A 115343-nucleotide genomic window follows, 5' to 3' on the forward strand; every position below is an offset into this window, starting at 1 on the left:
CCGTCACCGCCGAGGGGGCCGACCCCGGCGACCGCACCGAGTGGGGGGTCTACACGGCGGAGGGCTGAGGGCCCGCCGGTGCCGGCGGGTCAGTCGTCGTCCAGGCCCTGCTCCAAGGCGTAGCGGACCAGCTCGACGCGGTTGTGCAGCTGGAGCTTGTTGAGGGTGTTCTGCACGTGGTTCTGCACGGTGCGGTGCGAGAGCACCAGCCGCTGCGCGATCTGCTTGTAGGTGAGCCCCTTGGCGACCAGCCGCAGCACCTCGGTCTCGCGCTCGGTGAGCCGGGGCGCGTCCTCGTCCTCGCGCCGAGCGGGGGCGGCGGCCAGCCGCCGGTACTCCCCCAGCACCAGCCCGGCCAGCCCGGGGGTGAACACGGCGTCGCCCGCGCCGACCCGGCGCACCGCCGCGATCAGCTCCTCGCTGCTGGCCGACTTCACCAGGTAGCCGGTGGCGCCCGCCTTGACGGCGTCCAGCACGTCCTGCTGCTCGCCGCTGGCCGACAGCACCAGCACCCGCGCACCGCTCCCGGCCGCCGCCAGCTTCCCGATCACCTCGACCCCGGAGTAGTCGGGCAGCTGGAGGTCGAGCACCACCACATCGGGCCGCGCCGCCCCCACCAGCCGCACCGCCTGCGCGCCGTCACCCGCCGTGGCCGCCACCTCGAAGCCGGCCGCCGCCAGGTCGCGCGCCACCGCGTCGCGCCACATCGGGTGGTCGTCCACCACCATCACCCGCAGCGGCGCCCCGCCGCCCGTCCCACCGTCGCTCACGGGGCCAGGCTAGCCGCCCATAGGCCTCTGCAGCCGCCCAGTGTCGATCCGGCAGCTGAAAGCGCCAGCTCTTCCCCATTCGACTACTCAAGGTGCACCGCAGCAACACTCCGTGACATGGACCGGTATCGCGCTCGCTGTGGCCGGTGCCGGTCAGGCGGCTCGCGGCACCCGGAACTCGATCTCGGTGCCGGAGCCGGGCTCGGTGTGGACGGTGACGCTGCCGCCCAAGTCGCGGACGCGGCCGCGGATGGACTGGGCGAGGCCGAGGCGGCCGTCGGCCTCGGCCTGGGCGAGGCGGCCGTCGGGGATGCCGGGGCCGTCATCGCGGACGGTGACGGTGACGGCGTCGGGCTCGTCCTCCAGCAGGACCCAGGCGCGGCAGTGCGGGGGGCAGTGGCGGGCGACGTTGTCCAGGGCGGCGGCGACGGCGGCGTCGATCTCCTGGACGGTACGGGCGGGCAGCTCCACCGGGGTGGCGGGCATGGAGAGGGTGACGGAGGCCGAGGCGTGCGCGGTCAGGGCGGCGCGCAGGTCGGCCGCGCCCGAGGGGCTGACCGCGTCGGCGTCCAGGCCCACCAGGCCGCGCAGCGCCGCCTCCTGCTCCCCGGCCAGCCGGCCCAGCTCCGCCGCCTCGCCGCCCAGCTCGCTGCCCCGGCGCTGCACCAGCGAGAGCACCTGGAGCACGGAGTCGTGGATGCGGCGGGCCAGCCGCTCGCGCTCGCGGGTGGCGGCCTCCAGCCGGGCGGCGTGCGCGATGCGCCGCTCGGCCTCGCTGGCCAGCGCCGAGACGTAGCCGAGCGCGAAGCCGGCCAGCAGCAGGATGGCGACGCCGTGCAGCACGTCGGCGTCCACCCGGCCCCGGTTGAGGGTGTCGCACAGGCCGAGCACCAGCGAGCAGGCGATCGCGGCGCGCCGCCCGAAGATGACCGCGCCCGACAGCACCGGGCCGGCCACCCACAGCGTGGTGATCGGCGCCATGCTGTACACCTGCGCGGGCGTGTAGACGACCACGGTGCTGGCCAGCGCGGTGGTGGTGACGAGCAGGTCGGCCAGGAGCAGCGGCCAGGAGCGGCGGCTCGGCCGGGCGTAGCCGACCACGGCGAGCACGGTCCACATCGTCATGACGCCGACCACCGCGGCGCCCGCCCAGGCCCGCGCGTAGGCGTCCAGGTTCACCACGACCACGATCGCGGCGTAGACCAGCGAGGCGAAGCGGTAGGCCGCGATCCCCCGCCACAGCGGCTCGGCGAAGCCGCTGTCCTGCCGGCGCCGGCCGTCGGCCGGCGCGGCCTCGGCGGCCACGGCGGTTACTTCCGCGCCTTGGCCGCCTTGGCCTCGGCCTCCAGCTCGGCCTTGACGGACTGGGCGTAGCGGTCGACGTACTCCTGGCCGGACAGCTCCATCAGCGCGTACATGATCTCGTCGGTGACGGCGCGCAGCACCAGGCGGTCGCTCTCCATGCCGTGGTAGCGGGAGAAGTCCAGCGGCTTGCCGAACTTCACCCCGGGCCGGATGCCGAACTTCGGGATGATCCGGCCGGGCGGCATCATCTCGTCGACGTTGAACATCGCCATCGGCACCACCGGCACCCGGGCCTCCAGCACCAGCCGCGCCACCCCGGTGCGGCCGCGGTACAGCCGGCCGTCGGGCGAGCGGGTGCCCTCGGGGTAGATCCCGAGCAGGTGGCCGCTCTTCAGCACCCGCAGGCCGGTGTTGAGGGCCGCCTCGCTCTTCTTGCCGCCGGAGCGGTCGATCGGGATCTGGCCGACGCCGGTGAAGAACAGCCGGCTGACCAGGCCCTTGAGGCCGCGCCCGGTGAAGTACTCGGCCTTGGCCAGGAAGGTGACCTTGCGGGGCAGCGGCAGCGGCCCGAAGAAGTGGTCGGCGAAGGACAGGTGGTTGCTCACCAGGATCGCGGGGCCGGTGCGCGGGACCCGGTCGACGCCCTCGGCCCACGGCCGCCAGATCAGATGCAGGAACGGACCGAGGACCGCTTTGACCAGCCAGTAGAACACCCGAACGCCTCCCGGTTCACGACTGCACCCGCCCTCGACCGGACCTGATCATGCCACCGCCGGGCCGGCCGGACCACCGCGGGCGGCTCGGCCGTGGTGCGGCCTCGCCCCCGGGGACGGACGCGCCGGCGGTGAGGTGCGCGGACGGCCCTGGTGGGGACCGCGGCCGCCGCCGCCTGTCGGGCGTCCGGATGTTTTGCGTAAATATTAGACGCCGGGGCGCCCGGCCGCCCACGGCCGCACCGGACGCCCCGCGGAGGGGCCCGGATGCTTAGGCTTGGCGCATCGTCCCCCCGTCGCACCGACGGATCCTTCGACCGGAGGCGGCTCCCATGGCCCTTCTTCCCGGCGCCGAACCGTTCGCGCACGAAGGCGGGCCGGTCGGCGTGCTGCTGTGCCACGGCTTCACCGGAACGCCGCAGAGCCTGCGCCCCTGGGCCGAGCACCTGGCCGCGGCCGGCCTGACGGTCTCGCTGCCGCTGCTGCCCGGACACGGCACGACATGGCGCGACATGGCCGCCACCGGCTGGCGCGACTGGTACGGCGAAGCGGAGCGGGCCCTGCTCGCTCTAAGCTCGTCATGTGAGCGGGTCTTCGTCATGGGCCTGTCGCTCGGCGGCTGCATGGCGCTGCGGCTGGCCCTGCGCCACGGCGAGGGGGTACGGGGGGTGGTGCTGGTGAATCCTTCCTTGGCACCGGACACCAAGCTCTTCCTGCTCGCCCCGGCGCTGAAGTGGCTGGTGCCCTCGCTGCGCGGCGTCACCGACGACATCAAGCGCGACGGAGTGCACGAGGTCGGCTACGACCGCGTCCCGGTGCGCGCGGCCGCCACCCTGCCGGAGCTGTGGCGGCTCACCCGGGCCGGCCTGCCGTCGCTCACCCGGCCCGTCCTGGCCTTCCACAGCGCCGAGGACCACGTGGTGGGGCCGGCCAGCATGGCGGTGCTGCGGGCGGCGGTGCCCCCGCACCTGCTCACGGTCCGCGAGTGCCCGGACAGCTACCACGTCGCCACCCTCGACAACGACGCCGACGACATCTTCGCGGCGAGCCTGGACTTCGTCAGCGCGCACGCGCGGGAAAGGACCCATGAATGACCCGCCGCGGCAACGGATTGCACGCGGACTCCTACGAGCCGCTGGCCGATCTCGCCCCGGAGCACGCCGACGCCATGCTGGAGGCGCTGCGCGAGGCCGGGGTGGCGGCCTACGCCGTGCCGGCGCCGCGCCCCGGCGGCGCGGCCGTCGAGCTCGCCCCCACCGACCAGCTGTTCGTGGACTCGCGCGCGCACGAGCAGGCGGCCGAGGTGCTGGAGGCGCTGCTGCCGCTGCTGCGCGACGACGGCGACGAGGTCTCGCCGCTGGCCACCGAGATCGTGTCCGACGCCCCGGCGGTGCCCGATGAGGACGCCGTCTGGCGCGACCTCGTCGACCGCTTCAACGACGGCTCCGCCGACCGCGGCGACTGGCCCGAGCGCGAGGACCTGCCCGAGGGCTCCGACGGCGACGACGGCCCCACCGACCTCCTCGACCCGCCGGGGTCGGCCCCCGCCAGGTCCGCCCGCCGGGTGGTGCGCGGCGCCGACGAGTCCGACGCCGCCGATGACGACGAGGACCACTACACCCCGCCGCCGCCCCCGCCGATCCCCCGCGGCGACCTGGTCAGCCGGCTCGCCTGGACCGCGCTGTTCGCCGGCCCCCTCTTCCTGATCGTGGCGATGCTGGTCCGCTGGGACATGCCCGGCTGGCTGGCCTTCGCCGCCGTCGCCGCCTTCATCGGCGGCTTCGTGGTCCTCGTGCTGCGGATGGGCGACCAGCCGCCGAGCGACTCGGGTCCCGACGACGGAGCCGTCATCTAGCCGGGCGCGGCGAGGACCGCCATGACCGGCCGGTGGTCGCTGGCCGAGGGGTAGTCGGCCGCCAGGGCGGGGCCGTCGGGCACGCCGGCCGCGCGGACGGCGAGGCGGGGGTCGGCGAAGACCGCGTCGATGCGGGCGCGCGGCGCCGCCGACGGGAAGGTCGGCCCGGCGGCACCCGGCACGCACGCCGCCGTGTCGGTGAGCGCACCGGCCAGCACCGACCAGGCCGGGCCGCCGGGCGGCTCGTTCACGTCGGCGGCCAGCACCACGGGCGCGCGGTAGCGGCGCCGGGCGGCGGCCAGGCGGGCCAGCACCTCGTGGACGTGCCGCAGCCGGGGCTCGGCGCGCAGGTCCAGGTGGGTGCAGGCGGCCACCAGCCGGCCGGGCGGGCCGTCGAGCACGGCCAGGGCGAGCGCCCGCCGGTGCAGCCCGGGGTCCGGGCTGAGCAGGTGGTGCTCGACGTGGCGGACGGTGTAGGCGTGCCGGACCAGCAGCGCCAGGCCGCCGGCCCGCGCACCGGGCACCAGGCCCAGGCCGCAGCGGCGGGCCAGCCGGGCCCGCCGCCACCGCCAGCCGAGGAAGCGCGGCGCCTCCTGCAGGCAGACGACGTCGGGCGCGGCGGCGCGGACCACCCGCGCCACCGCGACCGGGTCGTCGCGCAGCGAGCGCACGTTGTAGCCGAGCACCCGGAAGTCCCGCGTGCGGGCGTCCGGGCCGGCCACCTCAGACGCGGGCGAGGTCGGCCGCCCCGATGATGCCGGCCTCGGAGCCGAACTCGGCGATCCGGATGTCGGGCACCTTGCGGAAGCTGCGGCCGGTGATGTTGCGCCGGAAGGAGGCCAGCACGGGTTCGAGCAGCACGTCGCCCGCGTCGGAGACGCCGCCGCCCAGCACGAAGCGGCCCGGGTCCAGGATCGCGGCGAGGGTGGCCAGGCCCTGGCCGGTCCAGTCGGCGACGCGCTCGAAGGCCCACACCGCGCCGGGGTCGCCCTGCTTGGCGAGGTCGGTGATCATCGCGCCCTCGATGCCGCCGACGTCGCCCTCGGCCCGCTTGAGCAGGCCCTCGGCGATGTCGGGCTGGGTGAGGGCGAGGTCCTGCGCCTCGGCGACCAGTGCCCGGCCGCTGGCGTACTGCTCCCAGCAGCCGCGCTGCCCGCAGCCGCAGCGGCGGCCGTGCGGCACCACCCGGAAGTGGCCCACCTCGGCGCCGAAGCCGAACTTGCCGCGGAACATCTGGCCGTTCAGCACGATGCCGCCGCCGATGCCGGTGCCCAGGGTGATGCAGACCAGGTAGTCCTCGCCGCGCCCGGCGCCGAAGCGGTACTCGGCCCAGGCCATGGCGTTGGCGTCGTTCTCGACCACGACCGGGACGTCGACCCGCTGGGAGAGGAGTTCCTTGAGCGGTTCGTCCCGCCAGGCGAGATTGGGGGCGAAGAGCACGGTGGAGCGGTTCTCGTCGACGAACCCGGCCGCGCCGATCCCGACGGCGGAGACCTCGTGCCGGCCGATCAGCTCCTCGACCGCGTCGCCGATCACGTCGGCGGTGGCGGCCTCGCTGCTGGCCGGAGTCGGATACCTGACCTTGTCGAGGATCCGCCCATCCTCGTCGACAACACCCGCGGCCACCTTGGTGCCGCCGACGTCGACGCCGATTGCCAAGCCCATGGACGGGCCTCCTGTCCGGATTCGTTCCGTCGCTGTTCTCATCGTGCCGCCGGATCGCTCCCGCGGCGCCGGGCCGCCCTCCCGGCCGTGCGGCCGGGAGGAGGCGTCCGGAGGCTGGTCAGGGCGCGTCGTCGCGCTCGGAGATGGCGGTGGCCCAGGGGTCGCCGCCGTCCTGCTGCTCGCGGGCCGGCCGGGGCGGCGGCGCGGCGGCGGGCTCGGCCACCGACGCCGACCAGGGGTCGCCCGCGGGCTCACCGGCGGGCCGCGCGGGCGCGGGCGCCTCGCCGGCGCCGGCGTCGCGGATGCCCGCGCGCGCGGCCGGCGCGGAGTCGAGCTCGCGGCGGTCCTCCTCGCGCAGCTCGGCCTCGCGGCGGGCGCGCAGCCGGCGCTCGTAGTCCTCGACGGCGTCGACGGTCTCGCGCAGCGCGTTGAACACGGTGCCGCCGGCCCGGCCGAGGTGGCCGAAGACCTCCGGGGCGCGGTGCCGGACGGTGCCGGCGATCTGGTCGAGCAGGGCGCGCACCGAGGGCTCGGATCCGTCGTGCGGCTCGCGGACGGCGCGCTGCCAGACGTCCTCCGAGCGGCGCAGCCCGGTGGCGCGCCCGGCGGCGGAGGCGGTGTATCTGATGCCCTGGCTCACCGCGCGGCGCTGCACCGTGCTGATGAAGCGCGCCGCGCCGTCGACGAGGTCGCCGCCGCGCCCGTGGGCCGCTTCGCCGGACGGCCCGGGTTCGGGGCCGGTGCGCGGCGGCTCCGCGGGCCGGTCGGCCGGGGCGGAGCCGGCCGGCTCCTGCCCGCCGGGGCGCTCGCCGCCCGCGACGGCGGGCGCGTCGCCCGTGCCGGGCGCCGGGTGCTCCTCGTCGGCCCTGTCGTTCCTGTCCGCCATGTCAGCCATCGTCTCTCGCCCCCACGCTGTGGATCTGCAACGGTCGGCGGACCGCATCCAAAAGGGTGCGGGCCGCTACGCGGCTAACGCTCGGCCGCGGGGTGAAGTGCCTCGTGGAGCCGCTCACCCGCCGCGCTCGACCCGCCGTTTGAGCCCCTTCAGCGCGGTGTCGACGATACGCCGTTCGGCCTGCCGCTTCACCAATCCGGGCAGCGGAATCGCGATGTCGGCGGCCAGCTCGTACTCCACCTCGGTGCGGCCGCCCGAGCCGCGCAGGGTGTAGCCGCCGGCGAGTTCGGCCAGCACCGAGCCGGGCTCGGCCATCCGCCAGCGCACGCCGTCGGCGGTCCAGTCGTAGGCGAGGACGTAGCGGTCCTTGATCACGCCCGCGTCGAGCGCGAAGCGGACGCGTTCGGGGCGGCCCTCGCCATCGACGGACTCCACCCCCGCGTCCTTCACGCCGTCGGCCCATTCGGGGTAGCGCGGGAAGTCGGCGATGACGGCCAGCACGTCGGCGGTGCCGGCGTTGATGGTGATCGACGAGCGCGTCCGGTCGGCCACCGGTGCCTCCTCCCTCGCTGCGGACTCACCCGAGCGTACAGGTCCAGACCAATCGCCGGGGAGCCGCACCCGCCTCGGATCCCCCGGCACCGCAGGCGGTCCGGCACCGCCCGTGCGGGGAACATACCGGACGTAGCCGCCCAGACCTATACGCTGGAAGAATCGAGAATCGAGGGTGCCGGGAACCCGGTTCCGGCGGCTCCGCGGGCGGCAGCCGGCCGCATCACCATCCGATACCAACTGATACGGCCAACTACCCGCGGGTAAGTCCACCGGATACCGTCCCCACAAGTTCCCCCGAGCCCTGTTTCACGCTGCGACCGAGGAGTCCGCCGTGCGCGACGAGTACAGCCGCCCCGTCCTGGTGGAGGTCCAGGAGAACGAGACCCTCACCGACACCCCGTTCAAGCGCGCCGCCGACACCCCCGACAGCGTGGTGATGCGGCGCAAGGAGGGCGCCGGCTGGCGCGACATCACGGCCGCGGAGTTCCGCGACGACGTCGCCGCCGTCGCCAAGGGGCTGATCGCCGCCGGGATCGGCACCGGCGACCGCGTCGGCCTGATGTCGCGCACCCGCTACGAGTGGACGGTCGCCGACTACGGCATCTGGGCCGCGGGCGCCGTCACCGTGCCGATCTACGAGACCTCCTCCGAGGAGCAGGTCCGCTGGATCCTCGGCGACTCCGAGGCCAAGGCCGTGTTCACCGAGACCGACGGCCACACCGCCACCGTCGAGGCGGTGCGCGGCGAACTCCCCGCGCTGCGCAACGTCTGGCGGCTGGAGCCCGACCTCAGCGCGTTCACCGCCACCGGAGCCGAGATCGGCGACGACCAACTGGCGGCGGCGCGCGGCTCGGTCGGCGCCGACGCGCTGGCCACCCTCATCTACACCTCGGGCACCACCGGCCGCCCGAAGGGCTGCGAGCTGACCCACCGCAACCTGCTCTTCACCATCCGCAACGTGATCGAGGGCAACCTCAAGCAGGTGTTCACCGTGGAGGGCCGCTCCACCCTGCTGTTCATGACCCTCGCCCACTCCTTCCCCCGGGTCATCCAGGTGGGCTGCGTCGAGACCCACACGGTGATGGGCCACACCGCCGACCTCGCCGACCTGCTGCCCGACCTCGCCAGCTACCAGCCCACCTTCCTGCTGGCCGTGCCGCGGGTCTTCGAGAAGGTCTACAACGGCGCCGAGCAGAAGGCCGTCGCGGGCGGCAAGGGCTCGATCTTCGCCGCCGCCACCGACACCGCGATCGCCTACAGCAAGGCCGTCGACACCGGCGGGCCCGGCCTGGTGCTCAAGCTCAAGCACCTGCTCTTCGACCGCCTGGTCTACGGCAAGCTGCGCGACGCCGTCGGCGGCCACACCACCCACGCCGTGGCCGGCGGCGCCGCGCTCGGCGAGCGGCTCGGCCACTTCTTCCGCGGCATCGGGCTGCCGGTCTTCGAGGGCTACGGCCTCACCGAGACCTCCGCCCCCAGCAGCGTCAACGGCCCCGACGCCGTGCGGATCGGCACGGTCGGCCGCCCCTTCCCCGGCGTCGCGGTGCGCACCGCCTCCGACGGCGAGCTGCTGGTCCGCGGCGACCACGTCATGCGCGGCTACTGGAAGAACGAGACCGCCACCAAGGAGGCCTTCACCGAGGACGGCTGGCTGCGCACCGGCGACCTCGGCACCATCGACGACGACGGCTTCATCCGCATCACCGGCCGCAAGAAGGAGATCCTGGTGACGGCGGGCGGCAAGAACGTCGCGCCCGCCGTGGTCGAGGACCGCCTGCGCGGCCACGCCCTGGTCAGCCAGTGCATGCTGGTGGGCGACGGCAAGCCCTTCGTGGCGGCGCTGATCACCATCGACCCCGACGCGCTGGAGTTCTGGAAGTCCCAGAACGGCAAGCCGGAGTCGGCCGGGGTGGCCGAGCTGGTCGACGACCCCGACCTGCTGGCCGCGGTCCAGGAGGCCGTGGACGACGCCAACAAGGCGGTCTCCAAGGCCGAGTCGGTCCGCAAGTTCACCGTGCTGCCCGTCGACTTCACCGTCGAGGGCGGGCAGATGACCCCCTCGCTGAAGGTCAAGCGCGAGGTGGTGGCGCGCGAGTTCGCCGCCGAGATCGACGCCCTGTACGCGTCGCGCTGACGCCGGGCGGAAGAGACGGGCGCGGCCCGGGGAGGGAGACCTCCCCGGGCCGCGCCCGTTCCGGGGTGCGCCGCGCCCGCTAGGGGCGGATGCCGCCGACGAAGTTGGTCCAGTAGTAGTCGTTCAGGTCGACCACCGCGACCGGCTTGCTCGGGTTGGAGGCGTGCAGCATCTGGTTGTCGCCCACGTACATGCCGACGTGGCTGGGCTCCGCCGAGTCGTAGAAGAACATCAGGTCGCCCGGCTGGAGGTCCTCGCGCGCGATGTGCGGGCCGATGTCGAACTGGTCGTAGGTGGTCCTGGGGATGCTCACCCCGGCCTCGGCCCAGGCGGCCTGCACCAGGCTGGAGCAGTCCCACACGTCGGGCCCGTTGGCGCCGAGCGAGTAGCTGTCGCCGATCTGGGCGTAGGCGAACTCGATCGCGACGCGGGCGTCCCCGGAGGCGGAGCCGTTGTAGGTGCCGCCGGACCCGCCCGAGCCGCCGGAGCCGCCCGAGGAGCTCGCGGGGGCGACGCCCTCCTGGGCCTCGGCCTGCTCCTGCGCGGTCAGGTCCGCCAGGATCTCCTCCTGCTCGGCGATGCGCCCCTCGGCCTCGTCGCGTGCGCTCTCGGCCCGCTCCAGGTCCTCGGCGGCCGCCGCCTCGGTCTCCTCGCGCTCGGCCTGCAGCTGCTCCAGCTCCTCGCCGGCGCTGACATAGCGTTCGAGCTCCCCGGCGCGGCTGCCGGCCAGGTAGTCGATGGTCGCCGCCTGGTCGAGCGCCTCCTGCGGGCTCGACGCGTTGAGCAGGGCGGCGGTGGAGTCCAGGTCGGCGCCGCGGTAGGTGGCCGACGCGAGCGCGGAGATCCGCTGCTCCATGCGGTCGCGGTCCTCCTGCGCCCGCTCCAGGCGCTCGTTGACCTCCTCCAGTTCGCGCTCGGCCGCCTCGTGGTCGGTGCGGGCCTGGTTGTACTCCTCGGCGAGATCGCTGTACTCGCGCTGAAGCTCCTCGATCCGCTCCCGGACCTCCTCGGGGCTGCTCTGCGGGTCGGCGACGGCCGCGCCGGCCGGGAAGGCCAGCACACCGGCGGTCACCAGACCGGTGACGAAGAGGGTCCTGCGGTACGGAAGCTGCTCACGTCTGGACACGGGGCGCGACTCTCCTACGGTGGGGCCGCTTACCGGGTCTGCGGGTTCGCACGGGCACGCCGGTACCGGGGCGCGCCGGTTCGCGGACGCTCGTCCGCGCGGCACGCCTGGGCGGCGGTGTCGTACTACGGAGCCGGGGGCAGAGGGCACCGATTCACCCGGGGATGGAGTACCCCGGCTCCCCTGGAGGTCGGTCCGGTCGCGTCTCGGCCGACGGGGATTCAGCGGGAGTCCGCCGTCGTCGCCGGGGTGGCGACGAATCACACGGCCGAACTCGAGGCAAGAGGCTAGCGAAGCCGCTGCATTAACTCAACCAATTCGTTACTTTCCAATCTCCGGGCGGCGCGTTTCACGCCGGGAAATCGCCCTAGAGAACTGGAGAACACTTCACCGCGTCCCGGTGCGCCGCAGTGCCTGGCGAAATCGCGCGGGGTCCGCGCGCATTTCCGGGGCGGCACGAATTCGTGGGACATGCCACAGCCGTGCCGCTCCCCGCCGCACGCGGAGGAGGGCACGGCCGTCGCAGCAGGTCAGGGGCGGCGGGCGCCCTGGAACTGCCCGTCCCAGTAGCCGGCCAGCGAGACGACCTGAACGGTGCTGCTGCTGTTGGGGGCGTGGATCATCTGGCCGTCGCCGACGTAGAGGCCGACGTGGCTGATGCCGCCGTAGAAGAAGAGCAGGTCGCCCGGCTGGAGGCTGGAGCGGTCGACGGGCTGGCCGACGCTGAACTGCGCCTGGGAGGTGCGCGGCAGGCTGACCCCGCCCGCCTGCCAGGCCATCATGGTCAGGCCCGAGCAGTCGAAGCCGTCGGGGCCGGTGCCGCCCCAGACATAGGGGTCGCCGAGCTGGGCGTAGGCGTAGTCCAGGGCCGCGCCCGCGCTGCCGCTGGCCGAGCCGGTGTAGCTGCCGCCGGTCGTCGTGCCGCCCGCCGAGCCCGACGGGGTGACCTCGGGGAAGGACTCCAGCAGGTCCTGCTGCTCGGCCAGCGCCGTCTCGACCTCCTCGGCGGCCTCCTGCGCCTCGGTCTCGGCCTGCTCGGCGTCCTCCAGGGCGGCCTCGGCCTCGGCGCGCAGCTCCTCAAGGCGCTCGGCGGCGGCGCTGTACTGCTCCAGCTCGGCCTGGCGGTTCTGCGAGATGTACTCCAGGGTGGCCGCCTGGTCGACGACGTCCTGGGGGTCGCCGGAGCCGAGCACGGCGACGGTGGAGCCGAGGTCGCCGCCCTGGTAGGCGGCGCCGGCCAGCTCGCCGATGCGCTGGCGCAGCCGCTCGTAGTCCTCGGTCTCGGTCTCGATCCGCTCCTCGACGTCCTCCAGCTCCGCCTCGGCCGCCTCCCGCTCCTCCTCGGCCTCGTTGGCGGCGTCGACCAGCTCGCTGGACTCCTCGGTGAGGCGGTCGATCTCGTCCTGGACCTCCTGCTGGGTCGGCTCGGGATCGGCCTGCGCCACGCCCGGCAGAGCCATCACACCCGCGGTGACGATGCCCACACCCGTAGCGACCCGACGCCGCATGGATCGACCTTGCCGACTGGACACGAGACGAACACGCTCCTTCACGCCCGGCGGGCACCGGGTCCGGGGACACAGGGACGACCCGCGCCTGCTCGCTCTCGCCTGAGCGGGGTGCGGAGCGATGGGAACGACGGGGTCGCGGGATCGGGGGCGGGTGGACCGCACCGCCAGCGCATCCGCGGACGGCGGCCGACACCCGAGCCTGAAAGCTAGCGGAGTCACGACCGGGTCTCAACCACTACGGCGGAATCTCCCGCCTCAGAGTGCCGCCGGGGCGTCCGCGGCCACTGCCGCACCTTCGGACTCTCTCGCATCCCGCCGCAGCCCGCGGACGGCGCGGGGGCGGCGGCGGTTCCCGTGGGGCAGGGCGTCCGGCGGCCGGATGTGGCCAAGCGGCCCGTTCAGCCCGGGTCGAGCCGGCGCAGCAGCAGCCGGGACGGCACCGGCCGCGCCCCGGCGCGCCGCACCGCCCGGACGATCTCGCCGTCGGAGCTGACCACCACCACCGGGCGCCCCTCGGGCTCGGCCTGCACCAGCCGCACGATCAGGTCGTCGGCCGTCTCGCCGGGGGCGCTGAACAGCAGCCTCACCCGGCGCGGCCCCGGCATGGCGTGCGCCCCCTCGACCTCGGCGCCGTCGAAGACGCAGGTGATCTCGGCCTTGGTCTGGGCGGCCAGTCCGCTGAGGCCGCCGAGCAGCCGGGCGCGCTGGTCGGCCAGCGGCAGGGTGGGGTAGCCGCTCTTGGTCACGTTGTAGCCGTCGACCAGCAGATGGGCCTGCGGCAGCGCCAGCAGGTTGTCGAGCAGCCAGGGGTCGTCCTCGGGCACGGTGCGGACGGGGAACGGCCCGCCGCGAGCGTCGGTGCCGGCGGCGAGGTCGGCCGGGCGGTCGATCCCCGTGGGCAGCGCCAGCTCCCTGCGCAGGCCCTGGGTGGCATCGGACAGGACGTCGAGCAGCACCCGCAGCCGCGCGTCCTCGACGCTGCGCCCGCTCCTGGCGGCCCGCCTGGCCACCTCCACCTGGTTCTCGGCGGCGGTGAGCCGGCTCTGGAGCTTGCGCGCCTCCTTCTCGGCCGCCGCCACCCGGGCGTGCGCGCCGGCCCGCTCGGCATCGGCCTCCCGCGCGGCGCGGTCGGCCCTGGCCTCGGCCTCCCGCGCCCGCAGCCGCGCCTCGTGCAGCTTGTGCCGCAGCTCGGCGATCTCGCCGCGGGCCCCGCGCAGCTCCTCGCGGAAGCGCCTGGCCTCCTCCCTGGCGTCGGCCTTGGCCTCGGCCAGCTGCTCGCGCAGCTGGGCGACGCGCTCGGCCCGCACCGCCTCCTCCTCGGCCGCGGCACCTCGCTCAAGCTCGGCCCGGATCCGGCCGACCAGCTCCGACCAGCCCGGCGGCCGCAGGTAGTACGCCACCGCCGCGACCGTGACCGGGTCGGCCGCGGGCGGCACCACGCCCGCCGCGATGCCCTCGGCCAGCTCGGGCCAGGCCGTGCGCACCCGCGCGCCCAGCAGCTCGCGGAAGCCTTCGTCGGTCTCCAGCTGGGCGGCCAGCTGCGGCCCGGCGAGCCGCGCGCGGCGCTTGCGCTCGAAGCGGGCCACCCGGCGCAGCGGTGCGGGCAGTTCGTCGGCCGGCAGCTGGCCGACCAGCTCGGCGGCGTACTCCACGATCCGGGCCCGGATGCTCTCCGGCAGCGGGCCCTCGATCCGCTCCGCCCCGGCCCCTGGGTCGGACTCGGGGTCGGGCGCCGGGTCGGCGGCGGCGCCCTCGGGTGCCGAGCCGTTGGCCCGCGCGTGCGGGCCGGGCGCCGGAGCGCCCGGCCCGCCGTCCGCCGGACCGGTGGTCACGACCGCCCCGCGTCGACCCCGGGCCGCGCCACCGCTTCCACCGCGTCGACCGCCTTGCACCAGCGGCACTGGATCTGCTCGACGGTCTCGGCCAGTACCTCGCTGCTCTCGGTGCTCGCCGCGCCCGACAGGTCGAAGTGGACGTAGTCGCGGGAGCGCGTCGTGCGGGTGACGTCGAAGCGGGTCAGGTTCCCGCACTGGGCGCAGCGCCATCTGGTCGTCTCTGAGGGTGCGGGCACGCTCACGTCGCGATCCTTCCGTCACGGGTCCGCCCGGGGGCCGGTGGGTCAAGAGACTACGGCAGTGCGGGTCCGGCCACCGTCCGTCAGCGGGCGAACACGGACCGCCGCCGGGCCCGCCCCGGGCGGCACGCGGCCCGGCCGCTGACATCCCGACGGTCTACGGTGGCCCGCGTGAGCGTCGTCGACCCCCTCCCCGTGCAGGGCACCCTGGACGACCTCGGCACCCCGCTGTCCGAGGTCACCTTCGTGGTCTTCGACCTGGAGACCACCGGCACCCGCGCGGCCGCCTCGGGCATCACCGAGATCGGCGCGGTGAAGGTGCGCGGCGGCGAGGTCGTCGGCGAGTTCGCCACCCTCGTCGACCCCGGCTCCCCGGTCCCCCCGTTCATCACGGTGCTGACCGGGATCACCGACGCCATGCTGGTCGGCGCGCCGCGGATCGAGACGGTGCTGCCGTCCTTCCTGGAGTTCGCCGAGGGCTGCGTGCTGGTGGCGCACAACGCCCCCTTCGACGTCGGCTTCATCCGCACCGCCTGCGCTGAGCACGGCTACACCTGGCCCGATCCGCCGGTGGTCGACACCGTGCCGCTGGCCCGCAGGGCGCTCACCCGCGACGAGGTCCGCAACCACAAGCTGTCCACCCTCGCCGACTTCTTCCGGGTGCCCGAGCCGCCCAACCACCGCGCGCTGGCCGACGCCCGCGCCACCGTCGCCGTGCTGCACGGCCTGCTGGAGCGGCTCGGCTCCTTCGGCGTGGCCACCCTGGAGGAGCTGCGCTCCTTCACCTCGGCGCCCTCCGCCGTCCAGCGCCGCAAGCGCCACCTCGCCGACGGCCTGCCCGACGCGCCCGGGGTGTACATGTTCACCGACGCCCGCGGCGACGCCCTGTACGTCGGCAAGAGCACCAGCCTGCGCAAGCGGGTGCGCACCTACTTCACCGCGGCCGAGACCCGCAGCCGGATGGGCGAGATGGTGGCGCTGGCCGAGGCCGTCGTGCCGATCCCGTGCGCCACCCCGCTGGAGGCCGAGGTGCGCGAGCTGCGGCTGATCGCCCAGCACAAGCCGCCCTACAACCGCAAGTCCAAGTTCCCCGAGCGCGCCGTCTGGCTGAAGCTGACGGCCGAGACCTACCCGCGGCTGTCGATCGTGCGGGCGCTGCGCTCCGACGGAGCCACCTACCTGGGGCCCTTCGGCTCCACCAGCCGGGCCGAACGGGCCAGGGCGGCGCTGCACGAGGCCTTCCCGCTGCGCCAGTGCACCCAGCGGATCGGCATCAGGTCCCGCGTGTCCGCCTGCGCGCTCGCCGGGCTCGGCCGCTGCGGGGCGCCCTGCGAGGGCCGCGAGGCGCCGGCCGAGTACGCGCGCCACGCCGAGGCGGCGGCGCGTGCGATGACCGGCGACGTCGAGCCGGTGGCCGCCGCCGTCCGGCTGCGGATCGACCGGCTGGCCGAGCAGCAGCGCTACGAGGACGCGGCCGTGCACCGCGACCGGCTCACCGCCCTGGTCCGCACAGTCGCGCGGATGCAGCGCCTGGAGGGACTGGCCCGCTGCCGCCAGCTGGTGGCAGGCAGCCCGGCCGCCGACGGCTGGGACCTGGCGGTCGTCCGGCACGGCCGGCTGGCCGCCGCCGGGCGGCTGCCGCACCGCACCGCCGCGGCGCCGCACGTCGCGGCGCTGGTCGCCACCGCCGAGACCGTCGAGGACGGCCCCGGCCCCACCCCGGCGGCCGGGGTGGAGGAGATGGAGGCGGTGCTGCGCTGGCTGGAGTCGCCCGGCGTCCGGCTGGTGGAGGTGGACGGAACCTGGAGCTGCCCGGCCGACGGCGCCGGAAGGCTGTGGTCCCGGCTGCGGCACCTGGCAGGATTGAGCCCATGGCAGGCATGATTCCGATGGGCGACGACTTCCCCACCCGCCGTGTGCCGGTGGTCACCTACTCCCTGCTCGCCGCCAACGTGGTCGTGTACCTGCTCTCGCCCGGCTCGCTGCTGGCCGGCTGGTACGGCACCGCCGAGGAGCGCTGGTGCGCCTACGCGGTGTACATCGCGCAGTGGGGGGCGATCCCGCAGGAGCTGTTCACCGGCGCGCAGCTGGACGTCGGGCAGCTGGCGCTCCAGGGCTGCCCGGCCGAGCCCTTCCCCAAGTTCGTCTGGTTCTCGCTGGTCAGCGCGATGTTCCTGCACGGCGACGCCATGCACCTGCTGTCGAACATGCTGTTCCTGTTCGCCTTCGGCCCCAGCGTCGAGGACCTGTTCGGCCGGGTCAGGTACGTGCTGGCCTACCTGCTCACCGGTATCGCGGGCACCGTCGGCTTCGCGCTGCTCTCCCCCGAGGGCACCACCCCGCTGATCGGCGCCTCCGGCGCGGTCGCGGGGGTGCTCGGCGCCTACCTGGTCCTGCAGCCGCGGGCCCGGATGATCGGCCTGCTGTTCGGGCTGGTGCCGATCCGGCTGCCGGGCTGGGTCGTGGCCGGCAGCTTCTTCGTGATCGAATACTTCCGGATGGTCCAGGACTACCTGGCGCCCGAGATCGAGCGCTCGGCCGTCGCCTACTCCGCCCACGTCTTCGGCTTCGTCGCCGGGGTGGTCGCCGGAGTGATCGGCTACCGCACCCGCTGGTGGCGGGTGCCGGGCTCGGTCTACGACCTGCGCAGGTAGCCGCGGCGCCGTCCGCCGATCCCCGACCGCTGAGGAGGACCATTCATGATCACCGCGATCGTCCTGGTCAAGGCCGATGTCGCGCGCATTCCCGAGGTCGCCGAGGCGATCGCGGAGATCGACCACGTCAGCGAGGTCTACTCCGTCACCGGCGCCTTCGACCTGGTGGCGCTGGTGCGGGTGCGCCGGCACGAGCAGCTCGCGGAGGTCATCCCCGGCCGGTTGAACAAGGTGCCCGGGGTGGTCCACTCCGACACCCACATCGCCTTCCGCGCGTACTCCCAGCACGATCTGGAGGCCGCGTTCTCCCTCGGCCTGGACGACGCCGACTGAGCGCGCGCAGGTCCGCGGTGCGGCAGGATGGCGGGGTGAGCACCGCCCAGACCGGCGGCGACGGCGACGGGCGGGCGGTCCCGGCCGCTGGGGGCCCCGGCGCGGACCTCGACGCGCTGGCCAGCCTGGCCGATCCCCTGCGCCGCGCCCTGTACGACTACGTCGCCGCGCAGGACCACGAGGTCAGCAGGAACGAGGCGGCCGAGGCCGTCGGCGCGCAGCGCCAGCTGGCCGCCTTCCATCTGGATCGCCTGGTGGCGGCCGGGCTGCTGGCCGAGGAGCGCAGGAAGCTCAGCGGGCGGCAGGGCCCCGGCTCGGGGCGGCCGGCCAAGGTGTACCGGCGGGCCGAGCGGCAGCGCACCGTCCAGCTGCCGCCGCGCGACTACGAGGCGGCGGCCCACCTGCTCGCCGAGGCCGTCGAGCGGGCCGGGGCCGACGCCGCGCTGCACGCCGCCGCCCGCGAGGCCGGCGAGCGGCGCGGCGCCGCGGCGGCCCGGGAGCGCGGCGGGGCCGGCCCGGCCTCCGCCGCCGAGCTGCTGGCGGCGCTGGCCGCGATGGGCTACGAGCCGGCGGACGGCTCCGCCGCCGGCGCGGTGCGGCTGCGCAACTGCCCCTTCCACACCCTGGCGGGCGCGTACCCGCCGCTGGCCTGCGGGATGAACCTCGCCCTGCTGGAGGGGCTGGTGGCGGGCCTGGGCGCCGAGGGGGTGCGGCCGCGGCTGGACCCGGCGCCCGGCCGCTGCTGCGTGGTGCTCTCTAAAAATAATGAGGATTGACTTAGAAGCGGGCGGTGTGGTCTGCTCGACGGCGTGACAGCACACCACCTCGCCCAGCTGAACCTCGTCGAGCTGCGCGCACCGCTGGAATCGCCCGAGTACGCCGGGTTCGTCGCCCTGCTCGACCCGATCAACACCCTGGCCGACCGCAGCCCCGGCTTCGTCTGGCGGCTGCGCGCCGAGGACGGCGCCGACGCCACCTCGCTGCGCCCCTTCGGCCCCGACGTACTGGTCAACCTGACCGTGTGGGAGACCCGCGAGGCGCTGTGGGACTTCACCTACCGCAGCGGCCACCTGGACGCGCTGCGCCGCCGCCGGGAGTGGTTCTCGCCGATGGCCCGGCCCAGCCAGGTGATGTGGTGGACGCCGGCCGGCACCCTGCCGACGGTGGCGGAGGCGGCCAGGCGGCTGGCGCTGCTGACCGAGCACGGGCCCGGCCCCGACGCCTTCACCTTCAAGGACGACGTGCCCGCGCCCGGCACGCCCGCCGCCGGACTCCCCGGCTAGCCGGGGCCGCTACCTGGCCTTGCCCAGCTCCTGGCTCAGCTCGATCCAGCGGCGCACCAGCGCCAGCGCCGCGCCGGAGTCGACGGCCTGCTCGGCCCGGCGCAGGCAGGTGCGCAGGTTCTCCACCAGCGGCCCCTCAAGGCCGCCGGAGGCGGCCAGCGCGGCGGCCGCGTTCAGCAGCACGGCGTCGCGGACCGGGCCGCGCTCGCCGTCGAGCATCCGCCAGGCCACGGCGGCGTTGTACTCGGCGTCGGCGCCGCGCAGCTGCTCGGGGGTGGCGGGGGCGATGCCCAGCTCGGCGGGGTCGAAGACCTCCTCGGCCACCTCGCCGCCGCGCACCGCCCACACCCGCGAGGTGGTGGTGGTGGTCAGCTCGTCGAGGCCGTCGTCGCCCCGGAAGACCAGCGCGGACACTCCGCGCCCGGCGAAGACCCCGGCCATGATCGGCGCCATCCGGGGGTCGAACACGCCCACGGCGGTGGCGCGCGGCCGGCCCGGGTTGGTCAGCGGGCCGAGGAAGTTGAAGACCGTCGGCACCCCCAGCTCGCGCCGCGGCCCGGCCGTGTGCCGGAAGGACGGGTGGAACAGCGGCGCGAAGCAGAAGGCGATGCCCGCCTCGGCGGCGACCCGCTCGGACAGGTGCGGCGGCAGGTCGATGACCACGCCCATCCGCTCCAGCAGGTCGGCCGAGCCGCACGACGAGGACGCGGCGCGGTTGCCGTGCTTGACCACCGTGGCCCCGGCCGCGGCCACCACCATGGCGGCCATCGTGGAGACGTTCACGGTGTGCGCGCGGTCGCCGCCGGTGCCGACGATGTCGACGGTGGGGCCCGGGACGGAGATGGTGGCGGCGTGCCGCAGCATCGTCTCGGCCAGCCCGGTGACCTCGGCGACCGTCTCGCCCTTGGCGCGCAGCGCCACCGCGAAGCCGGCGATCTGGGAGTCGCTGGCCGAGCCCGACATGATCTCGTCCATCGCCCACGCGGTCTGCTGCGCGCTCAGCGACTCGCCGCCCAGCAGGCTCGCCAGGAGATTGGACCAGGTTGTAGCGCTCATCGTTGTCCTGCCGGGTTCGCGGGTGCGGACGGTGGTCAGGCCGGCAGGCGCGCCATGCGGATGCGCATCAGGCCGGCCAGGGACTCGGCCAGGGCGACCGGGTCGATGGGGTGGGAGACGACGGCGTCGGCGCGCGACCAGGTGGCCAGCCAGCCGTCGTCGCGGCGGCCGATGATCAGCAGGACCGGGGGCGCCTGGTACAGCTCGTCCTTGGCCTGGCGGCAGATGCCCATGCCGCCCGGCTTCGCCTCTCCGTCGAGGATCGCGATGTCGACGGCGCCGTCGTCCAGCCGCCGCCACACCATCGGCTCGGTGGCGACCTCGATGATCTCCACCTTGGGGAGGTCGATCGCGGGCCGGCGGCCGATGGCCAGCCGCACCTGCTCGCGGGTGCGCGCGTCGTCGCTGTAGACGAGCACCCGCATCGCCTCGGGTGCGCGGTCGGTGCTTTCCTTCTCAGACATCGTCCTCATCCGCCCGGTCCGTGGGGGTACCGCCCCTCGACCGGGGCGTCCGCTCTCCCGATGCTACCGGTCTCCGCCCGCCGGGCCGGGGCGCGGTCCGCCCCCGCGGCCGCGATCGGTAAACCCCCGGGACGCGCCCGGACGGGTGGCATCCGTCACGCGCCGGCCCTCTGGCGCCGGCGGGGGCCGCACGCTGTAATGACTGTCGTGACCCCACTGTGACCTCACCGCGCGCCGCGGCCCGCGGCCGGCGGGCCCCCGCGCCGCCGGCACCCCCCGGCCCCGCCGACGCGCCCGGGCGCTGACCTGCGAACGCGGTAGCCGCCCGCTCACCGCCGGCATCCGCGCCGCCCCGCCGCCCGGGGCCCGAGCCGGCCCCGGCGCCCTCCGGCGCCGCTCCGCCTGGCGGACCCGCCGCACCTCAAACGGGGGGTCGTGCATGGGGTTCCGCGAGATGCCGTAATAATGCTGGCGTGGCGACAGCAACCGCGAACCAGACTCCCGCCTTCCACCATCCGACTCAGGCCAGGCGGCCTGACCTCGTCAGCGTGGGCACGATCGTCTGGTTGTCATCCGAGCTCATGTTCTTCGCGGCACTGTTCGCGATGTACTTCACCATCCGGTCGGTCCTTCTGGGCGATCCGGCCATGGCACCGGAGTGGGCGTACATCCACTTCAACTACTACCTGGCCGTCCCCGTCACCGTCGTGCTGATCCTGTCCAGCTTCACCGCTCAGTTCGGCGTCTTCGCCGCCGAGCGCGGCGACGTCCGCAAGATGCGCATGTGGTTCTGGATCACGCTGGCGATGGGCACCTTCTTCGTGGCCGGCCAGGGGTACGAGTACTACAGCCTCATCGTGCACGAGGGCTTCTCGCTCACCTCGGACGCGTACGGCTCGATGTTCTACCTGACGACCGGTTTCCACGGACTGCACGTGACCGGCGGGCTGATCGCGTTCCTGCTCGTCCTCGGACGCACGTACGCCGCGAAGCGCTTCACGCACCAGCAGGCGACCAGCGCCATCGTCGTGTCCTACTACTGGCACTTCGTCGACGTGGTCTGGATCGCGCTGTTCTTCGTCATCTACTTCATAAGGTAAGGCCGGCAACCGTGAATTGGATCACCGCGCGGCGGCGGCATCCCCTGATGGGATACGCGGTCGTCTTCTTCGCCTTGGTGGCGATCGGCACCCTGTGGGCCGTACTGGCCCCCAATGCCGACCGGGCCGAGGCGCGCACCCAGGAGGCGGGCGCCACCCAGCAGGACCTCGCCGCCGGCCAGGCGCTCTTCGAGCAGAGCTGCTCCAGCTGCCACGGCATCGACGGCCAGGGCCGCAACGGCATGCCGTCCCTGCAGGGCGTCGGCGCCGCCGCCGTCGACTTCCAGGTCAGCACGGGCCGCATGCCGTCGATGAACCCCGACGTGCAGATGCCGCGCAAGCCGCCGGTGTTCACCGAGGAGCAGATCGACCAGCTCGCCGCCTACGTCAGCACCTCCTTCGGCGGCGGCCCCGAGATCCCGGCGAGCGTCGACCCCGACGAGGACTACGCCAGAGGCGACATCGAGCTGGGCCAGCGCGTCTTCATGTCCAACTGCGCCCAGTGCCACAACTTCGTCGGCCAGGGCGGCGCGCTGACCGGCGGCCGGTTCGCGCCGGAACTCACCGAGAGCACCCCCGAGCAGATCTACGAGGCGCTGATCTCCGGCCCCGGCGCGATGCCGGTGTTCGACGACGAGACGCTGACGCCGGAGGAGAAGCTCGGGATCATCAACTACATCGTCACCGTCCGCGCCGAGCCCGACTCCGGCGGTCTGTTCAACCTGGGCAGGCTCGGCCCGTCCAGCGAGGGCCTGGTGGCCTGGACCGTCGGAATCGGCCTCATCGTGGCCGCGGCCATGTGGATCACTGCGAGGCAGCGGGAAAATGACTGACACCAACGACACGAACGCGGGCGGAGGCGCGGAGGGGCCCGACGACGGCCCCGCCCGCCGCCGCAGGAGGGTCATCGGCACTCCGCCGGCCACCGGCCCGGCCCTCGCCGCCGAGGACCCGCGGGAGGCGGCCGAGGCCGGAGCCGCCTACCCGGGCATGTTCCACGCCCGCCCGGAGAAGGAGCAGCGCAGCGGTGAGCGCTGGGCCTCCGTCGCCTTCCTGGTCGCGATGGTGGCCGGCATCGGCTTCTTCGTCGCCTACTTCGCCTTCCGGATCGGCGAGCACGCCCCCGAGGGCTCGGCCACCCTGGCGGCGCGCTACTCCAACTTCGGCCTCGGCCTCTCCCTCGCCATCGCCCTGCTGGCCATCGCCGTCGGCATGACGATCTGGGTGCGCAAGGTGATGCCGCACTACGAGGTGGTCGACGAGCGGCACGACCCCCCGTCGGGCGGCGAGCGCCGCGAGTTCGGCGACTACTTCATGAAGGGCGCCAACGAGAGCGGCATCGTCAAGCGGCCGATGCTGCGGCGCACCCTGCTGCTGGCCATGGTGCCGCTCGGCCTGGCCCCGATCGTGCTGCTGCGCGACCTCGGCCCCAACAACATCGAGGTGCTCAGGCACACCGCGTGGGCGCCGGGTCCCGACGGCCGGCCGCGCCGGCTGCTCATCGAGGGCACCAACCAGCCGATCCTGGCGGCGGAGTTCGACTCCCCCGGCTCGATCATCACGGTGCTGCCCGAGCCCGACCCGGGCGAGGACGGCCACGAGGGCCACCTCTCGCTGACCGAGCAGGCCAAGGCCGTCACGCTGCTGATCAAGATGCGGCCCGAGGAGCTGGCCCTGCCGCCCGAGCGGCTCGACTTCACCATCGACGGGATCATCGCCTACTCCAAGGTCTGCACCCACGTCGGCTGCGCCGCGGCGCTCTACGAGCAGACCACCCACCGCATCCTGTGCCCCTGCCACCAGTCGACCTTCGACGCCCGCAACGGCGGCGAGGTCATCTTCGGCCCGGCCGGGCGCGCGCTGCCGATGCTGCCGCTGGCGGTCGACAGCGAGGGCTACCTGGTGGCGGTCTCCGACTACCCCGACGCCGTCGGCCCCAGCTTCTGGGAGCGCGGCCCGAACTTCTGGGAGCGCGGCAACGAGCACCTGGACCCAGAGGAGGGCAGCTGAGCCATGAGCCAGCCCACCACCCCGCCGAAAGCCCTCGGGGCGCTCGGCACCTACCTGGACGAACGCTTCCACGGTTCGAGCATGCTGCGCACCAACATGCGCAAGGTGTTCCCGAACCACTGGTCGTTCATGCTCGGCGAGGTCGCGCTCTACTCCTTCATCATCGTGCTGCTCACCGGGGTCTTCCTGACCCTGTGGTTCCGGCCCTCGATGCTGGAGGTGGAGTACACCGGCTCCTACGCGCCGCTGCAGGGCGTGATGATGAGCGAGGCCTACGCCTCGGCCCTGCACATCAGCTTCGACGTCCGCGGCGGCCTGCTGGTCCGGCAGATCCACCACTGGGCCGCGCTGATCTTCGTGGCCGCGATCCTGATGCACATGATGCGGGTGTTCTTCACCGGCGCCTTCCGCAAGCCGCGTGAGCTGAACTGGCTCATCGGCGCCACCCTGCTGATCCTGGCGATGGTCGAGGGCCTGCTGGGCTACTCGCTCCCCGACGACCTGCTGTCGGGCGTCGGCATCCGGCTGATGCAGGGGGTGGCGCTGGCCGTCCCGGTCATCGGCTCCTACGCGCAGATGTTCCTCTTCGACGGGGAGTTCCCCGGCGAGGCGATCATCCCCCGGCTGTTCACCGTGCACGTCCTGCTGCTGCCGGGCATCATGCTGGCGCTGGTCGGCGCGCACGTGCTGATCGTGTGGATCCAGAAGCACACCCAGTACCCGGGCAGGGGCCGCACCGAGTCCAATGTGGTCGGCACTCCGATGTACCCGGCCTTCGCCGTGAAGGCCGGCGCGTTCTTCTTCTTCGTGTTCGGCTTCACCGCGCTGATGGCGTCGGTCTTCCAGATCAACCCGATCTGGCTGTTCGGGCCCTACACGCCCACCTCGATCAGCGCGGGCTCGCAGCCCGACTTCTACATCGGGTTCATGGAGGGCTCGCTGCGGCTGTTCCCGCAGTGGGAACCGCTGATCTTCGGGCATCCGCTGAGCCTGAGCACGCTGATACCGGCGCTGGTCATCCCGGGCATCCTGTTCACGGCGCTGATGCTGTGGCCGTTCCTGGAGGCGTGGATCACCGGCGACAAGCGCCAGCACCACACCGCCGACCGGCCGCGCAACGCCCCGACCCGCACCGCCCTGGGCGTCACCGGCATCACCTTCTACGGGGTGCTGCTGCTGGCCGGCGCGAACGACCTGATCTCGGAGATCTTCTACATCGACCTCTACCTGACCACCTGGATCTTCCGGGTGTCGCTCATCGTGGGTCCGATCATCGCGTTCATCGTGACGCGCCGGGTCTGCCTGGGCCTGCAGCGGCGCGACCGCGACGAACTCCACCACGGCTACGAGAGCGGCATCGTCAAGCAGCTCCCGAGCGGCGAGTTCATCGAGGTGCACCAGCCCGTCGGCGCGGACGCCGCCGTCGAGCTGCGCAGCAAGGTGGCGAGCGAGCCGCTGGAGATCCGCACCGGGGCGGTGGACGAGAACGGCGTACCCGACCCGCGCACCCGCTCGCCGCTGGGCAAGCTGCGCGGTGCGGCGAGCCGCTGGTTCACCCGCGACAAGGTGGACTTCGACGAGCACGACGGCGGCCACGGCGACGGCCACGCCGCCGTGGAGGAGGGCGCGGGCTCCGGTCGCGCCGCCGTCTCCTCGGGGCCGTCGGACAAGCACTGACGCGCCGCTGAAGGGCCGCACGGGCGGGCCCGGCACTCCGAGCGAGTGCCGGGCCCGCCGCCGTGTGCGGGCACTTCGGTGATCGGAACGGGAGCCGCCGGGCCGCCACACTGTTATCCTTCCGGAGTACAAAACCGGTTCACCGCAGTACGGTGCCGCGCGGGCCGCCCTCCGGCGGGCCGCGCCGGCGCTCGGACGCCTCCTGCGGCCCGAGCAGAGCGCCGCCTGGGGGCGGCGGGCGGAGGTGGGCGAAGATGCGCCGTCCGACGATCGTCGACATCGCGCGGGCCGCGGGCGTCTCCAAGGGGGCGGTCTCCTACGCGCTGAACGGCCGGCCCGGCGTCTCCGAGCCGACCCGGCGCAGGATCCTGGAGATCGCCGCCGAACTGGGCTGGGCGCCCAGCAGCGCGGCCCGCGCGCTCTCCGACGGCCGGGCCGGCGCGATCGGCCTGGTGGTGGACCGCCCGGCGCAGGTGCTCGGCAGCGAACCCTTCTTCATGCGGCTGATCGCGGGCATCCAGAGCGCCCTGGCGGGCGGCCCGACCGCGCTGCTGCTCCAGGTCTCCGACGACGCCACCGCCGAGATCGCCACCTACCGCCGCTGGTACGCCGAGCGCCGGGTCGACGGTGTGCTCCTGGTGGACCTTCGGGTGGCCGACCCCCGGATCACCACCGTCGCCGAACTGGGGCTGCCCGCCGTGGTGATCGGCGGCCCTGACGACACCGGCGCGCTGTCGTGCGTGTGGTCCGACGACGACGCCGCCATGCGCGCGGTCGTCGACCACCTGGCCGGGCTCGGCCACCGCAGGATCGCCCGGGTGGCGGGCCCGGCCGAGTTCGTGCACACCAGGGCCAGGTCGGCCGCCTTCCACGGCGCCGCCGCGGACCTGGGCCTGGACGGGGCGCAGGTGGCGCACGCCGACTACTCCGGCGAGGAGGGCGCCCGGCTCACCCGCGAGCTGCTGGCGGCGCCGGAGCCGCCCACGGCGCTGATCTTCGACAACGACCTGATGGCGGTGGCCGCGCTCGGCGTGGCGCAGGACATGGGGGTCCAGGTGCCCGACCGGCTGTCCATCGTGGCCTGGGACGACTCCCCGCTCTGCCGCACCCTGCGGCCGGCCCTCACCGCGGTGCGGCGCGACGTGGTCGACTACGGCGAGCAGGCCGCCCGGCTGCTGCTGCGCCTGGTCGACGGCGGCCCGCCGGCGCGGCTGGCCGCCAGCGCCTTCGAGCTGGTCCCGCGCGGCAGCACCGGGCCGTTCCACCCGGCCGGCTGAGCCGCCGCGGCCGCCCGCACCCTCCCTCCGGCGCCGCCCGGCGGCCCCGGGTGCGCATTCGCGATCTTGACACTGAACCGGTTTAGTGATGTGCTTCCCTCACCCGGTCACCGTGGCGGGCCCCGGCCGCCGCGGCCGCGAGCGGCGAACGGCACAACCCCCCGTCTGCACCGACTGAGGCTGGAGAGCCGATGGCAGAGCGCATCGACCTGCGTGACGACTGGACCATGCGGGCGGTGGGCGCTCCCCCCGCCGCCGCACCCGCGACCGAGGCCGGCATCCCGGCGGCGGTGCCCGGCTGCGTCCACACCGACCTGCTGGCCGCCGGGCTGATCCCCGACCCGTACCTGGACGCCAACGAGACCGCGCTGGCCTGGATCGGCCGCACCGAGTGGCGCTACAGCCGCCCCCTGGACGTGTCGGGGCTGGTGGGCCCGAACGGCCACGAACGGCTCGACCTGGTCTGCGAGGGGCTGGACACCGTCGCCGAGATCGCGGTGGACGGCCGCACCGTCGGCTCCACCGCCAATATGCACCGCGGCTACCGCTTCGACCTGCTCCCGGCACTGCGGCCCGGCGCGGGCCCCGCCGCCCTGGAGATCACCTTCGGCTCCGCCTACCGCTACGCCGAGGAGCTGCGCGAGCGGCTGGGCGACCGGCCCTGCTCGTACCCCGAACCCTTCAACTTCATCAGGAAGATGGCCTGCAACTTCGGCTGGGACTGGGGCCCCACCCTGGTCACCGCCGGCATCTGGCGGCCGATCTGGCTGCACGCCTGGAGCACCGCCCGGCTGGCCCGGGTCCGCCCGCTGGTCACCGTGCGCACCGGGCCCGACGGCCGCAGGATCGGCGAGGCGGCCGTGCACGTCGACATCGAGCGCAGCGGCCCCGGCCGCGAGGCCGAGCTGATCCTGCGGGCCGCCGTCGCCGGCCGCGACGTCGAGGTCACCGTGCCCGCCGGGGCCACCGAGGCGACCGCGGTGGTGGAGGTGCCCGACCCGGCGCTGTGGTGGCCCCGCGGCTACGGCGAGGCGGCGCTCTACCCGCTGGAGCTGGTGCTGGCCGGTCCCGACGGCGCCGAACTGGACAGCTGGCGGCGCCGCGTCGGCTTCCGCACCGTCGAGCTGGACACCTCGGCCGACGACACCGGCACCGCCTTCACCTTCGTGGTCAACGGCCGCCCCGTCCTGGTCAAGGGCGCCAACTGGATCCCCGACGACTGCTTCCCCTCCCGGGTCGACGCCGCCCGCTACGCGCAGCGGCTGGACCAGGCGGTCGACGCCAACCTCAACCTGCTGCGGATCTGGGGCGGCGGCATCTACGAGAGCGACGACTTCTACCGGCTCTGCGACGAACGGGGCCTGATGGTCTGGCAGGACTTCCTGTTCGCCTGCGCCGCCTACCCCGAGGAGGAGCCGCTGGCCGCCGAGGTCGAGGCCGAGGCCCGCGACGCGGTCGTCCGGCTCGCCCCGCACCCCAGCCTGGTGCTGTGGAACGGCAACAACGAGAACATCTGGGGGTACGCCGACTGGGACTGGGTGGAGCCGCTGGCCGGGCGGAGCTGGGGCGAGGGCTACTACCTCGACCTGCTGCCCCGCGTCGTCGCCGAACTCGACCCCACCCGCCCCTACTGGCCGGGCAGCCCGTACTCCGGCCGCCCCGAGGTGCACCCCAACGACCCCGCGCACGGCCCCATGCACATCTGGGACGTGTGGAACCGGCGCGACTACACCGCCTACCTGGAGTACCGGCCGCGCTTCGTCGCCGAGTTCGGCTTCCAGGCGCCGCCCGCCTACGCCACCCTGCGCCGCGCCGTCTCCGACCGGCCGCTGCGGCCCGACTCCCCCGGTCTGCTGCACCACCAGAAGGCCGTCGACGGCAACGGCAAGCTGGAGCGCGGGCTGGCGCCGCACTTCGCCGAGCCGGCCGACTTCGACGACTGGCACTACCTGACCCAGCTGAACCAGGCCCGCGCGATCGCCCTGGGCGTGGAGCACTTCCGCGCTCAGCAGCCCACCTGCATGGGCACGGTCGTCTGGCAGATCAACGACTGCTGGCCCGTCACCTCCTGGGCCATGGTCGACGGGGACGCCCGCCGCAAGCCGCTGTGGTACGCGCTGCGCGCCGCCTACCGCCCGCGCCTGGTCACCCTGCAGCCCGCCGCGGGCGGCGGCCTCACGGCCGTACTGGCCAACGACACCGACGAAGCCTGGGACACCACCGCCGTCGTGGCCCGCCGCGACCTGTCCGGCCGGGTGCTGGCCAGGGCGGAGCTGCCGGTGCGGGTGCCGCCGCGCGCCGTCGCGCACGCGGTGCTGCCCGAGCGGGTGGCCCGCCCCGACGTGCCGCAGGCCGAGCTGGTCACCGCCGACGCCGACGAGCTGCGCGGCCACCGCTTCTTCACCGAGGACGCCGACATCGAGTACCCGGCCGCCCTCTTCGAGGCCAAGGTCGCCGCGGTGCCCGAGGGGTGGCTGGTCACCGTGACCGCGCAGACCCTGCTGCGCGACCTGGCGATCTTCGCCGACCGGCTCGACCCGGGCGCGGAGGTGGACGACATGCTGGTCACGCTGCTGCCCGGCGAGACCCACCGCTTCCTGGTGCGCGGCACCGCCGCGCTCGACCCTGCCGCGCTGGTCCGCCCGCCGGTGCTGCGCTGCGTGAACGACACCGTCCGCCGGCCGAGGACACCGGCGGCCTGACCCGGCGGAACCGACCCCGCCCGGCGCCGTACCGATCCCTCACGGCGCCGGGCGGGCCTGTGCCCGGCCTGCTGCGGGCACCGCCCTCACCCCCGGTCGGTCGCCAGCCGGGCGTGCAGGTGGGAGTCGTGCCGCCGGCCCGACGCGTCGAGGTAGAAGTCGCGCATGGTCCCCTCGTACCGGAAGCCGGTCCGCAGCGCCACCCGGCACGACGCCTCGTTGGCCAACGCGTGGTCCAGCCACAGCCGGTGCAGTCCGAGCCCGCCGCCGTCGCGGCCGCCCAGCGCCCAGCGGCTCGCGGCCTCCAGGGCGCGTGCCGCCACGCCCCGGCCGCGGGCCCACGGAGCCGTCCAGTAGGTGACGGCCGCCTGGTCCGGCAGCCGGTCCACGTCGCGGACGCTCACCGAGCCGAGCAGCGCTCCGTCGGCGGCGCCGACGACGGCGAAGGCGGCCGTGCCGCTGGACCACGCGCCGGCGCGGGACCGCACCCACCGCCGGGCGCGCTGCGCCTCGGGGGCCGCGGCCACCGCCGTTCCGACCGCCCAGCGCAGGATCCCGGGGTCGCGCAGCGCCTCGGCGACGGCCGGCTCGTCGGACTCCTCCACCGGCCGGAGCACGAGCCGGCCGCTGGTGAGCACCGAGGGCGCGAGTGCCGCGGCGCGGCGGGTCACTCGCTGGGCGAGGCCGAGGCGCTCTCGGGCAGGGCGGGCGGGCCGGCGGCGTCGGGGCCGGTCTGCCAGGGCTCGTCGAGGTTGCTGTTGCCCAGCCACTCGTCCCAGCTCAGCTGGTAGAAGCCCCAGCCGTTGTTCCACTCCAGCTCGCGGTCGGTGCCGGTGATGACGGTGATGTCGCCGCGCTGGGAGTGGTTGTACACCCACTCGGCGTCGGCCGCCGAGAGGTTCACGCAGCCGTGGCTGGTGTTGGCCTGGCCGAGCTGGCCGTTCCAGGGCGCGCCGTGGTGGAACTCGCCGCTGTTGGAGATCCGCACCGCGTGGCGGGCCTCGATCCGGTAGTAGTCCGGGTGGCCCTCGGGGATGCCCACCGTGGCGGAGTCCATCACCAGGTCCTCGTACTTCTCCATGTTGATGTGCACGCCGCTGGTGGTGGTGTACGCGCGGGTGGTCTCGTTGCCGGCGCTGATCGGGAAGTCCTGGACCTCCTCGCCGTTGACCTCGACGGTCATCCGGTGGGAGTCGGTGTCGACGGTGAAGATCTGGGAGTCGCCGATGTTGAACTCATAGGAGCTGTTCTGGACGCCGTAGACGTCCTGGCTGGAACGGACCCCGGCCATCCGGGCGTTGAGGGTGACGGTCTGGTTCGGCGCCCAGTACTCGCTGGTGCGGAAGACGGCCTGGGTGTCGCTGAGCCAGTTCCAGGCGCCCTCGGCCGGCTCCTCGGAGCGGACCTCCAGCGCGCGCTCGACCAGCTCCTTGTTGTGCACCTCGCGGTCGAAGGTGACGATGATCGGCAGGCCGACGCCGACCGTCTCGTCGCCCTGCGGGGTGACGTCGGTGACCGAGACCGTCGCCTCGGGGGTCAGCGTGGTGAAGCTGCTGGTGACCGTGGTGGGCTCGCCGCCCTCGATGGCGGCCGTGGCGGTGACGGTGTACTCGGTGCCGGGGTGCAGCGTCCAGGTGGAGGTCCAGACGGTGCTGTCGTCGTTGAGGGTGCCGGTGACCTCGTCGAGGCCGGGCTGCTCCCCGCCGTCCTCGGCCGAGGCATCGGCGGCCGGGCTCGCGGAGGCGCCGCCCCCGGCCCGCTCGACCACGACGTCCTCGATGGTACCGGTGGCGGCGGTGACCACGATGGGCTGGTCAGGACGCACGTCGGCGCCGCCGTCGGCCGGGACGATCTCGACCTGCGCGGCCTCGGGCGCGGCCGGGTCTCCCCCGCCCGCGGTACCGCTCGCTTCTGTGCCCCCGCCCTGGCAGGCCGCGGCGAACACGAGCGCGATGCCGCTCAGTGCCGCGGCCAGCTTGCGACGCCCGAGTACGGCGCTGCCCCTCACGTCCTCGACCTCCACAGTCGTCTCCTCCGGCCGCTCGGCGGACCCCCTGGGACCTCAGATGCCCATTCCGCCGAAAGGGTTCCACGCGCCCGCTCTCACCGGCCGGAACCGGGAGGACGCGGGAAAAAGGTGAAGTTGTCTACCGGCCACACACTATCGCGTGAGGCCAGGGCTCCTGCCGGAGAACCCTGGCCCCAGTGTCACAAAGCTATTGCGGGACGGCCGCGCGCCGGACCGCGGCCCACCGCAGCCCGGCGCACGCCACGCTCAGTGCTCGAAGTGACCCCGGTAGTACTCGAAGACCATGCCCATCACGGTCAGCAGCACCGCCGCGACGCCGATGGCCAGCAGCCACCAGCCGATGACGAATCCGACGGCGGCCAGCGCCACCGACATGGCGACGAACAGCGGCCACCAGCTGTGCGGGCTGAAGAAGCCCAGCTCGCCGGCGTTGTCGGCGATCTCGCCCTCCAGCTGGTCCTCGGGCGCCCGGCCGTGGACCCGCTCGATCCTGCTGGCCGAGACGAGCAGCCAACTGCCGATCATCAGCGCCATGAAGACGGAGACGATCAGGGCGACCGTGCCGGTCCACTCGATCCCGCCGGCCAGGCCGGTCCAGTAGGCGTAGATCGCGGCGCACAGCCCGAAGAACAGGCCGACACCGATGAACAGATATGCCTGGAACTTCACGGTGCCTCCCCTAGTCCCTGCTGCTCGTGCCGCTGACCAGCTCGCCCGCCGCCACCTCGGGGTGGTGCAGGTCGAAGGCGGGCCGCTCCGAGCGGATGCGCGGCAGCGAGGTGAAGTTGTGCCGCGGCGGCGGGCAGGACGTGGCCCACTCCAGCGAGGCGGCGTAGCCCCACGGGTCGTCGGCCAGCACCCGCTCGCCCCGCTTGTGGGTGATCCAGACGTTCCAGAAGAAGATGAACGTGGACGCGCCGAGCAGGAAGGCGCCCAGCGAGGACACCATGTTCAGCTCCCAGAAGCCGTCGCCCGGCAGGTAGTCGGCGTAGCGGCGGGGCATGCCCTCCGCGCCGAGCCAGTGCTGCACCAGGAAGGTGGTGTGGAAGCCGATGAACAGCACCCAGAAGTGGAACTTCGCCAGGCCCTCGTTCAGCATCTTGCCGGTGAACTTCGGCCACCAGAAGTAGAAGCCGGCGAACATCGCGAAGACCACCGTGCCGAAGAGCACGTAGTGGAAGTGGGCCACCACGAAGTAGCTGTCGGTGACGTGGAAGTCGATCGGCGGCGAGGCCAGCAGCACGCCGGTGAGCCCGCCGAACAGGAAGGTCACCAGGAAGCCGATGGCGAAGAGCATCGGCGACTCGAAGGTCAGCGAGCCGCGCCACATGGTGCCGGTCCAGTTGAAGAACTTCACCCCGGTGGGCACCGCGATCAGGAAGGACATGAAGGAGAAGAAGGGCAGCAGCACCGCGCCGGTGGGGAACATGTGGTGCGCCCACACCGTGACGGACAGGCCGGCGATCGCGATGGTGGCGAACACCAGGGTCTTGTAGCCGAACAGCGGCTTGCGGCTGAACACCGGCAGCACCTCGGTGACGATGCCGAAGAACGGCAGGGCCACGATGTACACCTCGGGATGGCCGAAGAACCAGAACAGGTGCTGCCAGAGGATCGCGCCGCCGTGCTCGGTGCTGAAGACGTGGGTGCCGATCATCCGGTCGGTGCCGAGCACCACCAGGGCGGCGGTCAGCACCGGGAAGGCGAGCAGCACCAGCACGCTGGTGAGCAGCGCGTTCCAGGTGAAGATCGGCATCCGGAACATGGTCATGCCCGGCGCGCGCATGCACAGGATGGTGGTGATGAAGTTGACGGCCGCCAGGATGGTGCCGAGACCGCTGACCACCAGGCCCATGATCCACAGGTCGCCGCCGACGCCCGGCGAGCGCACCGCGTCCGACAGCGGGGTGTAGGCGAACCAGCCGAAGCTGGCGGCGCCGCCCGGGGTGATGAAGCCGCTGATGGTGATCAGGCCGCCGAACAGGAACAGGTAGTACCCGAACAGGTTCAGCCTGGGGAAGGCGACGTCGGGGGCGCCGATCTGCAGCGGCACCAGCACATTGGAGAAGCCGACGAACAGCGGGGTGGCGAACAGCAGCAGCATGATGGTGCCGTGCATGGTGAACAGCTGGTTGAACTGCTCGTTCGTCATCAGGTCCATGCCGGGGAACATCAGCTCGGCACGGATGAGCAGCGCCATCACGCCGCCGACGACGAAGAAGCCGAACGACGTGATGATGTACATGTAGCCGATGGTCTTGTGGTCTGTCGTCGTCATCCAGTCGACGATCTTCGACCCGGCGCGGCTCGGCTCACGCTGGACGGCGCCCAGCTGCCTCGACTCGCCCGTGGTGGTCACTGCGCACTTCCCTCGGTCGGTTCGGTCTCCGGACTGGCGGCGCCGCCCTGGCTGGGCTCGCTCGACGGCTCGCCCTCGGGGGTGCCCGGGGTCTCGGTTCCCCCGGGCGTACCGCCCTGGGGTTCGGGTTCCTCGGCGGGTCCGCCCGAGCGGATCTCGTTCTCGTCGTCGGCGCCCGGGGGCGGCGCGTCCGGGTTGGCGGCGGCGACCTCGGCGAGCTGCGCGGGGAAGGCGTCGCCCTCGACGACGTGGGCCTGGAACAGCATCTGGGAGTGGTCCACACCGCACAGCTCGGCGCAGCGGCCCTCGTAGGTGCCCGGGGTCGTCGGGATCACCTGGAAGGTGTTGATCTGGCCGGGGATCACGTCCAGCTTGAACAGGAACGCCGGGATCCAGAAGGAGTGGATCACGTCGGGCGAGTAGAGGTTGAAGCGGACGACCTGGCCCTCGGGGAGGTAGAGGTCGGGGCGGGCGGCCTCGCCGGGCTCACCGACGGTGGTGGCGACCGGCTCGGGCAGCGACTCCGCCAGCTCGGCGGACTCCTCGGCCGCGGCGACCGCGGCCTCGTGAGCGGCCTCCTGCTCGGCGGTCGGCTCGCCGTGCGGCTCCTCGGGCAGCTCGGCGATGTCGCCGAAGGCCTCGGGGCGCGCCAGCAGGTCGACATCGCCCGCGGCCTGGATGGCGGCGGCGTCGTAGTAGTCGAAGCGCCAGCTCCACTGGAAGGCCGTGACGTTGACGACGACGTCGGGCTGCTCGTCGGTCTCCAGCAGGTAGTCCTGGTCGCGGGCGGTGAAGTAGAAGAGCACCGCGATGATCACGAACGGGACGACGGTGTAGAGCACCTCGATCGGCATGTTGTACCGCACCTGCGGCGGCAGGCGGTCGGAGCGCTTGCGGTGGAAGATCACCGACCAGATGATCAGGCCCCACACCAGGATGCCGACGCCGAACGCGGCGATCCACGACCCCTGCCAGAGCGAGAGCACCCGCTCCGCCTGTTGGGTGACGGGCTCGGGCATGCCCAGTCGGGTGAACTCGGTCGACGTACATGCCGTCGCGAACGCCGGCACTGCGGCCAGCGCCAGCCCGCGCGGCGCCCAGTGACGCAGGCGAGAACGCCGGTTCCTACGGCGGGTCGGACTCACGGGTTGCCTTCCAGCGGTGATGCCCGAACCTCGGGCTTTCCTCAATGTTTCAGGAGTGACAGGGGAACAGTATCGCGCATCTTTTCCGAGGCCGATCTGGGGCCGGACCCCCGGGGCGTGTTGCCGCCGTGGGGCTTCGCGCCCGGCCGGACGGCACTCGCGCCGCCACGGTTCACCGCTGCCGACGCGCCCCGCCGCCGCGCATCGGCGGCGGAGCCGCCGGTGGTCGACGCGCTGGGGCGCGCATCGAGCGTATCGCTGCGTGCGCCGCACCCGCGTCCGGGGCGGCGTTAACCTGTCGGTGTCCGCGTCGCCGCAGGAGAGGCCGTATCTTGACCGAGGTCCCGCGACTCACCATCGACGCGCTCGGCCGGAAGTGCCCGATCCCGATCATCATGCTGGCCCAGCGGCTGAACGAGGTGCCGATCGGGTCGATCATCGCGGTCTGCGCCGACGACCCCGCCGCCCGCACCGACATCCCGGCCTGGTGCCGGATGAAGCTGCAGGACTTCGTGCGCGAGGTGCCGCTGCCCGGCGGCGGCAGCGCCTTCCACATCCGCCGCGCCTACTGACGCCCCCGAGGGGTGCCGAAACGCCGGACCGCCCGGCCCGGACCGCCCCGAGGGGCGGTGCGGGACCGGGCGGTCCGGTCTTCGCTCGCGGGTCAGCGCGAGTAGTACTCCACCACCAGCTGCTCGTCGAAGAGCACCGGCACCTGCTCGCGCTTGGGCCGGTCGACCAGCGCGGCCTTGAGCTCGCGGTGGCTGACCGCCAGGTAGCCGGGGAGCCGGTCGTCGGCGAAGGTGCCCTCGGCCGCCTCGATGAAGGCGACGATCTTCTTGGACTTCTCGCGCACCGAGATGACCTGGCCGGGCTTGACCTTGTACGACGGGATGTTCACCCGCTGGCCGTCGACCTCGATGTGGCCGTGGCTGACGAACTGCCGGGCGGCGTAGATGGACGGCGCGAAGCCGGCCCGCAGCACCAGGGAGACCAGGCGGGTCTCCAGCTCGGCGATCAGCTCCTCGCCGGTACGCCCGGGGCGCTTCTTGGCCACTTCGAAGGCCTTGGCGAGCTGCTTCTCGGAGAGGTCGTAGTACCAGCGCAGCTTCTGCTTCTCCAGCTGGCGCACGCCGTAGTCGCTGTTGGAGCGCCGGACGCGGCGGCCGTGCTCACCCGGGGGGTAGGGCCGCTTCTCGAAGTAGTCGACCGCCTTGCGGGTCAACGGGGCGCCGGCGCGCCGCGACAGGCGCACCTTCGGTCCGGTGTAGCGCATTCAATCTCCTCCACATCAACGGCCGGGGACGGCCGCACTGCCTTGCATCTCGAAGCGACTTAGGTAAGTCTTACCTAAGTCAAGGAGGTGGTCATGCGCCAAGTCAGCCCGTCCCCCATCGAACGGGTCCGTTCTCTCGCCGCGGCGGCGACCCCCACGGCGGTGGCGCTCACCGACGACCCCGGCACACGGAGTTCCGTGCGTGGAGCCGTGGATCCCACCGGCCGCGCGATCGTTCTGATCGGGGTCGATCATCCGCTGCATCAACCGCTTCGGGCGACCCGCCACGGTCGCGCCGACCTAGGGGTCAGCGTCGACCTGGCCGCACACCGGACCGTCGGATCGGTACCGACGGTGCGGGCACGGCTCTGGTTCGAAGGCTGGGTCTCGGTCATTCCCGCAGCCGAGTGCCGCGATGCCGCACTCAGTGTCTGGGAAAGGCTGCCCGACGAAGACCTACTCGCTGCTACAGACCATGATTCCACACGTCAAACACCGCTTTTGGCACGGGTGGAGCCCGCAGTTGTGATTTACGACACCTACGACGCCGGCGGTGTGCTGGACGGCGGCGCCTTCCTGGCGGCCGAGCCCGACCCGCTCGCCGGCGCGGCCGAACGGCTGCTCGCCCACGTCAACGACCGGCACCGCGACGAACTCAGCGCGGCCCTCGCGCACATCCCGGGCGCGCCCGAGGGCCGCGCCTGGCTGTGGGAGCTGGACCGGCACGGCTCCACTCTGTGGGTGCAGCCCCTGCCGCGGCCCGCGGAGCCGGGCGCCGGCTGCGGGCCGGTGCTGATCCGGCTGCCGTGGAGCGCCCCGGCGGAGCACCCCCGCGATCTGGAGCGCGCCCTGCACGACCTCATGCACGCCCGGCCCGCGCCGAAGGTGCGCTGAGGCGCGGCCGCTAGGGCACCGGGCAGCGCAGCGCCGGCTCGACCGCCGCGGCGGCGTTCTCGCCGTAGGCGGCGGCGAAGCGGTCCAGGGCCGCCTGGCGGCCCAGGGTGTACTCCTGGGGCCCGACGGCCTCCAGCACGTGCACGGCCACCAGATTGCCCAGCTGCGCGCTGTGCTCCAGGCCGAGCCCGGCGGCCAGGCCGCTCAGGAAGCCGGCCCGGAAGGCGTCGCCGACCCCGGTGGGGTCGACCAGCCGGTCGGTGGGCAGCGCGGCCACCTGCACGGCGGGCTCGCCGGCCCGGTCGATCCTGACCCCCTTGGAGCCCAGGGTGGTCACCCGGGTGCCGACCATGCCGAGCAGCTCGGCGTCGGACCAGCCGGACTTCTGCTCGATCAGCGCCTTCTCGTACTCGTTGCTGAACAGGAACTCCGCGCCGCCGACCAGGCGGCGGATCTCGGCGCGCTCCATCCGCGCCAGCTGCTGCGAGGGGTCGGCGGCGAAGGCGTAGCCGCGCTCGCGGCACTCGTCGGTGTGGCGCAGCATCGCCTCGGGGTCGTTCGCCGCGATCATCACCAGGTCGAGGCCGCCGACGCGCTCGGCCACCGGCCGCAGCTCGATGTTGCGGGCCTCGGCCATCGCCCCGGCGTAGAAGGAGGCGATCTGGTTGTGGTCGGCGTCGGTGGTGCAGACGAACCTGGCGGTGTGGTGCAGCTCGGAGACGTGCACCGACTCGGTGTCGACGCCGTGGCGCTCCAGCCAGGAGCGGTAGTCGGCGAAGTCGGGGCCCACCGCGCCGACGAGGATCGGCGACAGGCCCAGCGCGCCCATGCCGAAGCAGATGTTGGCCGCCACCCCGCCGCGGCGGATCTCCAGCGCGTCGACCAGGAAGGACAGCGACACCCGGTCCAGCCGGTCGGCGACGAACTGCTCGGCGAAGCGGCCGGGGAAGGTCATCAGGTGATCGGTAGCGATCGAACCGGTGACGGCGATGCGCACGGCGGGGGTCTCCTCGGGCACGATGGGCGGAACCCCGTCACCTTACCCGGGCGGCGGCGGCCGCGGGCGCCGAACGCCGCCGGGCGGGGCGGTGCCGGGCGCGCCGACGCCCCGTCCGCTCGGACGGGGCGTCCGGTCTCCCCGCGCCGGGCCCGCGGCCCGGACGCGCGGCGGGCTCAGTGGAAGGAGTCGCCGCAGGCGCAGGAGTTGGTGGCGTTGGGGTTGTCGATCGTGAAGCCCTGCTTCTCGATCGTGTCGACGAAGTCGATGCTGGCGCCCTGCACATAGGGAGCGCTCATGCGGTCGGTGACGACGTTCACCCCGCCGAAGGTGGCGACCACGTCGCCGTCGAGCTGCCGGTCGTCGAAGAAGAGCTGGTACCGCAGCCCCGAGCAGCCGCCAGGCTGCACCGCGATGCGCAGCGCGAGGTCGTCGCGGCCCTCCTGCTCGAGCAGGCTCTTGACCTTGCCGGCCGCTCCGTCAGTCAGGATCACGCCCTGCTGCTGCTCGGTGGTCTCGCCCTGAACTGTCATGTGCTGGCTCCTATGGTGGATGGCCGTCCGGCGACGGCCACAGACTCGTCTCTAGCGGTCAACCGCACCGCGGTGCTCCGCATTCCTGTGCCGGTACCCGAAGATCGGCGATGCTCGTCGAAGGGACCGTCGACAGTGCCGTGTCCGCCTCCGGCCGTCCTTCCATGGTGGCACACGCGGCGGAGTGCGCGCCGCTCAGCGCCGCCAGCCCTCGGCCACGCTGCGGGCGAGCCGGCGCAGCTCCCCGGCGGAGTCGGCCATGGCCGCCTCGACCGAGCCGGCCGAGTCCACCAGCGCGTAGGTGCCGGCGATGCCGGCCGCCGCCGCCTCGGCGGCGTCCACCTGCACCCGCCCGGCCAGCACCAGGCAGGGCACCCCCCGCGCCCTGGCCGCCTGCGCGACGCCGTAGGGCAGCTTCCCGCGCAGCGACTGGCCGTCGAAGGAGCCCTCCCCGGTGACGACCACGTCGGCGCCGTCGAGGTGGCCGTCCAGGTCGACGGCGTCCAACACGGTGCTGATGCCCGACACGACCTCGCCGCCGAGCAGCAGCAGGGCGTAGCCGAGCCCGCCCGCCGCGCCGGAGCCGGGCCGCTCGCGCAGGCCGCCGGGGTCGGTGCGGTCAGCGAAGGCGGCGAGGGCGGCGTCCAGGCGGCGCACCTGCTCCTCGTCGGCCCCCTTCTGCGGGCCGAAGACCGCGCTGGCGCCCTCCGGCCCCAGCAGCGGGTTGTCCACGTCGGTGGCGGCCACCAGGCTCACCCCGGCCAGCCGCTCGCGGGCGGCGGCGGTGTCGACCCGGTCGAGCGCGGGCAGCGCCGCGCCGCCGCGGCGCAGTCCCTCGGCGGGCTCGGCGCCGAGCGCGGCCAGCAGGCCGGCGCCGCCGTCGTTGGTGGCGCTGCCGCCGAGGCCGACCACGACGCGGCGCAGCCCGTGGCCGAGGGCGTCGGCGATCAGCTCGCCGACGCCGTGGCTGGTGGTGACCCCGGGGTCGCGCCGGTTCGCGGGTACCAGGTGCAGCCCGCACGCCTGCGCGCTCTCGATGTAGGCGGTGCCGCCGGCCTCCACCCAGGCCGCCTCGACGGGCTCGCCGAGCGGCCCGCGCACCGTGAGGGCGCGGGTGACGGGCTCGGCCGAGGCGGTGGTCATCACCTCGACGAAGCCGGGGCCGCCGTCGGACAGCGGCAGCAGGCGCGTGTCGGCGCCGGGGTCGGCGCCGCGCCAGCCCTCGGCCACGGCCCGGGCCGCCTCCAGCGCGGTCAGGGTGCCGGCGAACTTGTCGGGAGCTATCACGATGCGCACGCCCCCAGTCTGCCGCCCCACCCCGGACGGCGGACCACCGGGGGTGCGGCTGTGCATACAGAATGCCGCGAGGCGGGCGCCGCGGTCACATGCCGGGGGCGCCCCACAGCGCCAGCCAGCGCTCCAGCTCCGGCTCGATCGGCAGGTCGGCGGCGACCGAGGCGCGGACCTGGAGTTCGAGCGCGTTGTCGCGGCGCTGCCCGCCCAGCGGGGCGAAGGGGAAGAAGGTGCCGCGCTTGTAGAGGTAGACCAGGGCCAGGCGCCGCCCGCCGGAGTCGGTGAAGCCGAACAGCGAGCACAGCAGCTGCGGCCCGAAGCCGGCGCCCTCCAGGGCGGAGTTCACCGCGTGGATGTCGGTGACGAGCGCGTCGAGGCGGTCGGGCGGCTGGGTGGAGGTGACCCAGGTGTAGCCGTAGTCGTCGCGGGTCTCGTCGATGTCGCCGCCGACCGACTCCAGCAGGCCGGTGACCTCGTCGGCCACCGAGCTGAAGGCCTGGCCCTCGACGGCGCGGAAGCAGACCGAGCCGGTGCCGGCGGGGGTGAAGCCCGCGGACGCCTGGAGGGTGACGGCCGCGCTCGGCAGCGCGAACAGGCGGTCGAGGTTCGGCTGGACCTGCTTGGAGCGGCCGAACAGCGCGTCGAGGAATCCCATCACCCCATTGTGCCCGGTACGGCATGGCGCGGGCCGGGCGGCGCGGGAGAAGATCGTCGGATGCGCCGGGAGGCGTCTCCCCCGACACGAGGAGGAACCATGGGAGCTCATCGGTGGCGGACCGCCGCGGCGGCCTCGGCCGCGCTGCTGGCGGCGACCGCCCTCGCGGGCCAGGCGGGCGCCGACACGCGGGGCGCGCCCGCGGCCGCCGCCCCGGCGGCCCAGGACCGGCCGGCGCCCGACGGCTGGGAGCTGGTGCACGCCGAGGGCTTCGAGCGGCTGCGCCCGGTCGGCGACACCGGCTGGCGCCCGGACCGCGACGGCCCCGGCAGCCCCTACGACGTCGACGGCTACGACAACGACGGCGAGTACTTCCGCACCATCGGCGGCGCCGACTTCGACCGGCAGCTGGCCACCACGGACCTGTACCGGCGCTCCTTCGCCTTCGGCGAGGACGGCTGGCTGACCGCAGAGCTGGCCGCCCGCGACACCGACGGCGACGGCCTCGCCGACGAGTCGCCCAGCCTGACCAGGGACCGGCTGCCCGGCGCCGGCCCCGTCGCGCACCTGGAGTCGCCGCACCACGGCGCGGTGGTGGTGCGCGCCACCGAGGAGCTGCCGGCGGAGTACCGGGTGGAGGTCACCCTGCGCACCATCGACTTCGGCGGGCAGCGCGGCGGCAGCTGGGACTACGACGGACTGGTGAACGGCTACCGGCCCACCGGCTGCTCCACCAACTTCCCGTGGGCCGCCTCGGGCGACTTCTCGCGGCCCGAGTGCGAGTGGTTCGACGTCACCCGGGACGCCAACGGCTTCTACTACCTCGGGATCATGGACTACGCCAGACCCGCGCCGCACAACAACGTTTTCATCCACACCCACCGCAAGGTGGTGATGGACGGCTACAACCGCTACCGCTACACCGGCAGCGGCCTGCGCTACTGCGACACGGCGACCGGGCAGTACCGGCCCTACGAGTGGGGCAGCGGCAACGGCGTCAACATGCTCTTCATGACCGACGACCGCCGCTACGGCAACCAGCCCGGCACCGAGTACGTGATGGAGAGCGAGTGCGGCACCGCCGTGGGCGGCGGCATCGTCAGCCAGGCCGACCTGATGCCGGAGTTGATGCCCGAGCAGAGCTACCGCTTCGCGATCGAGCGGCGCGCGGGAAGCTACGTGCTGGAGGTGACGGGCACCTTCCGCCACGTCGGCGAGCGGACCCTGCGCTACGAGCGCGCCTTCGACGAGGACGGCCTGCCGATCTACCACTACAACCAGAACGCGGAGGAGTACGACGGCGCCCACGACGCCACCTGGACCTACCCCTCGCCCAACGGCACCTACACCCACGAGGGCGTCTGGCCGGCCGGTTCGGCCTACCCGGACAACTTCCTGATCGGCCAGCCGCACATGAACTTCTACGAGGGCGACGCCCGGATCGACGACATCCGGCTGTACGTGCCGGCCGGCTCCTGACGGCGCCGCGCGTCCGGCCCGGCGGGCTCAGCCCTCGCGCACGAGCTCCGGCCGGGCGGCGCGCAGCGCCTGGAGCAGCGCCGGCTGCCGGGTGCGGCCCGGCGCGATCCTGATCCTGGTCAGCGGTGCCGCCGGCGCGTCCGGCGGCACCGCCGCCTCTCGGTGCGCGCGCACCCGCGCCCAGGTCGGGGTCCGGCCCGTCCAGCCGGGGGTGCGCAGGTACACGTCCACCACCAGGTCGGTGAGGCCGCCCTTGGTGCTGAGGCTCTCGAAGGTGACGGGCGCGGCCTCGCGGATCCGGGCGATCTCGTCCCAGGGCAGGTGCGCGGCGCGGCCCGCGAACCACAGCGCGCGCTCCTGCACGAGGGAGACGCCCTCCTGGTGCACCGAGATCCCCTGGCGGGTGGTCAGGCGCGGCAGCACCTGGACCAGCCGGGCGACCGCGACCGCGCAGAGCAGGGTCAGTACCGAGGGGCCGAGCGCCACCGCCGGGCCGCCGTCGAAGACCCCCCTGGTGAACATGATCAGCATCACCGCCAGGTATCCGGCGCTCGCGAACAGGGCGACGGACCAGTCGACCAGCCTGCGCCGGCCGAGGTCGATCCACCGGTGAGCCATCGTCTCCTCCTGCGGGGTATGGGGCCGGTCCGAGCCGGCGGGACGGGTGCGGGCGCTCAGCCGCCCTGGAGCAGCTCCGGGCGGGCGGCGCGCAGCGCCTGGACCAGCGCGGGCTGCCGGTGATGGCCCGGCGCGATCCTGATCCTGGTCAGCGGTGCCGCGGGCGTGGCCGGCGGCACCTCCGCCTCGTGCGGGTGCACCCGGGCCCAGGTGGGCACGGGCCCGGCCCGGCCGGGGGTGCGCAGGAACACGTCGACCACCAGGTCGCTGCCGCGCGCCCGGTCGAACAGGCTGTCCAGGGTGACGGCGGTCCGCTCGCGGACCGCGGCGATCTCGTCCCAGCGCAGGTGCGCGACGCGGCCGGGGAACCACAGCGACGGCTCCTGGACGAGCGTGACACCGGCCGCGTGCACCGAGACCCCCTGCCGGGTGAACAGCCGCGGGGCCACCTGGACCAGGCGGGCGACCACGGCCGCGCACAGCAGCACCATGGCCACCGGGCCGGCCCAGACCGCGGGGTCGGGCTCCAGGGCGAGCAGCGCGGTCACGGCGACGATGTAGGCGAGCGGGACGAGCAGGGCGACGGTCCACGCGCCCAGGCGCCGCCGGCCGAGATCGACCCACTGCGCCAGTCCTGCCGGCACGGAGCCGCCGTCCGGAGCCGGCGGATCGAACAGGTCGGGCCGGGCGCCGCGCAGCATCCGCTCCAGCCGCCGCTGCTCCACCGGGGCGCGCAGGCCGAGGACGACCCGGGGCAGCGAGACGGCGCGGTCGCGGCGCGGCTCGCCCGCGGGCACGAACACCGCCCAGCCGGGGAGGCGCGGTTCCTGCGGCGCCTGCCGCAGGAACAGCTCGATGTGGTCGTCGAGGCCGTCGGAGCGCCCGCTCGGCACGATGGCCCGGACGTCGGTCCACGGGATGTGGGCGGTGTGGCCGCGGCTCCACCACAGCGGGCGCCGCACCAGGTCGATGCCGCGCTCGGTCAGTTCGATCGCCTGCCGCGCCCACAGGCGCGGGACGTAGGCGACCGGGACCAGCAGCGCGGCCAGGGCGGCGGCGCCCAGGCCCCACAGAACGGCCGGACCGCCCGCGGGGGTGGTGCCGTCGCCGAACGCGGCCAGGAGCACGAACCCGACGTAGCCGAAGGAGGCCGTGACCGACACGGCGACCACGCAGTAGGCCACCCACCGGGCGATCCCGGCCCGGCGCAGCTCCAGCCGGCCGAGCATGCCGTCGGCCGCCCAGGGGGACTCCGCGCCCCAGGACGGCGGCGGGCCTGGCGGCGGTGCTGGGTCCGGCGGCGGTGCGGCGTGCGCGGCCGGCGCCGGTGCGGCCCGGTCCCGGGCCGCGTCGGTGAGCAGGTCGGGCCGGACCGCGCCGATCGCGCCCAGCAGCCGGCCGTGCTCGCCGCCCGGGGTGGTGACCACCACCCGGGAGTGACCGCCGCGCGGTACGCCGTCGGGCCCCTCCTCGTGCGGCGCCGCCCGTACCGCCCAGGCCGGGAGCTTCACCCTGGGCGGCTCGCGCTCCAGGTGCACCACGAGCATGTACGACCCCGCCGGGACGCCCGGCCGCCGCCGGTCGGCGGCGCGCGACTCCACCGCGCGCACCTGCTCCCACGGCAGGTGCAGCACCCGGCGGCGCGTCCACCAGCGCGCCTCCTCCAGCAGGGTGAGGCCCCCGCGGCCGGCGGCGACGCCCTGCCGGGCGAGCGTGCGCGGCGCCCAGACGATGATGAGGCCGGCCACGGAGAGGCCGGCCAGCAGGAACATGCCGCTGAACAGCAGTACGAGGACGAGCAGGGTCGCGTTCGACTCGCCGAAGCCGTCCTCGCGGACGCCCGCGACCGCGCCCGCCGGGTGCAGTACCAGGAAGGCGGTCAGCACGCCGGAGACGGCGATGATGCCGGTGATGTTGCGGACGCCGAGGATCCAGCCGGTACGGAAGACCCGGCGCAGGTCCACCCACTCCGCCGGACCGGCGCCGGGCGGGTCCTGGGGGGCGGCCGGGAGGGCGTCGGGGGGCATGGCAGGCAATTGAAGCAGGTGGCCCGCGCTTTTCCCGCGTCGTGGCACGAAGCGGACAGGCGGGCGGGCCCGCGGCCGCCCCGGCGCTAGGCGCCGCGGCCGAGGTCGGCGGAGATGCGGGCCAGCTGCTCCAGCCGCTGCTCCAGCGGCGGGTGGGTGGCGAAGAGCTGCGCCAGGCTGATGCCGCGGCGCTTGGCGAAGGCGGGCACCAGGAAGAAGGCGTTGATCGGCTCCGCCTTGCGGAGGTCGCCGGTGGGGATCCGCCCCATCTCGCCGCTGATCTTGGTCAGCGCGCTGGCCAGGGCGGAGGGGCGGCCGGTGAGCTGCGCGGCGCCCCGGTCGGCGGCCAGCTCGCGGTAGCGGGAGAGCACCCGGATGAGCAGGAAGCTGACCGCGTACACGATCGCGCTGACCAGGATCACGGCCAGGCCGAGCAGGGCGCCGCCGTTGTTGTTATTGCCGCGCCCGCCGACGAAGGCGAACTGCAGCGCGAAGCGGCTGACGAAGCCGGCCAGGATGCCCAGGGTGGAGGCGATGGTCATCACCGCCACGTCGCGGTGCGCGACATGGGACAGCTCGTGCGCGAGCACGGCCTCCAGTTCGGCGGGGTCGCGCTCGGGCTCCAGCCTGCGCAGCAGGCCGGTGGTGACGCAGACCAGCGCCTTCTTGCGGCTGTGGCCGGTGGCGAAGGCGTTGGGCATGTCGGAGTGGGCGATCGCGACCTTCGGCTTGGGCATGTCGGCCATGGCGCACAGCCGGTCGACCACGCCGTGCAGGGCCGGCGCCTCCTCCGGCGAGACGACCCTGGCGTTCATCGAGTACAGCGCCATGCGCTCGGAGCCGAAGAACTGGAAGAGGAAGAAGCCCACGACGACGAGCAGGATGAGCCACCACTGGACCCCCGCCGCCACCATCGCCGCGATGAAGACCACGTAGACCAGTCCCAGCAGGAACATGGTGGTCAGCATCCGGTTGGTGAGCCCCCGGTCCGCGGCGAACCGCGTCCGCGCCATGCGCATCGCCCCCTGTGCAACGCTGTTATCGCGTCTGCTCGCGGTCGCGGTCCCCCGACTGCGGCCGCGACCGGGTGGCGCGGCCGCGGCGGCGTCGCCGCCGCGCGCCGGACCACCCGGTGCCGGTCCGTCCCGGGTCAGTTCGGGATCAGGCCCTCGCCCTCCTTGTCGGACAGGATCGTGCGCACGTCGTCGATGCTGGCGTCGGCGGGCGGCAGGATCAGGTCCGAGGGGTGCAGTTCGTCGTCGGGCACCGGGGCGCTGCCGGTGCGCACGGCGTCCAGCAGGTCGTGCAGCGTCTGCCGGAAGGCGCCCTCGTCGCCGGCGTTGGTCGCCTCCTCCAGGCGCGCGTCCAGCTCGTTGAGCCGGCCGAGCTCCGAGAGGTCGAGGCGGAACTGGCCCTCACCCAGGATGCGGACGATCATGCGCCCTCCCCCGGCTGCCGCTGCACCTGCTGCGACTGCGACTGGCCGCCCGTGCCGTTGCCCCCCTCGATGGCGGGGGTGGAGGGGGCCTGGCCCAGCTCGGCCTTCATCCGCTCCAGCTCCAGGTCGACGCCGCTGGTGGCGCCGATCCGGTCCAGCTCGGCCTGGATGTCGTCCCGCTGGGTGCCGGTGACGTCGTCGAGCGCGCCCGAGGCGAGCAGTTCGTCGATGGCGCCGGCGCGGGCCTGCATCGTGGCGGTCTTGTCCTCGGCCCGCTGGATCGCCATGCCGACGTCGTCCATCTCCTCGGAGATGCCGGAGAAGGCCTCGGTGATGCGGGTCTGGGCCTCGGCCGCGGTGTAGGTGGCCTTGATCGTCTCCTTGCGGGTGCGGAAGGAGTCGACCTTGGCCTGCAGGCGCTGCGAGGCGGTGGTGAGCTTCTCCTCCTCGCCCTGGAGGGACTCCAGCTGCACGCGCAGGTCGCCGATCTGGCTCTGCAGCCCGGCCCGGCGGGTCAGCGCCTCGCGGGCGAGGTCCTCGCGGCCCGCGCTCAGCGCCTGCTTGCCCTGGTTCTCCAGCCGGGTGGACTGCTGCGCCAGCTGCTGGATCTGCAACTCGACCCGCTTGCGGGAGGTGGCGACGTCGGCGACGCCCCTGCGCACCTTCTGCAGCAGCTCCAGCTGCTTCTGGTACGAGTAGTCGAGGGTTTCGCGAGGGTCCTCGGCCGCGTCCAGGGCCTTGTTGGCCTTGGTCTTGAAAAGCATGGAAAGTCGCTGAAACACGCTCATAGGCGTGGCCGTCCCCTTCGTGATCCGTACGAGCAGTTCCCCGGTGGCGATTCGGACCCTGACGGCCCCGAAACGCTGCGGCAGCCCCTAGCAAACATCCGAATTACCAGCCTACGCGTTAACGTGCGAGATCGTCACGAAGTTCGCGCCCGGCGGTCCCGGTAGGGTGGGACCGTGTTCCGACGCCGTACCCCTGCCGAGTCCGCCCCGGCCGCGGACCGGGATGAGTCCCCCTCCGCGCCCCGGGGAGTGACCCCGCCCAAGGACAAGCCGACCCCGAAGCGGCGCGACTCCGCACGTGAGCGGCGCCACTACGCCGCGCCGCGCACCCGCAAGGAAGCCTACCGCCGGATGCGCGACGACGACCGGCGCAAGCGGCTGTCGTCCACCCGCGACGACATGCTCGAACGCGACCGCGGCCCGGTGCGCGCGTTCGCGCGGGACTACGTCGACTCCCGCCGCTCCTTCGGCGAGTACTTCCTGTTCCTGTCGCTGGCGATCGTCGTGCTGCTGATGATCCCGGGGGCGAGCGAGACCGTCACCACCTTCGTCTGGCCGGTCATGATGGTCGCCGTGGTCTTCGAGGCCATGCTGGTCTCCGGGCGGGTCAAGCGCGAGGCCGCGGCCCGCTTCCCCAACGAGAGCCTGCGCGGCCTGAGCTGGTACGTGGCCATGCGCAACCTCCAGTACCGCAGGCTGCGGCTGCCCAAGCCGCGGGTGAAGCCGGGCGACGCGCTGCCCGACGACTACCGCTGACGGCGGCCGCCGCGCCGGTCCGCGGCTCCGCCGTGTCCGGATCCGGCGCATTGGCCGGAATGTGCCATCTTTCAGTGGGGCGGCTCCGGCCGGGCGCGAGCCCGAGTCGATCTTCCCGGCCGGGACGGCATAGATTTGGTGCCCATGGACTTTCGACACCTCGGCCGCAGCGGTCTCATGGTCAGTGAGATCAGCTACGGCAACTGGATCACCCACGGCTCGCAGGTCGAGGAAGAAGCGGCGGTCGCGTGCGTCAACGCCGCGCTCGACGAGGGCATCACCACCTTCGACACCGCCGACGTCTACGCCGGCACCCGCGCCGAGTCGGTGCTGGGGCGCGCGCTCAAGGGGCAGCGCCGGGAGTCGCTGGAGATCTTCACCAAGGTCTACTGGCCGACCGGCGAGGGCCGCAACGACCGCGGCCTGTCGCGCAAGCACATCATGGAGTCCATCAACGGCTCGCTGAAGCGGCTGCAGACCGACTACGTCGACCTCTACCAGGCGCACCGCTTCGACTACGAGACCCCGCTCGAAGAGACCCTGCGCGCCTTCGACGACCTCGTCCGGCAGGGCAAGGTGCTCTACATCGGCGTGTCGGAGTGGACCGCAGAGCAGATCGCGCGGGCGCTGAAGATCGCCGACGACATGGGCTTCGACCGGATCGTCTCCAACCAGCCGCAGTACAACATGCTGTGGCGGGTCATCGAGACCGAGGTCGTGCCGCTGTGCGAGAAGGAGGGGCTGGGCCAGGTGGTCTTCTCCCCGCTCCAGCAGGGCGTGCTCACCGGCAAGTACCTGCCCGGGCAGCCGCCGCCCGCCGGATCGCGCGCCACCGACGACAAGAGCGGCGCGAACTTCATCGCCCGCCACGTCGGCAACGAGGACCTGCTCACCCGGGTCCAGCGGCTCAAGCCGCTGGCCGAGCAGGCGGGCCTGGACATGGCCCAGCTGGCGCTGGCCTGGGTGCTGCAAAACGGCAACGTCTCCTCCGCCATCATCGGCGCCACCCGCCCCGAGCAGGTGCGCGGCAATGTCAAGGCGGCCGGGGTGAAGCTCGGCGACGACCTCCTGGCCGAGATCGACAAGGTCCTGGAGGGCCACATCGAGCGCGACCCGGCGAAGACCGTCAGCCCCGCGCAGCGTCCGTAACCGGCCGCCGCCGGCGGTGCCGTGCGGTGGATCTCCGCCGCATGGCACCGTTGGCGCATGGACGATCCGGGAAACGATGATCTTGCCGCCGGCGCCCGGTCCGGCCGGCTCCGGCCCTTCGGGCCGCCGGCCGCCGCGGCGGTCACCCTCGCCGCCGTGGCCGCGCTGCTGGTCGCGGTGACCCTGCCGTCCGGCACCGACGGGTCCGGGGAGCCCGGCGAGGGCGAGATCGTCCGGCACGCCGCCTGCACCGGCGCCCCGCCTCCGTACGGCGGCCCGCCCTTCCACATCAACGACGTGTCGCCCTGGCCCGAGGACCGGCGGGAGTTCCAGGTCTTCGAGAGCGCCACCGGCACCCACTGCTGGACCTACCGGGTCGGCCACGGCGACGAGTCCGCCGGCACCTGGCTCGGCGCGGGCCGGATGGCGGTGGTGCTGCGGTCGCAGCCCGGTCCCGGCGCCGAGGGACCGCGGCCCTGGCTGCGGGTCTTCGACCTCGCCTCGGCCGAGCCGCTGTTCGAGCGGCCGCTGGACATCACCTGGGGCTCCGAGGGACGCTGGGACTTCGAGGCGCTGCTGCTGGCCGACCGCTACCTGGAGCTGACGGGCGGGCGGGTGCGCGCCTTCGACTACACCGGCGCGCCGCTGTGGACCTATCAGCCGGACGCCGCCTGCCCGCCGTCGCCCTACGCCCGCGAGGCCGGCGGCGGCGTCGTGCTGGTGGCGGCGGAGTGCTCGGCCGAGTCGGGCGCGGAGGCCGAGGGGCTGGTCCTCGCCGGGGTGGACGCCGCCACCGGCGCCGAACTCTGGCGGCGGGCCTTCGCCGAGCCGACCGGGAGCTTCGGCGCGCTGAACGGCGCGCCGGGCGCCCCGGCCGACCCCGGCGCGGGCCCGGTGGAGTCCTACGCCTTCGCGGACTCCGGGCCCGGCACCGCGCCCCCGGCCGGCGGCTCCTACGCGCTCGAGGCTCCGGTCAACCGGCTGCTGGTCTACCCGGCGCCGCCCGAGGGCGGCGGGCCCCGGCGCTGGGTGGCCGTCGACGTGCTGACCGGCGCCGAGGAGGACCTGGCCCGGCTCGCGGGCGAGCGCGGGCGGGCCGTGGTGGCGGGCGGCGCGGTCTGCGCGGCGCACGCGCCGGAGTGGTCCTGCGTCGTCCCGGCCACCGGCGAGCGCTGGGCGGTGCGGCCCGAGCCGGGGCCCGGCGCGCTCGCGGCCTCGCTGTGCCCGCGCGCCGACCCCGAGGGGCGCGGCTGCTCCCCCACCGCCTTCGACCTCCCGACGCCGGCCGGAACCGTCGCCGACTGAGCCCGAGGGCGGCGGAGCGGCGGCTCAGTCCTCGCTCAGCGGCATCGTGTACTTGGCGGTGGTGTCGTCGAGGAGGGTGACCTGCTCGACGCCGAACTCGTGCAGGCGCCGCCAGTGCTCGCCGAGCCAGCTCTCGGCGTCGCCCTGGGCCAGGAAGCCCTCGGGCGGCAGGGCGTCGACGTTCACGGGGGTGCCGTCCAGCTTCTCGTACCGCCAGCTCCAGGCCACGCTTCCTCCTCGTCCTCCCGGACGCTCCCGGCCGGTCCGCGCCCGGCCGCGGGGCGCGCCCGGCCCGGGACGAGCCTAACGGCGGCGGACCGGGCGCGGTACCGCTCCGCGCGGGCGCGACCGGCGGCTTTGACGGGCCGCGACCGCCCGTGTTGGATTGCGCACGACCATGGACGTGGAACTGCGCGGTACCGGCGGCGCGGCGGGCTGGCCCGGCGCCGACTGCCGGTGCGCCTCGTGCAACCGGGCCGCCGCGGCCGGCGAGAACCGGGGCCCCGCCCACGTGCTGGTCGACGGGCGCTTCGAGGTGCCCGCGCCGAGCCTCGCCGGCCCCGTGCGGGGGCCGCTGCGCGACCGGCACCCCGTGCCGGCCGGCTACCTGCTCTACCGCAGCGCCGACGGGGTCGAGGTCATCGGCCCCGACGGGTCCTGGGTGCTCTACGCCGACCAGCCGCCCGGCGGCGCGGCCGAGGGGCCGGCCGACGCCGCCGACGGGCCGCTCGGCGCCGTCGACATCGCGCTGGTGGACCCCTGCGGGCCGGCGTGGGTGCTGGCGCGGCTGCGCCGCCGGGGCCGCGTCGGGCCGGCCACCACGGTGGTCGCGATCGGCCTCGACCACCGCGTCGCCTCCCCGGCCGAGCTGGTCCGGCGGGCCTGGCAGTGGGGCGTGCACGTCGTCGACGACGGCACGGTGCTGCGCACCCGGCTGGACCCCGTCACCCTGCGGGCGCTGCGCCCGCCGATCCCGCCGGTGCCGCGCCCCTTCGGGCCGTACCGGGTGCTGGTGCTCGGCGGCGCGCTGTCGCGCCGCTCGGCCGAGGCGCGCCAGCGGCTCGCCGCCGAGCCCGCGGTGCGGTACGCGCCGCCGCCGTCCCGGGCGGAGGGGGCCGGTGCGCCGCCGCCGGGCTGGCGGACCGTGCGCCCCGGCGGCGGCGACGGCACGGCCCCGCTGGGCCGGCTGGCGGCGCTGCTGCGCGGGGCCGGCGACACCCTGCTCGTCGACGACCTGGGCGGCTGGCTGGCCGATGACGCCGCGGCCGATCCCGGCGGCACGGCCGGGCGGATCGCGGAGCTGGCCGAGGCATGGCGGTTCACCGCGGCGCACGTGGTGGCGGTGAGCACGGAGGTGGAGCTGGCCGACGGCAGCGGACCGCAGGCCGCGGAGCTGGCCCGCCTCAACCGGCTGCTGGCCGAGGCCGCCGAGGAGGCGGTGCTCGTCGTGGCCGGGCGGGTGGTACCGCTGCCGTGACGAACGGCGCCGGGCGCCCCCAGGTCGACGCCGCCTCGACGCCCGCTCGACGCGCTCCGGCCCGCCATGACCGGATTCGGCCCGTATCGAGCAAGATTGCTCTCACCCGGCGGGTGCCTGTCCTTACCGATCAGTCATACGGACTAGCATCGTGCGTGTGAGCGCGTCCCTATCCATCACCCAAGACTCCCCCGCCGCGGCCGAAGCCGACGCCCTGGTCGTCGGCGTCGGCCAGGGCGCCGACGGCCCGGTGCCCGCGCCGGGCACGCCCGGCCTCGGCGCCGCCCTCGACGCTTCCGGCGGCCTGGCCGCCACCCTCGCCCTGCTGGGCGCCTCCGGGCGGGCCGACGAGGTCCACCTGCTGCCCACTCCGGGCGGCCCCGCCCCGCTGACCCTCGCGGTCGGCCTGGGCGCCCCGCCCGCCGACGGCGCGCCCTACCCGGCCGAGACCCTCGCGCGCGCGGCGGGCGCGGCCGTGCGCGCGCTGGCGGGCAAGGACAAGGTCGTGCTCGCGCTCCCGGCGGCGGGCGCCGCCGAGGTCGGCGCCGTCGCGCTCGGCGCGCTGCTGGGCAACTACCAGTTCCGGCGGTACCGCACCGGCGAGCAGCGCCGCGCCCCCGTCGGCGAGCTGCTGCTGGCCACCGGCGCCGAGGGCGCCGAGCAGGCCGCGCACCGCGCCGAGGTGCTGGCGGAGTCCGTCGCGCTCACCCGCGACCTGGTGAACACCCCGCCGGCCGACCTCCACCCCGAGGACTTCGCCGCCATCGCCACCGAGGTCGCCGAGTCCGCCTCCCTGTCGGTGGAGGTGCTGGACGAGGCGGCGCTGGTGGAGGGCGGCTACGGCGGCCTGGTCGGCGTCGGCCAGGGCTCGGTGAACCCGCCGCGCCTGGTCCGGCTGGGCTACACCCACCCCGAGGCCACCGCCACCGTCGCCTTCGTCGGCAAGGGCATCACCTTCGACTCCGGAGGCCTGTCGCTGAAGCCGCCCGCGGCGATGGAGTGGATGAAGTCCGACATGGCGGGGGCCGCCGCCGTGCTCGGCGCGCTGAAGGCCATCGCGCGGCTGGGCGTCGCGGTCAACGCCGTCGGCTACCTCGCCCTCGCCGAGAACATGCCCAGCGGCTCCGCGCAGCGCCCGTCCGACGTGCTGACCGTCTACGGCGGCACCACCGTCGAGGTGCTCAACACCGACGCCGAGGGCCGGCTGGTGCTGGCCGACGCGCTGGTGCGCTCGCTGGAGGACTCCCCCGACCTCATCGTCGACATCGCCACCCTCACCGGCGCGCAGCTCGTCGCGCTCGGCAGCCGCACCTCCGCCGTGATGGCGAACTCCGACGCCACCCGCGAGCGGGTGGTGGCCGCGGCCGGCGGCGCCGGCGAGTCCATGTGGCCGATGCCCTTCCCCGCCGAGCTGCGCAAGGGCCTGGACTCCCCCGTCGCCGACATCGCCAATGTCGCCTCCGACCGCTCCGGCGGCATGCTGACGGCCGGCATCTTCCTAAAGGAGTTCGTCCCCGACGACGTCGCGTGGGCGCACCTCGACATCGCCGGGCCCGCCTTCAACCAGGGCGAGGCCTACGGCTACACCGCCAAGGGCGGCACCGGCATCGGCGTGCGCACGCTGGTGCGGGTCGCCGAGGACCTCGCCGGAGGGGCCGACCGATGACCATCCGGTGGCGGCCGGGCCGACCCCCGGCCCTCACCCCGCGCACCCGGCGCGCCGCCCACCCGGCCGCACCGGGCGCGGACCACAATCGCAAGCATGGTGAACCCATCCGGACAAGGAGCGTCCAGTGAGTGACAGCGGCGGCACCTTCGACATCGTCATCCTCGGCGGCGGGAGCGGCGGGTACGCCGCCGCGCTGCGCGCGGCCGAGCTGGGGCTGAGCGTCGCCCTGATCGAGAAGGACAAGGTCGGCGGCACCTGCCTGCACCGCGGCTGCATCCCCACCAAGGCGCTGCTGCACGCCGCCGAGGTGGCCGACACCGCACGCGAGAGCGCGTCCTTCGGGGTCAAGACCCGCCTGGAGGGCATCGACGTCGACGGCGTGAACGCCTACAAGGACAAGGTCGTCGACCGCCTGTTCAAGGGCCTGCAGAGCACCCTCAAGGGCCGGGGCATCACCATCGTCGAGGGCGAGGGCCGGCTGTCGGGGCCGTCCACGGTCACGGTGAACGGCACCTCCTACGAGGGCCGCAACATCATCCTGGCCACCGGCTCCTACCCGCGCACCCTGCCCGGGCTCGAGCTCGACGGCGAGCGCGTCATCTCCAGCGACCACGCCCTCAGGCTCGACCGCGTCCCCTCCTCGGTGGTCATCCTGGGCGGCGGCGTCATCGGCGTGGAGTTCGCCAGCGTGTGGCGCTCCTTCGGCGCCGAGGTCACCATCGTCGAGGCGCTGCCGCACCTGCTGCCGCTGGAGGACGAGTCCAGCGCCAAGCTGCTGGAGCGCGCCTTCCGCCGCCGGGGCATCAAGTACGAGCTGGGCAAGCGCTTCTCCGGCGCCAAGACCACCGAGTCGGGCGTCACCGTCTCGCTGGAGGACGGCAAGACCATCGACGCCGAACTGCTGCTGGTCGCCGTCGGCCGGGGCCCGGTCTCGGAGGGGCTGGGCTACGAGGAGGCCGGCATCCGGCTGGAGCGCGGCTTCGTCCAGGTGGACGAGAACCTGCACACCGGGGTCGGCAACATCTACGCGGTCGGCGACCTCATCCCGACCCTCCAGCTGGCCCACGTCGGCTTCGCCGAGGGCATCTTCGTGGCCGAGCGGATCGGCGGGCTCAAGCCCGTCCCGATCGACTACGACGGCGTGCCGAAGGTGACCTACTCCGAGCCGGAGGTCGCCTCGGTGGGCCTCACCTCCGCCGCCGCCAGGGAGCGCGGCTACGAGCTGACCGAGTACAGCTACAACCTCGGCGGCAACGGCAAGAGCCAGATCCTGCAGACCCAGGGCGCCGTCAAGGTCATCGCCGCGAAGGACGGACCGGTGCTGGGCGTCCACATGGTGGGCAGCCGCGTCGGCGAGCTCATCGCCGAAGGCCAGCTCATCTACAACTGGGAGGCGCTGCCCGCCGAGGTGGCGCAGCTCATCCACCCGCACCCGACCCAGTCCGAGGCGGTCGGCGAGGCACACCTCGCCCTCGCGGGCAAGCCGCTACACGCGCACAGCTGACCCTGTGCCCATCCGTTGCCGAAGGAGCCTCTGAACAGCCATGCCGACCCCAGTCACCATGCCCCAGCTCGGAGAGAGCGTCACCGAGGGCACTGTCACGCGCTGGCTCAAGCAGGAAGGCGAGCGGGTCGAGACCGACGAACCGCTCCTTGAGGTATCGACCGACAAGGTCGACACCGAGATCCCCTCGCCCACCTCGGGCGTGCTGACCAAGATCTCCGTCGCCGAGGACGAGACCGTCGAGGTGGGCGCCGAACTGGCGGTCATCTCCGAGGGCGCCGAGGCGTCCTCGGGCGGCGGTGAGCAGGCCGCCCCGCAGCAGCCGGCCGAGCAGGCCCGGCCGGAACCCGAGCCCGAGCCCGAGCCGGAACCGGAGCCCGAGCCGCAGCAGGCCGCGCCCGCTCCGCCGCCTCCCCCGGCGCCCGAGCCCGAGCCCGCCCCGCGTCCGGCTCCGCAGCCCGCGCCGGCCGCCCGGCAGGAGCCGCCCGCGGCCGCTTCGGTGCAGCAGAACGGCTCCGGCGGCTCCGACGGCGCCTACGTCACCCCGCTGGTCCGCAAGCTGGCCGCCGAGCACGAGGTCGACCTCGCCTCGCTGACCGGCACCGGCGTGGGCGGCAGGATCCGCAAGCAGGACGTGCTGGAGGCGGCGCGCGCCAAGCGCGAGTCCCAGGCGGCCGAGCGCACCCGCCCCAGCGAGCCCGCCGCCGTGCGCAGCGAGCCGTCGGCGGTCGCCGCCCCGGCCCGCCCGGCCGCGCGACCCAGCGCCGCCGACGCCAAGCTCCGCGGCACCACCCAGAAGATGGCGCGCTCCCGGCAGATGCTGGCCGAGCGGATGGTGGAGTCGCTGCAGACCGCGGCGCAGCTCACCTCCGTGGTCGAGGTCGACGTCACCCGGATCGCCCGCCTGCGCGAGCGCGCCAAGGCCGACTTCCTCGCCCGCGAGGGCGTGAAGCTCTCCTTCATGCCCTTCTTCGCGCAGGCCACCGTCGAGGCGCTGAAGGCCCACCCCAAGGTGAACGCCTCCGTCGACGCCGAGACCAACGAGGTCACCTACCACGCGGTGGAGAACCTCAGCATCGCCGTCGACACCGACCGCCTGCTGATGGCCCCGGTCATCAAGGACGCCGGCGACCTCAACCTCGGCGGCCTGGCCCGCAAGATCGCGGATCTCGCCGAGCGCACCCGCGCCAACAAGGTGGCCCCCGACGAACTCAGCGGCGGCACCTTCACCCTCACCAACACCGGCAGCCGGGGCGCCCTGTTCGACACCCCGATCGTCACCCTCCCCCAGGTCGGCATCCTCGGCACCGGCGCGGTCGTCAAGCGCCCGGTCGTGGTCGACGACCCCCAGCTGGGCGAGGTCATCGCCGTCCGCTCCATGGTCTACCTCGCCCTGAGCTACGACCACCGCATCATCGACGGCGCCGACGCCGCCCGCTTCCTGGGCACCATCAAGTCCCGCCTGGAAGAGGGCAACTTCGAGGCCGAACTCGGGCTGCAGTAGCGGCCCACCCGCACCACCGACGAGGGACGGCACCCGGACCCGGGTGCCGTCCCTCGCGCTGTCCGAGTCGGGTTCGCAGCACCCGGGTCCCGAATCTGTGGGCGAAGCACGACTGCCGGGCGGGTGAAAGTACGACTCAGCACTGGGTGAAACTACTAGTGAGTTGTGGGGGAAAGTGCGAACGGCCTGGTTGATGACTGGTATGTTCTTCGACTATGGAGTACGTTCGTAGACTCGCCGATCGGACCTTGGAACAGCTCGTGGCCGACCTCCCGGCCGTCATGGTCACCGGCCCGCGCGCCTGCGGCAAGACCACCACGGCCGCGCGGCTCGCCCGCACGGTCGTGCGGCTGGACCGGGAGCGCGAGGCCGCTGCCTTCCAGGCCGATCCCGACGCCGCGCTGCGCGGGCTGCCCGAGCCCGTCCTCCTCGATGAGTGGCAGGTCGTGCCCGGTGTGCTGGGCGCGATCAAGCGGACACTGGACGATGACCCGTACCGCCCCGGGCGCTTCGTTCTGACGGGTTCGGTACGCGCGGACCTGGAACAGGCCGTCTGGCCGGGAACGGGCCGTGTCGTCCGGCTCGCCATGACCGGGCTGACCGCGCGGGAGGAGCGCGGTTCGGTCGAGTGTCCGGCGTTCTTCGACCGGATCGCCGAGCAGGGCGCGGAGTCGCTGGTCGCACCGGCGGACCCGCCCGACCTGCGCGACTACGTCGAACTCGCCGTGCGCGGCGGCTTCCCCGAGCCGGCTCTGCGCCTGCCCGAGCGCAGCAGGCGCCGCTGGTACGAGGGCTACGCCGAGCAGTTGCTGACGCGCGACGCCGAACTCGCGGGAGCGCACCGCGATCCGGTGCGGCTCCGGCGCTTCTTCTCGGCCCTGGCGCTCAACACCGCCGGCACGGTGGACATGCGGACCCTGTTCGAGGCGGCCGGTGTCAGCAGGGACACCGCCGAAGCCTACGAACGGCTGCTGCGCAGCCTCTTCGTGGTCGACGCCGCTCCGGCATGGTCGACGCAGCGGTTGAAGCGGCTCGTACGCACCCCGAAGCGCTATGTGGTCGACCCCGGTCTCGCCGCAGCGCTCATCGGTGTGGGGGCCGAGGGCGTCATGCGCGACGGGAACCTGCTCGGCCGCATGATCGAGACCTTCGTCTACGCGCAGCTGCGGGCCGAGGCCGCCGTCGGAGACCTCCCGGCAGGTCTCTACCACCTCCGGCAGGACACCGGACGCCGGGAGGTCGACCTGGTCGCCGAGATCGGAGCCGGCCAGGTGGTCGGCATCGAGATCAAGGCGTCATCGGCCCCGGCGGCGGACTCGGCGCGGCATCTCGCCTGGTTGCGGGATCAGTTGGGCTCCACCTTCGAACTGGGGATCGTCTTCCATACCGGCCCGCGTGTGTACCCGCTCGATGAGCGCATCGTGGCGGCGCCGATCGCGGCGATCTGGAGCTGATTCGTCCGCGTGTTCCCGCACCGGTGCCGCCCGGAGCAAATCCGGGCGGCACCGGTGCGGCCGTCCGCTACCCCTCCCTACCGAACCGCAGTGTGACCACCTGGAAGGGGCGCAGGGACAGGGTGGCGCCTTCGGGGGTGGCGGTGGTGAGGGCGGTCGGGGCGGTGGGGCGTTCGAGGAGGTCGGTCTCCTGGATGGCAGTGGTGGGGAAGGACGGGGTGATGGTGGCGGTGGCGCGGGCGCCGCGGGACTCGTAGAGGCGGACGACGACGTCGCCGGAGCGGTCGTCGGCGAGTTTGACGGCCTCGACGATGGCGGCGTCGTTGTCGACGGCGACCAGCGGGGCGACCGGCGCGGTGCCGGGGGCGGTGCGCTCGGGCAGGTTGATGCGGTAGCCCTCGGTGACGGCGTCGGCGATGGCGGCGCCGGGGACGAGGGCGTGCCGGAAGCTGTGGCGGCCCTGGTCGGTCTCGGGGTCGGGGAAGCGCGGGGCGCGCAGCAGCGACAGGCGGACGGTGGTGGTGGTGCCGCCGCCCTCGCGGGGGTGGCGGGTGACGTCGTGGCCGTAGCTGGTGGCGTTGACCAGGGCGACTCCGTAGTCGGGTTCGCCGACGTGCAGGAAGCGGTGCGCGCAGATCTCGAAGCGGGCCGCGTCCCAGGAGGTGTTGGTGTGCGCCGGGCGGTGCACGTGGCCGAACTGGATCTCCGAGGTGGAGCGGTCGGTGTGGATGTCGAGCGGGAAGGCGGCCTTGAGGAAGGTCTCCGACTCGTGCCAGTCGACCTCGGTGTCGATCTCCAGGTTCGGGGATCCGGCCCGCAGCCGCAGCAGCTGCTCGACCCGCGAGGAGCCGAAGGACCGGACGACCCGTACTTCGGCCGCGTCGGGGTCGGTGCGGACCAGGGCCACCTCGTCGGCGCCGGTGAGGTCGGTGACGGTGTTGCGGTAGAAGGAGTCCACGTCCCAGGCGTCCCACCGGTTGGGCAGGTCGGGGTGGAGCTGGAGCAGGTTGGCGGCGGCGCCGGGGGCGACGACCTCGCGGTCGGCGCGCAGATCGCGCAGCGAGGTGATGAGGCCCCGCTCGTCGACGGTCACCCGGACCAGGCCGTTGTCGAGCACGGTGCCGCCGTCGGCGGCCTCGGCCCGCACGGCGCCGCCGTCCGGCGCGGTGCGCGGTGCGGCGCCCAGGGCGGGGGCGCCGCCGCGGGCGTGCGGGGCGGCGTTGAAGACCAGTTCGGTCCCGCCGCCGTCGCCGGCCAGGGCGGTGACGGCCCGGTCGATGATCTCCTCCAGTTCGGCGGCGATCTCGGCGTAGGTGCGCTCGGCCTCGCGGTGCACCCAGGCGATGGAGCTGCCGGGCAGGATGTCGTGGAACTGGTTGAGCAGCACCTTCTTCCAGATGCGGTCCAGGTCCTCGTACGGGTAGGCCAGGCCGGTGCGCAGCGCGGCGGTGGCCGCCCACAGCTCGGCCTCGCGCAGCAGGTGCTCGCTGCGCCGGTTGCCCTGCTTGGTGCGGGCCTGGGAGGTGTAGGTGCCGCGGTGGAACTCCAGGTACAGCTCCCCGGCCCAGACCGGCGCGTTGGGGTACTCGGCCTGGGCGGCCGCGAAGAAGGCGGCGGGCGTCTCGATGGCGACGCGCGGCGAGCCCTCCAGGTCGGCGGTGCGGGCGGCCCGGTCGAGCATCTCGCGGGTGGGGCCGCCGCCGCCGTCGCCGTAGCCGAACGGGACCAGCGAGCGGGTGCCGCGGCCGTGCTCGGCGTAGTTGCGGGTGGCGTGGGCCAGTTCGGGGGCGGTCAGCTCGGAGTTGTAGGTGTCGATCGGCGGGAAGTGCGTGAACATCCGGGTGCCGTCGATGCCCTCCCACGCGAAGGTGTGGTGCGGGAACTTGTTGGTCTGGTTCCAGGAGATCTTCTGGGTCAGGAAGTACTGGGAGCCCGACAGCGCGATGAGCTGCGGGAGCGCGGCGCTGTAGCCGAAGGAGTCGGGCAGCCACACCTCCTGCGTCTCCACGCCGAGTTCGTCGAGGAAGAAGCGCTTGCCGTGGCTGAACTGGCGGGCCATCGCCTCGCCGCCGGGCATGTTGGTGTCGGACTCCACCCACATGCCGCCGACGGGCAGGAACTGCCCGGCGCGGACCTTCTCCTTGACCCGCTCGAAGATCTTCGGGTGGTGGTCGCGCAGCCAGGCCCACTGCTGCGCCTGCGACATGGCGAACTTGAACTCGGGCCGCTCGTCCATGAGCGCGGTGACGTTGGCGGCGGTGCGCGCCACCTTGCGGACGGTCTCGCGCAGCGGCCACAGCCACGCGGAGTCGATGTGGGCGTGGCCGATGGCGCTGAGCCGGTGCGCGCTGGCGTGCGCGGGGCTGGCCAGCACGTCGGCCAGCTCCTTGCGGGCGGCGTCGGCGCTGCCCGGCACGTCGCGCAGGTCGAGCCGGTCCAGCGCGCGCTCCAGCGCGCGCAGGACGGTCTGGCGGCGGGGCTCGTGCGCGGCGAGCTGGCGGGCCAGCCCGTCCAGCACCTCGATGTCGGCGACCAGCGCGGCCACGGTCTCGTCGCGCTCGGCGATCCCGGCGGAGCGCAGCCGGTACAGGGGCTCGCGTCCGGCGGTCTCCAGGCGGCCGAGCGCGGTGGGCACGAACTGGTCGTGGCCGAGGATGACGGGGTTGGCCGCCGCCTCGACATAGAACACCAGCTCCTCGCCGGGGCGGCCGCCGCAGGCGGCGACCGGCAGGTAGGAGTTGCGCGGCGACAGGCCCTTGACGGGGGTGCCGTCGGGCCGGTAGGCGAGCCCTTCGGCCTGGAAGCCCGGCATGTTCGTGTCGAAGCCGAGGTCGATCACGGCCTCCAGCCGCCCGCCGCTGTCGGGCACCCGGCCGGTGAACCGGAACCAGCTGGTCCCCCAGGGCGGGCCCCACAGGTCGCCGGGCGCGGCCGGGGCGTAGTCGGCGGCGAGCGCCTCGGCCACCGGGACCGGCTCGCCGGGCGCGTGCCACACCTCGATGCCGAAGGGCGCGACGGCGCGGTGCACGGCGGGCCTGATCCGCTCGCGCAGCACGCGTTCCACCCGCTCCTCGATGAGTCGCCGGTCGTCGTGCATGAGTTCCCCTTCACCTGTCTTGTGTCGGTATGCCTTTCGCACCCGTGCCCGCGGCGCGGGCGGGTGCACGTCCGGTGCCACGGCGCGGCCGGGCCGCGCCGCGGGGGTCAGTTCGCGGCCGCCGCGCCCTCGCGGGACCGCAGCAGCCCGGCCGCGCCGACCAGCCCGGCCGCGCCGCCGAGGGCGGAGCGCTCCACGCGCAGCCGCCGCTGGAAGCCGAGCCGGGCCAGTGCGCGCACGTGCCGGCGGACCGGGCCGAGCAGCACCTCGCCGGACTCGGCCACGCCGCCGCCGATCACCACCCGGTCCAGGTCGAACAGGGCGGCGGCGCCGGCGATGGCGGTGCCCAGCGCCCGGCCGGCCCGTTCGAAGGACTCCACCGCCACGGGCAGTCCGCGCCTGGCCGCCTCGGCCAGTTCGCGGGGGCCCGCCTCGGGCGGGGCCTCCCAGCCGCGGCGGCGCGCCCAGGCGGCCAGGTAGGGCCCGGCCGCGACGGTCTCCAGGCAGCCGGCCGAGCCGCAGCCGCAGGGCTCGCCGCCGGGTTCGACCAGCACGTGGCCGATGTGCCCGGCGTTGCCGGTGGGTCCCAGGTAGGGGCGCCCGTCCAGCACCAGGCCGCCGCCGACGCCGGTGGACACCACCATGCCGAGCATGGCGGCGCTGCCGCGCCCGGCGCCGGCGCCGTACTCGCCGAGCGCGGCGCACATGCCGTCGCCGGCCAGCTCGACGGGTCCCGGCACCAGCGCGCTCAGCCGCTCGATCAGCGGGAAGCCCCGCCAGGCCGGGATGTTGACCGGGCTGACGGTGCCGGCGGCCAGGTCGACCGGCCCGGCGCAGCACACGCCCAGGCCGTCGGCGCCGCCGGGCCCGGCCTGGGCGCGGACCCGCTCCAGCGCGGCGCGGACGGCCGCCCACACCCGCTCGGCGTCGTCGGTGCCGCGCGGGGTGGGGACGCGGACCTGGGCCCGCACCGCGCCGGCCGGCCCGACCAGCGCGGCGGCGATCTTGGTGCCGCCGATGTCGATGGCGAGGACCTCGCCGCGGCCGGGGCTCGCGGTGGTCACGTCCGGACGCCTCTCGCTCGCATCAGTCGCTCGGACCTGCGCACACTCATCCCTTCAGAGCGCCGCCGAAGGCGAACGCACCTCCCATGGCGCGCGACGCGATCAGCCAGAGCGCCGCGGCCGGAACCGTGTAGACCAGTGAGAACGCCGCCAGCTGCCCGTAGATCACCGCGCCGTGCTGGCCGAAGAAGGTGTAGATGGTCACCGAGGCCGGCATGTACTCGGGGGTGAGCAGCAGGATGAACGGCACGAAGAAGTTGCCCCAGGATTGCACGAAGGTGAACACGGCGACCACGGCCATGCCCGGCAGCATCAGGGGCACCACCAGCAGCCGCAGCGCGTCCCAGCTCGACGCGCCGTCGACCCAGGCCGCCTCCTCCAGCGAGATCGGCACCCCGTCCATGAAGTTCTTGATCAGCCAGATCGCGAACGGCAGCGAGGTGGCGGCCATGAACAGCATGGTGGCGAACTGGTTGTCGATCAAGTCGGCCTGCACGAAGACGCCGTAGACCGGCACCATGATGGCGGTCAGCGGCAGCCCGGTGGTGAACAGCACCGTGTAGAGGAACGGCCGCTTGAACCGCAGGTTGTACCGCGACAGCGGGTAGGCCGCCAGGGTCGCGACCGCCACGGCGATCAGCGAGGAGCCGCCCGACAGCAGCAGGCCGTTCCACAGCGGCCGGAAGGTGATGTCGGTGGTGAGCACCGCGGCGAAGTTCTCCAGGCTGGGCGCCTCGGGGAAGCGGACGGACATGCCCGCCGCCGGGTCGACCGAGGCGAACAGCAGCCACAGCAGCGGTACCAGGAAGGCGAGCGCGATGACGATCAGCACCGCGTTGGCCGCCGCCCGCGCCGCGATCCGCCCCGGCGCCGTCAGCACCGCGAGCGGGGAGCGCTCGGCCGGGCGGTAGCCGGCCGGGGCCGCGCCGGAGCCGCCGGGCGGCGGCGCCGCGCCGGCGGGCCGCTCGGGCGCACCGGGTGGCGCCGCCTTGGACTGCGCTGTCTCTGACACGGCGTCACACACTCCCCTCGGCCCGCAGCGCGCGGACGTAGACGGCGGAGACCAGGCCGGCCACGGCGAGCAGCACCAGCGCGATGGCGGTGCCGTAGCCGAGGTGGCCGAAGTCGAAGGCCTGCTCGTACATGAGCACCGGCAGCGTCTCGCTGCGGGTGCCGGGGCCGCCGCCGGTCATGATGTAGATCAGCGTGAACACCTGGAGGGTCTGCAGGGTGATCAGGATCAGGTTGGTCAGGATCGAGCGGCGGATCAGCGGCAGCGTGACGTGGCGCAGGGTCTGGACGCCCGAGGCGCCGTCGACGCGCGCCGACTCCTTGAGGTCGGGCGGCACCTCCTGCAGCGCGGCCGAGTAGACCATCATCGAGAAGGCGGTGCCCTTCCAGATGTTGGCCAGGATGACGGCGAAGATCGGGGCGGCGTACATCCAGTTCTGCGGCGGCAGGCCCAGCGCGGCCAGCGCGGTGTTGAGGCTGCCCTCGCGGCCGAGGAAGGCCGCCCAGGTGAAGGCGGTGACGGTCTCGGGCAGCACCCACGCGCCCACGACGACGGTGCTGACGAAGGCCCGGGTCACCCGGTTGCGCCGCTGCATCAGCAGCGCGAGGGCGAGCCCGAGCAGGTTCTGGCCGACGATCGCCGAGCCGAAGAGGAAGATCAGCGTCAGCACGGTCGCGTTCCACACGGCCGGGTCCGCCAGCAGGTTCTGGAAGTTCTCGAAGCCGACGAACTCGGTGTTCGCGGCGGCGGCGCCGGTGAGGGCGGCGTTGGTGAAGGCGGCCCAGACGCTCCACACGATCGGCCCGGCGACGAACATGATCAGCAGTAGCACCGCCGGGGCGAGCGGCACGGCCCAGCGGGCGATGCCGCGCCGGCCCGGGCGGGCGGAACCGGTCCGCCGCGCCCGGGCCGCCGCCGGCGGCGGCGTCAGTGTGGACGACGCCATGTCAGGGCGCCTCGGTGACCATCTCGGGACCGACGATGCCGGTGACCTCCTCGGCGTAGATCTGCGCCGCCTCCTCGGGGGTCGAGCCCGTCATCACCGACTCCATCGCGACCATGACCTGGTCGGAGACCTGCGGGTACTCCGCGAAGGCCGGCCGGAACTCGGTGACGTCGACCAGGCCGCTGAAGAACTCGTTGGCCGGGTTGGCCTCCACGTAGGCCGGGTCCTCGCGCACGTCGTCGCGGACCGGGATCTCCGACGCCATGGAGACGTAGTTCAGCGAGTTCTCGCGGTTGGTCGCGATCGAGATCGCCTCGAAGGCCATCTCGGGGTTGGGCGAGTGCGCGCTGATCGCCAGCGCCCAGCCGCCGGACATGCTGACCCGGCCGGGCTCCTGGCCGTTCTGGGTGGGCATCGCGGTCCAGCCCAGCTCCTCGCTCCACTCCGGCCAGGGGCGGCCGCCGGTCTCCAGCCAGGTCTGGGACTTCCACGAGCCGTCGAGCGCGATGGCCAGCCGGCCCTCGGGCAGCCACTCCTGGCCGACCACGCTGCCGATGTTGGGGTTGAGCGCGTCCTCGATGGGCGGGCCGAGCTCCTCGTCCCAGACCGTCTGGACGAACTCCAGGGAGTCGTTGAAGCCCTGGCTGCGGGTCACCCACAGGCCGGACGCCTCGTCGTAGAGGCGGTCCTCGGTGCCGGCCAGCAGCATCTGGAAGCCCTGCATGGACGACGCCTCGGCGGCGGGGGTGCCCGAGTACATGTTGAACGGGATCACGTCGGGGTGCTCGCGCTGCACGGCGCGGGCCGCCTCCAGGACGTCCTCCCAGGTCTCCGGCTCCCAGGGCACCTCGACGCCGGCCGACTCCAGCAGCTCGCGGTTGTAGAACAGGCCGCGGGTGTCGGTGCCGAGCTGCACGCCGTAGCGCTGGCCGTCGGCGGCGGTGACCGCGGGCCCGACCGCCTCGTTGAACTGCTCGGCGTCCTCCCAGCCGGCCATGTACTCGTCGAGGGGGGCGAGGTAGCCGGCGTCGACGTCGCCCTGGATCCAGAAGGTGTCCTCGTAGACGATGTCGGGCGCGGTGGACGGCGAGCGCTGCATCAGCTGGATGCGGGTGCGGTAGTCGCCCTCGGCCACCTCCAGCGGCTGGAGTTCCAGGGTCCAGCCGGGGTTGGCCTCCTCGAAGGCCGGCTTGACGTCCTCCAGGGCGTTGTGCAGCGCCATGAAGCCGCCGTAGGTGTTGTAGACGACCGTGATCGTCTGGTCGTCCTCCTGGCTGCCGCCGCCGCAGCCGGCGGCTGCGAGCGCGAGGACCGCCGCGGCCGCGGCTGCTCTCGCGGGGAGTCGGAGTCGGGAGATCGTCATCAAGTCACCTCTCTGACCTGCGGGCCGGGCGGGGGACTGCCCGGCACCCCCGAGTGATTGTCAGGACATTCAGCGCCGCCTGAGCGGGCGGTTACGGCTGTGTGACATCCGTCTTACTAAAAACGATGTATAAACACAATGGGCAAAGTCCAGTTCGTGATCTTGTTGTGGCGGAGGCCGGCCCGGCGCTTCGCCGCGTCCGGCCGCCCGCCTCGGGCCTGGTCGGGCGCTTGCCTGGACCGCGGTCCGGCATGCGAGGATGTCGCGGGCGAGAGGGTGTGAGGTGCGGATGCTGACGGGCGCGAACCTGCCGCGCATCGGGGATTTCAACCAGCACATCGTGCTCGACGTGATCCGGCGCAGCGACGGCGTGAGCCGCGTCGACCTGGCCCGCGAGACCGGGCTGACCGCGCAGACCGTCTCCAACATCGTGCGCCGCCTGCTAGACCAGGACCTGGTCAGCGAGGGCGGCCGGCGCAGTTCGCGCGGCGGCAAGCCCGCCACCCTGCTGCGGCTGAACGCGTCGGCCTACTACGCCGTCGGCGTGCACATCGACCCGGCCAGGACCACCTTCGTGCTGACCGACCTCAGCGGCACCGTGGTCGCCCGCAGCCGGCGCCGCACCTCCTTCCGGCAAGGCCCCGAGCGCTCCATCCGCGCGCTGGTCAGCGCGATCGAGCGGATGGTGGAGCGCTCGCAGGTGCCCGAGGACCGGCTGCTGGGCGTCGGCGTCGCCACCCCGGGTCCGATCGACCGCGAGCGCGGTCTGGTCGTCGAGCCGCCCAACCTGCCCGGCTGGCACGTCGTGCCGCTGCGCGAGTCGCTGCTGGCCGGCACCGGCCTGCCGGTGGTGATCGACAACGACGCCACCGCCGCCGCGATCGGCGAGCGCTGGGCCGGCGGCGCCGCGAGGGCCGGCGGCTTCGCCTTCGTCTACTTCGGCACCGGCATCGGCGGCGGCCTGGTCCTGGGCGACCAGCTGTACCGGGGGGTGTCGTGGAACGCCGGGGAGCTGGGCCACATGGTGGTCGAACCGGGCGGCCGCGCCTGCGTCTGCGGCAACCGGGGCTGCCTGGAGACCTATGTGTCGCCGCGGGCGATGGTGCTGGACGCCGCCCGGCTGCGCGGCGAGGAGCCGCCGCCCTCGGCGCCCGGCGGCGCCGCCGTCATGGAGCACTACGGCCGGCTGTGCCGGGCGGCCGTCGCCGAGGAGCCGGTGGCGCTGCGGGTGGTGCGCGAGGCCGCGCGGCGGCTCGGGGAGGCGGCCGTCACCCTGGTCAACGTGCTCGACGTGCCGCAGATCGTGCTGGGCGGCACCGGGATCGAGCACATCGGCGCGCACTTCGCCGAGCGGATCGCCGCCGAGGTGGCGGCGCGCACCATCGCCAGGGAGGTGCGCGAGGTCGGCGTGGAGCTGTCGGTGATCGGCCCGGACGCCGGCGCCATCGGCGCCGCCTCGCTGGTGCTGCACGAGGCGTACTTCCCCAGCCTGGGCGGCGCCGCCGAGCGCGACGGCTCCCCCGCCGCCGGGACCGCCGCCCGGGTAGCGCGGCCGCGGGCGGGTACGGGCGGGGCATGAGGATCGCGATCTCCGGCGCCTCCGGCCTTGTCGGCGCCGCGCTGAGCCAGGACCTGACCGCGGCCGGGCACGAGGTGCTGCACCTGGTCAGACGGCCCGCCCGCACCAGCGCCGAGGTGGCCTGGGACCCCGCGGGGCAGCGCGTGGACACCGAGCGGCTGGAGGGGACGGACGCCGTCGTACACCTCGCGGGCGCGCCGATCGGCCCCCGCCGGTGGACCCACCGCTACAAGGTCGTGCTGCACGACAGCCGGGTCCCGGCCACCCGGACCCTGGCCACCGCGCTGGCCGGCATGCGCCGCCCGCCGTCGGCGCTGCTGTCGGCCTCGGCCGTCGGCTACTACGGCGACACCGGTCGCGCCGCCGTCGACGAGGACTCCGGCGCCTCCGGCACCGACTTCCTGGCCGCGCTGTGCCGCCGCTGGGAGGAGGCGGCCGGCGCGGCCGCCGCCGGGGGCGTGCGGGTGGTGAACCTGCGCAGCGGCATCGTGCTCGACCGGCGCGGCGGCATGCTCGGCACGGTGCTGCCGCTGTTCCGGCTCGGCCTGGGCGGCCCGCTGGGCGACGGCCGCCAGTACGTCAGCTGGATCTCGCTGCGCGACGAGGTGGCCGCGATCCGCTTCCTGCTTGACCACGACACCGTGCGCGGCGCCGTCGACCTCACCGCGCCGCACCCCGTCACCAACGCCGAGTACACCCGCGCCATCGGCCGCGCCCTGCGCCGCCCCACCCCGTTGCCGGTCCCGGCCGTCGCGATGCGCGCCGTCTTCGGCGACTTCGCCGACAGCGCCGCCCTGGTCAGCCAGCGCGTCCTGCCGGCCCGCCTCACCGACGCGGGCTTCACCTTCGCCCACCCCGACATCGACAGCGCGCTGCGGGCGGTGCTGGGCTGAGCGCCGGTCCCCGCCGCCGAGCCTGGCACCGCTGATGCCAGCAGCACCGGCTACTTGGTGCCCGCCCTCAGTAGGGGCAGGCTCGATTCCGAACGACGGACTGCTCCGGGCCCCCGCGCCCGGCCCCCGCCGACGGGAGACCACGATGACCCAGCGCGTCCAGACGGAACCGATCAGCTTCACCAGCGAGTCCGCGACGCTGGTCGGCACGCTGTACCGTCCCGCGGACCGGACCGGCGAACCCCTGCCGGCGAGCGCCGTCGCCGGATCCTGGACCACCGTCAAGGAGCAGATGGCGGGCCGCTACGCGCGGGGCCTGGCCGAGCGCGGCCAGGCCGCGCTCGCCTTCGACTTCCGGGGGTACGGCGAGTCCGGCGGCGAACCGCGCGATGTGGAGTCGGCGGCGCTGAAGGTCCGCGACCTCCGCAGCGCCGTGGCGTACCTGGCGGGCCGCGACGACGTGGACGCCTCCCGGCTCGGCGTGCTGGGCGTCTGCGCCGGCGCCGGCTACGCGGCGGTGGCCGCGACCGAGGAGCCCCGTATCCGCTCCCTCGCCCTGGTCGCCCCCTGGCTGCACGACGCCCGGCTGGTACGCGAGGTCTACGGCGGCGAGTCGGGGGTGCGCGAGCGCGTCGACGCCGGCCTGGCGGCCGAGAGCAGGTACCGGGAGACCGGTGAGGTCGACTACGTGCCCGCGGTGAGCGAGACCGACCCGGCCGCCGCCATGTACGGCCCCATCACGTACTACCTGGACCCCCGCCGCGGCCGGATCGCCGCCTGGTCCAACCGCTTCGCGGTCATGGCCTGGCCGGAGTGGCTGGGCTTCGACCCGATCCAGGCCGCGCCGCACGTCGATGTGCCGACCCTCGTGGTGCACAGCGACGACGCCGCCGTCCCCGACGGGGCCCGCCGCTTCGTGGCGCAGCTGGCGGGCCCCGCGACGGCGCACTGGACCCAGGGGACCCAGTTCGACTTCTACGACCGCGACGCCACGGTGGACGCGGCACTGGACCTGGCCGCCCCGCACCTCGCCGCGCCGGACCGGGCGGCTCCGGGAGCGGCGCGGTGACGCTCCCGCCCGGCTACAGCGGCGCGGATCCGGGCATGGCCTCAAGCCCCTCGATGACGTACCTGCGGACCCGGACGCTGTCGTCCTGCCAGACGACCGTCCAGGTCTGGCGGGCGTCGAAGCCCAGCCACGAGCTGACGGGCTCGGGCGGCTCCCATACCCTGGCCTGCCAGTTCACCCGGACCGCGACCTTGGCCGTCTCCTCGCCCAGGAAGGAGACGTCGACGCGCTCCACGGTGTGCTCCTCGTCGAAGAAGGTGTTGACGACCCGCTCGTACCACTCCAGGAAGCCGGTGCGGCCGTAGAACACCCCCTCGGGCATGTGCATCTCGAAACCCTCGTCCACCACGTAGGGGAGCACGGCGCCGACATCGTCGTGCCGGTCCAGCGCCGCGTACCAGCCACGCACCGCCGTGTGTACCGCCGCCTCGTTGAACTCCGACATCATGTTCTTCTCCGTCATCTGCCGAACCGCGGCCGGCATGGGGCGGCGACACCGGTCGCCGCCGCCGGTCCCGGATGCGCCGCCGGACACCGGCGCACCGGGTCCGGCGGCGGGTCTCAGTCGGTCGGAACCTGCTCCTGGTCGCGGTAGCCCTGGCTGACCTCGACCACCACGCCGTCGGGGTCGCTCAGCCAGACGGTCCGCCATCCGGGGATGAACTCGTCGAAGCGGAGCGGTCCCAGGGTGACGGGCACGGAGTCACCGATGCGCTCCAGGAACGCGTCGAGGTCATCGGTCTGGAAGGCGAGGTGGCGGATCACGCCGGGAGACTGCGGCCCGTCGCCTTTGGGCCCGTCGGCGGGCTCGGCGGCGGAGGGGAACAGCTCCAGGTAGACGGGTCCGCTGCGCAGGAAGATGATGCGCTCACCGCCGCCGATGTCGGCCACCCGCGCCCGCTGGAAGCCGAACAGGGTGCGGTAGAAGTCCTCCGTGGCGGCCTGGTCGCCGCAGTTGAGCCCCACATGGGACCAGCGCATCGCCGGCTGGTCAGGCACGATTGTCCTCCTTGATGAGGTCGGCGGCCCGCTCGGCGATCGCGACGATCGCCGTGTGGCAGTTGCCCGAGGGCACGGCGGGCATCACGCTCGCGTCCACGACCCGCAGTCCCGTCACCCCGTGCACCCGCAGCCGCGGATCGACGACCGACCGGTCGTCGATGCCCATCCGGCACGAGCCGGCCTGGTGGTGGTAGCTGTCGGCGCGGTCGCGGACGAACGCGTGCAGCTCGGCGTCGGTCTGCACCGCGGGACCGGGCAGCAGCTCCCCCGTCAGGTGCCGGGAGAAGGCCGAGGCGGCGAAGATCTCCCTGGACAGCCGCACCGCCTGCACCAGCCGCCGCGCGTCGGAGGCGTCGCCGAGGTAGTTCGGGTTCACCAGCGGCTTGGCGAACGGGTCCGCACTCGCCAGCCGCACCCAGCCGCGCGACTGGGGCCGGACGACGCCGGGCAGGATGCTGACCGCGTTGGGGTGCTGCTTGCCGACGATGAGGTCGAACGGGACGTGCACGAACGCGAGCTGGAGGTCCGGTGCCACCATCCCCGGCTCGGAGGTGGTGAACAGCGCGGACTCCGACAGGTTCTGCTTCGCCGGGGCGACCGGCTCCTTCGTCTCCGCGACGAGCCCGGTCAGCACGTGGTTGTGGAAGTTCTCCCCGACACCGGGCGACTCGGCCACCACCGGGATGCCGAACTCGCGCAGGTGACGTGGGTCGCCGATGCCCGACAAGAGCAGCAGCTTCGGCGACTCGATGGCGCCGGAGGCGACGATCACCTCGACCGCCGCGTTCACGGTCCTGATACCGGGCTCGGCCCGGTCCGCCGGCAGGGTCCGCCCCTCGCCCTCCGGCTCGGCCGCCGCCTGCTGGCGGTACTCGACCCCGACGCAGCGCCGTCCCGAGAACTTCAGGGCGGTGGCCTGCGCGTCGGTGCGCAGGGTGAGGTTGGGCCGGTCGAGCGCCGGTTCGAGGTAGGAGCTGAGCGTGCCGCGGCGCCGGCCCTCCACGACGTCGAGGTGGTGCCAGCCGGCGCCGAGCATCCGGGGTCCGTTGAAGTCCGGCGTCTCCGGATAGCCGACCTCCACGCAGGCGTCGATGAAGGTGCGGGACAGCGGGTTGGGCTCGTGCAGGCCGGCGTTGGTCACCGGCTGCGGTCCGCCGGTCCCGTTGACGCCGTCAACCGGGTCCTCCTGCGACTCCAGCCGCTGGAAGTAGGGCAGCAGATCGGCGTGCGACCACCCCGCCGCGCCCTGGTAGGCCCAGTTGTCGAAGTCGGAGGGATGGCCGCGGACGTGCATCATGATGTACATGTTGCTGCTGCCGCCCGGCATCCTGCCGCGCGGCTCGTTGGTGACGCGGCCGCCGAGGGCGGGCTGCGGCACGCTCTGGTACGCCCAGTCGACGCCGGTGCCCCACAGGGTCACCCACGCCGCCGCGGCGTCGACATTGCCGGGGATCCAGGCGCCACCGGCCTCCAGCACGCACACGCGCACGTCGGGGTCCTCGGTGAGCCGGTTGGCGAGCACCGATCCCGCGGTGCCTCCCCCGACGATGACGTAGTCGAACTCCTCCATGTTCCGCCCCCTCGCTCAGGCCGGGGAGACGGCCCGGAAGGGCACCGAGTCGTGGAAGTTCGCCAGGTAGGCGATGCGCCCGTCCGTGACCCGGAAGTAGTTGGCGACGTCGGCCTCGATCGTCTCGCCCTGGTGGGTCGTGGCCGAGATGTGGGAGACCACCGCCGCCTGCTCGCCCTCGATGACCACGTGCCGGGGCACGTTCTGGAAGCTCGCGTACATGTCCGGGAAGCCGGCCATCATCTCGCGCAGGGTCTGCTGCCCCTCGATGTGTCCGGCCAGCTGCTCGTCGGTGACCTGGTCGACGGCGAAGAGGTCGACCCACGACGACCAGTCGCCCTGATTGGCGAGCTCGTAGTATCTGGTGATGACGTCTCTGGTGTTCATCGGCGCCTCCCGGCACTGCTGCGTGGATTCGTGATCGGTCCACTCGCCCGAGCGTGACGCGGCGGACATCCACCAGTCCGGCCGATGCCCGCCACGTCTGTCGCTTCCGATGCGCCCGCGCCGCCGCCGACCGACGTTCAACCGCGGGAGAACGGCCTTGTCCGCTCAGGCGAGAAATTGCTCGAATTCGGCGGTACCCGTGCCGAACATCGCGCCTTTTCCTTCGATGATCCTGCCGTCCCGCCAGCGCAGGTGATGAATCTCGTCGATGTCCAGCTTCCTCGACGGGTCACCGGCTCTGGTCGCCGTATTGTGCGTCACCGCCACTGCGATGCCGTCACCGACCAGGATCTCCTTGAATTCGCCTTTGAGCGAGTTTCCGGTCAGCTCGCCCATCGTCTTCATGAAGAGGAGGAAATTGTCCAGCCCGGCGTGGACGCCGGACGTCCGCGCGTGACCCGCGGCCTCCCAGGTCATCTCGGGGTCCCAGTACTCCTCGATAGCGGCCCGGTCCCCGGAGCCGAGTACGCCATAGGCCGCCTCGACGCGTTCCGGGGTCAGAGCGCCTGCAGTGTCGGACATGGCTGGCACCTTCCGATCCGTGCTCAGACCTGCCCGTCGGCCAGCCGGTCCGGCAGCGACCTGAGCTGGTACTGGGCCCACATGTACTCGTTCACCGCGTGCGGGTCGTTGGTGTGCACCCGCACCTCGACGATCTTGCCGTCCTGCACCCGGTAGGAGGTGCAGGTGGGGAAGATGTAGTCGACGCCCTGGGAGTGCCCGTGGCCCGTGTGCTTCTCGACCACGGTGCCGTCGTCCAGCTCGCCCAGGTGGATGTTGTCGACGACGATGCCCGCCTTGGCCAGCGCGGCGTTGAACGCCATGACGGCGTCGATCCCGTCATGCCGGCCGGACAGCGGGTGCTGCCCCGGCATGTACCAGACGATGTCGTTCGCGAAGACGTCGTTGCGGAGCTGGTCCAGGTCGCGGGCGTGGAAGGCCGCGTACATACGCCGGACGACGTCGATGTTCGACGAGACTACCGTAGTCATTCCTGCTACTCCCTTTCGGATTCTGCCGTTCATGGCCATCAGATGCTCGGGCGGGCCGCCAACCCCTTCGCCGGCTCGACCTCCTCGACGACGTAGGAGCGCACCCGCGGGGCACCGTTGCCGTCCGCGACCACCCGCCAGCTCTGGCGGATGTCGAAGGCCACGGATTCGCTCGTGGCCGCCGGGGGCTTCCAGGTCCTGGCCTGCCAGGTGACGAAGACGCGGACGTCGGCTGTTCCGTCGTCGGCGATGTCGACACCCACCTCGTGCACGGTGTGCTTGGTGTCGAAATAGGTGTTCATCGCGGCGTCGTACCAGCGCGCGAAGCCGTCCCGTCCGTGGAACTCCCCCTCAGGGAACCGCAGGTAGAGCCGGTCCAGGTCGAAGTAGTCGACCATCCGGTCGAACGGCTCCTTGCGGTCCAGTGCCGCGAACCAGGAAACGGCCGCCGTGCGGACCGCCTCCTCACTCGTCAGGCGGTCGGCCGTGTTGCTCGTCATCGGATCCCCTTCGCAGTAAGAAAAGCATCGTCACGTATGGCCGATCTTCTGCCGGGCGCATCCGCGTCCGCTACGACCGTCCTGCCCTTCCGTCAGGTCGGGACCTGGCGACGAATTCGGATTTTCGCCGCAACCCCAGTAAATAGTCACCTCAAGCACCAGATCAAGGTTCGAACGAAACGCCCGCCGTACTTCCGTATGTCGATGCCGATTCCATGTCCGTGAAAGCACCGCGGCAATAGAACGGCGAGGCCCGGGGCTTTACCCGCGGACCTCGCCGGACCATTTTCACGCCGCTGTCAGCCTCCCGGCGCCGGCTCCTTCGCCAGCCCGGCGAAAAGCGCCTCCCACGGCTCCCGGGCGACGCCCGGGTCGGTGTACATCTCGAAGGTGAGACCGACCGCGGCCGGAGAGCTCAGCGCGTGCACGCACGCCTGGGCGACGTCCGACCGGGAGATCTTGCCGTCCCCGCGGTCACCCCGTTCCAAGCGCACCCCCGCGCGGCCGGCGGGCTCGTCGGTGAGCCAGGACGGGCGCACGACCGTGTACGGGAAGCCGCTGGCGCGGACCGCGTCCTCGCCGCGCAGCCGCCAGTCCAGCAGCCGCCCCCACTCGTTGAAGTAGTGGTCGGGGCGCGTCACGTAGATCGAGCTGACCAGGACGAAACGCTCCAACTGGGGCGAGCACGCGGCGAGCACGTTCCTGACGCCCTGGTAGAGGGTGGTCTCGGGCCGGTCCGGACCGCTGTTGGCGGTGCCGGGCTCGACCAGGTAGACCACTCCCGCGCTGCCGGCCAGTGCGGCGTCCAGGCCCCGGCCGTCGCGCACGTCCGCGTCGAAGGTCGCGACTCCGCGGCTGCGAAGGTCGGCCGCCCGGCCTGCCCGGCGGCTCACCACCCGGACCTCGACGCCCTGCGCGAGCAGGTCCGCGACGATGAGCCGCCCCGTCCTTCCAGCACCGCCGACGACGGTGACCGGACTTGTCATCACTCAGCCTCTTCCATGCTCGGGTCGCGCGTCACTGCTGCGGTGCGGTGGCGGCGGTCGGTGGGGTGGCGTCCGCGGAGCCGGCGGGCTCCGCGGGGGCGGTGGGCGCGTCCGCCGGTGTGCCGCGCCTGATCTGCAGGCCGATGAAGCCCACCAGCAGACCGAGCAGGGCGATGACCGACGCCGTCATGAACGCGGTCTGGTAGCCGGCCAGCTGCGCGCCCTCGCCGGAGCCGACGACGGTGGCCGTGATGACGCTGGCCATGATCGCGACGCCGAGGCCGACACCGAGCTGGTAGCTGCCGGTGATGACGCCGGAGGCGACCCCCTGCTGCCGGTCGTCGACGCCCTGCACCCCGGCGATGGTCATCGTCGGGAAGACCAGGCCGTTGCCGATGCCGTGCAGCAGCATGCCCGGGAGCATCAGGCCCAGGTAGTTCGACTCCAAGCCGACGAAGACGAACATGACGATGCCCGCCCCCTGGAACAGCATGCCGATGCCGGCGACCCAGTGCATCGGGATCCTGTTGAGCAGCCACGGGGTGACGACGAGCGCGATCGGCGGGGTCGAAATGCCGACGGGGAGCAGCACCATGGCCGTCTGGAACGGCCCGTAGCCGAGGAGCTGCTGGATGTAGAGGGTGGCCACGAACTGCCACCCCAGGCTGGCCGCGGCGAACAGCACGGCGAGGATGCTCGCGGAGCTGCGCGTCCAGGAGCGGAACAGGCGGAGCGGCACGGTGGGGTCGCTGTGCCTGCGCTCCACCGCGATGAAGATGGCGAACAGCACGACCGCGGCGCCGAGCGCCCCCAGGGTGGAGGCCGCGCCCCAGCCCACCTCGGGCGCCTGCACCAGGCCGAAGATGAGCAGCAGCACCGAACCGGTGATGGTCATCGCCCCGGTGATGTCGTAGCTGCGGCGCTGGCGGCTTTCCGGCTGGTCGGCACGGATGGTCAGCGGGGTGGCGACGATGACCAGCAGTGCCACCGCGACCGGCATGAAGAAGACGAGGCGCCAGTTGGCCTCGGTCAGGATGCCGGAGAGGATGAGGCCAAGGCTGTAGCCGCCGGCCGCCGTCGCCGAGTAGAAGCCGAGCGCCCGGTTGCGCTCCGAGCCCTCGTGGAAGGTCGTGGTGATGATCGACATCGCCGCCGGGGCGGTGAACGCCGCGGCGATGCCCTTCACCACGCGGCTGATGATCAGCAGCTCGCCCGACGAGACCAGGCCGCCGACCAGGCTGGCGACCGCGAAGAGCACCATCGAGGCGAGAAAGACCCGGCGCCTGCCGAACAGGTCGGCCACCCGGCCGCCGAACAGCAGGAGACCGCCGTAGGTGACCGTGTAGCCGGAGACCAGCCACTGCAGCGTGGCGTTCGACAGGCCGAGTTCGTTCTGGATGCTGGGCAGGGCGACACCGACGAGCGAGGTGTCCAAAGCGTCCAGGAACATGGCGGCACACAGTACGAGCAGGAGGAGGTTCCTGTTGCGACTTACAACTTTAGTCATCAGTTTCGCCTTATTGCTTGCAATGAAAGAATTGATCCCGGCCTAAGTGCGAGCGCTGGCCGCAACACCCACCACGTCACGCATTTCGGCCTCGCTGTAGAAGAGGTGGAAGACCGAGCCCCCCGGGTCCAGGGCGGCCGATTCGTCCAGCCCGCCCAGGTCCACCGGCGTCCATCCGGCGTCGCGCACCAGGCCGGCGACCGTCTCGGTCGCGGCCGTGTCGTCGCCAGCGATCGCCATGGCCCAGTAGAAGGCCTGCTCACTGCCGCGCGGCCACAGCAGTTCGTCCGGAATGTGGCTGAACGCACGCACCACGGAGCTGTCGGGCAGCCGGCGCGCCATCCGGCGCCCTTCGGTCAGCCCCGGCTCCAGCGAGGACACCCAGCGCCCGTCCACGTAGGCGAGTTGGTTGGTGGCGTCGATGACGATCTTCCCGACGAGCCGGTCGGCGATGTCGTCGACGACCTCGTCGACCACTTCGCCGGGGACCGCGAGCATGACGATCTCGCCGGCCTCGGCCGCCTCGGCGTGCGTCGCCACGCTGACCCGCTCGCCGAGGCCGGCGAGCGCCGGACCCGCGCGCTGCGGTGATCGCGAGCCGAAGACGACCTCGTGGCCGGCGGCCAGCCACAGCCGGCCGGCCGCCTGGCCGATCTTTCCGGTGCCGATAATGGCCAGGCGTCTGGCGTTCTCTGTCTGAGGCATGGTCGTAGAACACCCCTTATTCCGGGAATGGGGAACTGATTGAACTATGCTCGCCATTGCGGCACCGGGCGAGCGGTTCTCCCCGGTCACGGCGGACTCCGTTAGCTACTCGGCCGCCTGGTGCCCGACCTGTGCCCCGGAGTCCGTTCCCACGGCGGCCGGACCGCGGGAGCCGGGGTGTTCCGGCCGCGCGGGAGGGATCATTCGCGGCTGCGAAATCGGTATCAAGATGACTTGGTCGGCGAATATCCCGCGCGGACATGTCGAAGTGCCGGCTTCCTGGCGGGCGGCGCTTGCCCCGCCCCGGCCGCCCCGCTTGACTGCCGGGCAGCGCGGCTGGCGAGGAGGCACGGTGGACAGGATCCGGCGAGTGGTGACCGGCCTACGCGAAGGGCGGTCGGTGGTCGTCGCCGACCACCTTGTCGATCCGGTACGGGTCGGCCTGTATCCCGACACGGACTTCTTCCTGCTCTGGGGCTTCAACGGCGTTCCCGCGGTCGGCTCCGGCGACGGCGGACCCGAATTCGCCCCCTACTTCCCCGCCCCGGGCGGCACCCGCTTCGTCCTGCTGCGCTGGCCCGCGGACGGCTCCCCCGAGCCGGTCGGGACCGCCGAGGAGCTGACCGAGGAGATGGAGCGGCGCCTGCCGGGCGCGCTGGGCGCGATACACGGCCATCCGCGCGGCCCGCACGCGACCGACACGGTCGACTGGTGCATGGTCCTGGACGGCGACATGCTGATGGCACTGGACGACGGCGAGGTGCGGCTGGGCGCCGGCGACGTGGTGGTCCAGCGCGGCACCCTGCACTCCTGGCGCAACCCCGGCCGGCGGCCCGTGCTGATGCTGTTCGCGCTCATCGGAGCGCACCGCACGCGGTGACCCCGGTCCGGCGGCACGGCCGCCGCGCCGCGTACCGGCGGCATATCCGGTCCGCCGTCATTCCCACCCGAATTCCGGTCGAGCGTTTCTCCACTTAACGAAGAATCAACACACCTTCCGGTCACCGACTTTCGACCTGTCGAAGTACGGTCCCCGCGCACCGGGAGGTCTATTTATTTTTGTCCCCACTTGATTCGCTATGTCCATAGATACCCGCCGCGCACGGAGACCCTTCTGTCCGCTGCACCGACCCATGCACCACAAGCGACGGGAGCCTTCCATGGCGTCCAGAACGATTCTCGTCATCCTCTCGGAGTACGGCTACTGGGGTGAAGAACTCCTCGGGCCGGTCGCCGCCTGCGACGAGCAGGGGTACCAGACCGTCTTCGCCACGCCCACCGGCAAGCGCCCGCAGGCGCTGCCGCCCAGCCTCGATCCCGGCTACGTCGACCCGCCGCTGGGCCGGTCGGTGACCACGCCCGAGGTGGCGGTGGCCGTCGCGGAGCTGGACGCGTCGGACCGGCTGAACGACCCGCTCAGCCTGAGCGCGTGGATCCCCGACCGCCCCTACAACAGCGAGCCGGACTTCCTGCGCCGGATCGAGGGCTACTACCGGGAGCTCGGCCGCATCGACACCGACATCGAGCGCTACGACGCGCTGGTCATCGTCGGCGGCAGCGGGCCGATCGTGGACCTGGCCAACAACGGGCGGGTGCACGAGCTGATCCTGGCCTTCCTGCGCGCCGACAAGCCGATCGTGGCCGAGTGCTACGGGGTGGCCTGCCTGGCCTTCGCCCGCGACTGGGAGGACCGCGACAGCATCATCCGCGGCAAGCACGTCACGGGCCACTGCAAGGAGTACGACTACAAGGACGGCACCGGCTTCATCGGCGTCGACTTCAACATGGGTCCGCCGCCGTACCCGCTGGAGTACATCCTGCGCGACGCGACCGCGCCCGACGGCCGCTACCACGGCAACGTCGGCCACGAGACCTCGGTGATCGTCGACTACCCGTTCATCACCGCCCGTTCCACCCCGGACTCCTTCCTGGCCGGCCAGAAGCTGGTCGAGGTCCTGGAGTCGGGCCTGCGCCGCTACGGCTGGTGACGGTGGCGGGACGGCACCGCACGCGGCCCCAGGCGGGACGCGGCCCACGTACCGAGCACGGCCCGTCCGGCGAGCGCCGGCGGCAAGGAGGCAGCACATGAGCGCCAGACCCGGTAAGCAGGCGATCTTCGAGCAGTTCGCCGCCGACGGCATCACCCACATGTTCGGCAATCCGGGCACGGTGGAGCAGGGCTTCCTGGACGCCTTGGAGGAGGCGCCCGGCATGGAGTACGTCCTCGCGCTCCAGGAGACCGTGGCGCTGGGCATCGCCGACGGCTACGCCCGCGCCTCCGGCGGGCCCGCGCTGGTGCAGCTGCACGTCGGCGTGGGGCTCGGCAACGGCATCGGCATGCTCTACCAGGCGATGCGGGGCCACTCGCCGCTGGTGGTGGTGGCCGGGGACGCGGGCGTGCGCTACGACGCGATGGACGCGCAGATGGCCGCCGACCTGGTGGCGATGGCCCGTCCCGTCACCAAGTACGCCACCCGCGTCACCCACCCCGACTCGCTGCTGCGGGTGCTGCGCCGCGCGGTGAAGACGGCGATGACGCCGCCGCGCGGCCCGGTCTTCGTCGGGCTGCCGATGGACGTGCTGGACGCCGACACCGCCGAGCCGGCCGTGCCCAGCACGGTGCCGTCCCGATCGGTGCTGCCGGTGCCCGCCGAACTGGAGCGGGCGGCCGAGGCGCTGCGCGGCGCCGAGCGGCCCGTCGTGCTGATGGGCGACGGCGTCGCGGTCTCGGGCGCCCAGGAGGAGCTGGTCCGCATCGCCGAGCTGCTGGGCGCACCGGTGTGGGGGGTGGACTCCTCCGAGCTGAACATGGACACCACCCACCCGCTGTACCGGGGCCAGCTGGGCCACATGTTCGGCTCGGTCAGCGGCGCCGCGGTCCGCGAGGCCGACGCGGTGCTGATCGTGGGCACCTACGTGTTCCCCGAGGTCTTCCCGATGCTCGACAGCCCGTTCCGGCCGGACGCGCGAATCGTGCACATCGACCTGGACGCCTACGAGATCGGCAAGAACTTCCCCGTCGACGTCGCCCTGGTCGCCGATCCCAGACCGACCCTGGCGGCGCTGGCCGGCCGGCTGGCCTCCCAGTCGGCCGGCCGTCCAAGCGACGAGGCGCCCGGCGAGTACTGCCCGGTCCAGCCGCAGCCCCGCGCCGACGGGCCGCTGATCGAACTGTTCGCCGCGGAGCTGGCCCGCCAGGCCCCCGAGGACCTGGTCGTCTTCGACGAGGCGCTGACCGCTTCGGGCGGGCTCACCCGGCAGCTGCCGCCCCGCAGGCCCGGTTCCTACTTCGCCACCCGAGGCGGCTCGCTGGGCGTGGGCATCCCGGGCGCGATCGGCGCCAAGCTGGCCAGGCCCGGCGCCGAGGTGGTCGGCTTCACCGGCGACGGCGGCAGCATGTACACGATCCAGGCGCTGTGGACCGCGGCCAGGCACAACGTCGCCGCCAGGTTCGTGATCTGCAACAACCGCAGGTACGGGCTGCTGGACAACAACATCGACCAGTACTGGCGCGAGCGCGGCATCCCCCCGCACGCCTACCCCGGCGGCTTCGACCTGTCGCGGCCGGAGATCGACTTCCCCCGGCTCGCGGGCGCCCTGGACGTGCCCGGGCTGCGGGTCGACAAGCCCGCGCAGGTGGAGTCCGCGGTGGCGCGGATGCTCGCCGCGCCCGGGCCGTTCCTCATCGACCTCGACACGGCATGAGCACCGGCGCGCGACGCCAAGGAGGCAGCAGCAGATGAGCACGGAGGGCGCCCGGCTCACGGGCCGCACCATCGCGATCCTGATGGAGAGCGACTACGTCGAACCCGAACTCCACTACTACCAGCGGCGCTTCGCCGAGGAGGGCGCCAAGGTCGAGTTCCTCACCCGGCTGTGGGGGCAGCCCTCGATCACCTTCCACGGCCACGAGTACCAGCAGCCGTTCACCGTGGACGGCGACCTGGAGGCGGTCGACGCCGAGCGGCTGGCCTCCTTCGACGCGCTGATCGTGCCCTCGGGCATGGTCTCGGACCGGCTGCGCTACACCGAGGACGTCAAGGAGCTGTCCCCGGCGGTGAAGCTGCTGCGCGACGCCTTCGCCCGGCCCGAGGTGCTCAAGGGCATCATCTGCCACGGCCTGTGGCTGGCCGCGCCGATCCCCGAGGTGGTGCGCGGGCGGCGGCTGACCTGCCACAACAATCTCATCGGCGATGCGCGCAACATGGGCGCGGTCTACACCGACCAGGACGTGGTGGTCGACGGCGACCTGGTCACCGGCCGCAGCGCCGGCCACTGCCACCTGTTCGCCCGGATGCTCATCGACCTGGTGGCCGCCAGGACCGCGCCGCGCCGCCCGGCACTGCCCGGCCCCCGCCGCCCGGCCGAGGCCGTCCGCTCGCTCACCGCCGATGCGGCGCCCGCCCCGGTGGCGGCCCCCGTCCGGGCGCCCGCGCCCGCCGCGGTGGCCGCGCCGGCCGCCGCGCCGGCCCCGGCCGCGCCCGAAGGCGCCTACCGGCCCGACTTCACCTTCTCCGACCTGGTCGCCGGCTACGTGACCGACTACGACGCCGACCGGGGCGACCTCGGCCTGCGCACCAGCGACGGCCGCACCGTGCGGGCCAGGGTCGGCCCGACCACCACCGCGGAGTTCCTGCGCAACCTCGGCCACCCCTACGTCGACGCCGGCGCGCACCTGGCCGACCTGCTGGTCCCCGGCCGGCACGTGTTCGCGCACGGCATCTACTACTCCGAGCACGGCGGCCACACCTTCGAGGCCAAGCGGCTGGTCTTCGTCGGCCGCCGGGTCGGCGAGTACGAGTTCGCCGACCCCAACTGGTGGGTGGACCAGCTCAAGGAGCTGGCCCGCTTCTACCGGCGCGCGCAGTTCGGCGAGGGCGAGATCGACTACGCCGACTACCGCACCGTCCTGCGGCTGGGCGGCGACAAGACCGACAGCCACGTGCAGGAGACCGACACCATCTCGCGGCTCATCTACGGGATGTCCTCGGCCTACATGCTCACCGGGGACGAGGACTTCCTGGAGGTGGCCGAGCGCGGCACCGCCTACCTGCGCGACCACATGCGCTTCGTCGACCGCGACGAGGACGTCGTGTACTGGTACCACGGCATCGAGGTCAACGGCGACTCCGAGCGCAAGCTGTTCACCTCCGAGTTCGGCGACGACTACGACGCCATCCCGATGTACGAGCAGATCTACGCCCTCGCCGGCCCCACCCAGCTGTACCGGATCACCGGCGACCGGCGGATCGCCTCCGACATCGACGGCACCCTGCGGCTGATCAAGCGCTTCTTCCGGGACGACGACAAGGGCGGCTACTTCTCCCACATCGACCCGATCCTGCTCAGCCCGCACCACGAGTCGCTGGGCCCCAACCGGGCCCGCAAGAACTGGAACTCCGTCGGCGACCACGCCCCGGCCTACCTGTTCAACCTGTACCTCGCCACCGGCGACGAGGCGCACCGGGCCATGCTGGAGGAGTGCTTCGACCTGATCGCCGAGCACATGCCCGAGGCCGGCAGCCCCTTCGTCCAGGAGCGCTTCCACGCCGACTGGACCCCCGACCGCAGCTGGTTCTGGCAGCAGAACCGCGCCGTGGTCGGGCACAACCTGAAGATCGCCTGGAACCTGATGCGGATGATGTCGGTCACCGCCAAGGACGGCTACCGCGAGCTGGCCGAGCGGATCGGGCGCACCATGCCGGAGTTCGGCAGCGACCGCCAGCGCGGCGGCTGGTACGACGTGGTGGAGCGCACCCGCGCCGAGGGCGAGGGCGTGCACCGCTTCGTCTGGCACGACCGCAAGGCGTGGTGGCAGCAGGAGCAGGCCATCCTCGCCTACCAGATCCTGGCCGGCCACAGCGGCGACGGCGAGTTCCTGCGGCACGCCAGGGAGGCCGCCGCCTTCTACAACGCCTACTTCCTGGACCACGACGAGGGCGGCGTGTTCTTCAACGTGCTCGCCGACGGCACCCCGTACCTGGTCGGCAACGAGCGGTTCAAGGGCAGCCACTCGATGAGCATGTACCACACCGCCGAACTGTGCTTCCTGGCCACCGTCTACGAGCGGCTGCTGATCGACGCCGAACCGCTGACCCTGCACTTCAAGCCGCGCCCCGACGGCTTCGCCGACCGGACGCTGCGGGTCGCACCCGACGCCCTGCCGGCCGGCCGGGTGCGGCTGGAGTGGGTGGAGATCGACGGCCGCCCGTACTCGGCCTTCGACGCCGCCGCGCTGACCGTGAAGCTGCCGGACTCCGAGCACGCGGTGACGGTCCGGGCGCACCTGGCGCCGGTGGAGGGCGGGAGGACGCGAGGGTAGTCCCGCGCTGAGCCGGTGCGGCGCCGCCGTACGGCCGCCGGTCGGGGGCCGGCGCGGGAGGAACGAGAACAGCAGGCACCGCGACCGTCCGGCAGGACGGTTACCAGTCAGGAGTTGATCATGCAGATCGAGAGACAGACGGTCGGGGACGTCACCGTCATCACGCTGGACGGCAGCCTCGACAGCAGCACCGCGCCCCGCGCACGGCTGGACCTGGAGAAGCTGGTGCCCGACGGCGGGCGGGTCCTCCTCGACCTCAGCCGGACCTCGTACATGTCGAGCGCCGGCCTGCGGGTGCTGCTGACCATCTACCGGCAGAGCCAGCGCACCGGCGCCCGGGTGGCGCTCACCGGGGTGCCGCCCGAGATGCGCGAGATCATGGCGGCCACCGGCTTCCTGACCTTCTTCAGCGTCTCCGACACGGTCCAGCACGGCGTTCAGGAACTCACGGCATGACCGGGACATCGAAGCGGGAGTCCTTCCGCGACGTACAGGTCGATCCGCTGCCGCAGCGGATCGACGCGTACCCCACCCAGACGATCGCCGGCTTCCCGGTGCGTCCCGGCCAGGCGCTGCCGTTCGGCGCCACGCCGGTGCCCGGCGGCATCAACTTCTCCGTCTACTCCAACGGCGCCGAGCGGATGACCCTGGTGCTGTTCCGGCCGGGCGAGCCCCGGCCGCTGGCCGAACTGCCGTTCCCGCCGTCCTTCCGGACCGGCGGCGTGTACGCGATGACCGTGTTCGGGCTCGACCCCGAGAGCATCGAGTACGGCTACCGCGCCTACGGTCCGTTCGAGCCCGAGATGGGCCACCGCTTCGACGCCCGCTGGGTGCTCACCGACCCCTACGCCAGGCTGATCGCCGGCCACGAGACCTGGGGGCGGCCGAGCGCGCCCGACGACCCGTACCCGTACCGGGCCCGCGTCCCCTACGGCGACTTCGACTGGGAGGAGGTGGTCTCCCCGGGCCACCGGCACGAGGACCTGGTCATCTACGAGACGCACGTGCGCGGCTTCACCGCCCACCCCGCCTCCGAGACCTCCGCGCCCGGCACCTTCTCCGCCCTGGTCGAGAAGATCCCCTACCTCAAGGGGCTGGGCGTCAACTGCGTCGAACTGATGCCGACCTACGAGTTCGACGAGCTGGACAACCCGCGCACCGATCCGACGACCGGGCGGCGGCTGTACAACTACTGGGGCTACAACCCGCTCGGCTTCTTCGCGCCGAAGGCGTCCTACGCGGCCACCGGCCGCTTCGGGATGCAGGTCGACGAGTTCAAGAACATGGTCAAGGAGCTGCACCGGGCCGGGATCGAGGTCGTGCTCGACGTGGTGTTCAACCACACCGCCGAGGGCAACGAGCAGGGGCCGACCATCTCCTTCCGCGGCCTGGACAACAGCACCTACTACATGCTGACACCGGGCGGCTACTACGCCAACTTCAGCGGCACCGGCAACACGCTGAACTGCAACCACCCGGTGGTGCGCCAGTTCGTGCTGGACTGCCTGCGCTACTGGGTCACCGAGTTCCGCGTCGACGGCTTCCGCTTCGACCTGGCGTCGATCCTCGGCCGGGCCCCCGACGGGTCGGTGCTGCCCAATCCGCCGCTGCTGGAGACCCTGGCCCACGACCCGGTCCTGCGCGACTGCAAGCTGATCGCGGAGGCCTGGGACGCGGCCGGGCTGTACCAGGTGGGCAGCTTCCCGGCCTATGACCGCTGGTCGGAGTGGAACGGCCGCTACCGCGACACCGTCCGCCGCTTCCTCAAGGGCGACGCCGGCACCGTTGGCGACATGGCCACCCGGCTGGCGGGCTCCAGCGACCTCTACGGACGCCGCGGTCCGACCGCCTCCATCAACTTCGTCACCGCGCACGACGGCTTCACCCTGCGCGACCTCGTCTCCTACAACACCAAGCACAACGAGGCCAACGGGGAGGACAACCGGGACGGCGACAACGCCAACAACTCCTGGAACTGCGGCTGGGAGGGCCCCACCGACGACCCCGAGGTGCTGCGGCTGCGCAACCGCCAGAGCCGCAACGCGCTGCTGCTCCTGCTGACCAGCCGCGGCGTGCCGATGCTGCTGTCGGGCGACGAGGTGGGGCGCACCCAGGACGGCAACAACAACGCCTACTGCCAGGACGGGCCGCAGTCGTGGTTCGACTGGCGGCTCACCGAGGAGAACGCCGACCTGCTGCGGTTCACCCGGTGCGCGATCGCGTTCCGGGCGGCCCACCCGGCGCTGCGCCCGCGCTCTGACCGCTCCGCTCCCGTCACCGACCAGCTGTTCCCCGACGTGAGCTGGCACGGCGTGCACGACTGGACCCCGGACTGGTCGGCCGACAGCCGACTGCTCGCGGCGATGTTCTACGCGGGCCTGCCCTCGGGCGCCGAAGTCCAGCACGACTGCGTGTACGTGGCCGCCAACAGCCACTGGGAGGGACAGCGGCTGGAACTGCCGCGGCTCCCCGAGGAGCTGGCCTGGCACACCTTCGCCGACACCGCGGCCGAGGCGCCGCACGACGTGTACGAGCCGGGCCGCGAGGCCCTGCGGGCGGACCAGTCGCGGGCCCTGGTGGGTCCGCGCAGCGTGCTGGTGCTGGTCGCCCGTTCCCGCCTGTAGCCGCCGCACCCGACCGCAGTCCCAGGCACCCGTTGCCGTAAGTGAGGAATCAGCATGAGCTTCTCCGCCACGATGCGACTCGACGACGACGTCGCCACGATCCGGCTGACCGGCGACCTCGACGCCCGGTCCGCCCCGGAGTTCAACGAGCTGGTCAACGAGGCGACCGGCCTCCAGGTCAACCGGATGGTCCTGATCATGGACGAGCTGGCCTACATGTCCTCGGCCGGCCTGCGTTGCCTGGTGTTCGCGCACCAGAAGATGCCGCCGGGACGCGACCTCGTGCTGGTGGGGGCGCGCCCGGAGGTGGTCGAGACCATCAAGCTCACCGGCTTCGACCGCAGCGTCCTCATCGAGCAGTCCACGGAGGCGTGATGCTCGGCCAGCGCCTCTGCTTCGACGAGGGCGCCGCCGTCAACGACCAGGTGGCTGCCTTCGTCGAGCAGCTCGTCGGGATGGCCGACCTGAGCACCGGCCAGGCGTACTGGTTGCGCCTGGCCGCCGACGAGATCACCACCAACATCCTCCAGCACGGCTACCGCGGCGGCGCCGGGCGGGTCGACCTCTACGGCAGCGTCGAGGCCGACCGGGTCTGGCTGCGCATCGAGGACGAGGCCCCCGAGTTCGATCCGCGCTGCCACGACCCCGGCCCGCACCTGGCCACCGCCCCCGCGGAACGCCCGGAGGGCGGGCACGGGCTGCTGCTGGCCCTGACCAAGCTCAACGACTTCGACTACGACTACACCGACGGCCGCAACCGCAACACCCTCATCATGTGGCGCCCCTCACCCTTGCGCCGCTCGGCTGAAACGGAGAATTCCCACGATGTCCGCGACGCGTGTGCTCATCGTCGCCGAGTCCGGTGAGGTCGCACCCGAACTTCACCAGGCACTGCACCCGGACGAATTCAGCGTGCGGGGGGTCTCGGCGGCGCAGCTGTCGGCCGACCTCGCGCCGCACCAGTCCCCCGACATGGTGCTGGTCTCGGCCTCACTGGGCTTACACGAACTGACGCACATCAGCCGGCGCTTCTCCGAGAACGACAGCTCACCGACGATCGTGGTGTACCCGGACGGAGACTTCGCCGCCCTGGAATCATGTGTCCGGGGCGGATACGACTACGTGACACCGCCGTTCCTGCCCAGCCTGCTGCGCAGCCGGATGACGTCGTGCTGGGAGCGCAGCCGGCTGACCCAGACGGTCCAGGAGATGGAGAACCTGGCCAGCCTGCGCGAGTACGAGCGCGAACTCAGCATCGCGCACGAGATCCAGTCGGGCTTCCTGCCCGAGGAGCTGCCCACCCCGGCGGGCTGGGAGCTGGCGACCAGGTTCGAGCCGGCCAGGCAGGTGGCCGGCGACTTCTACGACGTGTTCGAACTGCTGAACGGGCGGCGGCTGGCGCTGCTGGTGGCCGACGTGTGCGACAAGGGCGTCGGCGCCGCGCTGTTCATGGCGCTGATCCGCACCCTGCTGCGGCACACCGCCGAGCACACCGGCAACTGGAACCCGGTGGACAGCCCGCCCGGCTCCCGGCCCGGCGGCGAGCCCGGCGCCGCCCTGCCGCCGATGCTGTCGCTGGGCGCGGGGCCGCTGGTCCAGGCGGTCTCCAGCACCAACCAGTACCTGGCCCGCAACCACCTGCGCCAGGGCTACTTCGCCACCCTCTTCTTCGCCGTGCTCGACCCCGGCTCGGGCAAGCTGCTCTACATCAACGGCGGGCACAACCCCCCGGTGCTGGCCCGCGCCAACGGCGAGCACATCCTGCTCCCCCCCACGGGCCCGGCGGTGGGAATGCTCGCCAACAGCTCCTACACGCTCGGCCACACCAGCATCGGCCCCGGCGACACCCTGTTCATGTACACCGACGGCGTGGTCGAGGCGCGCGGCACCGACGGCCGCCTGTTCGGCAGCGACCGGATGCTGCGGGTGGTGACGCAGCCCGGTCACAGCGCCGAGAAGCTGCTCGGCCTGGTCGACCAGGCCGTCGCCGGCCACGTCGCCGGTGCGGCCCAGTCCGACGACATCACCATGATGGCGCTGCGCCGATCCGACGACTGACCGCCGGTTCCGGGAAGCCCCACGCCGCCGGCACACCCGTGCCGGCGGCGCCACCACCGGCCTCAAGGGAGAGGACCGCATGCTCATCAGGGGAAGCCGGGTGGCCGTCGTGGGCGGCAGCATCGCCGGGTGCGCGGCCGCGATCGCGCTGCGGCGCGCGGGCTGCTCGGTCACGGTGTACGAACGCAGCGGCGCCGAGCTGACGGACCGCGGCTTCGGCATCGCACTGCCGGTGCCGCTGCGCGACGAGCTGGCGGCGATCGGCTACCTCCCGCCCGGGATGCCGGTCCGCCCCTGCCGGGAGCGGGTGTGGATGCTGCGCGACCGCGCCGGCGCGGCGGAGCGGGAGTCGCCTGAGGGCCGGGTGGCCTGGCGGACGCCGCTCGAAGCCTCGTTCGTCAACTGGGGCCTGCTGTGGCGGGCGGTCTGCTCCAGCGTGGCCGACTCCGTGTACCGCAAGGCGCTGGCCGTGGTGGATGTCGCCGTGGACGACGAGGGCGCCACGGTCACGACCGCCGACGGCCGCGGCGAGCGCTACGACGTCGTCGTGGGCGCCGACGGCTACCGCTCGCTGGTGCGCGGACTCGTCGATCCCGCGGCCCGGCCGCGCTTCGCGGGGTACGCGCTGTGGCGCGGGAACTACCCCGTTGCCGACGACCGGACCGCGATCCCCGACGCCCTGGCCCAGGGCACCGTGACGGTGGGCTTCCCCGGCGGCCACGGCGTCTTCTACCTGATTCCGGACTTCCGGCCGAGCGGCACCCGGATGAACTGGGCCGTGTACAGCCGTGTCGCCGAGGCGTCGCGCTTCACCGATCCCACCTCGCTGCCGCCCGGCTCGCTCGACGACGGGCTCACCCGCTTCCTCGACCAACTCCTCACCGACCACTTCCCGCCGGTCTGGGCCGACATCGCCCGGTACGGCGGCCGCGACTCCGTCTCCCTGCAGCCGATCTACGACGTGACCGTCGCCCGCTACGCGGCCGAGCGCGTGCTGCTGGTCGGCGACGCCGCCGCGCTGGCCCGGCCGCACACCGGCAGCGGCGCCACCAAGGCGCTGCAGGACGCGATCGCGCTGGAACGCGTCTGCCGGACCCATACCACCTGGGAGAAGGCGCTGCCGGCCTACGACGACCGGCGCCGCGCCTTCGGCAACGCCCTGGTGGAACTGGGCCGGCGGCTGGGCCTGGCCCAGGTGGAGCGGACGCCCGACTGGGAGGCCATGGCGCCCGCCGAGTTCGAGAGCTGGTTCAGCGCGGTCGTCGGAGGGCGGAGCACACCCTACGACCGGTGAGCGGACCGGGCACGGCGCACAGGCCCGGCGACCGCACTACCGCAGGGCCACCTGCGGCCTCGGGAGTTCGGTCAGCCGGGCGTACAGGTCGTCGGCCAGCTCGGCGAGAGGACGAGGCCCCAGCAGCTCGCCGACCGGGACGCTCAGCTCGAACTCCCGCTCGATCAGGTGCCTGAGCCGCACGGCCGCCAGTGAGTCCAGACCGGCCAGCACCAGCGGCGCCTCGGGCTCCAGATCCTGCGGCGCCATACCGAGGTGGCCGGCGACCACCGCCGTCAAGCGGCGTCGGCATGCGGCCGCCGATCGCAGGGGCCGGGCGCCGCCCCCGGGCGCTCCGGCATCCGGCCCGAGGTCGACGGCCAGCTCCATGACCGTCGCCGCCATGTCCAGGGAACCGGCCCACTCGTCACCGATCGGATCGGGGTCGGTCGGCCGCGCCTGGTCGGCGTTCTCGGCGGCCCTGCTCGGTTTCGGGGCGTCGACCCAGTACCTGCGGCGCTGCCAGGGGTAGGACGGCAGCGGCACGGACCGCCCTTCCGCCTGGACCCGCCGCCACCCCGGCGAGCAGCCGCGAGCGTACACCGCGCCGAGGCTGAGCAGGAGCGATTCCGTCTCAGGCTCGTCACGGCGCAGCGATGGCACGGCCCACGCGTCGGCGCCCTGGGCCGCGATCTCGGACTCGATCGCGGCCAGCAGCGTCGGATGCGGACTGATCTCGATGAACAGGGCGGGGTCGTCCCCGGTGAGTGTGGTGCGGACCGCCGAGGCGAAGCGGACCTGCCGCCTGAGGTTCTCCATCCAGTAGGCGGCGTCGAACTCCGTGCCGGCCGCCGGGCGGTCCATGACGGTCGAGTGCACCGGTGTGCGCCCATTGCGCGGACGCAGGCCGGCGAGCGCGTCCAGCAGGCCCTCGCGCACCGCCTCGACCTGGGGGGCGTGCGAGGCGTAGTCGACCTGGACCATCCGGCAGTAGACGCCGCGGCGGCGCAGCGGCTCCACGATCTTGGCCAGCTCGGCGGGGTCGCCCGACAGCACGCAGGAGTCGGAGCTGTTGACCACGCCGACGCAGACCCGGTCCGCGGCGTCGCCGATCGCCCGCCGCGCCTCCTGCTCGCCGAGCTGGACCGCGCACATCGCGCCCGGCTCGGGCAGCTCGCGCAGCAGGCGGCTGCGCCGGCACACGACGGCCGCCCCGTCGGCGACGGTCAGCGCTCCGGTGGCCGTGGCGGCCGCGATCTCGCCCATGCTGTGCCCGATGACCAGGTCGGGCCGGATCCCCCAGTGCTGCCACAGAGAGGCGAGGGAGACCTGCACCGCCCACAGCATCGGCTGCACCTCGTCCACGGCGGTCAGCGGCCGGTCGTCGTCCAGCCGTTCGACGGGCGACCAGCCGAGTTCGGCGCGGATCGCGCGGTCGCACTCGCGGAAGCGGCGGGCGAACACGCCGCCGCGGGCGAGCAGCTCCCGGCCCATGCCGACCCACTGCGAGCCCTGGCCCGGGAAGACGAACACCACCCGGGGCGGCTTCGCCGCCGGAGCCGTCCCGCCGACCACCGCCGGGTGCGGCGTGCCGTCCCGCAGGGAGCGCAGCGCCTCCAGCAGGGTGTCGGGGTCGCCGGCCACCACCGCGGCCCGGCGGCGGTGGTGGGAGCGCCGGACGGCCGCGCTGTAGGCCACGTCGGCCACCCGCTCGGCCGAGGGCCGCTCGCCGACCAGGTCGGCGTAGCGCCCGGCCAGCTCCGCGAGCGCGCGCGGATCGCGCGCCGAGAGCGGGAGCAGGTAGGGGAACCGGTGCCTGCGGCGCCTGCGCGCGGTGGCCGGGACGGGCACGTCGGCGAGCACCACGTGGGCGTTGGTCCCCGACAGGCCGAAGGAGCTGACGCCGGCCACGAAGCGGCCGGTCTCCGGCGGCTCGTGCACCGTGCGCAGCGCCAGGTCGACCGGCTGGCCGGGGTCCTGGACGACCGGGATGGGCGTCTCGACGTGCAGGGTCCTCGGGATGGTGCGGTGCCGCACCGCCAGCGCGGCCTTGAGCAGGCCGGCCATCCCTGCGGCGCCCTCGATGTGCCCGATGTTGGACTTGACCGAGCCCGCCAGGCAGCGCCGGCCCGGTTCGCGCCCCTCGCGCAGCACCCGTCCGAGCGCGGTCAGCTCCACCCGGTCCCCGTTGGGGGTGCCGGCGCCGTGCGTCTCGACGTAGCGGACCTCGCCCGGGGAGACGCCCGCGTCGCGGTAGGCGGCCCGCAGCATCGCCTCCTGGCCGTCCAGGCCGGGCCCGATCATGGTGCCGCCGGAGCGGCCGTCGTTGTTCACCGCGGACCCGAGGATGGCGGCGTAGACGGGGTCGCCGTCGGCGAGCGCCCGATCCAGCGGTTTGAGGACCAGGGCGACGCCGCCTTCACTACGGACGTAGCCGTCTGCGCCGGCGTCGCCGAAGCGGCACCGGCCGCTGCGGGAGAGCAGGCCGCCGCTGGTCAGCGGGAAGTAGAGATCGGGGCCGACCAGCAGGCTCGCCCCCGCGACGATGGCCGCCTCGATCTCGCCGCTGCGCAGCGCCTGGACGGCGAGGTGTACGGCGAGCAGCGACGAGGAGCAGGTCGCGGCCAGGCCCATGCTCGGTCCGCGCAGGTCCAGCTGGTAGGAGATCCGGCCGGCGGCGATGCCGCAGCTCGCGCCGCCGAGCGAGGCGTGCGCGTCGTACTTGCCGCCCGCGCGCAGCAGGTCCCAGTAGTCGGAGAACAGGCAGGCCGTGTACACGCCGGTGCTGCTGCCGGCCAGCCGCTCGGCGGGGATGCCGGCGTCCTCCAGCGCCTCCCAGGTGCACTCCAGCATCAGCCGGTGCTGCGGGTCCAGCCGGACCGCCTCGTTCGGCGAGATCCCGAAGAAGGCGGCGTCGAAGAGGTCGATACCCGGCAGGAAGCCGCCGGCCCTGCTCGCCACGAGACGTCTGCGCTGGGCGAGGTCCGCCCAGTCGGGAGCCATCAGGCGGTCGGACGGGATCTCGGTGACCGTGTCGCGCTCATGGACGAGGAGCTCCCACAAGCCTGACACGTCGGGGGCGCCGGGGAGTCGGCATGCGGCGCCCACAATGGCGATCGGGCTGTGTCGGCCTGTCATGCCGCCTCCACGTCCGCCAGGACGCTTCGGACCGGACGGAGGGCGTCCTGCGTCATCATCGCGGAGAGGGCGAAGGCGATCTCCCACCCGCAGCCCCGCGCGCCGTTGTGGAAGCCGCGCGCCGTCGAGGTGGCCTCGCCGATGCGGGAGGCGAGCAGCAGCGCGTCGATCAGCGAGGCGGTGAGGTACGGGGCCAGCCAGGGGACCGAGGCGCAGCACTCGTCGGCCTGGGCCAGTGCCCGCCTGAGCTGGAACACGGCGTCACCGGGCCGGCCGTCGGCCATCTCGGCCGCCGCCCGGGTCGCGTGCACGAACAGCGCGGTCTCCCGGTCGGTGCGGTCGACCTCGATCAGCGCGGCGGCCGCCTTGTCGGGCCGTCCGCCCACCGCCATCAGCCAGGCCCGGTAGGCGAGGAGCCGGTTGGGCGCCCCCTCTCCGTCGATCGCGGCGTTGCGCAGCATGGCGGCGGCCGCGGAGACGCGGCGCAGGCCGAAGGCCAGGCACATCGCCCTGGCCAGAGCGGCCGGTGCGGCACCTTCCGCCGAGGCGCTCGGAAGCGCGTCGAGGAAGGCGATACCATCGGCCGCCCTGCCGCGCAGCAGCAGCACATAGGGCCAGACCGACGCGATCTGCTCCGCCTGGCCGTACCACAGAGCGAGCCGGCACAGTTCCTCGGTCCCGTCCAGATCAAGGCGCTCCCAGGCTCGCCGCGCCGCGTCCGCGGCCATCGGGGCGGCCGCGTCGATGCCGTCGCCGTGGTCGGGCTCGGGTTCGGCGATCCGCCACACGCCCTCGTGCGGCGCCATCCTGTCGGGCAGGCCGTGCTCCACCAGCCGGCGCAGGGAACGCGGGCTGCCGCCGGTCACCTCGTACAGCGCCTCGGCCGTGGCCGGGGCCACCGGTCCACCCACCACCTCGGCCAGGATCGTCGACACCTCGCCCAAGCTCAGCGCCGGCAGCCGCAGCGTGCGCAGCCCCGGCTCATAGCCGAACGCGTCGGTGGGGTCGGGGCGGCCCGGCACCGCGGTGTCGGGCCGGCAGATCACCACCACGGCGTCCCCGAACCGGCTGAGGTGGCGCAGGGTCATCAGGCTGGCCTGGTCGACCAGCGGGGCGTCGTCGACGAGTACCACCAGTCGGCGTCCTCCGGCGTGTCCGGCGATCGCCAGGGCGACCTCGCGCTCCATGTCGTAGAGCGAACCGCTGTCGCACAGGCCCGCGGGGAAGGCCGAGCGCAGGGCCGAGAACGGAGCGGGCCCGCACGGAGCGATCCGTGCGACCAGGTCGTGCTTGTGATCGAGCAGTTCGTACGTGCGGGCGAGCATGGTGGTGTGGCCCATGCCGGCCGCTCCGGTGATCATCAGCGGGCCGGTGACCGGCCCGTCCAGCACGGCGCGTATGTGCGCCAACTGTTCGGACCTTCCGACAAAAGTCCACGACATGGCGCGACTCCCCCTTGACTCGGATCGTGGCGCGACCAGCACGGCACCAGTACGGTGCGCGCGGCACCCGAACAGCCGCGGACCACGCGAACAGAACCGCCGACCGTCGCGGCACCGGTAGCGGGGCCGGAATGCGCCGGTCGCGAGGATGTTGCAGTGCCCCAACGATTGTCAGTTGCGCCTAAACCAGTCAACAAAGAAGTAACGAAATAGGGTGAAACGCCCAAATTGGCACCGTATCGATCTTCGGTGACGATAGGACACATGTCCAAAACTAAGGAAACTCACACGGGGAGGTGAAGGACGATACCGGACGGCAGCGTGTCGGGAGCCCCCAACGGCACCAGTCGAACTGATCGAATTCCGATTTGCGGCAGTCGGAAACGGCGTATTCGGACACGGTGCTCTCGCACTTCGTGACCATCCCACCACCGAGCGAAGTCGGAACTCAGCCGGGTGAACTCGGCGATGAGATCCCGCAGTCGCTCGTCGCTCGGCCATTTCGCCGACTCCGCCCGCCAGCGCGCGATGGCGTCCTGGGTGTCGTCCTCCCAATCGAGCAGCCGCTCACGCGCTCTGGGAGAGGTGACCATCCAACGCACGATGTTGCGGTCGGCCGGGGGGAGCCGGTCCCAGTCGTCGTACCACTCCGCCGCGGCACGGTTCCACGCGATCAGTTCGCCGTACTGGTTGGCCGCGTACACCGGGTACGGGCCGGAGCCGACGGCGTCCACGATCTGCCTCAGCAGTTCGTCCGCGGGCTTCTCCGCCGGCTGCGGCTTGACCACGTGGCCGTAGGCGAGGATGTGCATGTAGCCGCGCTCATCCTCGCTCAGCTGCAGCACGCGCGCCAGGCTGTCGAGCACCTCAGGCGAGGGATGGATGTTGCGGCCCTGCTCCAGATAGGTGTACCAGGTAGGGCTGAGGCCGGCCAGCACGGCCACCTCCTCGCGACGCAGGCCGCTGGTGCGCCGGCGGGAGCCCACCGGGATGCCGACCTGCCCGGGACTGATCCGCGCCCGGCGGTTGCGCAGGAACTCCGCCAGCTCGCGCCTGCTCCGATCGTCACCTGACACGACACCTCCTCTCTTCGGGGCTCTCCGCCGGCCCCGGACGGCGCGCCGTGCCAGCCGACGAGATCGGCCGAACGCTCAGGCAGACAATGCTGGCATTTGGGATACCACCCTAAGTTGTTTTTGCAGGGCCGTCGCCTGCCCGACCGTGATCGGCTCGACCGGGGCTTTAATCGTTCGCACCGACACGAATTGATCACCACCGCCCGGAGCCGGGGCACATGACGGCGCCCATCCCGACCTGGAAACCGGCGCGCCCGCACCCGCGCCGGGCCTCCCGCTTCCGCCTCGCCGCCCGGCGGCACCGCGCCCGGGACCGGCCCGCGCTTCCGCCGCGGTCGAGATCAGCGGCACATTCGCGCCGATGCTGGCATTTGCAGTACCACCACAACCCGGCTCTAGGCGTTCCGGCGCGAATGCGGCCACGCTCGTATCTGGCCGTATGAGCCGCCGCGTCGCCGTGAGGAGACCAGGTTGATCACCGTCGACCACAAGAATGGCACACGAAGCCCGCGTGCATTCACCCGGGCCGAACGGAGCCGTGCGGCATGATCCATTATTTCGCCGCCACGGCCGGTGGGCTGCTGGTATTCATCACCTGGCTCAGTGTGCTGCGGACCGTTTTCATCCCCCGCGAGCGCTCCTCGGGGGCCGCCCGGTGGACGCTGAAAGTGGTCTCGTCGGCGGCGCTGCGGACGGCCCGGGCGCTGCGGACCCTCGGCACGGTGCCCGGCAAGGCCGCCGAGCGCGTCCTGGAGACCTACAGTCCGCTCGTCCTGATGGTGATGGCGGCCGGCTGGCTGCTCGGCACCGGGCTGGGCTTCGCCCTGCTGGGCTGGGGCGTCGCCGGCACACCCGCGGCCGGGCTGCCGACCGCCGGGCTCCTGCCAGCGGAATCGGCACCGCAGCCGGTGCAGACCGCCGCCGCCTGGTCCACCATGCTCCTGGTCGCAGTCCTCACCACGCACCTGATCCGCTTGACCGACGCCTACAGCCGTCGCGAGCGGCAGGTCACCCAACTGGCGTCCCAGGCGATGCTGCCCACCGACGCCGAAGCCGTACTCGCCGACTACCTGCGGACCGGGTCCCGCGACAACCTGGACGGCCGCTTCGCCGAGTGGGCGGCCTGGATGTCGGACGTCCAGGGCACCCATCTGGGATACCCGTCCCTGGTCCACTACCGACCGGCCGGCCGCCTGTGCTGGGTGCAGGCCGCCGTGATCGTCCTCGACGCCGCCGCACTGACCCAGGCGATCGCGCCCAACTGGGCACCGCCCAACACCCGCTCCCTCCTGGACGCCGGAACGCGCTGCCTGCGCGGACTGGCCGACCGTCTGGGCCTGATCATTCCGCACGCCGCCGTCAGCCTGCAGGGGCGCGAGGAGCACGAGTTCTCCGCCACCATGCGGCTGGCCATCCAGGCGGGCCTGCCCGCCGAGCGCCACGAGGCCTTGGCACAGGAGGTCTTCCAGGATCTGCGGACCCGGTACGCACCCTATGCGGCCGCCATCGCCACCCACCTCCTCTACGACCAGGACGCGACCAAGTTCATTGACGGGGAAATCGACAGCGCGACCGGAATGGAAATCCGTTGAATCGCTCCGCCGAGTGACCGGTGAGGGCGACCGGAAGGCGTGAGAGCAGGGGCAGAGTGACATGAGTATCGATATCGGAGTGATCCCGGGGCATAGATCCGCCGTCGGGACAGGACAGGAAGAACTGGACCTCTCGACGTTCTGCCAGGACGTATTCTCCTCCTTTCCTCGCAGCGACCAGCGCCGCTGGGGCGAGGTTTACGTACAGGGACTGGTGAGCGTCCCCGGCCGCAAGTCCATCCGGCGCATCTGCGAGCACGTGGTGGGCTGGCGGGCCGACCAGTGCCTCCAGCAACTGGTGAACCAGAGTCCATGGGAGTGGGAGCCGGTGCGCACCCGCCTGGCCGAACTCGTCTCCGCCGCCGTCGAACCGCGGGCGTGGGTGGTGCAGGAGGTCGTCTTCCCGAAGAACGGGGACAGCTCCGTCGGCGTCGCGAAGCAGTTCGCGCACTCGGCCGGACGCCTCCTCAACTGCCAGATCGGTCTCGCGGTGTTCCTGGCCGACGTGGACGGGAGCTGCCCGGTGAACTGGCGGCTGCTCCTGCCCCGCTGCTGGGACGACGACGACCGGCTGCGGTCCCGGGCGCACCTGCCCGAGCACGAGCGGCACCGCTCGCGGTGGCAGCAGCTGCTCGACGCCGTCGACGAGATGCTGGGATGGGACCTCAGCCCGGCGCCCATCGTCGTGGACGCGCACCAGCTCCCCCACGTGGAGCAGCTGCTGGACGGCTTGGAGCAGCGCGGACTGCGCTACGTCGTGCGGGTGCCGGAGAACACCCCGCTCGGCGCCGTCGGCGGCCCGACGGCGCGCGAGGCCGTGCAGGAGGCGACGCGCTACGGCCGGATGACCCTCAGCCGGCGCCCGGTGATGCGCAGCCGCGGCGGCAGCACGCGCTACATCGTCATGACGCAGCCCGCCTCCGCCCGCTACAGCGGCCGGCAGCGCTGGCGCGAGGAGCGGCACCTGGCGGCCGAGATCCCGGCCGGCCGCAACCAGCCCCGGGCGATCTGGCTGACCAACCTGCAGCCGGCTCAGCTGCCTGAGCTGGTGGGCGTGATCGAGTCCGGCCGGCGTTCGACCTCCGACCTGAGCCACCTGGCCGACAACTCGGGCCTGCGCCACTTCGAGGGCCGCTCCTACCGGGGCTGGCACCACCACGTCACGCTCGTGTCCGCGGCGCACGCCTACACGCTGCTGCGCCGGCGGGAAGAGCCCACCGCCGCGGTGCTGTCGCGGCTGCACGGATAGGTGAAAGGCCACGATGCCTTCAGCCGGACCGCATGCGGCGGCCGCCCCCTCCACCGCCGCCGGCGGCGCCAAGGCGCCGCCGGCGGCGGTGGACATCGAGCGGCTGCGCTCGGTCGAACTCTTCGCCCGCCTCTCCGACGACAACCTCCGCTGGCTCGTCGAGGTGGGCCGACCGGTACACCTGGACGACGGCGAGGTCCTGTTCGAGGACGGCGAGCGCGCCCGCTACTTCTACGTGCTGCTGCGCGGCCAACTGGTCATCACCAAGATGAGGGACGGCCGCGAGGAGTTGTACGGGCGGCACACCGCCGACCCGCCCCGCCCCGGCGGCGACGGCCCCGCCGACCGCCGGCAGGACGGACCCGGTCCCGCCGCGCCGGCGGACCCGCCCGACGGCAAGCCGCGAGCGGCCCACCAGTTCACCGGTGAGCTGCCGCTGCTGGTCGACGGCGACTACCTGGCCAAGGCCACCGCCTCGGGCCGCACGGAGCTGATCGCCTACGACAAGCCGACCTTCCTCGAACTCCTGGGGCGCTGCCCCACCATCTGCGCCGTGCTGCTGCCGGTGCTGGCCTGGCGCATCAGGGACTACGAGGCGCGAGCGGGGCACACCACCATGCTCGAAGGGCTCGGCACGCTCGCGGCCGGACTCGCCCACGAGCTCAACAACCCCGCCGCCGCGATCGTCCGCGCCGCGGCGAGCCTCCGCGACGCGGTGCAGGACCTCAGCGACCAGGCGGCGCGCTGGGGCCGGCTCGCCTCCCCCGCCGAGCGGCGGGTGATCGACGGCTTCGTGCGGCACCTGTCCGCCGAACCGCCGGCCGCCCGCGACGCGCTGGAGGCGGCCGAGCTGACCGACGAGGTGGTGGACTGGCTGGACGCCCAAGGCTTCGAGTCGGCCGACGACATCGGCGCCGTCCTGGCCGACAGCGGCGCGAGCCCCGACACGCTGGCGCGCATCGCCGAGTCCGTGCGTCCCGACGCGCTGGAGGCGGCGCTGGCGTGCGCCGCCCAGGTGCTCAACGCCCGGTCCCTGGTGGACGAGATCACCGGTGCGGGCCGGCGCATCGACGCGCTGGTGCGCGCCACCCGCGGCTACACCGACCTCGACCGCGCGCCCGAGCACGACGTCGACCTGCACGACGCGCTGGAGGCGACCCTCACGGTGCTCGCGCCCCGGCTCAGCGGCGTCCGGGTCCAGCGGCGCTTCGGTGAGCTGCCCGCCCTCCCGGCCCGTCCCAGTGAGCTGAACCAGGTCTGGGTGCACCTGATCACCAACGCCGCGGACGCCATGGGCGCCGACGGCGTGCTCACCATCACCACCTCGCGCGAAGGCGACTGCGCGCTGGTGGAGATCCGCGACAACGGCCGGGGCATCCCGCCCGAGCTGCTGCCGTCCCTCTTCCAGCCCTTCTTCACCACGAAGGACATCGGCAAGGGCACCGGGCTCGGCCTGCACCTGTGCCGCGACATCGTGAGCCAGCGGCACGGCGGGTCGATCGAGGTGAGCTCGGTCCCGGGCGACACCCGCTTCACGGTGCGGCTGCCGCTGCGGCACTGAGCGCCACTGCGCGGCACTGAGCGGCACTGCGCGGCACTGAGCGGCGACCCCCTGGGGCGAGGACCCGGGAACCGGACCGGTTCCCGGGTCCTCGCCCGTCCCAGCTGGAATACTGCGGTTCGTCCCCGCCACCGCCCGAGGAGGAAGCCGTGACGACCGACGGACGATCGCACATCGTGGCCATCAGCGGAGGGTCGTTCGTCCCCGACGACCGCGGCGAGCTGACGCCCAGCCCGCTGCTGCGCTACGCGCGCGACCTGACCGACACCGACCGCCCGCGGGTGTGCTTCGTCACCACCGCCGTCGGCGACCACCACGAGGTCCTCTCCCGGTTCTACGCCGGGTTCAGCCGCTGGGAGGCGGAGGTGAGCCACCTCGCGCTGTACCCCTGGCCCAACCACGCCGACCTGGCCGCCCACCTGCTCAGCCAGGACATGATCTACGTCACCGGCGGCAGCGTGGCCAATCTGCGGGCGCTGTGGCGGGTGCACGGCGTCGACGAGGTGATGCGCCGCGCGTGGGAGTCCGGCGTGGTGCTGTGCGGGCAGAGCGCCGGCTCGCTGTGCTGGCACGTCGGCGGCCCGACCGACTCCTTCGGCCCTGAGCTGGCGCCCTTCACCGACGGCCTCGGCCTGCTGCCCTACTCCAACGGCGTGCACTACGACGCCGAGCCGCGCCGCCGCCCGCTGATGCAGCGCCTGGTCGCCGACGGCACCCTCCCGGCCGGGTACGCCGCCGACAACGGCGTGGCGCTGCACTACGTCGGGACCGAGCTGGTGCAGGCCATCGGGTACGTGCCCGAGGCGCGCGCCTACCGGGTCGAGTCCGACGGCGCGGGCGGCGCCAAGGAGGTCCCGATCGAGCCGCGCCGGCTCGCCGGCTGAGCCGCCGCCCGGCCGCTCGCCCCCGCGGCGCGCGGGCGTACATTGGATGGGTGAGTGACCTGGTATTCGCCCATCTGGGCACCGCGCCCGTCCCGTACGCAGAGGGCTGGGACCTCCAGCGGCGGATCCACGAGCGCCGCGTCGCCGACGAGGTCCCCGACACCTGCCTGCTGCTGGAGCACGAGCCCGTCTTCACCGCGGGCAAGCGCACCGGGCGGGCCGACCGGCCGGCCGGCGACCCCGGCGCGCCGGTCGTCGACGTCGACCGGGGCGGCAAGATCACCTGGCACGGCCCCGGGCAGCTGACCGGCTACCCCATCCTCAAGCTCGCCGAGCCGATGGACGTCGTCGCCTACGTGCGCGACCTGGAGGAGATGCTGATCCGGGTCTGCGCCGACCTCGGCGTGCCCACCCTGCGGGTCGAGGGCCGCAGCGGGGTGTGGTGCCCGGCCGACGCCGCACGCGGGCTGCGCGAGCGCAAGGTGGCCGCCATCGGCGCCCGGGTGAGCCGGGGCGTGACCATGCACGGCTACGCCCTCAACTGCGACAACGACCTCTCCTGGTACGACCGCATCATCCCGTGCGGCATCTCCGACGCCGACGTCACCTCGCTCAGCGCCGAGCTGGGCCGCGACGTGCGCGTCGCCGAGGTGCTGCCGCTGGTGCGGCGGCGCACCCTGGAGGTCTTCGGGGCCACCGCCCGCGCCGACGCCGGCGCGCTCAACGCGCTCATCCCGGCCTGAGGCGCGGCGCGGGCACCGCCCGCGCCGCCCGCATAGGCTGGCAGGACAGGCCGTACGCCGGCCTGGGAAACGAAGGCCGGCACGGCCGACACCGCCGGCACACGCCCGACCCAAGGGAGCCGCAAGGTGACCGTCACACCCGACGGACGGAAGCTGCTTCGCCTGGAGGTCCGCAACAGCGAGACCCCCATCGAGAAGAAGCCGTCGTGGATCAAGACCAAGCTGAAGACGGGCCCGGAGTACACCGAGCTCAAGGCGCTGGTCCGCCGCGAGGGGCTGCACACGGTCTGCGAGGAGGCCGGCTGCCCCAACATCTACGAGTGCTGGGAGGACCGCGAGGCCACCTTCCTCATCGGCGGCGACCAGTGCACCCGGCGCTGCGACTTCTGCCAGATCGACACCGGCCGCCCGGCCGAGCTCGACCGCGACGAACCCCGCAGGGTCGCCGAGTCCGTGCAGGCCATGGGGCTGCGCTACGCCACCGTCACCGGGGTGGCCCGCGACGACCTCGCCGACGGCGGCGCCTGGCTGTACGCCGAGACCGTCCGCCGGATCCACGCCCTCAACCCCGGCACCGGCGTCGAACTGCTGATCCCCGACTTCAACGCCGAGCCCGACCAGCTCGCCGAGGTCTTCGGCTCGCGCCCGCAGGTGCTGGCGCACAATGTCGAGACCGTGCCGCGGATCTTCCGCCGGATCCGGCCGGGCTTCCGCTACGAGCGCTCCCTGGAGGTCATCACCCGGGCGCGCGAGGCCGGGCTGGTCACCAAGTCCAACCTCATCCTCGGCATGGGTGAGGAGCGCGAGGAGGTCTCGGCGGCCATGCGCGAACTGCACGCCGCGGGCTGCGACCTGCTGACCATCACCCAGTACCTGCGCCCCTCCGTGCGCCACCACCCGGTGGAGCGCTGGGTGAAGCCCGAGGAGTTCGTGGAGCTGTCGGCCGAGGCCGAGGAGATCGGCTTCGCCGGAGTGCTGTCCGGACCGCTGGTGCGCTCCTCCTACCGGGCGGGCCGGCTGTACCGGCAGGCCGTCGAGCGCCGGGCCGGCGCGACACCGGCCGGCTGAGCCCCCGACCGCGCCCGTGACCGCCCGCGGCACGGGCGCGCCGCCCGCGGGCGGTCACAACCGCGAAACAATAGCCGCCGCGCCCTCCGCGCCGGTGCCGTACCGCTCGGCCGGGGCTCGTATCCTGGCAGACATGGCGAAGAAGTCCTCGGGCGGCGATTCCGCCCGTCCCACCGCGGCGGACGGCGGCTCCGGCGGCCGCAAGGCGGACTCCGGCAAGCCGCCCGGCTACTTCAAGCAGCTGCGGATGATCGGCTCCTTCGTGAACCAGCGCGACCGCAAGGTCATCCCGATCGCGATCGCGATCGCGCTGGTGGTGATCGCGCTGTGCGTGCTCGGCGGCTGGCTCACGAGCAGCCTGCTGTACTGGCTCATCCCCGCGATCCCCCTCGGCCTGCTCAGCGGCCTGCTGTACTTCAACTTCGCCGCGCGCAGGCTGCAGTTCGCCATGATGGAGGGCCAGCTCGGCGCGGGCTGGGCCATCCTCGACAACATGCGCGGCGACTGGGTCACCGAGCAGGGCGTGGCCGCCAACCGGTCCATGGACATCGTGCACCGGGTCACCGGCCGTCCCGGCGTGGTGCTGGTCGGCGAGGGCAACCCCGGACGGCTGCGCGGCCTGATCGCGCAGGAGAAGAAGCGGGTGGCCCGCGTCGCCCACGAAATCCCGATCTACGACCTCCAAGCGGGCAACGCCGAGGGCCAGGTGCCGGTCTCCAAGCTGCAGCGCGAGCTGATGAAGCTGCCGCGCAACCTCAGCCGCGCCGAGGTGTCGGGCCTGCGCAGCAGGCTCAAGGCCCTGCCGCCCGCGGTGCAGATGCCCAAGGGGCCGCTGCCCAAGGGCGCGAAGATGCCCAAGATGCCGCGGCCGCCCCGCTAAGGCCCCCACCAGCGCTTCCGGCCCGGCCGCGACAAAGAGTCGACGGCACATCACGCACCGGACACGGGGCGGTCATTCTCCGCGTCCGTCCCGCTCCATACACTTTCGGATTGCCAAGGGCCCCGGCCGCCCGACGCGGGTGCGCCGGGGCCCTGCTGTCCGAACAGAGGAGAACGTGTGATCACTCGCCGGTCGCTCAGTCGTGTCCTGTTCACCCTCCCCCTCGTCGCGTCCGCGACCTCCCTCCCGTTCAGCGCCGCGTCCGCCGACACGCAGCCGGAACCCGGCGCCCAGTCCCTCAGCGGCACGGTATTCGGCCCGGCCCGGGGCGACCAGCTCCACATCATGTCCTTCAACGTGCGCTTCGCCTCCGACACCCCGCCCAACTCCTGGCCGGAGCGGCGCCCGGTGCTGGCCGCGCTGCTGCAGCGCGAGCAGCCGACCGTGATCGGCACCCAGGAGGGGCTGTACGCGCAGCTCAACGACATCCAGGCCGACCTGCCCAACCCCTACGACAGCATCGGGGTGGGCCGCCAGGGCGGCAGCCGGGGCGAGTTCATGCACGTGTTCTACGACAGCAGGCGCCTCGCGCCGCTGGAGTTCGACCACTTCTGGCTCTCCGACACCCCGCTGCTGATCGGCTCGGCCACCTGGGGCAACACCGTGGTGCGCATGGTCACCTGGGTGCGCTTCGCCGACATGCGCACCGGGCGCGAGTTCATCTTCCTCAACACCCACTTCGACCACCGCTCGGAGGAGGCCAGGCAGCGCAGCGCCGGGCTGATCCGCTCCACCCTGGAGGGCTTCCCGGCCGGCACCCCGCTGATCGTCACAGGCGACTTCAACACCTTCCCCGAGACCTCGGTGAGCTGGCAGACCCTCACCGAGGGCGGCTTCCTGGCCGACACCTGGCTCAGCGCCGACGAGCAGGTGACCCCCTACTACGGCACCTTCCACGGCTTCAACGAGCCCGACCCCGAGGCGGTGCGCATCGACTGGATCCTGACCAGCCAGGGCATCCGGGTGCCCGCGGCCGCCATCAACACCTTCCGGCGCGGTTCGCAGTGGCCCTCCGACCACCTGCCGGTGCAGGCGCTGGTCGAGCTGGCCTGAGCGCGCCGCCCGGCCGGCACGGTCCGCGCGGCGGCCGCCCCGCCCGGGGCCGGCCGCCGCGGGCCGTCACAGCCGCAGGCTCACGGTGCGGGCGGCGAGGTCGTGCAGGCCGCGCCCGTCGCGGTCCCACACCAGCGGCGGCACCACCAGGCAGATCAGCAGGGTGCGCAGCAGCACCCGGACCGCCCAGGGCGGGCCGTCGCCGACCGGGGCGAGGTGGACGCCAAGGAGCCGCTTGCCGATCGTGGTGCCGGTGAGGCTGATGGAGACCACGGCCACCAGGGCGAAGACGCCGAGCGGCAGCAGGGGGTGGTCCAGCGGCACCAGCTGCGCCGCGGCCACGGCGAGCAGCCAGTCGATGAAGATCGCACCGATGCGGCGGCCGAAGCCCGGGATCGACCGCGGGCCGGATTCGGGCAGCCCCAATCGCCTGCCCCGGTATCCGAATTCGGAATCGGCGGACCCCGCCGCCTCGGCTCCGCCGCCGTCGCCCGGCGGCCGCCGCCTGTCGTGCGCCATGGCCCCCACGGTACCGGCCCCGGTGCGAGAGGCCGCCGGGGGTGGGGCACCTCACCGTCGCGCTCCGTGACGGAAAGCGGAGCGGCGGCCGCCGCGCCTCCTTCTGTCCCGGCGCTGGTCCTGCTAGGGATGACGCCATCCGTAACATGCGTGAAACGCGAGGGACACGGCCGAGAAACGCCCTCTCCCTACGCTGCCAGGCGAACGTACAGAGCACACGGAGGTTTGGTTTGTTCAAGAACGCCGAGGAGGTCCTTGCCTACATCAAGGACGAGGGCGTGCAGTTCGTTGACGTGCGCTTCACGGACCTGCCGGGTGCCACGCACCACTTCACCCTCCCCGTCGAGAACTTCGGCGAGGACGTGTTCACCGAGGGCCTGATGTTCGACGGCTCCTCCATCCGCGGGTTCCAGGCCATCCACGAGTCGGACATGCTGCTGCTGCCCGATCCGTCGACGGCGGTCATCGACCCGTTCCGCGAGTTCAAGACGCTGAACCTCACCTTCTTCGTGCACGACCCGTTCACGCGCGAGCAGTACACCCGCGACCCCAGGAACGTCGCCCGCAAGGCCGAGGCGTACCTGAAGAGCACCGGGATCGCCGACACCGCGTTCTTCGGCCCCGAGGCGGAGTTCTACATCTTCGACGACGCCCGCTTCGAGACCAAGCAGAACGCGTCGTACTACTACCTCGACTCCATCGAGGGCGCGTGGAACACCGGCAGCAAGGCCGAGGGCGGCAACCTCGGCTACCGCCCGCGCTACAAGGGCGGCTACTTCCCGGTCGAGCCCACCGACCACTACAGCGACCTGCGCTCGCGCATGGTCCGCCAGCTGATCGACTGCGGCATCACCGTCGAGATCCAGCACCACGAGGTGGGCACCGCCGGCCAGGCCGAGATCGACTTCCGCTTCGGCAGCCTGCTCAAGACCGCCGACAACGTGCAGCTGTACAAGTACGTCGTCAAGAACGTCGCGAACGCCGCGGGCAAGTCGGTCACCTTCATGCCCAAGCCGGTCTTCGGCGACAACGGCTCCGGCATGCACTGCCACCAGAGCCTGTGGAAGGACGGCTCGCCGCTCTTCTACGACGAGTCGGGCTACGCCGGCCTGTCCGACATCGCCCGGTACTACATCGGCGGCCTGCTGGCCCACGCCCCGGCGCTGCTGGCCTTCACCAACCCCACGGTGAACTCCTTCCACCGCCTGGTGCCCGGCTTCGAGGCGCCCGTCAACCTGGTGTACTCGCAGCGCAACCGCTCCGCCGCCGTGCGCATCCCGCTCACCGGCTCCAACCCCAAGGCCAAGCGCCTGGAGTTCCGGGTCCCCGACCCCTCGGCCAACCCCTACCTGGCCTTCTCCGCCATGCTGATGGCCGGCCTCGACGGCATCAAGAACAAGACCGAGCCGCCGGAGCCCATCGACAAGGACCTCTACGAGCTCCCCGCCGAGGAGGCCAAGGCGGTCCCCACCGTCCCCGGCTCCCTCGACGAGGCGCTGACGGCCCTGGAGAACGACCACGCCTTCCTGCTGGAGGGCGGCGTCTTCACCCCGGACCTCATCGAGACCTGGATCGACTACAAGCGCACCACCGAGATCGACCCGATCCGGCTGCGCCCCCACCCGCACGAGTTCGAGCTGTACTACGACGTGTGACCTGAGCCGTCACCCGTCCGCACGACCCGAGGCCCGGTCCCCTGCACAAGGGGGCCGGGCCTCGACACGCGCGGGCGGGTACAGGAAGACCCCCGCGCCCCGGCGGGGCGACGCCGGGGCGCGGGGGCGGGCCGCGCTAGTGCGCGGCGGCTGCGGTGGCGTCCGCCGGGGACTGGCGCTGGGCGAGCGGGATCTCCTTGATGAAGAACGCGACGATCAGCGACAGGACCACGAACGGCGCCGAGAAGAGGAACACGTCGCCGATGGCGCCGGAGAAGGCGTCCAGGACGATGCCGTGGACGGGCTCCGGCAGGGCCTGGATGGCGGCGATGTTGTTGACGTCGACCTCCGCGGACGCGGGGGCGGCGCCGGGGGGCGCGCTGTCGGCCAGGTAGTTCTGCAGCTGGGTGGACATGACCACGCCGGCCACGGTGGTGCCCACGGCGGCGCCCATCTGCCGGAAGAACATCGAGGCGCTGGTGGCCGAGCCCATGTCGGCGCGGGGCACCGCGTTCTGGATCGCGGTGACCACGGTCTGCATGGTGAAGCCGAGTCCGGCGCCGAACAGGACCGAGTAGAGCGCGATCTGCCAGTACGGCGTGCCGGTGGCCACGGTGGACAGCAGCAGCAGCGCCACCGTCAGTACGGCCGCGCCGGCGATCGGGTAGATCTTGTAGCGGCCGGTGCGGCTGATCAGCTGGCCGGAGCCGATCGAGGTGATGAAGATGCCCACCACGGCCGGAAGCATGGCCAGGCCGGAGACGGTGGGCGACATGCCCTGCACCGCCTGCAGGTACAGCGGCAGGAAGACCAGGCCGCCGAACATCGCGAAGCCCGACAGCGCGTTGAAGACGTTGCCCAGGCTGAAGATCGAGAGCCGGAACAGGTGCAGCGGGATGATCGGCTCCTTGGCCCGGCTCTCGGCCCAGACGAACAGCGCGGCCAGCAGCACCGAGGCGGCCAGCAGCGCGAGCGCTCCGGCCTCCGTCCAGCCGTGGTCGGGGCCGCGCCAGTCCAGGTAGAGGATGAGCGAGGTGACCGAGGCGACGATCAGCGCCGCGCCCAGGTAGTCGATGGAGTGCTGGCGGCGCACGGTGGGGATGCGCAGCGCCATCGAGGTGACGACGAGCGCGGCGATGCCGATCGGCACGTTGATGTAGAAGATCCACTGCCAGCCGGGGCCGTCGGTGAAGAAGCCGCCGAGCAGCGGCCCGGCCACGCTGGAGATGCCGAAGACGGCGGCGAAGGCGCCCTGGTAGCGGCCGCGGTCGCGCGGGGGGATGATGTCGCCGATGATCGCCAGCGCGATCGACATCAGGCCGCCGCCGCCCACGCCCTGGACGGCGCGGAAGATGATCAGCTGCGTCATGTCCTGGCTGAGCCCGGCCAGCAGCGAGCCGACGATGAAGATGCCGATGGCCACCTGGAAGATGAGCCGCCGGCCGTACAGGTCGGAGATCTTGCCCCACAGCGGCACGACCGCGGTGGAGGTGAGCAGGTACGCGGTCACCACCCATGACAGCTGGTCGAGGCCGCCCAGGTCGCTGACGATGCGCGGCAGCGCGGTGCCGACGATGCTCTGGTCGAGCGCGGCGAGCATCATCCCCGACATGATCCCGACCATGACGGTCAGGATCTGCCGGTGCGAAAGGTAGGCCGGTGCCGCGTCGGCAGCCGCCCCCGTGCCCGGCGGGGGCGCCGGGCTCTCGGCTGTACTGGTCATGTGCTGTCCCCTGAAATGGAATGTCGGGTGTTCCGGAGCGTGGTCGGGGCTCCGGTCCGCGCCGCGCCCGATGGGCGGCACGGCTGGTCTGGCGTGCGTCAGCGGGGTGGCGGCAGGGTGAAGCCGGACGCGATCTGGTCGAAGGCGGTGTCGATCAGGGCTCCGAACTCGTCGGGGCCCTCGCCGTCGCGCCACAGCTCGAAGGCGGTGCGCACGGCGGTCAGCCCGGCCCGCGCCAGCATCCTCGGGTAGACGTCGGAGTCCGGGTCGGTACCGGATCTCGCGGCCATCTCCTCGATGATGGCCCGCTCGAAGCGGGCGAAGGACGCGAGGTGGTAGGCCTTGAGGGCGGGGTTCTCCCGCACCAGCCGGTGCCGTTCGCGCCATTCGCGGATGGCCGCCTCGGTCATGTTGTCCCGGATCGAGCCCATGGCGTGGCGCAGCGCCTCCAGCGGCGCCTCGCCGGCCGGCCTGGTGGAGAGCACGGCGCGCACCCGCTCCACCCGGTCGTCGCCGGGGTCGGCGATCGCCTCCTCCTTGCAGGAGAAGTGGTTGAAGAAGGTGCGGGGCGAGAGGTCGGCCGCCGTGGCGATCTCCTCGACCGTGACGCCGTCGACGCCGCGCTCCGCCGCGAGCCGCAGGGCGGCGGCGGCCAGGGCCTGCCTGGTCGCCTGCTTCTTGCGCTCCCGGCGCCCCAGTGGAGCGTCCGCGCTGATCGTCGTCACCTGATCAAGTATGCCCGGATAAGTGCACAATGCGCATCGATTCTCGTTGTGAAACGATTCCGCTCCCTGTGGCGATACCCACAGCGGTTCCACGGAATACCCGCGCGCTCCAGACCTGCTGGCACGCCGGTGGAGGCGGTCCGTTACAGGGGCATGGACGGCGGCGGGCCCGCGCCGGTGGACGGCGGCGGGCCCGGACGGCCGCGGGGCGCGGCGGAGCGGAGAGGGTCAGGGGATCTCGTAGAGCCGGACCTCGCGGCGGCTGGTGACCCACTGGTCGAGCTCCACCGCGCCGATGTCGTCGAGCAGCTCCATCTTCCGCTCGTAGTCGGCGGCGCGCTCGGGGATCGTGCTGTCGCCCACGATCACCCACAGCCGGTCGACGGAGCGGATCCGCCGCTCCATCTCGGCGAGGTCGGTGACCTCGGGGGCGATCAGCGAGCCGTCGTCGGCCGGGCTGCGCTCGGCCAGCACGTCGCGCAGGCCGGCACCCATGTCGGGGTACGCCTGCATGATGCGGCGGTGCCTGCTGTGGGCGTACATGATGCCGTCGCCCGGCCGGGCGTACGCGCCGATGACCTCGGCGCGGATGCGGAGGTTGTCGCCCTTGCCGTTCTCGGCGTGGTCGTCGACGATCACCGGCAGCGCCAGCACGGCCACCAGCACCAGCCCGACGGCGGCCGCCACCGGCCGCAGCGCGGCCAGCCCCGCCCCGGCCAGCAGCGCCAGCGCGGGCAGCACCATGACCGTGTAGCGCTCGTGGAAGGTGGGGGTGACCAGCACCGACGCGATCAGCAGCAGCGCGGGCGGCGCCAGCAGCCACGGCAGCGCCACCGAGGCGACGGTCCAGCCCTCCGGCGAGCGGTCGTCGCGCCCGGAGCGGGCCGCGCCCAGCGCGACCAGCGCCACCAGCACCACCACCAGCAGCGGGCCGCCGGCCAGGAACTCCACCAGCTCCTCAAGGGTCTCCAGGGTGGGCGGCTCCAGGTGGCCGACCTGGCCGCGCTGGCCGAAGCCGACCACGAAGATCGGCAGCACCAGCGCGGCGGTGACGCCGGTGGTGATCAGCCAGGGCCGCCACGGCGCCGCACCGGTGCGGCGCCACAGCACCAGCAGCGCGCACAGGTGCGCGGCGAGCAGCAGCGCGGCGTACATGAACAGCAGCGCCATGGCCGCCGTCGCGAGGGTGTACCCCACCGCCCAGCCGCGCCACCGCGCCGGGCCCGGCTGCTGCACCAGCCGCACCAGGCAGTAGGTGGAGACGGTGGCCAGCGCGGTGACCAGCGCGTAGGAGCGGGCGTCGTGGGCGTACCAGGACATGGTGGGCGCCAGCGCCAGCACCAGCCCGGCGAAGAGCGCGGCGGCCGGCGAGACGAGCCGGCGGGCGATCAGCGCGGTGAACACCACCGCGACCACCATGGCGACGGCCATGGGCGCGCGCATCACCCACTCGCGGGTGCCGATCTGCGCGACGGGGTGCATCAGCAGGTAGAAGGGGCCGTGGACGGCGTCGCCGTTGCGCAGCAGCGCGGCCAGCTCGACCAGCGAGCGGGTGGTGGCGGTGATGGTGGCGCCCTCGTCGGCCCGGTAGGAGGGCCCGGCGATGCCCCAGAAGGCCATCGCGGCGCCCGCCAGGCCCGGCACCGCGACGACCCAGTGCCCGGCCAGCCAGGCACGGCCGCGCGCCAGCAGCCCGGCCCAGCCGGCGGGCGTCTCGGCGCCGGGGCCGTCGGCCCGCTCTTTCAGCTCTACCACGGTGAGCAGACTACTGAACCAACCGGCCGATTTAGCCCCTTCTCAACTACTTGCAGGTCACCGGTCCGTTCTCCGACCGCACGTACCGCCCGTCCCGTGGGCCCCCGCGGCGCCGGGGAGCGTCAGCCGTAGAAGACGCGCTCCATGACGGCCCGGGCGCGCCGTGCCGTGCGCCGGTAGTCCTCGATCAGCGCGCCGTGGCTGTCGTAGCCGAGCACCCGCGCCAGCACGGTGCCCTCGCGGATGTCGGTGGGGATGGAGTCGCCGCCCTTGCCGCGCACCAGGGTGATCGCCCCCCTGATCCGCCCCGCCAGCCGCCACGCCGCCGCCAGCCGCCGCGCGTCGCCGCCGTCCAGCAGCCCGGCGTTGACCGCGGCCGCCAGGGCCTCCAGGGTGCGGGTGCCGCGCAGCGCCGGCACCCGGTGGGCGTGCTGGAGCTGGAGCAGCTGCGCCACCCACTCCACGTCGGACAGGCCGCCGCGGCCCAGCTTGGTGTGCAGTCCCGGGTCGGCGCCGCGCGGCAGCCGTTCGCTCTCCATCCGGGCCTTGAGCCGGCGGATCTCGCGCAGCGCGGCGTCGTCGATGCCGTGCTCGGGGTGGCGCAGCGGCTCGATCAGCTCGGTGAAGCGCGCGCCGAGTCCGGCGTCGCCGGCCGCGACGGCGGCGCGCAGCAGCGCCTGGCTCTCCCACGGCGAGGACCACCGCCGGTAGTAGGCGCGGTAGGAGGCGAGCGTGCGCACCAGCGGGCCCTGGCGGCCCTCGGGGCGCAGGTCGGCGTCGACGTGCAGGGCCGGGTCGGGCGCGGGCAGCGCCAGCAGCCGGCGCAGCTCCACGGCGATCGCGTGCGCCGTCCTGGCCGCCTCGCCCTCGTCGGCGCCGGGCAGCGGATCGTGCACGAACATCACGTCGGCGTCGCTGGCGTAGCCGAGCTCGCGGCCGCCGAAGCGGCCCATCGCCACGATGGTGAACCGGGTGGGCGACGGCCTGCCGTCCAGCACGGCGCGGGTGGCCAGCCGCAGCGCGCCGTCGAGGGTCACGGCGGTGATGGCGCTCAGCGCCTCGCCGACCTGGTCGACGTCGATCAGGCCGAAGATGTCGGCGGCGGCCACCCGGAACAGCTCGCGGCGGCGCAGCGCGCGCAGGCCGGTGACGGCGAACTCCGCGGTGGCGTGCCGGCGCAGCACCGCGTCGGCCTCCACGGCCAGCGCCTGCTGCGGCCGGGGCGCCAGCGCCGCGTCGTCGCCCAGGATGGCGACGGCGTCGGGGGCGCGCAGCAGCAGGTCGGTGGCGTAGCGGCCCGAGCCGAGCAGCCAGGCCATCCGCTCGGCCACCCCCGCCTCGTCGCGTAGCAGCCGCAGGTACCAGGGGGTGCTGCCCAGCGCGTCGCTGACCTGCCGGAACCCGAGCAGGCCGCCGTCGGCGTCGGGGGCGGCGGCGAACCAGCCGAGCATCACCGGCAGCAGGGTGCGCTGGATCGCGGCGCGGCGCGACACGCCCGTGGTCAGCGCCTGGATGTGCCGCAGCGCCCCCGCGGGGTCGCCGAAGCCCAGCGCGGACAGCCGCGCCTCGGCCGCCTCGGGGCTGAGCCCGGCCTGGTCGCTGGGGACCCGGGCGGCGGCCTGGAGCAGCGGCCGGTAGAACAGCTTCTCGTGCAGCCGCCGCACCTCGCGGGCGTGCCGGCGCCACTCTGCGGTGAAGGAGTCCTCGGGGTGGGTGCGGTGGCCCAGCGCCCGGCCGATGCGGCGCAGCTCGCGCCGGCCGTCGGGCGTGCCGCCGTCGGGCACCATGTGGGTGCGGCGCATCCGGTGCAGCTGGAGCAGGTGCTCGACCCGGCGCAGGAAGCGGTAGGCCGCCGAGAGGTCGGCGGCGTCGTCGCGGCCGACGTAGCCGCCCGCGGACAGCGCGTCCAGCGCGTCCAGGGTGCCCGGGGCGCGCAGCGACTCGTCGGTCCTGCCGTGCACCAGCTGGAGCAGCTGCACGGCGAACTCCACGTCGCGCAGGCCGCCGGGGCCGAGCTTGAGCTGGCGGTCGGCCGCGCCGGCCGGGATGCTGGCCTCCACCCGGCGGCGCATGGCCTGCACGTCGGCGACGAAGTTCTCCCGCTCGGCCGCCCGCCACACCATCGGCGCCAGCGCCGCCAGGTACGCGGCGCCCAGCTCGGCGTCGCCGGCCACCGGGCGCGCCTTGAGCAGCGCCTGGAACTCCCAGGTCTGCGCCCATCTGCGGTAGTAGGCGGTGTGGCTGGCGAGGGTGCGCACCAGCGGGCCGTTGCGCCCCTCGGGGCGCAGGGCGGCGTCGACCTGCCACAGCGCCGCCTCCTCCCCCGCCTGCATGCACACGCGCATGGCGGCCGCGGCCAGCCGCTCGGCGGCGCGCAGCGCCGCCTGCTCGTCGTCGGCGCCCTCGGCGGGCTCGGCCACGAACACCACGTCGACGTCGCTGACGTAGTTCAGCTCCCGGGCGCCGCACTTGCCCATGCCGATGACGGCCAGCCGGCACCAGCGCGCCGGATCGCCCAGCTCGGCGCGGGCGACGGCCAGCGCCGCCTCCAGCGCCGCCGCCGCCAGGTCGGCCAGCTCGGCGGCGACCCGCTTGACGTCGGCCAGCCCGGTGAGGTCGCGTGCGGCCAGCCCCAGCACCCGGCGCCGGTAGGCCGCCCGCAGCGCCATGACGGGGTCGGCCTCGATGCGGTCGGGGCGGGCCGCGGGCGGTTCGGCCGGGTCGGCGGAGTCGTCGGCCCCGACGGCGCGCAGCAGCTCGGCGCGGACCTCGGCCGCCTCCGGCGCCCGCTCGGCCTCCGGGCCGCGCAGGCGCCGCCAGTCGCCGGGGTGGCGGCACAGGTGGTCGGTCAGCCCCGTGCTCGCGCCCAGCACCGCGAGCAGCCGCCCGCGCAGCTCGGCGTCGGCGCGGACCGCCGCCAGCAGCTCCTCGCGGTCGGGCGCCCGCTCCAGCAGCCGGGCCAGGCCGGTCAGCGCCGCCTCGGGGTCGGCCGCCTCGCGCAGCGCCTCCACCACCGCGCGGTCGGGGCCCGGGCCGTCGTCGTCGGGCAGCCGCAGCCCGATCTCGGCGAACAGCTCCGCCGCCTGGTCGGCCGCGACGAACCCGAGCCGCGCCAGGCGCCCGGCCGCGGTGGTCACCCTGCCGTGCTCGCTCGCCGTCACGTACCTACGTTAATCGGCCCGGCCGCGTCCTGGCGCGACACGTTCGGGTCACGGTCGGGCTTAGGCGGGCCGGGGCGGGTTCTCAAGGCGTCTAAGGCGGCTGCCCGATGCGGAGGCGGGGGTCTTAGCGCGAGTCTCAAGGTGCCGGACCGACGGACGGGCCGGCGTGAGGAGGCGAGGAAGCGATGTCCCCGGAACTGCTGCGCGCGGTGGCGGCGGAACGCGTCCGGGACCGGGAGCGCGCGGCGCGGGCGCGCGACCGGTTCCGGCGGCTCGGCCGCGACGGCGGCGCGGACGGCGCCGCGCCGCCGCCCGACGGGGGTGGACGGCGGCCGCGGCGGGCGCCCTCGGCGCCCGCGGCGCCGCCGGCCGGCGCGGAGCCGCGGCGGGCGGCCGGGCCCGCCGCGGCGCCGGTCCCCCGGCCGCGGCCCGCCGCGGCCCCCGGGCTCCGGGTCGGCGGGCGGGCGGCGGAGGGAGCCGCGGCCGGGCGGGCGGCGCGGTGAGCGCGCGGCCCGCTCCGGGCGCCGTACCGCCCGCTCACCCGGTGCTTTCGTCCGAGGTGGATGGCATGCTGGAAGGCATGTGGTCGCACTCTTCGAGCCCCGTCCTGATCGGCAGGGGGGACGAGCTGAACCTGCTGCTCGACACCGCCGCCGACGCGGCGGCCGGCACCGCGCGCGCGGTGCTGGTGGCCGGCGAGGCGGGGGTGGGCAAGTCCCGGCTGCTGGACGAGTTCGGCCGCCGGGCCGCCACCGAGCGGGTGCTGACCGGCAACTGCCTGGAGCTGGGCGTCGACGGCCTGCCCTTCGCCCCTTTCGTCACCGCGCTGCGCCAGCTCGTCCGCGAGCTGGGCGCCGAGCACCTCTCCCGGGTGTTCGGCGGCCCGCCCGACGAGCTGGCCCGGCTGCTGCCCGAGCTGGGCGCGGCCGCCGCCGAGCGCGAGGACTCCAGGGGCCACCTCTTCGACCAGGTGCTGCGGCTGCTGGAGTCGGCGGCCGAGCCCGGCGGCCTCAGCCTGGTGATCGAGGACGCCCACTGGGCCGACCGCTCCACCCGCGACCTCTTCGTCTTCCTCGTGCACAACCTCGGCGCCGCCCGCGTCCAGCTGGTGCTGAGCTACCGCTCCGACGAGCTGCACCGCGCCCACCCGCTGCGCCGGCTCCTCCCCCAGCTGCGCCGGCTCGACCACGTCGCCGCGGTGGAGCTGTCCGGCCTGTCGCGCGGCGAGGTCGCGGAGCTGGCCGCCGCCATCCGGGGCGCCGAGCCGCCGCCCGCCCTGCTCGACACGATCCACGAGCGCAGCAACGGCAATCCGCTGTTCGTGGAGTCGCTGCTGGAGTGCGGCGCCCACGGCCTCGGCCGCGTGGTGCCCGACACCCTGCGCGACCTCCTGCTCGGCGCCATCCAGCGGCTGCCCGACGACGCCGCGCGGGTGGTGGCCGCCGCGTCGGTGGCGGGCGAGCGGGTCGACCACGAGCTGCTGCGCCGGGTCACCGGCCTGCCGGAGGCCGCGCTCGACGGCTCGCTGCGGGCGGCCGTCGACGGCAATGTGCTGCGGGTCGAGCCCTCGCGGCACGGCGATCCGGCCGGCTACGTCTTCCGGCACGCCCTGCTGCGCGAGGCCGTCCACGACGACCTGCTCCCCGGCGAGCACACCCGGCTGCACGCCAGGTACGCCGACGAACTGGAGGCCGACCCCTCGCTGCTGCCGGCCCGCGACCGCGCCGTGGCGCTGGCCCACCACCGCCACTCCGCCAACCAGCTGCCGCAGGCGCTCAGCGCGGCCTGGCTGGCGGCCGGCCAGGCGTACTCCGCGCTGGCCTTCGCCGAGAAGCTGCAGATGCTGGAGCGCATCCTCGAACTGTGGGACCGAGTGCCCGACGCCGCCGCCCTCATCGGCGCCGACCGCCTCGACGTCCTGCGCCAGGCCGTCGGGGCGGCGCTCAGCGGCGGCGACCCCGAGCGGGCCGGGGCGCTGGCCACCGCCGCGCTGCGCGGACTGGACCCGGCCGAGGACCCGGTCCGCTACGCCCTGCTGCTGCGCCAGCGGGGGCGGGCGCGGCGCGAGCTGGGCCAGGCCGAGAGCGTCGACGACCTCCGCGCCGCCCTGGCCACCCTCCCGGCCGACCGCCCCGAGCGGGCGCTGCTGCTGGCCACCCTCGCCAACGACCTGATGCTGCACCCCCGGCTGGCGGAGTCCATCGAGCTGGCCGACGAGGCGCTGGCGCTGGCCCGCGCCACCGGCCACCACTACGTCGAGGCCGACGCGCTGATCACCCGGGGCGTGCTGCACGTCCAGCGCGGCGCCTTCGACACCGGCATGCGGCTGATCGACGAGGGCGAGGCCATCGCCCGCCGCATCAGCGCCATCACCCTGGAGCAGCGTGCGATCAGCAACCGCGCCGCCATGCTGAGCGAGAACGCCGGGCGGCTGCACGAGGCGCTGCGGGTGGCCGAGTCGGGCTACGAGCAGACCACCCGGCTCAAGCTCCAGCGGCTCGACAGCGTCTGCACCGCGATCAACATCGTGGAGATCCGCCTG

General features: G+C 73.4%; 101 protein-coding genes and 1 pseudogene (2 of these 102 only partly in view). 50 read left to right on the forward strand and 52 right to left on the reverse strand.

Annotated features, from left to right (window positions below; all coding sequences use genetic code 11):
* Positions 1-68, forward strand: partial view of a hypothetical protein gene (locus CLV72_RS19885; protein ID WP_106248648.1) — the end only. It extends 601 nt beyond the left edge of the window; only the last 68 of its 669 coding nucleotides appear in the window; its start codon lies beyond the left edge, outside the window; the stop codon is at positions 66-68.
* Between the two features lie 21 nt (positions 69-89).
* On the opposite strand, the gene CLV72_RS19890 is transcribed toward CLV72_RS19885, so the two are convergent.
* The 3 genes and pseudogenes from CLV72_RS19890 to CLV72_RS19900 form a co-directional block, all read right to left on the reverse strand.
* Positions 90-728 (reverse strand): response regulator, encoded by a 639-nt coding sequence (locus tag CLV72_RS19890; protein ID WP_106248651.1) that lies wholly within the window; start codon positions 726-728, stop codon positions 90-92.
* Between the two features lie 195 nt (positions 729-923).
* Positions 924-2075, reverse strand: coding sequence for a MacS family sensor histidine kinase (macS, locus tag CLV72_RS19895; protein WP_245930323.1), 1152 nt, complete (start codon positions 2073-2075; stop codon positions 924-926).
* Positions 2076-2092: 17 nt separating this feature from the next.
* Positions 2093-2788: pseudogene (locus CLV72_RS19900) on the reverse strand (lysophospholipid acyltransferase family protein); the annotation flags it as partial.
* A gap of 332 nt (positions 2789-3120) precedes the next feature.
* Here CLV72_RS19900 and CLV72_RS19905 point away from each other — a divergent pair.
* Together CLV72_RS19905 and CLV72_RS19910 are read left to right on the forward strand one after the other, a co-directional pair.
* Positions 3121-3882, forward strand: a complete 762-nt coding sequence (locus CLV72_RS19905) for an alpha/beta hydrolase (RefSeq protein WP_106248656.1) — start codon at positions 3121-3123, stop codon at positions 3880-3882.
* The gene (locus tag CLV72_RS19910; protein WP_106248659.1) at positions 3879-4643 is read left to right on the forward strand and encodes a hypothetical protein; all 765 of its coding nucleotides are present in this window, start codon (positions 3879-3881) and stop codon (positions 4641-4643) included. The genes CLV72_RS19905 and CLV72_RS19910 overlap by 4 nt, the downstream gene beginning before the upstream one ends.
* Here the strand turns inward: CLV72_RS19910 and CLV72_RS19915 are convergent.
* The 4 genes from CLV72_RS19915 to CLV72_RS19930 all read right to left on the reverse strand — a co-directional run bounded on the left by CLV72_RS19915 (position 4640) and on the right by CLV72_RS19930 (position 7755).
* Positions 4640-5329: an endonuclease/exonuclease/phosphatase family protein gene (locus CLV72_RS19915; protein ID WP_245930324.1), complete on the reverse strand. Its 690-nt coding sequence runs from the start codon at positions 5327-5329 to the stop codon at positions 4640-4642. The genes CLV72_RS19910 and CLV72_RS19915 overlap by 4 nt on opposite strands.
* A 37-nt stretch (positions 5330-5366) precedes the next feature.
* The gene (locus tag CLV72_RS19920) at positions 5367-6308 is read right to left on the reverse strand and encodes an ROK family glucokinase (RefSeq protein WP_106248664.1); all 942 of its coding nucleotides are present in this window, start codon (positions 6306-6308) and stop codon (positions 5367-5369) included.
* A gap of 118 nt (positions 6309-6426) precedes the next feature.
* A complete protein-coding gene (locus CLV72_RS19925; protein ID WP_106248667.1) occupies positions 6427-7194 on the reverse strand; it encodes a hypothetical protein in 768 nt (255 codons plus the stop codon).
* A gap of 123 nt (positions 7195-7317) precedes the next feature.
* Positions 7318-7755, reverse strand: coding sequence for an SRPBCC family protein (locus tag CLV72_RS19930; protein WP_106248670.1), 438 nt, complete (start codon positions 7753-7755; stop codon positions 7318-7320).
* 334 nt (positions 7756-8089) lie between these two features.
* On the opposite strand from CLV72_RS19930, the gene CLV72_RS19935 reads away from it, so the two are divergent.
* Positions 8090-9892, forward strand: a complete 1803-nt coding sequence (locus CLV72_RS19935) for an AMP-dependent synthetase/ligase (RefSeq protein ID WP_106248672.1) — start codon at positions 8090-8092, stop codon at positions 9890-9892.
* Positions 9893-9971: 79 nt separating this feature from the next.
* On the opposite strand, the gene CLV72_RS19940 is transcribed toward CLV72_RS19935, so the two are convergent.
* The 4 genes from CLV72_RS19940 to CLV72_RS19955 form a co-directional block, all read right to left on the reverse strand.
* Positions 9972-11018 (reverse strand): C40 family peptidase, encoded by a 1047-nt coding sequence (locus tag CLV72_RS19940; protein ID WP_245930325.1) that lies wholly within the window; start codon positions 11016-11018, stop codon positions 9972-9974.
* 530 nt (positions 11019-11548) lie between these two features.
* The gene (locus CLV72_RS19945) at positions 11549-12526 is read right to left on the reverse strand and encodes a C40 family peptidase (RefSeq protein WP_245930326.1); all 978 of its coding nucleotides are present in this window, start codon (positions 12524-12526) and stop codon (positions 11549-11551) included.
* Between the two features lie 401 nt (positions 12527-12927).
* Positions 12928-14361, reverse strand: coding sequence for an NYN domain-containing protein (locus CLV72_RS19950; protein ID WP_106248674.1), 1434 nt, complete (start codon positions 14359-14361; stop codon positions 12928-12930).
* Positions 14358-14606: a hypothetical protein gene (locus CLV72_RS19955; protein WP_106248677.1), complete on the reverse strand. Its 249-nt coding sequence runs from the start codon at positions 14604-14606 to the stop codon at positions 14358-14360. The genes CLV72_RS19950 and CLV72_RS19955 overlap by 4 nt, the downstream gene beginning before the upstream one ends.
* Before the next feature lie 168 nt (positions 14607-14774).
* Here CLV72_RS19955 and CLV72_RS19960 point away from each other — a divergent pair, with 168 nt between their 5' ends.
* The 5 genes from CLV72_RS19960 to CLV72_RS19980 are packed head-to-tail and all read left to right on the forward strand — an operon-like array spanning position 14775 to position 18873.
* Positions 14775-16487: a DEDD exonuclease domain-containing protein gene (locus tag CLV72_RS19960; RefSeq protein WP_211302984.1), complete on the forward strand. Its 1713-nt coding sequence runs from the start codon at positions 14775-14777 to the stop codon at positions 16485-16487.
* On the forward strand, positions 16475-17257 hold the full coding sequence (locus tag CLV72_RS19965; RefSeq protein ID WP_106248683.1) for a rhomboid family intramembrane serine protease: 783 nt from the start codon (positions 16475-16477) through the stop codon (positions 17255-17257). The genes CLV72_RS19960 and CLV72_RS19965 overlap by 13 nt, the downstream gene beginning before the upstream one ends.
* A gap of 45 nt (positions 17258-17302) precedes the next feature.
* Positions 17303-17590: an Lrp/AsnC family transcriptional regulator gene (locus tag CLV72_RS19970; protein WP_106248685.1), complete on the forward strand. Its 288-nt coding sequence runs from the start codon at positions 17303-17305 to the stop codon at positions 17588-17590.
* A 35-nt stretch (positions 17591-17625) separates the two neighbouring features.
* Positions 17626-18366: a helix-turn-helix domain-containing protein gene (locus tag CLV72_RS19975; protein WP_425428089.1), complete on the forward strand. Its 741-nt coding sequence runs from the start codon at positions 17626-17628 to the stop codon at positions 18364-18366.
* A gap of 33 nt (positions 18367-18399) precedes the next feature.
* A complete protein-coding gene (locus CLV72_RS19980; protein WP_106248688.1) occupies positions 18400-18873 on the forward strand; it encodes a DUF3291 domain-containing protein in 474 nt (157 codons plus the stop codon).
* Between the two features lie 9 nt (positions 18874-18882).
* Here CLV72_RS19980 and trpD read toward each other — a convergent pair whose 3' ends face one another.
* Positions 18883-19929 carry an anthranilate phosphoribosyltransferase gene (gene trpD / locus CLV72_RS19985; RefSeq protein ID WP_106248690.1) on the reverse strand — a complete coding sequence of 349 codons (1047 nt, stop codon included), beginning with the start codon at positions 19927-19929 and terminating at the stop codon, positions 18883-18885.
* Positions 19930-19964: 35 nt separating this feature from the next.
* Positions 19965-20393 carry a hypothetical protein gene (locus CLV72_RS19990; protein WP_106248692.1) on the reverse strand — a complete coding sequence of 143 codons (429 nt, stop codon included), beginning with the start codon at positions 20391-20393 and terminating at the stop codon, positions 19965-19967.
* A 473-nt stretch (positions 20394-20866) separates the two neighbouring features.
* On the opposite strand from CLV72_RS19990, the gene ctaE reads away from it, so the two are divergent.
* The 6 genes from ctaE (at position 20867) to CLV72_RS20020 (ending at position 29159) form a co-directional block, all read left to right on the forward strand.
* Complete coding sequence (ctaE, locus tag CLV72_RS19995; RefSeq protein ID WP_106248694.1) at positions 20867-21493, forward strand: aa3-type cytochrome oxidase subunit III; 627 nt, start codon at positions 20867-20869, stop codon at positions 21491-21493.
* An 11-nt stretch (positions 21494-21504) separates the two neighbouring features.
* On the forward strand, positions 21505-22326 hold the full coding sequence (qcrC, locus tag CLV72_RS20000; RefSeq protein WP_106248696.1) for a cytochrome bc1 complex diheme cytochrome c subunit: 822 nt from the start codon (positions 21505-21507) through the stop codon (positions 22324-22326).
* Positions 22319-23503, forward strand: coding sequence for a cytochrome bc1 complex Rieske iron-sulfur subunit (gene qcrA / locus CLV72_RS20005; protein WP_106248698.1), 1185 nt, complete (start codon positions 22319-22321; stop codon positions 23501-23503). The genes qcrC and qcrA overlap by 8 nt, the downstream gene beginning before the upstream one ends.
* Before the next feature lie 3 nt (positions 23504-23506).
* On the forward strand, positions 23507-25180 hold the full coding sequence (qcrB, locus tag CLV72_RS20010; protein WP_106248701.1) for a cytochrome bc1 complex cytochrome b subunit: 1674 nt from the start codon (positions 23507-23509) through the stop codon (positions 25178-25180).
* A 254-nt stretch (positions 25181-25434) separates the two neighbouring features.
* On the forward strand, positions 25435-26457 hold the full coding sequence (locus CLV72_RS20015) for a LacI family DNA-binding transcriptional regulator (protein WP_106248704.1): 1023 nt from the start codon (positions 25435-25437) through the stop codon (positions 26455-26457).
* Between the two features lie 191 nt (positions 26458-26648).
* Positions 26649-29159 (forward strand): glycosyl hydrolase 2 galactose-binding domain-containing protein, encoded by a 2511-nt coding sequence (locus tag CLV72_RS20020; RefSeq protein ID WP_106248707.1) that lies wholly within the window; start codon positions 26649-26651, stop codon positions 29157-29159.
* Between the two features lie 86 nt (positions 29160-29245).
* Here the strand turns inward: CLV72_RS20020 and CLV72_RS20025 are convergent, their stop codons facing one another.
* From CLV72_RS20025 to ctaC, 5 genes are all read right to left on the reverse strand, one after another.
* Positions 29246-29830 carry a GNAT family N-acetyltransferase gene (locus CLV72_RS20025; RefSeq protein ID WP_106248709.1) on the reverse strand — a complete coding sequence of 195 codons (585 nt, stop codon included), beginning with the start codon at positions 29828-29830 and terminating at the stop codon, positions 29246-29248.
* A complete protein-coding gene (locus CLV72_RS20030) occupies positions 29827-31182 on the reverse strand; it encodes a L,D-transpeptidase (protein ID WP_106248712.1) in 1356 nt (451 codons plus the stop codon). The genes CLV72_RS20025 and CLV72_RS20030 overlap by 4 nt, the downstream gene beginning before the upstream one ends.
* A gap of 252 nt (positions 31183-31434) precedes the next feature.
* The gene (locus tag CLV72_RS20035) at positions 31435-31857 is read right to left on the reverse strand and encodes a cytochrome c oxidase subunit 4 (protein WP_106248714.1); all 423 of its coding nucleotides are present in this window, start codon (positions 31855-31857) and stop codon (positions 31435-31437) included.
* 10 nt (positions 31858-31867) lie between these two features.
* Positions 31868-33466 (reverse strand): aa3-type cytochrome oxidase subunit I, encoded by a 1599-nt coding sequence (ctaD, locus tag CLV72_RS20040; protein ID WP_211303020.1) that lies wholly within the window; start codon positions 33464-33466, stop codon positions 31868-31870.
* 77 nt (positions 33467-33543) lie between these two features.
* Positions 33544-34965: an aa3-type cytochrome oxidase subunit II gene (ctaC, locus tag CLV72_RS31815; RefSeq protein ID WP_483860566.1), complete on the reverse strand. Its 1422-nt coding sequence runs from the start codon at positions 34963-34965 to the stop codon at positions 33544-33546.
* A 59-nt stretch (positions 34966-35024) separates the two neighbouring features.
* Between ctaC and CLV72_RS20060 the strand changes: the two genes are divergently transcribed.
* On the forward strand, positions 35025-35264 hold the full coding sequence (locus CLV72_RS20060) for a sulfurtransferase TusA family protein (protein WP_106248719.1): 240 nt from the start codon (positions 35025-35027) through the stop codon (positions 35262-35264).
* A 92-nt stretch (positions 35265-35356) separates the two neighbouring features.
* Here the strand turns inward: CLV72_RS20060 and rpsD are convergent, their stop codons facing one another.
* Positions 35357-35968, reverse strand: a complete 612-nt coding sequence (rpsD, locus tag CLV72_RS20065; RefSeq protein WP_106248722.1) for a 30S ribosomal protein S4 — start codon at positions 35966-35968, stop codon at positions 35357-35359.
* 525 nt (positions 35969-36493) lie between these two features.
* Between rpsD and CLV72_RS32320 the strand changes: the two genes are divergently transcribed.
* On the forward strand, positions 36494-36862 hold the full coding sequence (locus CLV72_RS32320) for a DUF2470 domain-containing protein (protein WP_170141047.1): 369 nt from the start codon (positions 36494-36496) through the stop codon (positions 36860-36862).
* A gap of 10 nt (positions 36863-36872) precedes the next feature.
* On the opposite strand, the gene CLV72_RS20075 is transcribed toward CLV72_RS32320, so the two are convergent.
* The 4 genes from CLV72_RS20075 to pspAB all read right to left on the reverse strand — a co-directional run bounded on the left by CLV72_RS20075 (position 36873) and on the right by pspAB (position 40340).
* Entirely contained in the window at positions 36873-37859 is a 987-nt protein-coding gene (locus CLV72_RS20075; protein ID WP_106249561.1) for a carbohydrate kinase family protein, read from the reverse strand.
* A 176-nt stretch (positions 37860-38035) separates the two neighbouring features.
* Positions 38036-38392 carry a HesB/IscA family protein gene (locus CLV72_RS20080; protein ID WP_106248727.1) on the reverse strand — a complete coding sequence of 119 codons (357 nt, stop codon included), beginning with the start codon at positions 38390-38392 and terminating at the stop codon, positions 38036-38038.
* 195 nt (positions 38393-38587) lie between these two features.
* Positions 38588-39688, reverse strand: coding sequence for a glycerate kinase family protein (locus CLV72_RS20085; protein WP_106248730.1), 1101 nt, complete (start codon positions 39686-39688; stop codon positions 38588-38590).
* Positions 39689-39773: 85 nt separating this feature from the next.
* On the reverse strand, positions 39774-40340 hold the full coding sequence (gene pspAB / locus CLV72_RS20090) for a PspA-associated protein PspAB (protein WP_106248733.1): 567 nt from the start codon (positions 40338-40340) through the stop codon (positions 39774-39776).
* Between the two features lie 99 nt (positions 40341-40439).
* On the opposite strand from pspAB, the gene CLV72_RS20095 reads away from it, so the two are divergent.
* Positions 40440-41819 carry a hypothetical protein gene (locus CLV72_RS20095; protein WP_106248736.1) on the forward strand — a complete coding sequence of 460 codons (1380 nt, stop codon included), beginning with the start codon at positions 40440-40442 and terminating at the stop codon, positions 41817-41819.
* A 27-nt stretch (positions 41820-41846) separates the two neighbouring features.
* Here the strand turns inward: CLV72_RS20095 and CLV72_RS20100 are convergent, their stop codons facing one another.
* The 5 genes from CLV72_RS20100 to CLV72_RS20120 form a co-directional block, all read right to left on the reverse strand.
* Positions 41847-42437 carry a hypothetical protein gene (locus CLV72_RS20100; RefSeq protein WP_106248739.1) on the reverse strand — a complete coding sequence of 197 codons (591 nt, stop codon included), beginning with the start codon at positions 42435-42437 and terminating at the stop codon, positions 41847-41849.
* A gap of 56 nt (positions 42438-42493) precedes the next feature.
* Complete coding sequence (locus CLV72_RS20105) at positions 42494-44464, reverse strand: hypothetical protein (protein WP_106248742.1); 1971 nt, start codon at positions 44462-44464, stop codon at positions 42494-42496.
* Between the two features lie 86 nt (positions 44465-44550).
* Positions 44551-45477: a zinc metalloprotease HtpX gene (htpX, locus tag CLV72_RS20110; protein WP_106249563.1), complete on the reverse strand. Its 927-nt coding sequence runs from the start codon at positions 45475-45477 to the stop codon at positions 44551-44553.
* Between the two features lie 137 nt (positions 45478-45614).
* On the reverse strand, positions 45615-45902 hold the full coding sequence (pspAA, locus tag CLV72_RS20115; RefSeq protein WP_106248744.1) for a PspA-associated protein PspAA: 288 nt from the start codon (positions 45900-45902) through the stop codon (positions 45615-45617).
* On the reverse strand, positions 45899-46690 hold the full coding sequence (locus CLV72_RS20120) for a PspA/IM30 family protein (RefSeq protein WP_106248747.1): 792 nt from the start codon (positions 46688-46690) through the stop codon (positions 45899-45901). Before CLV72_RS20120 ends, pspAA begins: the two co-directional genes overlap by 4 nt.
* A gap of 174 nt (positions 46691-46864) precedes the next feature.
* Here CLV72_RS20120 and CLV72_RS20125 point away from each other — a divergent pair, with 174 nt between their 5' ends.
* The 3 genes from CLV72_RS20125 to CLV72_RS20135 all read left to right on the forward strand — a co-directional run bounded on the left by CLV72_RS20125 (position 46865) and on the right by CLV72_RS20135 (position 49900).
* Positions 46865-47446 (forward strand): DUF3043 domain-containing protein, encoded by a 582-nt coding sequence (locus CLV72_RS20125; RefSeq protein ID WP_106248750.1) that lies wholly within the window; start codon positions 46865-46867, stop codon positions 47444-47446.
* Positions 47447-47590: 144 nt separating this feature from the next.
* Positions 47591-48595 carry an aldo/keto reductase family protein gene (locus tag CLV72_RS20130; protein ID WP_106248752.1) on the forward strand — a complete coding sequence of 335 codons (1005 nt, stop codon included), beginning with the start codon at positions 47591-47593 and terminating at the stop codon, positions 48593-48595.
* 57 nt (positions 48596-48652) lie between these two features.
* Positions 48653-49900: an outer membrane protein assembly factor BamB family protein gene (locus CLV72_RS20135; RefSeq protein WP_106248754.1), complete on the forward strand. Its 1248-nt coding sequence runs from the start codon at positions 48653-48655 to the stop codon at positions 49898-49900.
* 24 nt (positions 49901-49924) lie between these two features.
* Here CLV72_RS20135 and CLV72_RS20140 read toward each other — a convergent pair whose 3' ends face one another.
* Positions 49925-50128, reverse strand: a complete 204-nt coding sequence (locus CLV72_RS20140) for a hypothetical protein (RefSeq protein WP_106248756.1) — start codon at positions 50126-50128, stop codon at positions 49925-49927.
* Between the two features lie 169 nt (positions 50129-50297).
* Here CLV72_RS20140 and CLV72_RS20145 point away from each other — a divergent pair, with 169 nt between their 5' ends.
* The 5 genes from CLV72_RS20145 to CLV72_RS20165 all read left to right on the forward strand — a co-directional run bounded on the left by CLV72_RS20145 (position 50298) and on the right by CLV72_RS20165 (position 57508).
* The gene (locus CLV72_RS20145; RefSeq protein WP_106248758.1) at positions 50298-51377 is read left to right on the forward strand and encodes a bifunctional adenosylcobinamide kinase/adenosylcobinamide-phosphate guanylyltransferase; all 1080 of its coding nucleotides are present in this window, start codon (positions 50298-50300) and stop codon (positions 51375-51377) included.
* A gap of 157 nt (positions 51378-51534) precedes the next feature.
* On the forward strand, positions 51535-53043 hold the full coding sequence (locus tag CLV72_RS20150; RefSeq protein ID WP_106248761.1) for a leucyl aminopeptidase: 1509 nt from the start codon (positions 51535-51537) through the stop codon (positions 53041-53043).
* Between the two features lie 127 nt (positions 53044-53170).
* Complete coding sequence (gene lpdA / locus CLV72_RS20155; RefSeq protein WP_106248764.1) at positions 53171-54550, forward strand: dihydrolipoyl dehydrogenase; 1380 nt, start codon at positions 53171-53173, stop codon at positions 54548-54550.
* Between the two features lie 40 nt (positions 54551-54590).
* On the forward strand, positions 54591-56054 hold the full coding sequence (gene sucB, locus CLV72_RS20160) for a 2-oxoglutarate dehydrogenase, E2 component, dihydrolipoamide succinyltransferase (RefSeq protein WP_106248767.1): 1464 nt from the start codon (positions 54591-54593) through the stop codon (positions 56052-56054).
* A 248-nt stretch (positions 56055-56302) separates the two neighbouring features.
* Positions 56303-57508: an ATP-binding protein gene (locus CLV72_RS20165; RefSeq protein ID WP_211302985.1), complete on the forward strand. Its 1206-nt coding sequence runs from the start codon at positions 56303-56305 to the stop codon at positions 57506-57508.
* A 67-nt stretch (positions 57509-57575) separates the two neighbouring features.
* On the opposite strand, the gene CLV72_RS20170 is transcribed toward CLV72_RS20165, so the two are convergent.
* The 5 genes from CLV72_RS20170 to CLV72_RS20190 all read right to left on the reverse strand — a co-directional run bounded on the left by CLV72_RS20170 (position 57576) and on the right by CLV72_RS20190 (position 64990).
* Positions 57576-60605 (reverse strand): alpha-mannosidase, encoded by a 3030-nt coding sequence (locus tag CLV72_RS20170; RefSeq protein ID WP_106248772.1) that lies wholly within the window; start codon positions 60603-60605, stop codon positions 57576-57578.
* Positions 60606-60712: 107 nt separating this feature from the next.
* Positions 60713-61669: an ROK family protein gene (locus tag CLV72_RS20175; RefSeq protein WP_106248775.1), complete on the reverse strand. Its 957-nt coding sequence runs from the start codon at positions 61667-61669 to the stop codon at positions 60713-60715.
* A gap of 46 nt (positions 61670-61715) precedes the next feature.
* Entirely contained in the window at positions 61716-62681 is a 966-nt protein-coding gene (locus CLV72_RS20180) for a carbohydrate ABC transporter permease (RefSeq protein WP_342755677.1), read from the reverse strand.
* A gap of 4 nt (positions 62682-62685) precedes the next feature.
* The gene (locus tag CLV72_RS20185; RefSeq protein ID WP_106248777.1) at positions 62686-63627 is read right to left on the reverse strand and encodes a carbohydrate ABC transporter permease; all 942 of its coding nucleotides are present in this window, start codon (positions 63625-63627) and stop codon (positions 62686-62688) included.
* A 1-nt stretch (position 63628) separates the two neighbouring features.
* The gene (locus CLV72_RS20190) at positions 63629-64990 is read right to left on the reverse strand and encodes an extracellular solute-binding protein (RefSeq protein ID WP_106248779.1); all 1362 of its coding nucleotides are present in this window, start codon (positions 64988-64990) and stop codon (positions 63629-63631) included.
* Between the two features lie 289 nt (positions 64991-65279).
* On the opposite strand from CLV72_RS20190, the gene CLV72_RS20195 reads away from it, so the two are divergent.
* From CLV72_RS20195 to CLV72_RS20205, 3 genes are all read left to right on the forward strand, one after another.
* Positions 65280-66569, forward strand: a complete 1290-nt coding sequence (locus tag CLV72_RS20195; RefSeq protein WP_106248782.1) for an ROK family transcriptional regulator — start codon at positions 65280-65282, stop codon at positions 66567-66569.
* On the forward strand, positions 66566-67462 hold the full coding sequence (locus CLV72_RS20200) for a TIGR01777 family oxidoreductase (RefSeq protein ID WP_106248785.1): 897 nt from the start codon (positions 66566-66568) through the stop codon (positions 67460-67462). The genes CLV72_RS20195 and CLV72_RS20200 overlap by 4 nt, the downstream gene beginning before the upstream one ends.
* A 145-nt stretch (positions 67463-67607) precedes the next feature.
* Positions 67608-68531 (forward strand): alpha/beta hydrolase, encoded by a 924-nt coding sequence (locus CLV72_RS20205; RefSeq protein ID WP_106248788.1) that lies wholly within the window; start codon positions 67608-67610, stop codon positions 68529-68531.
* 13 nt (positions 68532-68544) lie between these two features.
* Here the strand turns inward: CLV72_RS20205 and CLV72_RS20210 are convergent, their stop codons facing one another.
* From CLV72_RS20210 to CLV72_RS20255, 10 genes are all read right to left on the reverse strand, one after another.
* A complete protein-coding gene (locus CLV72_RS20210; protein ID WP_106248792.1) occupies positions 68545-68994 on the reverse strand; it encodes a nuclear transport factor 2 family protein in 450 nt (149 codons plus the stop codon).
* A 98-nt stretch (positions 68995-69092) separates the two neighbouring features.
* Positions 69093-69530: a VOC family protein gene (locus CLV72_RS20215; RefSeq protein ID WP_211302986.1), complete on the reverse strand. Its 438-nt coding sequence runs from the start codon at positions 69528-69530 to the stop codon at positions 69093-69095.
* Positions 69523-71103, reverse strand: coding sequence for a GMC family oxidoreductase (locus CLV72_RS20220; protein ID WP_106248794.1), 1581 nt, complete (start codon positions 71101-71103; stop codon positions 69523-69525). The genes CLV72_RS20215 and CLV72_RS20220 overlap by 8 nt, the downstream gene beginning before the upstream one ends.
* 15 nt (positions 71104-71118) lie before the next feature.
* On the reverse strand, positions 71119-71490 hold the full coding sequence (locus CLV72_RS20225; protein WP_106248797.1) for a nuclear transport factor 2 family protein: 372 nt from the start codon (positions 71488-71490) through the stop codon (positions 71119-71121).
* A 165-nt stretch (positions 71491-71655) separates the two neighbouring features.
* Complete coding sequence (locus tag CLV72_RS20230; protein WP_106248799.1) at positions 71656-72072, reverse strand: nuclear transport factor 2 family protein; 417 nt, start codon at positions 72070-72072, stop codon at positions 71656-71658.
* A 23-nt stretch (positions 72073-72095) separates the two neighbouring features.
* Entirely contained in the window at positions 72096-72542 is a 447-nt protein-coding gene (locus CLV72_RS20235) for a nuclear transport factor 2 family protein (RefSeq protein ID WP_170141048.1), read from the reverse strand.
* A gap of 38 nt (positions 72543-72580) precedes the next feature.
* Positions 72581-73042, reverse strand: a complete 462-nt coding sequence (locus CLV72_RS20240) for a nuclear transport factor 2 family protein (protein ID WP_106248804.1) — start codon at positions 73040-73042, stop codon at positions 72581-72583.
* Between the two features lie 299 nt (positions 73043-73341).
* Positions 73342-74028 (reverse strand): SDR family oxidoreductase, encoded by a 687-nt coding sequence (locus tag CLV72_RS20245; protein WP_106248806.1) that lies wholly within the window; start codon positions 74026-74028, stop codon positions 73342-73344.
* 31 nt (positions 74029-74059) lie between these two features.
* Entirely contained in the window at positions 74060-75478 is a 1419-nt protein-coding gene (locus tag CLV72_RS20250) for an MFS transporter (RefSeq protein ID WP_170141049.1), read from the reverse strand.
* Positions 75479-75577: 99 nt separating this feature from the next.
* Positions 75578-76240: an NADPH-dependent F420 reductase gene (locus tag CLV72_RS20255; RefSeq protein ID WP_106248810.1), complete on the reverse strand. Its 663-nt coding sequence runs from the start codon at positions 76238-76240 to the stop codon at positions 75578-75580.
* Between the two features lie 352 nt (positions 76241-76592).
* Between CLV72_RS20255 and CLV72_RS32325 the strand changes: the two genes are divergently transcribed.
* The 10 genes from CLV72_RS32325 to CLV72_RS20305 all read left to right on the forward strand — a co-directional run bounded on the left by CLV72_RS32325 (position 76593) and on the right by CLV72_RS20305 (position 88538).
* Entirely contained in the window at positions 76593-77120 is a 528-nt protein-coding gene (locus CLV72_RS32325; RefSeq protein ID WP_170141050.1) for a cupin domain-containing protein, read from the forward strand.
* Between the two features lie 280 nt (positions 77121-77400).
* Positions 77401-78228, forward strand: a complete 828-nt coding sequence (locus CLV72_RS20265; protein ID WP_106248815.1) for a type 1 glutamine amidotransferase domain-containing protein — start codon at positions 77401-77403, stop codon at positions 78226-78228.
* Positions 78229-78325: 97 nt separating this feature from the next.
* A complete protein-coding gene (locus CLV72_RS20270) occupies positions 78326-79945 on the forward strand; it encodes a thiamine pyrophosphate-binding protein (RefSeq protein WP_106248817.1) in 1620 nt (539 codons plus the stop codon).
* Positions 79946-79979: 34 nt separating this feature from the next.
* On the forward strand, positions 79980-82562 hold the full coding sequence (locus CLV72_RS20275) for an AGE family epimerase/isomerase (RefSeq protein WP_211302987.1): 2583 nt from the start codon (positions 79980-79982) through the stop codon (positions 82560-82562).
* Positions 82563-82682: 120 nt separating this feature from the next.
* The gene (locus CLV72_RS20280) at positions 82683-83018 is read left to right on the forward strand and encodes an STAS domain-containing protein (protein ID WP_106248820.1); all 336 of its coding nucleotides are present in this window, start codon (positions 82683-82685) and stop codon (positions 83016-83018) included.
* Positions 83015-85186: a glycogen debranching protein GlgX gene (gene glgX, locus CLV72_RS20285; protein WP_106248822.1), complete on the forward strand. Its 2172-nt coding sequence runs from the start codon at positions 83015-83017 to the stop codon at positions 85184-85186. The genes CLV72_RS20280 and glgX overlap by 4 nt, the downstream gene beginning before the upstream one ends.
* Positions 85187-85240: 54 nt before the next feature.
* Complete coding sequence (locus CLV72_RS20290; protein WP_106248825.1) at positions 85241-85561, forward strand: anti-sigma factor antagonist; 321 nt, start codon at positions 85241-85243, stop codon at positions 85559-85561.
* Positions 85561-86052 carry an ATP-binding protein gene (locus tag CLV72_RS20295; RefSeq protein ID WP_106248827.1) on the forward strand — a complete coding sequence of 164 codons (492 nt, stop codon included), beginning with the start codon at positions 85561-85563 and terminating at the stop codon, positions 86050-86052. The genes CLV72_RS20290 and CLV72_RS20295 overlap by 1 nt, the downstream gene beginning before the upstream one ends.
* Entirely contained in the window at positions 86012-87244 is a 1233-nt protein-coding gene (locus tag CLV72_RS20300) for a PP2C family protein-serine/threonine phosphatase (RefSeq protein ID WP_106248829.1), read from the forward strand. Before CLV72_RS20295 ends, CLV72_RS20300 begins: the two co-directional genes overlap by 41 nt.
* Positions 87245-87323: 79 nt before the next feature.
* On the forward strand, positions 87324-88538 hold the full coding sequence (locus CLV72_RS20305) for an FAD-dependent monooxygenase (protein WP_106248831.1): 1215 nt from the start codon (positions 87324-87326) through the stop codon (positions 88536-88538).
* Between the two features lie 36 nt (positions 88539-88574).
* On the opposite strand, the gene CLV72_RS33690 is transcribed toward CLV72_RS20305, so the two are convergent.
* From CLV72_RS33690 to CLV72_RS20320, 3 genes are all read right to left on the reverse strand, one after another.
* Positions 88575-91655: a type I polyketide synthase gene (locus CLV72_RS33690; RefSeq protein ID WP_106248834.1), complete on the reverse strand. Its 3081-nt coding sequence runs from the start codon at positions 91653-91655 to the stop codon at positions 88575-88577.
* Entirely contained in the window at positions 91652-93064 is a 1413-nt protein-coding gene (locus CLV72_RS20315) for an ATP-binding protein (RefSeq protein WP_146159501.1), read from the reverse strand. Before CLV72_RS20315 ends, CLV72_RS33690 begins: the two co-directional genes overlap by 4 nt.
* A 317-nt stretch (positions 93065-93381) precedes the next feature.
* On the reverse strand, positions 93382-94173 hold the full coding sequence (locus CLV72_RS20320; RefSeq protein ID WP_106248839.1) for a helix-turn-helix transcriptional regulator: 792 nt from the start codon (positions 94171-94173) through the stop codon (positions 93382-93384).
* Positions 94174-94718: 545 nt separating this feature from the next.
* On the opposite strand from CLV72_RS20320, the gene CLV72_RS20325 reads away from it, so the two are divergent.
* The 8 genes from CLV72_RS20325 (at position 94719) to CLV72_RS20360 (ending at position 103263) form a co-directional block, all read left to right on the forward strand.
* The gene (locus tag CLV72_RS20325; RefSeq protein ID WP_106248842.1) at positions 94719-95765 is read left to right on the forward strand and encodes a hypothetical protein; all 1047 of its coding nucleotides are present in this window, start codon (positions 94719-94721) and stop codon (positions 95763-95765) included.
* A gap of 61 nt (positions 95766-95826) precedes the next feature.
* Complete coding sequence (locus CLV72_RS20330) at positions 95827-97014, forward strand: IS701 family transposase (protein WP_106248843.1); 1188 nt, start codon at positions 95827-95829, stop codon at positions 97012-97014.
* A gap of 13 nt (positions 97015-97027) precedes the next feature.
* Complete coding sequence (locus CLV72_RS20335) at positions 97028-98575, forward strand: ATP-binding protein (RefSeq protein ID WP_106248845.1); 1548 nt, start codon at positions 97028-97030, stop codon at positions 98573-98575.
* A 149-nt stretch (positions 98576-98724) separates the two neighbouring features.
* Positions 98725-99459: a Type 1 glutamine amidotransferase-like domain-containing protein gene (locus CLV72_RS20340; RefSeq protein WP_106248847.1), complete on the forward strand. Its 735-nt coding sequence runs from the start codon at positions 98725-98727 to the stop codon at positions 99457-99459.
* Between the two features lie 50 nt (positions 99460-99509).
* The gene (gene lipB, locus CLV72_RS20345) at positions 99510-100202 is read left to right on the forward strand and encodes a lipoyl(octanoyl) transferase LipB (RefSeq protein WP_106248849.1); all 693 of its coding nucleotides are present in this window, start codon (positions 99510-99512) and stop codon (positions 100200-100202) included.
* Between the two features lie 126 nt (positions 100203-100328).
* A complete protein-coding gene (gene lipA / locus CLV72_RS20350) occupies positions 100329-101270 on the forward strand; it encodes a lipoyl synthase (RefSeq protein WP_106248852.1) in 942 nt (313 codons plus the stop codon).
* Between the two features lie 133 nt (positions 101271-101403).
* On the forward strand, positions 101404-102150 hold the full coding sequence (locus CLV72_RS20355) for a DUF4191 domain-containing protein (protein ID WP_106248854.1): 747 nt from the start codon (positions 101404-101406) through the stop codon (positions 102148-102150).
* Between the two features lie 177 nt (positions 102151-102327).
* The gene (locus tag CLV72_RS20360; RefSeq protein WP_211302988.1) at positions 102328-103263 is read left to right on the forward strand and encodes an endonuclease/exonuclease/phosphatase family protein; all 936 of its coding nucleotides are present in this window, start codon (positions 102328-102330) and stop codon (positions 103261-103263) included.
* Positions 103264-103329: 66 nt separating this feature from the next.
* Here the strand turns inward: CLV72_RS20360 and CLV72_RS20365 are convergent, their stop codons facing one another.
* Entirely contained in the window at positions 103330-103782 is a 453-nt protein-coding gene (locus CLV72_RS20365; RefSeq protein WP_211302989.1) for an RDD family protein, read from the reverse strand.
* Positions 103783-104012: 230 nt separating this feature from the next.
* Here CLV72_RS20365 and glnA point away from each other — a divergent pair, with 230 nt between their 5' ends.
* Positions 104013-105437, forward strand: a complete 1425-nt coding sequence (glnA, locus tag CLV72_RS20370) for a type I glutamate--ammonia ligase (protein ID WP_106248862.1) — start codon at positions 104013-104015, stop codon at positions 105435-105437.
* Between the two features lie 136 nt (positions 105438-105573).
* Here the strand turns inward: glnA and CLV72_RS20375 are convergent, their stop codons facing one another.
* From CLV72_RS20375 to CLV72_RS20390, 4 genes are all read right to left on the reverse strand, one after another.
* Entirely contained in the window at positions 105574-107160 is a 1587-nt protein-coding gene (locus CLV72_RS20375) for an MDR family MFS transporter (protein WP_106248865.1), read from the reverse strand.
* Between the two features lie 98 nt (positions 107161-107258).
* Positions 107259-107885 (reverse strand): acyl-CoA-like ligand-binding transcription factor, encoded by a 627-nt coding sequence (locus CLV72_RS20380; protein WP_170141051.1) that lies wholly within the window; start codon positions 107883-107885, stop codon positions 107259-107261.
* 228 nt (positions 107886-108113) lie between these two features.
* On the reverse strand, positions 108114-109640 hold the full coding sequence (locus CLV72_RS20385) for a glycosyltransferase family 39 protein (protein WP_106248871.1): 1527 nt from the start codon (positions 109638-109640) through the stop codon (positions 108114-108116).
* 122 nt (positions 109641-109762) lie between these two features.
* Complete coding sequence (locus CLV72_RS20390; protein WP_211302990.1) at positions 109763-112801, reverse strand: bifunctional [glutamine synthetase] adenylyltransferase/[glutamine synthetase]-adenylyl-L-tyrosine phosphorylase; 3039 nt, start codon at positions 112799-112801, stop codon at positions 109763-109765.
* Positions 112802-112986: 185 nt separating this feature from the next.
* Here CLV72_RS20390 and CLV72_RS20395 point away from each other — a divergent pair, with 185 nt between their 5' ends.
* Positions 112987-113304, forward strand: a complete 318-nt coding sequence (locus CLV72_RS20395; protein ID WP_106248874.1) for a hypothetical protein — start codon at positions 112987-112989, stop codon at positions 113302-113304.
* Positions 113305-113369: 65 nt separating this feature from the next.
* A protein-coding gene (locus CLV72_RS33695; RefSeq protein ID WP_106248877.1) for a helix-turn-helix transcriptional regulator crosses the window boundary here: on the forward strand, positions 113370-115343 show its 5' portion. Its footprint extends 972 nt past the window's final position; only the first 1974 of its 2946 coding nucleotides appear in the window; its start codon is at positions 113370-113372; the stop codon falls past the right edge of the window.

Source organism: Allonocardiopsis opalescens, from assembly GCF_003002095.1.
Classification (GTDB): domain Bacteria; phylum Actinomycetota; class Actinomycetes; order Streptosporangiales; family Streptosporangiaceae; genus Allonocardiopsis; species Allonocardiopsis opalescens.

Excerpts from the sequence above, each read along its gene's own strand:
- CLV72_RS19890 (WP_106248651.1), bottom strand. The coding sequence starts at position 728 with ATGGTGGTGGACGACCACCCGATGTGGCGCGACGCGGTGGCGCGCGAC.
- CLV72_RS19905 (WP_106248656.1), top strand. The coding sequence starts at position 3,121 with ATGGCCCTTCTTCCCGGCGCCGAACCGTTCGCGCACGAAGGCGGGCCG.
- CLV72_RS19910 (WP_106248659.1), top strand. The coding sequence starts at position 3,879 with ATGACCCGCCGCGGCAACGGATTGCACGCGGACTCCTACGAGCCGCTG.
- CLV72_RS19920 (WP_106248664.1), bottom strand. The coding sequence starts at position 6,308 with ATGGGCTTGGCAATCGGCGTCGACGTCGGCGGCACCAAGGTGGCCGCG.
- CLV72_RS19925 (WP_106248667.1), bottom strand. The coding sequence starts at position 7,194 with ATGGCGGACAGGAACGACAGGGCCGACGAGGAGCACCCGGCGCCCGGC.
- CLV72_RS19945 (WP_245930326.1), bottom strand. The coding sequence starts at position 12,526 with ATGCGGCGTCGGGTCGCTACGGGTGTGGGCATCGTCACCGCGGGTGTG.
- CLV72_RS19965 (WP_106248683.1), top strand. The coding sequence starts at position 16,475 with ATGGCAGGCATGATTCCGATGGGCGACGACTTCCCCACCCGCCGTGTG.
- CLV72_RS19970 (WP_106248685.1), top strand. The coding sequence starts at position 17,303 with ATGATCACCGCGATCGTCCTGGTCAAGGCCGATGTCGCGCGCATTCCC.
- trpD (WP_106248690.1), bottom strand. The coding sequence starts at position 19,929 with ATGAGCGCTACAACCTGGTCCAATCTCCTGGCGAGCCTGCTGGGCGGC.
- CLV72_RS19990 (WP_106248692.1), bottom strand. The coding sequence starts at position 20,393 with ATGTCTGAGAAGGAAAGCACCGACCGCGCACCCGAGGCGATGCGGGTG.
- qcrA (WP_106248698.1), top strand. The coding sequence starts at position 22,319 with ATGACTGACACCAACGACACGAACGCGGGCGGAGGCGCGGAGGGGCCC.
- qcrB (WP_106248701.1), top strand. The coding sequence starts at position 23,507 with ATGAGCCAGCCCACCACCCCGCCGAAAGCCCTCGGGGCGCTCGGCACC.
- CLV72_RS20015 (WP_106248704.1), top strand. The coding sequence starts at position 25,435 with ATGCGCCGTCCGACGATCGTCGACATCGCGCGGGCCGCGGGCGTCTCC.
- CLV72_RS20020 (WP_106248707.1), top strand. The coding sequence starts at position 26,649 with ATGGCAGAGCGCATCGACCTGCGTGACGACTGGACCATGCGGGCGGTG.
- ctaD (WP_211303020.1), bottom strand. The coding sequence starts at position 33,466 with ATGACGACGACAGACCACAAGACCATCGGCTACATGTACATCATCACG.
- rpsD (WP_106248722.1), bottom strand. The coding sequence starts at position 35,968 with ATGCGCTACACCGGACCGAAGGTGCGCCTGTCGCGGCGCGCCGGCGCC.
- CLV72_RS20080 (WP_106248727.1), bottom strand. The coding sequence starts at position 38,392 with ATGACAGTTCAGGGCGAGACCACCGAGCAGCAGCAGGGCGTGATCCTG.
- pspAB (WP_106248733.1), bottom strand. The coding sequence starts at position 40,340 with ATGGGATTCCTCGACGCGCTGTTCGGCCGCTCCAAGCAGGTCCAGCCG.
- CLV72_RS20095 (WP_106248736.1), top strand. The coding sequence starts at position 40,440 with ATGGGAGCTCATCGGTGGCGGACCGCCGCGGCGGCCTCGGCCGCGCTG.
- CLV72_RS20100 (WP_106248739.1), bottom strand. The coding sequence starts at position 42,437 with ATGGCTCACCGGTGGATCGACCTCGGCCGGCGCAGGCTGGTCGACTGG.
- CLV72_RS20105 (WP_106248742.1), bottom strand. The coding sequence starts at position 44,464 with ATGCCCCCCGACGCCCTCCCGGCCGCCCCCCAGGACCCGCCCGGCGCC.
- htpX (WP_106249563.1), bottom strand. The coding sequence starts at position 45,477 with ATGGCGCGGACGCGGTTCGCCGCGGACCGGGGGCTCACCAACCGGATG.
- pspAA (WP_106248744.1), bottom strand. The coding sequence starts at position 45,902 with ATGATCGTCCGCATCCTGGGTGAGGGCCAGTTCCGCCTCGACCTCTCG.
- CLV72_RS20120 (WP_106248747.1), bottom strand. The coding sequence starts at position 46,690 with ATGAGCGTGTTTCAGCGACTTTCCATGCTTTTCAAGACCAAGGCCAAC.
- CLV72_RS20130 (WP_106248752.1), top strand. The coding sequence starts at position 47,591 with ATGGACTTTCGACACCTCGGCCGCAGCGGTCTCATGGTCAGTGAGATC.
- CLV72_RS20135 (WP_106248754.1), top strand. The coding sequence starts at position 48,653 with ATGGACGATCCGGGAAACGATGATCTTGCCGCCGGCGCCCGGTCCGGC.
- CLV72_RS20145 (WP_106248758.1), top strand. The coding sequence starts at position 50,298 with ATGGACGTGGAACTGCGCGGTACCGGCGGCGCGGCGGGCTGGCCCGGC.
- sucB (WP_106248767.1), top strand. The coding sequence starts at position 54,591 with ATGCCGACCCCAGTCACCATGCCCCAGCTCGGAGAGAGCGTCACCGAG.
- CLV72_RS20170 (WP_106248772.1), bottom strand. The coding sequence starts at position 60,605 with ATGCACGACGACCGGCGACTCATCGAGGAGCGGGTGGAACGCGTGCTG.
- CLV72_RS20185 (WP_106248777.1), bottom strand. The coding sequence starts at position 63,627 with ATGGCGTCGTCCACACTGACGCCGCCGCCGGCGGCGGCCCGGGCGCGG.
- CLV72_RS20190 (WP_106248779.1), bottom strand. The coding sequence starts at position 64,990 with ATGACGATCTCCCGACTCCGACTCCCCGCGAGAGCAGCCGCGGCCGCG.
- CLV72_RS20195 (WP_106248782.1), top strand. The coding sequence starts at position 65,280 with ATGCTGACGGGCGCGAACCTGCCGCGCATCGGGGATTTCAACCAGCAC.
- CLV72_RS20200 (WP_106248785.1), top strand. The coding sequence starts at position 66,566 with ATGAGGATCGCGATCTCCGGCGCCTCCGGCCTTGTCGGCGCCGCGCTG.
- CLV72_RS20205 (WP_106248788.1), top strand. The coding sequence starts at position 67,608 with ATGACCCAGCGCGTCCAGACGGAACCGATCAGCTTCACCAGCGAGTCC.
- CLV72_RS20210 (WP_106248792.1), bottom strand. The coding sequence starts at position 68,994 with ATGACGGAGAAGAACATGATGTCGGAGTTCAACGAGGCGGCGGTACAC.
- CLV72_RS20220 (WP_106248794.1), bottom strand. The coding sequence starts at position 71,103 with ATGGAGGAGTTCGACTACGTCATCGTCGGGGGAGGCACCGCGGGATCG.
- CLV72_RS20225 (WP_106248797.1), bottom strand. The coding sequence starts at position 71,490 with ATGAACACCAGAGACGTCATCACCAGATACTACGAGCTCGCCAATCAG.
- CLV72_RS20230 (WP_106248799.1), bottom strand. The coding sequence starts at position 72,072 with ATGTCCGACACTGCAGGCGCTCTGACCCCGGAACGCGTCGAGGCGGCC.
- CLV72_RS20235 (WP_170141048.1), bottom strand. The coding sequence starts at position 72,542 with ATGACTACGGTAGTCTCGTCGAACATCGACGTCGTCCGGCGTATGTAC.
- CLV72_RS20240 (WP_106248804.1), bottom strand. The coding sequence starts at position 73,042 with ATGACGAGCAACACGGCCGACCGCCTGACGAGTGAGGAGGCGGTCCGC.
- CLV72_RS20245 (WP_106248806.1), bottom strand. The coding sequence starts at position 74,028 with ATGACAAGTCCGGTCACCGTCGTCGGCGGTGCTGGAAGGACGGGGCGG.
- CLV72_RS20250 (WP_170141049.1), bottom strand. The coding sequence starts at position 75,478 with ATGTTCCTGGACGCTTTGGACACCTCGCTCGTCGGTGTCGCCCTGCCC.
- CLV72_RS20255 (WP_106248810.1), bottom strand. The coding sequence starts at position 76,240 with ATGCCTCAGACAGAGAACGCCAGACGCCTGGCCATTATCGGCACCGGA.
- CLV72_RS20265 (WP_106248815.1), top strand. The coding sequence starts at position 77,401 with ATGGCGTCCAGAACGATTCTCGTCATCCTCTCGGAGTACGGCTACTGG.
- CLV72_RS20270 (WP_106248817.1), top strand. The coding sequence starts at position 78,326 with ATGAGCGCCAGACCCGGTAAGCAGGCGATCTTCGAGCAGTTCGCCGCC.
- CLV72_RS20275 (WP_211302987.1), top strand. The coding sequence starts at position 79,980 with ATGAGCACGGAGGGCGCCCGGCTCACGGGCCGCACCATCGCGATCCTG.
- CLV72_RS20280 (WP_106248820.1), top strand. The coding sequence starts at position 82,683 with ATGCAGATCGAGAGACAGACGGTCGGGGACGTCACCGTCATCACGCTG.
- glgX (WP_106248822.1), top strand. The coding sequence starts at position 83,015 with ATGACCGGGACATCGAAGCGGGAGTCCTTCCGCGACGTACAGGTCGAT.
- CLV72_RS20290 (WP_106248825.1), top strand. The coding sequence starts at position 85,241 with ATGAGCTTCTCCGCCACGATGCGACTCGACGACGACGTCGCCACGATC.
- CLV72_RS20295 (WP_106248827.1), top strand. The coding sequence starts at position 85,561 with ATGCTCGGCCAGCGCCTCTGCTTCGACGAGGGCGCCGCCGTCAACGAC.
- CLV72_RS20300 (WP_106248829.1), top strand. The coding sequence starts at position 86,012 with ATGTCCGCGACGCGTGTGCTCATCGTCGCCGAGTCCGGTGAGGTCGCA.
- CLV72_RS20305 (WP_106248831.1), top strand. The coding sequence starts at position 87,324 with ATGCTCATCAGGGGAAGCCGGGTGGCCGTCGTGGGCGGCAGCATCGCC.
- CLV72_RS33690 (WP_106248834.1), bottom strand. The coding sequence starts at position 91,655 with ATGACAGGCCGACACAGCCCGATCGCCATTGTGGGCGCCGCATGCCGA.
- CLV72_RS20325 (WP_106248842.1), top strand. The coding sequence starts at position 94,719 with ATGATCCATTATTTCGCCGCCACGGCCGGTGGGCTGCTGGTATTCATC.
- CLV72_RS20330 (WP_106248843.1), top strand. The coding sequence starts at position 95,827 with ATGAGTATCGATATCGGAGTGATCCCGGGGCATAGATCCGCCGTCGGG.
- CLV72_RS20335 (WP_106248845.1), top strand. The coding sequence starts at position 97,028 with ATGCCTTCAGCCGGACCGCATGCGGCGGCCGCCCCCTCCACCGCCGCC.
- CLV72_RS20355 (WP_106248854.1), top strand. The coding sequence starts at position 101,404 with ATGGCGAAGAAGTCCTCGGGCGGCGATTCCGCCCGTCCCACCGCGGCG.
- CLV72_RS20365 (WP_211302989.1), bottom strand. The coding sequence starts at position 103,782 with ATGGCGCACGACAGGCGGCGGCCGCCGGGCGACGGCGGCGGAGCCGAG.
- CLV72_RS20375 (WP_106248865.1), bottom strand. The coding sequence starts at position 107,160 with ATGACCAGTACAGCCGAGAGCCCGGCGCCCCCGCCGGGCACGGGGGCG.
- CLV72_RS20395 (WP_106248874.1), top strand. The coding sequence starts at position 112,987 with ATGTCCCCGGAACTGCTGCGCGCGGTGGCGGCGGAACGCGTCCGGGAC.